Genomic DNA, 110756 nt, shown 5'->3' with positions numbered 1-110756 from the left:
CAACTGGGGGAGTGTTATCACCATTGGTTTTACCCTCAAAAACCTCTATGTCGACAACCCATACGCCGTGATCGAACTGCGGTAGCCCGTCGCTGGATCGCCGACATGAACCACCTGGTCTATCGACCATCGCCCCTGCATATAGGATGGCCAGCTCTCATCCAGCACTAACAGCCCTTCGGCGGCCAACAATGGATTGCCCGGACAATCGATCAGCAACTTCAATGTTTCACGCCCCACACGACGGAGTTCGCCTTCGGCAACGGCGCGCGCTTCGGCTGCGTTCTGGTAGCGTTGGCGCAAGGTTTTGAACGGCGCGTTCCCCACCTGGACCACACGCTGTTTACCAGCGCCGGCATCCCACCAACTGGTGCGGCAACCCTCGTATTTCGCGCGGGACGTTTCGTCGAGTTTGGCAGTAATGAAGCTCTGTTCACCGGGGCGGTTGTCTTCCGTCACGGACAGCTTCACCTCCGGCAGTAGCTGGCCGGAGAGCGAATTGGCTCGGCCGGCTTCGGCCAACACATAGAGCTCGTTAAACGGTTTGGTGACCGCAGAGTAGAGTTTGGCCAGGCGCGAAATGAACGCCATATCACTTTCGTTGGACTGGTCTATATGCGGGATCGCAATACCCTCCAGCGCGGGTGCCACACGTGGTGAAAAGCCGTGAGGACTGACCAACTGGCGAAACAGCGCGCCCAGCGTTGTCGGACCGTAACTGGCGGATCGACGCTGACGGTAACCCGTTGCATCAACCACACTGAAGGGCGCGGCGGTGGCCACGATCATCAAGCGCATGGGAAACAGCACCGGGGTACGTTGGGTGACGACAAACTCGCCCTTTTCCACCAACCCCGACTCCAGATAACCAGCACGCAGGCCGATCTTGCCGCTCAGGGTGGGCAAACCTTCCAGCCCTTCAATATTAAGCGTCAGTTCCAGCCGATCCGCCTTAATGCCGGCAGCGTCAGTGTGGCTCCAGTGCATCAGGCGTTGATTGAGCAGCGCCGCGTTGGCGCCGTAAAACTCCACGATCGGTGTGAATCCCTGTGCCATGCAGCCTCCTTAATCCCAGGCCAGAACAGGTCGCACGGCAGCAGGCCGCGCTTGCATTTCAGGCACAATCACCCACACGCCGGCGGGCAGTACCGGACCGTATTCGGCCAGTAACGGGTTGTGACGCCAGAGGGTTTCTTCCGCCGCGTCATCGCAACGCCCCAGCTCGCGGTAGAGCAACAGGTTGACCGAATCACCGGCAATACTACGTACTCTACGCATTGACGAATTCCTCTAGTTCCATAGTCCAGGCCATGAGCATGGCGGTGCCGTCGTCGATCACATTGCTCTGGGTTTCCGTCACCGAATTAATCCGCCAGAGGCCCCAGTTACGGCCAATGCCATCGACCAGAGGCAATGGCGCCCGCGCATTTTGCAGCGCACGCAATTCGTCCAGGCGCTGCATACCGATGGCGTACATGGCCATGCCGCTGAACGTGAGTTTTTCCAGCTTCTGGCCGCTCTGCCGCGACTGAGACTTGCTGGCAATAATCGCCAGGTCACTCCAGCCGCCGTCGCTGGTACGTATCAGCGACGAATAGGCAAAGCCTCGGGACAAGCCAAAGATAAAGTCGCCGAGGACCATTTGTTGTCGCATCAATCACCTCCTGAAGGATCGGCCAGTGCCACGTTGCGCCGGATCCCCAGGCTGTCGGTGAGCATCGGCATGCATTGGAATTGCAGGGCCTGGATCACTTGGTTGACGACTTGCTGGGCATCGGCGGGGTTGACGCCCGTAATCTGGATGCTGGGGGCGAGGGTGACTTGCACGTTGTCTGTGCGCGCACTGTTGAGCTCTTTGCTCACTGCTGCGGGTGCAGGCAAGCGATCGCTTGAGCTGAACAATTTGTCACCGAGCCAGGCGCCCGCTTCACTGCCGAGCAAGCCGCCAATGGCGCCACCGACCGCAGTGCCGACACCCGGGAAAACCAGGGTGCCGATAGCGGCGCCTGCGGAGGCTCCGGCCCAGGCGCCACCGGCTGAGCTCAGGCCTGAACCGACAGCTTTTGCGTCGCCGTTGCGTACGCCCTGGATCACATCCACCGCAGTGTCGACGTATTTCAGTGGGCCGAGACGACGGGCGCCGGCTGACTCCAGTTTGGCAAGCACACCCGACAACCCAGCTGCCATGCTTTTGCTCGCACCGCGAACCCTGGGGCGGGCCGTTGAAGATGCGGCAGGGGAAGCAAACGAATTGCCGGGAAGCCGGGGCGAGGCCTGGCTCACCCGTTTGCTGTCGAACGGCAGCTGCGGCTGGCCCATGACGTTGATCGGGGGCGAGACCTTGGCTGCTGGGGCAGAACGTTGCGACTTAAGATCCGCTGACTTTCTGACCACGCTGGTTTTAATCTCACGTGATCCTTGTTGACGGCTCTTGTTGCGCTTGCCGCGCGGCCCTTTCGAACGGCGTTTGGGGCGCGCTTTTTCTTTCTCCCTGGCGGTCTCGCCCACGCTCTCAGGCAACTGCGCGGACGGTGCGTCAAGCGCTCCCAGGGTACCGAGAGAGGCCGCAGCCGGGCTGCAACACTGCTGGCACTGGCCCTTGCTTTGCTCTGCGCCCTTTTCTTGGTCTTTATCGTAGCCACCGTCTTTGAAGAGTTTGCCAATTCCGGGGATCCTGCCAAGCGTCGCGTCGACCACATTACCGGTCACCCGGGTTTTGATCGTTTCTCCCAACCCCGAAAAAAACTCAGAAATCACAGGCGTAACTACGGAGGAAACAACGGCCCCAGTCGTTTTGAGAGTGCTGGCGGCAGCCGGAGAGTCTTCTACAAAGCTATTGGTACTCTCGACGATGCCTGTCTTGGCCTTGAGCCACAGGCTCTCTCCCCAAATCGGCGCAGGCTCCAGTGTGCTGGAAAGGCGTTTTTCGCTTGCGGTGGATTCCTCTCGCAAAACCGTTATCGACTTTTCCGACGTCTTCGTTGTTTCAAACGAAAGATTGGCATTCGAATACTGAAGGGCTGCGACCGGGTCCAGCGCTCGCCCAGTGCCCACTGTCATGGCTTCACGGGTCAGACGCCGATCATCAGACTGGGTCGACTTAACTTCAGCAACCTTCGTGGTTTCGGCGTGCGCCTGCGTTTTCAACGGCTGCGTATCAGCCGCCTTTAGCAAGGATAGAGAGGTGCCGAGGGAATCCACGTTCTCACGCAATATGCCCAAAGACTGGGCGAGCTCGTTCAGCTTCAAGTCTGCATTGGTTAGCGCCAGAACCATCCCGGACAGCGGCGCTGTACCCTCGGTGCTTTCAGGCCCTAGAGCACCCGGATTAACAATCTCGGCATCATTTGCGCCGTCTGCGCCTGCGAAAATCTCACGACCATCCTTGGCCATGGCATTCGCGAGCGAATACTTATTTTGCATCCCGCTTACTCCTGTTTAACGCCAAGGCGAGTGATCGCAATGTCGTAGCGGCGCAATGCTTTGCCGGCGTCCCAGTCGAGGATTTCCGCCTCATTGACCGAGTAAATCAGCGGCACCACATCGAGGATCACTTCGATGTCGCGCGCCGAAAGAAGTCCGCCGGTTGATTTAAAAAATCGTCGATACGCTCCTGCAATTCCGTCCAATCGGGCACGGTCAGGCCGGCGAGGTCAGGGATCATCAAGCCGGTGCAGTGAGCGGTAATGAACTCGGCACGCTCTTTGTTGGTGGCGAGTTTTTTCATCACTTTGGTGGCGCGCAGGGCGGGCATTTCCAGGGGCAGTTCGGTCAGCGAGCGGCCAGCAGCGTCGAGGGGCAGGAGCAGTTGGACCGGCTGGTCGTGGGACGCTTCTTCGCGCGCATCCAGAAAGAACGACGCAGGGCGCGTCGACATTTCATGCACGTACTGGGCGATGCTCACGTAGTCCGGGCGCTTGAGCTGGTCGAGCTCTTTTTCCGACAGGCCGGTGGCAAGTTTCGCCAGTTCAAAAAACTGGTCGTCCTCGTCATCACCGGCCCGGGCCAGCGCAGCTTTTTGCGCGGCGTAGTACAGCGGCTTGAGTTGAACCTGCTGGATCGTCGCGCCGGTGTCGGCGGTGATCGGAGACAGCAGGCTATGCAGCGGTGGCATCCAGGCCATGGGGCAATTCCTTGTAGTGCGTGTTTGAAAATCTCAGGGCGAGCACGGTCAATGTGGGAGCTGGCTTGCCTGCGATGGCATCACCTCGGTACACCAGACACACCGAGTAGCCTGCATCGCGGGCAAGCCCGGCTCCCACATTGACTGTGCCCACTTCAGATCACCGTCGTCGTTAAGGCATCAATACGGCGCGGCGCGCATCGCCGAGAATGTCGACACCGTTGAGCACGAACTTCTGAGTGCGCACGTCGATGTCGATCACCGAAATGCCGTTTTCCAAACGGTTGTACGTGCGGCAGGACAGCTCCAGCGTGGTGGTGGCCTTGTCGCCCATCTTCAGCTTCGCCTCCTGCAGGGATTTCAACTTGCCGCCGACGGTGTGATAGGTGAAGTACGTCTTGCCATCCTGGTCCTGGCCGGCTTCACGCACGTTCAGCAGGATGTCGTCACCCAAGCGCACGCCGAGGGCCAGCATGATTTCCGGGCCGGCACCTTGCAGCACCAGCGTGGCGTTGAGCACTTTGCCGCTTTTGGCCATTTCTTCGGCAATAAAACGCCCGCCAGACATCGGTTCCATGTCGAACTCGATCTTCGGCGGGGTGAATTCTTCCACCGTCGCGGACAACGGCAGGCCTTGAAGGGTGGCCGCAATGGCCTGTCTTACACGGTTGGTAAACATTAAAGAACGTCCTCCAGGAACTGCTCGATGATTTCATCGCGGGCATTGAGTTGATAAATCATGTGTTCGTTCGGCGCGTAGCGGCCGTAGTCGATGACGATGAACCAGGTGCCGTTTTTGTACTTCTCGACACTGTTCAATTCCGGGTGCAGGTACACGCTGCCGCCGGGGATGGTTTCGTCGGCGACCAGGGTTTGCAGCCAGTCGTTGATGCGCTTGACCTCCTGGTCCATGAAGGACTTGGTGAGGTTCTTGGCCATGGCTTTTTGGCCGGCCTTGACCAGCTTGCGGCTGATCACATCTTCCAGGCCCACGTAGCTGATGAACTTGCCGGTGATGGAACGGTTACCCAGCAGCGAAAAACCGCCAAGAATGGTGCGCGCGTAATAGCTCACGCCATAACGGTTGAGCAGGTCGCCTTCGGTGGAAGTGTCGAGGATGTTGTACTCGACCACGCGGGAAACGTCCTCGGCAAACGTCACCTGGTTCCCTGGGCTTTCCCACTGCTTGACCTTGGCCAAAGCGGCGATGGCCAGCGACGATGGCGACAAGAACACATTCTTCTTGGCTGCCTTGGAGTACACCGACGGCATGTTGTGCACCAGCAGGCAACGGTCAAAGCCGAGGTCGGCACCGCCCAGCTCGCCGCTGTAGGTCACTTGGTCGGCGACGGACGCGTCCTTGCCATCGAGCACCACACGGGCCTTGATGCGCTTGCCAAAGGAGGCGAACTCACCGGCCACGGCTTTGGTGCCGGTGAAGCCAGGGGCGCCGATGATGGTCAGGTCTTCCGGGACGCTGCTCAGGGCAGCCAGGCCCAGTTTGCGGCCGGTGGCTGGCTCATTGCCGCCGATCACATTGTTGACAGTGTCGGCCGGGGTTGCGCCCTCCTCCACGATCACCACGTAGACCGGCACCTTCACCACTTTGAGGATCTGGTAAACAGCCTGGAACAGCGTGCCCGACTCAGCGCCGGTCGGGTCCAGCAGCGCCTGGGTGGTGAAGCTGTTGATGCGGAACGGCGCGTTTTTAGGGATCGACGCGTGGGCATTCGGCGCAGTGCCGACCAGGCCGATGACGTTATCACCAAGGCCACCCATGGCCTCGGGGGATTCGGTGGCATTTACGGTGATGCCGTTGTGCTCGAAGTTCAAAACCTCAGCCATGGTTAGTCAGCCTTCTTGGGGGTGGAGTTGAGGGCGCTGGTGAGTTCCAGGCGGCCGGCGGTGCGTAGAGCAGATGCTTCGACGTCCAGCAGTTCCAGCTCTTGGCCGGCGGTGGACCAATGGCCACCTCCGGTGGGGAATGGGATGAGGACGGTGTAGGTTTGGCGGTTGGCCATAGTGGATCTCCGGGTATAAAAAAACCGCAGCGCGGTTTTTTGTTGGGTTATCGAAAAGTGACAGCCAGAAAAGAAAACGCCCCGTCAGAGCGGGGCATTTATTGGAGTAGCGTTGAGAGCCAGATCGGCGCCGGGGGGCGGTGCTCGCTCAAGGGAAACTCGCCAACCTCTGGCCACTTGCGCAAGGCGCGACGGTAGGCTTGCAACTCGGAGTACTGCTCAGCGGTGAGCGTGGTTTTTGACTCGTCCTCAAGCTCATCCCGGTGACGAGTCACTACGCTGTCGGTAGCCGCCAATTGAATATCGCGCCAAGTGCGCTCAGAGGCAGTCAGCTCCTGGTCACTGGGTGGTGGAGGCTCAACCAGCAAAGGAAAGCCATCATCCCCCCAGGCAATGATCTTGCCCTCATACTGCCCAGCAAGCAGCTCGGCATGCCTTTCCAAGGAAATTTCTACCGCGTCTTCCGGTATGAAATCATTAATTTCGGGGTCAAAAAAACCACGATTAGCTTTTGACGCAAACATGCTATTCCCCTTATTCAGTACCCAACAGCGATGAAAAACCCACCAAGATTTGAAAGCTTCTCGCCCGTCATAGAGTTCATCGCGGTGGCCATAAGTGCGTTAGTCGTCATCGGCAAAACAGAGAACGTCGTTGCCCCCCCGTTTCCTAAAATGGATGCACTTAGACAGGCCGTCGGGAACGTTATTGGCAGCGTTGCCGACCAGTTTCCCGACTGAGTCCCGGACGAAACGGTGCTCCCCCATTGGGTAATCAACCCACTGGGTTCCTTCTTGTAGCCGGAGTAGTCTAGCGAGGCGGCAAACTCGGTAGCTAACTTCAATACCGACGTGCCCGACATGAAATAGTTAGTTCCCTGCAAGACCAAATCCACCGACGAGCCAGGCGGGATGACCAAGCTCGTCTGCGATCTAATCACTGTAACTATTAAAGTATCAGCACCCGAAGGTAACAACTTCACGTTCGCCGTGCCTATGTTCTGGATAGAAATCACACCACCCAACGGTCCAGAACTGGAGGGCGGTAGAGTTACAGTAAATTCGGTGCCTGAGTTTAGTAGTAATGCCCTTCCGAAAAACTGCGACGTTAAGGTTTCACTAACAGACATCACGGAAACGTCACTGTGGTTACCCAGCGCTCGCTGCACAAACTCAGTGCTCGCCAGTATGTTACTCACGTTGAACCGAGGCGCTGTAGGCACCATAGGTGTACCCAAAAAACCCGGAGAGTTGAGCGGCGCAAATCCTTGCGTCACATTCTGAAAAGCTAAAGCTGTTGTTCCCAGAACGATGGCCCCATCCGTAACCAGCTGCCAAATCGTATCAGCAAGCGTCGTACCCTGCTCAACCGACACCGTCATCGCTGACGTCACCTTGGCACTGGCGTCCGCATCTTTAGTCCTAACCCATGCTGCATTCATCACAACATAAAGGCCGTTATCTTTCGCGGCTGTCTGGTTTTTAACGAGAACCCGATCACCCGCCACAACCGCAACACCATCAATAATTTGCGCTGCACTCAGAGTGATATTTGCCGTAGTCGCCACGCGCACAGACTGTTTCGCATCAAGCTTGGCCAACTCATCAGCCACATAACCGGTCACCCAAGCCCGCGTCGCCTTGACCACCGTGTCATCAATCAACAACGTCACCAGCGACGCATTACTGGTCTCGAAAATCGAGCGAATATAGAACTCTTTCCCCGAACCCGACGTCGCCAACACCGGCTTGAACGACTCCGGGTATTTAACGATTGCGTAAAGAACGCCGGTATCAGTCCAAAGCCCGGCCTCGCGCACATACCACCCACCAACCTCAGACGGAATCGTCACCTCGGCCAGCAACCAGCTCGGATTTTTCTCATCCTGAAACAGCGCATTCAACGGCCCGCGCCACACTTCACGCTTCAGCGCTTTAGCCGTGGCGTCGGGGTTGTAGACGGCGCCATTGCCGTCACCGACTGAAATTTGCGCGAGTTTGATGGGTACGCCAGCAGCTTTGCAGGCAGTTTCATAAGCAATCCCTGCATTGGTCAGCAGGGTATAAAAGTCGGCCATTTAGGACCCCTGTGGATAAATAGTGACGGTTTCGACGGTGTAGAGCCCCGCAGCCATAAAGACCACGCCGGACGCTTCGAGCCCCTGGATAACAATCGGATAAATAGTGGTCAGCTCACCGCAGACGGTAGCCGCACCGATGGAGTGGCTGCCAAACGCGCTCAAACCCACCGTGACAGTAAAAATGTCGCGCTCGCTTTTAGCCTCTGCCAGGCGCCGGTCCAGTCGTGCATCGATTTCTTCGCTGTAGGGCAGCTCGGAGAAAGCCCTGATGGCAAAGCTATAAGGTTTGCCTCGCGGTGACTGTTCGTACCAGGCCCGAATTTCGGGGATCAGTTGCAGGCCTTTGGCCGCGTTCTCAAGCGCTTTACGCGTGCCTGCCTGCCGAGCGGTCGGCCAGGCAAGCTTTACTGTTGCGCGCTTTTCGACCTCTGGAGCAGTAGCGCTCCACTCGTTTACCCCTCGGTCAGCCGCCAGATACGGTAAAAAATCGGCGGGGGTATGCGTCGGGTTCATCAACTCGGGAAACGGCGGCATGACTCGCTCGAGTAACTGACCGAAGACTTGATCCAGCGCTTTTTCCAAAGGCGAGCTGTTGGCGGGCAACAGGCTCGGTTTGCGCTCACTCATAGCGTGCGCACCTCCACTTCAACCCCGGTGCAGAACGGCGCCTGGAAGGCCGTCGCAACGATCGGCGCCAGAGGCTCTAGGATCTGCAGTTGCGCAGCACCGGCACTGTGAATCGCATAGTCGATCCAACTCGGATCCACCCGCCCTTCCAGCCGATGACAAGACTCTGCGTAGTCCTGCAGCAGTTTCTGTGCAGCGACTTGCGTCAGCCCCGAATCCGGGCCGGCGTTGATTTTGGCGACCACGCGGATTTTGTACGGCAGGATGTGCGCACCTTGCACGCTGACCAGGTCAGTCTCCGGTCGTACATCCGGCCGTGCGAAATGGCGCCGAACGCCGTCAAGCAAATCGGCAGACGGCGTGCCGTCGCCCTCACGAGAAAGCACGGTGACCATCACTTCCCCCGGCGCAGTACGACGGCCATTGCCATCCTTGACCTGGGCCGCATAGCCGTCCGGATCAAAGGTGTAGCTGACCGTCACCACGCCCGGTGTCGCGCTTTGCACGTTCACCGAAGGCCGCTCGCCGAGGGTAAAAACCTCGCGGCGATACTGCATCCGCGAGCCTGCGGCCGGCGCATGTGGCGCCAGGTAATAACGCAGGCGCGCATCGTCATCGCTTTCCAACGTCGGCGGCACAGGTGGGAAAGCCGCCGGGTCGCCGGGGTCGAGTACTTGGCGCTCCAGGCCCATGTCGGCCAGGCGTGCATCCAGGTTGCTGCCGGTGGCCCACCACGCCAGCATCTGCTTGATACGCGCGTTGTATTTGCGCTCGTGGGTTTGCAGGCGCACGCAAAAGGCTTCCAGGGCCAGGGTCAGTAACTCGCTTTCATTGTCGAGGCTGACCTTGAGTTTGGCTGCGCTTTGCGGCGCACGGGTGGCGACATAATCGACGACAAACGCCTTGAATTCAGCCAGCAACGGTTCGAACTCATCCACCGCGACGATGGCCGGCTCCGCCAGTTGGTTCTGGCCGGGGATCAACATGCTCATGTCACGACCTCGAAGGTTTGTTGGCGGTTTTTCCAGGTGCCGGCAAAACGCAGCAACAGGCCGGCACCTTGGCGGGTGGCGACGATGACCTGGGGTTGGAAGTCGCCGATGCCGTTCTGCGCGTTGTAGAACGCTTGGGCGGCGTGGCTTTGGGCGAGGATCAGCAGGTCGTCGCCGAGGTTCTGGCCCAGCAGTTGCGGGATCATCGAGCCATACAGCGGACGCTTCTGGCGGGTGCCCAAAGGGGTGGTCAACGCTCGGGTGGCGCGCTGCACGAATTGCAGCCAGTCATCGACGGCTGCCCCGGTGTTTCGATCGATTCCGATCATGGGATGTCCTTATCGGGGGCTGATGACGCGTCCTTGGTGGTCCACCACCGGGCCGCTGAAGTGCGCGCCGCCGGCATCCAGCAACAGGCTGGTGCCGCCGACTTGCAGGGTGATGTTCTGGGCGCTCATCGTCAGGCTGGCGGCGCCGACCTTGATGTCGACCTGTTCGCGGGAACCGCTGAAGGTGGTTGGGCCGTTGACCCAGTTGAAGGTGTGGCTGGCGTCGTCGTAGTCGCTTTGGGTGCCGTCTTGATGGCGGCGTCGGGTCAGCGTCGCCACGCTGGAAACCGGCGGGAAGCGATCACTGTTGAGGCCAAACAACGCCACTGACTGCGAGCCGCCCTCACCGCCGCCGTAGTTGAGCAACAGGCATTGCTCACCCACGGTGGGGATGCGGGTTTCGGTCTGCGCACCGGCGCTAGGGTTGAAGAAGCGGATCGCCGGCGTGAGCAAGTCGCCGTGGCTGACCTTACAAGTGTTGCTGGCAGCATCGACTTCCTGGCACACGCCGATTCGACAGAAACTTTCGGCGCGTCGGTATAAGTCTTCGAGTTGGGTTTCCATCTCCACTAAACGCTCGATGATCGGCCCCAGTTGCATGCGTAACAGCGCGTCAAACATGGGCTACTCCGCCAGTGGTTTGTATTGATCGGGGTCGTTGATGTTCGACACTTCCCAAGTGAGGGCAAACAGCGGCTGGCCTGTGGGATCGTTGAGCAGCACCGGCCCGAGATAGAGGGTTTGCGTGAAGGAAACGGTCCAAGTGTCGTAGTCCGTTTGCGCAGTGGCCCGCAGAGAGGGAGCGGCGACGATATTCGTCGGCAAATCGCACTGTGCCTGCGGCAGGTTCCAGCGGTTATCCAGCACCAGGTCCATGAGCTGGCTGGCCAGGTCGCAGGCATCAAACGGCAATGCACCCGGCGCGACCATGGCCCTGAGCGAAATGGCCAAGGCGTGGGCTTTACGACCTTCGCGGGAGCGAATGCCCGGGCCGTTGCCCTCGACCGTGATCAATACGCCGGTTTTATCCTCGGCGCCCTGAAAGTCTTGATGAGTGCCGACCTTCAGGTCCGGGAACGCGGCGTGCAGTGCGTCGCCAATGGCTTGGGGCAGTTGGGAGGGTTTTTCGATAAGCGTCATTTTGAGTAGCGTCCTTGCAACGGTTACTGCGGGTCCTGGCGGGAGCCTTCGTTGACGCCGATGCGCTTGGCCGCCCACCGCTCATAAAGGCCGATGGCTACATCCGCACCGGCCATGGCGGTCAGGCAACCAATGGCGCCGGCCGTCCAGATCGACATGCCGGCGGCGTAACACAGCATCAGGGCTGACACCCCGCAGACCATGCACGCCCCGGACCTCAAGGCCAGGCGCCGAATCAGCGACCAACCCCGCGCGCCCTCCTTGTCGGCGCGCCACATTTCGCCGGATACACCGCCGATCACGGCCAGTGCGATCACCAGCCAGATAGGCATTTCCGCTAACGCTTGCTGCTCGTTTGTCATGTCACGCCTCCTGGCTGAGCATTACCGGCGCGGTGCCGGCTTTGTTGGGGTAAATCCATTTATCGGTAGGCATTCCAAAAAGCCCGGTTGCCCGGGCTTTTCAGTAATGATGTCCTCGAACCTTCGGCGCTACTGGCGCGGTACGGTTCTTTCCTCAATGTTTTTCCGACCACGATCCCTGTCTGCCGGATAACTGCTTCTGGTGCTTTACGCTGCACACCCGGGTCAGTTGCCAACCCTCTGAACCGTTAAGGCCGGTTCATCGCTGCCTGTTTTTTGAAGCGGTGAAACTAAAGAGCGTCGGCATCCTTGCCGGTGTTGCCTGGCATCCCTGCCATCGCTTCGATGGCGTCCTTGCCGATGTTGCGTGCCTTCCTTGTCTTCCTTGGCAGCATCCTTGCCGCCTCCACCAGGCCTTGTTGGCTGGCTTGAGATGAAGAATATGCATGTATGCATATACAGTCAATGCACAAATGCATTTATTTTCACTATCGAAATGCATGGGTGCATTTCAGCCCTTCTGGGTTAAGGGTTTGGCGGTTTTCTACAGGCGAAAAAAAGCCCGCGCACTGGCGGGCTTTGTCTTACGTAAGGAGGTTAACGGGCGTACATGCCCCACCAGAACACATGACCGAGGATGCTGATCTGCTCATCCTGGATATCCTGGAAGCTGTAGTCCTCATCCGGGTGTTCATCGCGATTGAAACTGCGCAGGCGAATCCCCGAAGGCAGGCGATAGAGCTGTTTCACCCGCAGCTGGCCATTGTGGTTGATGGCATACAAGTCGCCATCGACGATATCGCCAATGCCACTCTTGCCCGCATTCACCCCGACCGTGGCGCCGTCGCGCAGCACCGGCAACATACTGTTGCCACGCACCGTCACACACTTGGCCTGGTCAAACTGCACACCGTTATGCCGCAGGCTGCGCTTGCCGAAACGCAGGCTAGCCTTCTCGCTTTCCTCGATGACGAATCTTCCTGATCCAGCAGCCAATTCAACCTCGCGCAGAAAGGGGATCGACACCTCGTCATCATTAACGGGCGTGTCGTCGTCCCACAGGCTTATGTCCTTGAGTTCCGAATGCATCGGGTCGCGCCCGTCATCCCGCAAAGCCCCCACCGCCGCGCGCCCGCGCAAGTGGTCGGTGCTGACGCGGAAGTACTCGGCAATGCGCGAGATGTGCTTGTCCGACGGATCAACGATCTTGCCGCTGAGGATCCGCGAGAGTGTGGATTGAGGCACGCCGGTACGCCGGTGAAGCTCCGTGGGGGAGATCCGGTCGCGGTCTAGGAGTTCTCTTAAGACGGTTGAAACGTTGCGTTTTTGCATAAGGGGAATACTGGATGGAATTTTCTAGGTTGGCAAATGCTGATTTGCATATTTTATGCAGCAACAAGAAATTTTAGACGGCACATCAGTAGGCGGTGGCAATACGCAATCGACAATTTCAACCTTTGAAAGGCCGCTTTCGGCCAGAAACTGGCCTTCGAGTAATCCTAGTTTTCAAGATATCTCGACGGGCGGCAGCCAATCTCCATCGGCAGGGATTTCCACTGAAACTAGTTGTCCCATGACATCTAAGCCGCTTCGGTCGATAAAAAATCCAACGATTACTTCACTCGTGAACATCGGAAATTCCGCGCAGATCACAACAACTGATCTGCAAGATTTTTTAGTTTAATTTTCAATGCTTGACGTAAATTTGAATCCGTCGATACGCGCCTTAAAACAGCTCTTTCATAGTCGTCGCGACCGTTGAACCTCAAACCCCGCGCGATACAATTTAAAACGTTAGAAGTGCGAACTGGGTATCTACTTACAATCTCCTGCAACTCACTGCTTTCAACGAGACCTGCTAGTCGTTCAAGTTCACTCTTATATGGTGACTCTATCTGAATATTCAGTTCCCCACTGTCACAACTCATCAGCTGTTGGCGTGAAGGGATAATAGATAATATTTTATCTCGCACATATCGCTCCGCGAGCCGACCTGCTAAGTGCTCTTTTTTTTCCAACACCTGTTAAAGATTCAATCGCACTTTGCCGTGCCTCACTCAATAGTTGTCGCGAATCCAAACCTAAAATTTCGGCTTGCAACCCAGCTATCGCCTCCTGCGCTTCCTGAGAGTAGATGAGACTTTCAACTGAAAAAACCGGCAGGGGAAAAATACTACCCTCTTCAAACTTCTTCACTTGCTGTTCAGTCATACCATCATGATCTATAAGACCAAACGCTTCAGCTCGATGTTCACCCTCGATGGCGCGCAGTCCCTCTACTGCCCTCATCACATCTTTACAGGACTCCATTGGTATGATGGAAACCCCTGGAAATAACAAGGAATATAATGGCTGATCTAAACTAGTTTTATCATTCCCTTCAATAAAAAGTATTTTTCGACGAGCGCCGACCACATCTACCCATAGCCACTCAGGAATATCTCCTAGATCCTCAATGACATCAACCTCCCAGGAACGGACATTTCCTCCTTCTTGCCAAGCGCAGCCTCGCACTAAAACTATATGACTATTTTGGACAGCAGTTGGTAGTTTAAGCTCATGCGTACAAACAACAAAACCACAATCAGGCCGCGTGAGTATTAACGCTTTAATAAGCGCAATAACAATCGACGGGTGCAGATGCAATTCAGGCTCATCAATTAAGAATACCGAGCCCGATGGCGCTGCAACTACCTCTGCTGAAAATATAAGTGCAGACCTCTCTCCATCAGACATTCGCGCGTAACTGTAAAGCGCCCCATCTTGACTCGCACGTAATTCACCACCATAAATCTGTAGTTGCACTGAGATGTTAGCTTGCGACAATACTGAATTAACAATATCTAAAGGAGAGTTATCTGTCTGCAGACGTATAACAGCAACCGAACCTCCTCCCTCGGATTTTATTTGATTGGCAGCATCTATTTTGTATTGTGTTTCAGCCATTTGAAGATCGTGAATAGCTTTCTCATTTCGAGCAGTACCACCAAGGGACTTCCAACGTGTATCTGTTGAATTATAATAGTTCTGGCTTGCACCATAATCTCTTCGAGATGAAGGAGTCATGGTCAAGCTTTCATTTTCAAAGTAACTAGGCCGCGAACCAGGCATATAAATGCATTGTTTCCCCCACGCAGCAGCCAGATGATTAACTAAAGCTGATTTTCCAGTTCCGTTGCGACCCAAAATAAAAACAGGAACTCCCGCTTTCACTCCGATCACCACGATTTCTTCCTGAGTTGGAATTTCCATCTTCGTTAGTAGATTTGCTGTTTCCATTTATCTCAACCTATTGTGTACACATTATTAGTGAGTAATGACGATGCTATCTGAACCGGGGTTAAAACTGAATAAGACAAATATATTTCCGAGAATCTGCGACGCCTATGGACGCCTACCCTAAAATAATGCACGTTCGAACATCGATAAAAATAGCTGATCATGCCTGACTCTACAGCTTTAGGTGCTCATCTCTGAGCGTATCCTTCAGCTTGAATCCGCTTGCACACTGGCCGAGTAAACGGTCTCCCCATTCCCAGTTGCACCCACCCCACCATCACGCTAACCTCCCCCGTCGCTGCAAATTCAGCGATCGGGCGTGAGAACCCGAGCAAATCAAGGCGCAAAGCGCCCAATAACCCTATCGCGGCGTTTTTTTTCGTCTGCGGTATCGTTTTATGGCGGCTGTGCGTGGGAGACCTTCGGGTCTACCGGTTGCCTTGATTGCCGGTTTCTCACCCTGCGCACAGCTGCCACCCAAACCTGTGAGAAGGTTCGTGGCAGTTCCTCAAATCAAGGAACTTTCACTTATGTACTTCTACATTTACCGCACCAAACGGCGTCATCCTTCCCGGTTCATTTCCTCCGTGCTCGAGGGTGTTTTATGAGCACTGCGCAAGATCTAACCACCCTCGGCGTCACCCCCTTCTCCTTTCACTCCGACCAACCTCTATTCCGCGTCAACTGCGGTGTTTCCCTGCACGAAGCCTTGCATCACGCCTCCGACCTCCTCCACGTTGCCAAGCAGCTCGCAGAAGATGCGGCGATGACCAAGGAGACGGACCGTTACGCCTGGGCGTCGCATTACTTGCAGGAGATGGTCAAGGCGGTGATTGATGATGTGGTGAAGGTGTTGGATTCGCCCGTCAACAATCATTAAGGGCCGACAGTAAAAAAGGGCGGCGCTTATATAAAGGCGCCGCCCTTTTTTGTGTTTTACCTAGCCGTTTACGACCTGCGAAGCCCCGACTTCACGTGTTAACCTTGCGCCCATCGCAACAAATGCTGGGCCAAGCGCCCAATGCCAATCAGTTAAGCGACCCCGATTGGGCACGATGTTGAGCTTTCGAACTTCAGCGATGCAGGGGCTGCGGCCTGCAGGTACTGCGCGGCGATCCCTTCGCAGCCTCGCTAAGGCTCGACCGCTCCCACATTCGGCCTGCGTCGTTTGGAAGCCCGCGCTGCGCAACTGATCGACACTGGACCAAGCGCCCTCTTTGCCCCATCACTTTCAACGAATTTGCCTACTATCCAATGAGTAAAAACACGTCCGATCTGTCCTCTCACACGCCGATGATGCAGCAGTATGGGCTGGAACAGTGCATAGGCCACGCGCTACGCGGCCCTCAGCATTTAACTGTCTAAAACCATACCGTCATTTATACGCGTTTTAGGTCAGTGAATACGCGGTAGACAGGGTTAGTTTTAGACAGAAAATCAGCCCATTTTCTACACGGTCTTGCCGTCAATCCTCACGCTGGCGGTGCCGGTGTCAGAGTTCGGAATCCGCACCTCCACCCGCTTACCCGATTCGGTAGTTACCTTAATGACCACACTCGTGGGAGGCGGCCGCAGATCATCACCACATATCAGTTCTACAACGTCCTCTCCTGACGCGCTCTCGCCGAACGGATCCCACAAATCGCCGTTAACGAGTGGTGCAGCAACCTTGATTGACATCCCGTACTCCCGCTCGGTTAGGCTTGTAGTCTGACGCTACCAGATGCGCAGTAAATATTCCTGCGTCTCGCGTCACACCAGGGAAAGCTAGAGGGTGCCGATTGGCTGGCGTTTTTGGTCTGGGGCTTCTAAAGGGTTTCAGGGGCGTTAACCACCCCTAAACACCCCTCGAAAACGCGAGAATGGTACGAGGTTATTTGAGGAGCTTCAGCATAGTAGGTTGGTGGTTCGCAAAGGCCTCACATCCATGCTGGATCATATTAGACGCTTGGAAAGAGTCTTCAAACTTGATGCAGTTTGCTATTACGATGGCATCGCCACCTACATAAATGGCAGACGCCTCCGCGTGAACCTTTTCCGAGACATTTGTATGTATATTTACTATCAACCCATCAAAATAAAATCGGTAGCTATTTAGCATCAATGGCCCATTCCCGGCGCCAGCGTCTAGAGGGGTCGTCATTTTCATTGGGCCAAGATTGTGGCGCGCCCCACGAGTTACCATCTGAGTCAGGTGTACTGGCAAAAAACTCAAAGGATAAGGGTTGTTGTTTACAACCATCAACCTAAGTTTTTCCAGCACACACTCCTGTAGTTCAATATCTGCGTATTGCGGCATATGAGATGCCGCAGCTCTCCAAAGTAAACTGAGAAAAAACACTCGTAACTTTAGGACGTCCAAATTCGGAACTAAACGGACGTACTGATCGGTTTCCGGATATGGAATTATATTATCCTTGAGTACCTTTTCTTTCCCCCAACCACTCCAAACTAAGCGCGCCTTGCGGAGTTCAGTCGCAGCAAAGCTATCCAAATCGGCGAGAACGTCTTCCCCGGAGCGTATGACCAGCTCACGGTCATACCAACTGGTCGGCCTCCTGGTCGGCCGACCGCCCGGTGCTCCATCGATAAAATAGCACCCCTCACTCGGAGCGGAGAACGCCAGGGGAATCATGTGTGATTTCACAAACTTCCCGGGCTTCAATGTCAGCTTGCATGTCCCTATCGTCACGATGCGCCTCCTGTGATGAGCGAACGTTAGGGTGCCCTAATTTCTTCTGCTCGGCAAAATGACAGCACGGACTTTAGGAGAATTGCACCGCTGATCGATTGGCGGCGCGCTAATGGGTAATAGCCGCGATATAAGCCTGGCAAGCCCGCAACGCGATCAGTCCTTGGTCGCCGTAGTCGGTGATGCCGATAATTCTTTGAGCATGCGCTGGATCAAGTTGGGCTCTACAGGGTGCATGAACCAAGCCGACGGCGCCGGCGGCGGTAGGCACGTTGCAGCCACTGGCTGGACGTCGGCGGGGAGGACTGACAGCTGCACATCAGCGGTGACCAGGCGATCGCTTAGAACACCTTGGTTGAGTTGTTCGGCGCGAGCCTAGGCTGAAGCCGCGTTACTGATCGCCGCCAAGTCTTCCTAGTGCAGGCCAGCCTGGATTGCGAGCTTCCCGCCGTAACGCCTATCCCGAATTTTCCAGGTGTCGCCGGCGGTGATTGCCATCGCCAGAAGGATTGCCTCCAGGAACTGCCCGGGAGTCATGATTGGAATCCGCTTAAAAGAAGCCGGAACTTATCCGGCCGTTGAACGCTTGGCGGCTGTAAGGTTGAATCTTACTCGACGTCAGATTTAGATTGATTTTTCTGCTTTGGACGGCGTTTGGTTTTTTTTAAAGCGCCATCCTTCACTGTAGCTTCTTGCCCAATGCTTTCCAAACGCTCAGCTTCATCAACTTCGCCTTCTTCTCTAGCGGCGCTTGCGAAGTCAGCGGCGGGTAAGGACCACATGCCGTGCACGCTTCGAGCCGTCAAAGTAGATGTCATTTCTCGTATAGCGCCATAAAGTATTGTGTAAGCAGCGTGCCTCACCACTCTAAAACGATCCGACCCAGAGTGCTGATCAGATCTATATCTGATCAAAGCCATGGCAGTTATGTCTACATCATATGGAAGATCAAATCCATCTTCCTGGGTACTTTTAACAAGACGGAGATTTAATGCTACGGAGAAATTTCTTGGATCACTAATTTCATCTTCAGGGTAACCAAGCTCAACTTTACGCGTAAAACGACTACCTTTATAATCAAAAGCAATTTGAAGGAGTTCATCAGAATAGTCTCCGAGCCAATCAGGATTGGAATCAACTCTAACCTTCAAAAAAAATACTTTCTCAACCGAGAGCAAAGACGGCTTCATTAGAGCGCTCCTCCAGCTCACCAGCGATTTCCAAAAACAATTCATGATTCAGGGAAAAAACTGCGTAATCATTGTCGAAAGTATCTTCGCCACATGTCCTTTTAACCTTACCGGTCACACGAACAGGTCTAACCTCATCAGAAAAGCTGAAATTCAACTTCTCTTCTACGGCACTGGCAAGCAAGTACAAAGTATCGATCTTGAGATTTTGGTCCCCTCTGAGCATCCTGGATACATTCGCCTCACTGACTCGGAGACGAGCGGCCACATCAGAGTTACGAATACCTTTTTCAATCATCAAACGTCGAATTTCGAAAACTGGTGCAGCGCGACGAGTCGAACCAAAAATCTCCATATCTTCAGCGATCTGTTCCGCGACACGTTCGTTATTCATCATACAACCTCAAATAAAAACCATTAATTTCGAATCTAGAATTTCTTTAATTATATCTTCAGCATATTTTTTGGTCTCAGGAGCCGTTTGCATTTGATTTTTATGCGCAACCTCTAGAACGAACAGAAAGCGACCAAGCTTCCCGGTATAGGGGTACACATAAATCCTATCCTTCTTTCCACGCTTGAGCTCCTTTAAATGGTGTTGAGAGTTTTTATAGTCAAACTTAAATGCACTCTTATACTCCACCAAGTTTTGCGCATAAAAACTACCAAAGTCTTCTAATGCGATAGCCTCAAATAAACTTTGCACCATGACCAGAAAGCAGCCCTTTTTTCCATTATCGTCCACCTCCTTCTTTATAGAACGAACCAGATGCGTTTTATCTGGATCGTTACCGGCCCCCATCACCAACACTGGCGTCCAGATTGGCTGGTTCGTGATCCTAGGAGCTTTCGCCGGATCGATCCTGGCCGCCTCCAGAAGATACGTCCGTGTGAGTGTCCTTAGCTTCATGCTGCGCCTCTTATTAACACACAGGTTAACTCTCACTTAGCCATTCCGCAAGAATTGTTAGGAAGATAACTCGCGGTTTAGATTGGATCCACAGCGCAATAGCAAATCGCCACCTGGAGCTAAATTATTGACGCCGACCGCATCAAAAATCGCTAATGAAAAAGCTTATAAATCAATGATAAGTGACTACGTCCCCTTGAAACTCCCGCATGCTGTCCGTTTCCACTCTCTAGAACCGATTTCTGAAAACTACTCACTCATTGATCCTATTGGACAGATGCCGGAGGTTCCTTCTCGGAGCTTTCTATGGCTCCGGCTGGCTGCTCGCCAGCCACTTCAAGTTGCTCAGCGTCAACCTTATTGTCGGTTTGGCGTTGCATTTCCGCCTGATGCTGAATCTGACGCCAGCGCGAAATCTGGCGGTCGACCGCCTGATCGTAATCTAGGGCAGACATTTTGTATTGCGGGAAGTCTTGCACGGCATCCCACGCGGCCTGATCGAGGCGCAGCACATCGCGATGCATGGTGTAACGAAGCTGGTCGCGCAGAATGGCCTGAACAACCCCAGGAAACACATCAGGCGCAGTATCCGTCGGCAGGCCGATCAGCTTCATTGAGGCGTCAAATGCAGCCGCCTTTGCGGTGAGTGGCGTCTGGACGTCCTGAAGCATTCGGCAATTCTGGACCGACTGATCCACCATCGCGCGCAGTGATATGCAGTCAACCTGGGCGCCCTTAAGTCGTTCACTGGTGTCGCTCAGCAGCTTGGCCAGGGCTTCGTAAACATGGGTAACCGCCTTGCTGGGCGCTTTAGCCGTAGTTGAACCGCACGCTGGGCACGCGCCGCCCTTTCGCTGCCCGGCGGGGCCAAACCAGCCGCAATTGCATGAACACAGCGCCTGTCCGTTCAACGGAAGCGGATTCAGTGCGCGGATCGGCTCTCGCTCCCCGGGTTTCAAACGGTCCGGATCAGTGAAAAGTGTCGAGTCTGGAGATTGTCCAGGCATCTGGAGTACCTATTGGGTGGGGCCTCGCGGCCGGATAAAGTGGGGAGCGGCCCCTATACAAGCAGGCCGCGCTGCATCAACTGGCAAGCTGTTCCCGTTCCTGGGTCAGCTTGGTCAACTCCTGCTGTTTGCGCTCGGCACTCATACCTCCGAGGCGCACCGCTGCCATTTTGGCATTGATGCTTTTCACGGTTGGCTTGGAAGCGCCAGCCGCCAGAGGCTTTGCTGTGTCGCCGGCCTTAAGCCAGGCCTTGAACTCCGGCATTTTCATCTCGGTGACGTCGCCCACGCTCCAGTCCTTATCGAAGTTGGATTTGTAGGCTTTGATCGCCGCAGCCTGGCTGGTGTAGCCCAGCATGACCTTGTGCTCATCAAACTTACCCGAGCCTTGGTCTTTCTGGTCCACGACGAACACCCGCTGGCTGAATGGCTCAGGGCCAACGTACACGTCAACCTGGTCGCCATCAGCGCCGGTGGTGCGTTTGATGTAGCCATAATGGTCGGACATTGAATGCGACCACTCATTGCCTTCCTTGTCGACGCCTTTGCGCTCCGAACCGCGGGGGTTCTCGATCGCAATATTCAGCCCTTGCAGGTTGATATGGCCTTTCCGGTAGTTACCCGCCTCTTTCTGGGCGGTGCTGGGTTCCGGGAGATTATTGTCGGGAGAGGTTGCTGCGTCACGCGCCGCAATATCCAGGGCTTCCGCCGGCGGCAAACTCGCGCGATCTGCTTTAGAAGAAGGCAGCAGGTCAGTAGGCTGTGTGTCTTCCTTGTCACCATACTGGTCCGCCTGGTCCTCATGAAGCTTCTGGGCGTAGTCGTCGGCACTTTGTACATCCTTGAAGACCCCCAGGTGCTTACCGGTTCGCTCATACGTCTTGATCGCCTCACGATCAGACATGATCCTGCCGTCATCGCTGACGGTCGGAATTAGAACCTCCTTACCGTCAACTCCGATCGACATAGAGCGCACGGTGCTAATGGAGCCATCCGCATTGCGCACCGTTGGCCTGGTGTTCAGGTCGATGTTGCCGGCGGTGATCAGGCCACCTGTGCCAGACCCAGGCAAGCCAGTATCGTCATCAGCCTGCTGTGCTTGCTCTTGCGGCTGTAAGCCCTGATTGGGCAGCACTGCAGCTCCACCTGACGGCTCCGGCGTCGGATTGGCAGATTGCAATGCTGGCAGCACGGGCTGCCCGTCGGCGGCAGGCCTTTGCACAGGCTCAGTCGCCTCGGAGTTGTCCTCGTCACCACCGCCGGCTTCTAAGGCCTGGATGTAAGGAGAAAACCTTGCGGCCAGAGCCCGGGCGGATGCAGCGGACGCCCCAGTATTTGGGTTCTCTGCGAGACGAATCAGTGCGTTTCGCACTGGCGCGCTCTCGTAAAGTCGTGCAAACCCACCGATCGAACCAGCGATAGGGATCGCCTTGAGACCGGCAGCGGACGCAGCGGCAAAACCTCCGATGCTGTAGTTTTGCTGCCCGGTATTGGTCATGACGCCAGCCTGACCCGCACGCCGAGTCGCATCTAAAACCTGCCGCAACCCTTCAAGCTGCCGACGGTCAGCATCCCTGAAAAAGATGTTGGCCTGAGCCGGCATCTTGTTCATGTTATTGATGAATCGATCGGGAGACAGTCCGTCAGCGCCCTGCGAGTTTCTGAGAAGTCTCTGGATAATGGTTGCCCGCGCTGCCTGCCGGCCTTCCGTGTCGAGGCTCTGGAAAAGGTTCCTAACCTCGCTTGGCTTGCGACTGAACAACAAGCTCTCGGCCAGTTCCGGGGTGACATCTCCGCGATCAAGCACAGACTTCATGCGGGACTTGCTGACCTTCCCGGTCTCCTCGCCATAAATCGCATTTGCCTGGCGAAGCTTGAGCACGTCTTGCGCCGGTAGGTTCGCCCGCGCAACATCATTCATATCGTCGTATAACGACGATTGCAGTCGCGTCAGCAACGCCTTAGCCCTTGTCGGCAACTGGCTTCGCGCGGCACCGTCGAAAGACTTAACGATGTCTCGCAACGCTGTGCGGTTCTCCCTGAGTGAGGAGTATGTTTGCGGTGCCGCGTTCAGCGTTTGCATGAACTGCTGGATTTCGCTCGCCGCCTCCGGGCTCCCTACAATCCCCGGCCGGTTTAGCTCGGCAAGAGCGTCATCCGCGGCTTGGGTCGTTCTGGCATACGGCACAACTCCTACCTGATCCAGCTGGGCCTCGTACTTGCCAATCCTGTTACCAGCAGCTTTACGGCGGCGGCCCACCCTTGCCTGAAGGCTTTCCATGATCTGATCAGCCTGGGGTGGCGGGTATTGATTATTGAGATCCTCAACCGCGGCTATCCGTGCTTCTCGCTGTGCTTGCCGCGCACCAGCCGTACCTGCGAACGGAATTCGCTCACCGGCTACCTGCGCGCTTCGAGACATGAACGTTTCAGGCGGAAATACATCGGAAGTCATCAAAGGGATGTTGGTCTGCTCAGCTGCTCGAACAAGCTGAGCGTTTTCGCCCTGAGCAGGATTTCGCATTGCCCTGACTGCACGCCTGCCGGCGTCCACAACACCGCCCGCAGCACTCGCTACAAATGGCGTTGCCGCGCCGAGCGCGCCAGCAATTGCAATATCACCGCCGTCAAAATTGCCGCCGGCATTTTCTTGCAGTCCCTCAAGCCCCGCCTGTGTAGCAGCAGAGCCCGCCCCCAACACCACCGCCTGGCGGGCCAGACCGCCACCAGCCAATGTTGCTACACGACCGGCAGGGGTGAATGCCGCGCCAATACCTACAGCCTGGGCAACATCAAGCCCTGTTAGCCCGGGCTTGTTGATGACCGCCTGAGCACCGGTCTTGTTGTTCGCCGCGATCAGGTTGCCCTTTTCATCTTGAGAAATGCCGATGTAGGGAGAGCTGGAGCGCAGCATTTTTGCAATTTCGCCCGGATCGGTGGTGGTCGGCAGCGCTGCAAAAAGTGCTGCCTGCTGTCCAGCCGGGATATCGAGCCCTTTGAACAGGCCGGAGTTCTGCAACTCCGGCAACTCTTTAGTGGCGCGCGTCTGACGTTCGGAACCCGTGAACATCTCCTTCACACCCTGGATAAAGCCGCGATCTCGGGGCTCTTCCTTGCCTGCGAGCGGTGCAGCCTCCCAAGCTGGCCTGGTAGAGGCGGTTTCCGGTTTTGCGACATTGCCGGCGCCTGTTGCGCCGGCGCCCGCGTCATAGAGCGGAGCATCTTCCCAAGCGGCCATTATGGTTTCACCCTTTGTTTTCCATTTGGATCGATGAACACCGTGCCCGACGGCAAGCGGTTGTAGTCATCGTCAGTCGCGATGCTCGGCGCAGAGGCACTCTGCTGCCGGGCCGGCGCAGTTGCCTGCGGCAATTGCAAACCTCGCTGCTGAGCCGGGCCCGCCTGAGGAATTACGGTACCGATGTCCAAGGGTTCAGCCCGGGCGTTTTGGCGGCGCTGTTGGATCATGTTGGTTTTTAGCTCCATCGCCTTTTCGTTCAGGGCCCGGATTTCAGTCAGGCGCTGCTGCACCAGCGCGGGGTCGTTGATATTGGTGATGAGCTCATTCCAGGCGCGCTGGGCATCACCATCCGTTTGCACTCCAGAGTTGAGCCGCAGGCTGGCATTGCGCAATTGCTCAAGCGTCGAGTTCAGCGAGCCGTAGTTCCTCGACTCCTCGGTGCTCATGCCCATCGCATTACGTGCTGCTGCAAGTTTGTTATTGACTGGGCCGAGGTTGAGCTTCCCCGACGTGATCTGCTCGCCGATGCGCGATAGCTGATCGTTCATGGTGGATGCAGCGGCGATAGCCTCCAGATCCTTGTCCTCGGCTTTTTGAACCGGAGCCGCGAGGGGCTTGCTCATCTGATCTTTCGGGGCCAGCCCCATTTGCTGACCGTATCGCAACGCGGCCTGCCTGTTTTCGGGAGTGTTGAAGACTCCACTCAGCAGCTTGTACCCGGATACACGGTCAACCAATTTCTCGATGGGCATCTCGAGCACTTCATCATCCGCATCATTGGCGGTGCCGCGGCTCTTGGTCATCGGGGCAGTATATTTTTTCCCATCATCACCAGTTATCTCGAGCTCAAATGCAACGGTACCCTCCGTCCGCCCAGGCATCACTTGCACAATGCGCTTCTTGCCGCCTCCGCCTTGCTGAATGTTCGGCGCAAACATACGATTTACCGCGTCCAAAGCCTCAGGCGAGTTTGAGTTGATTTCACCGGTGAACACCTTGCCAGCAGTCGCTACATCGCCCTGCATGGTAGGGGAAAGGACGTGACGGGGGTCCATCCAAGGGTTGCGCTTGAAAACCTCAAGATCGTTGTCGTCCAGATCCGCGCCCGCGGCAATCTTGGCGTAGGCGGATTGCGCGGTGAGCGCATCCTGCTTCTGCATTTCGGCTTTGTCCTGCCGTCCGATCTGGCGAGTCAGCTGTTGCTGCTGAAGATCAAAGCGCTGATCCTCGTGCTGCATACGCACCGCTGCCTGCTGCTGGCCCGCGACCTGCAGACCGTAAGTTGCCTGGACCTGTCTATCTTGGCGCGAAGCGTTGTCCGAATCGCGCTGGCGCAGGTAATTGCGCTGATCCTGCGTATCAGTGTAGTTACGCTGGTCTGTCTCCCGACGGTACGCAAGATCATCTTTGCGTAGCCCCATCTCCTGCTGCTGAATATCTCGACCGTACTGGCGATCCTCGGCCTGCTGCGCGATTTGCACGCGCTGGAGCTCTTTTTGATCTTTTTGCGCGAGTAAGTTGGTGACCAGGCCGAAGCCTTGGGAGAATCCATCCATCCCGCCACGGGTATCTAATCCGCCTGCCATTTGTTGTCTCCCGACAATAAGAAACAGCTGAACCTAATGGTCCACCGCTGATAACTTGACTTCTAGTAGCTTTCGATATAATTCAGTGGCTTACCACTGACTCGCTTCAACCATGCGAGTTACCAGCCAAGACGAATACCCCACTTGCCTTTCTTTACGCCCGCCTCCATAAAAGGGAAAATAGAGTGTTCGTCAAAGAACCGGCTGGATTTTGCATAACCCAGCTCTTCGACAAGCGCTTCCATTACTTTGTTATATTTCCGGGCTCGCCGCTCACACTCTTTAGATGCTAAATGAAAGTTGTAAATGTAACTCCCCAAGAACCATAGAATTACCAACACGGTGAAAAATTCAACATACATAGCAGGCATCCTTCCTATACAGAGAGCGATTACATCGCGACTATCTGACTATACCTATCACATAAAAGAGCCTGCAATGTAGCCAATTCCCGCTCCGATAGCAGTACCAACCGGGCCAAAAGCGGAGCCCACCATGGCTCCCGTGGTAGCCATGCCTACCTGACTGGATTGCGTGTTGGCCTTCGCCTGCTGATTCATCTGATCCTCGGCGAGCTTTGCCTGTTGCTGCTGCTGTGACAACTGGGAAAGACCTTGCATGGCCTCACCCTGCATTTCTTGCTTCAGTCCAACTAGTCCGTATGCCATAGCATTACCCTCCCTGCTTCAGGCCACTGAGGCCCATGCCGCCGGCCATGACTTGCTCCTGCAGGTCTCGCGCGGAGATTCGTGCGTTATTGCTCGCATCCACCGAACCCGTAGCTCGACCGAGCTGCATTTTCCGATCTTGCGCGGCCTGTTGAGCTGGCGATAAGACGAGGCCCATCCCCTGCTGCTGTAGCTGGAGCCCTTGATTCGCGCTATCGAACGACTTGTTCACCGACTCGGTGGCGGTCGCTGCTTGTTCGCCGGCAAAAGAATCGCTGGTTGCGATGTTCGCCAGCTTGTCGACGTATGGCTGAAAGCGCGCCTTCCAGTCGTCCCACTGAGCTCGGCTGAGCTGCCCAAGAACGTTAGAGGCCCCTTGTTTGCCGGCGAATGCGGCGCTCGGATCAACGTAGTAGGTCATTATGCGTAGCCCGCAAAGTTGGCACCGCCTGCGACATTGTCATAAATCTTGCCGCTGGTGCCTGATGGATTGAGAACGGTGGAATTGGCCGCGGTTGTCCTTGCTGGAGCCATATTATTGAGGCCGTAGGAGACGCCACCAGCAACTGCCCCTAGCGCCGTGCCGGCGAGTTGTAGGTTCGCTGACTTGCGGTTGAAGTTGGTGAAGGCCGCCCCTTGGGCATCCTGAGCTGCCTGGCTTGCCACGGTATTCAGGCCGGCCTGTGCCTGGGATGATTGCCCCTGACCAATCGCCGCGACATTGCTGAGCCCGGCGATTTTTTGGCTTTTCTGTTCAAACTGCGCGCGCGCCATAGTGTCGCCGCCGGCCATCCCTACACTTGTTGCCAGATCGCCCTGGGCAGAAGTGAAGCGACCACTATTCGGGTTCAGCCCATATTGCTGGGTGACACCCTGGTTCAGTTGCTCCATTCCGGAGCTGAGCGCCTTTTGCGTCCCAGCGTTGGTCTTGCCGCGGACGTAGGCCATGCTCCCTTCGGAATCCATGTCGTCAACACGCTTCATGTACGCATTTTCAACCGGAGCCAGGCGCTCCTGGGCATAGTTCCACTTTTCGGCCGCCACCTGCGCGGCATACTTTTGCTCCGGCGTATCCTGGATTGAGTTATCGGTCTTGCTGCCGCCGCTCATAATTCGCCTCGCTTGATCAGGTCTTGGTTGTAGGCAGAAAAGGTCTCATCGTGAAAGTGTCGACGAATGCCGGCAGATACTTCTGCCATCCAGCCGGCGCCACCGACCAGATACGCACACTGCACCACTAGGCCGGTAAGCTGGTCCCTGAGGACAAAAGCCAGGCTGCGCCCATGATGGTCGCCGTCCCGCTCAAGCGTGACGCTGTCGCGCCAATCCTGCAGCGCGCCAGCCATGAGCGGGCGAACGAAATGTTCAAAGTGACGGTAGAACGGATTGATGGGCAGCTCGATCAGCGCGAGCCAGAACGCCTGATAGACGTCGTTGGGGGTCAGCGGCTTATCACCGTCCACGATGTCATCCAGGGTCTGCGAAATAGAAAACAGCGTCTCGCAGAACGAAATTGCATCGGGGTGGCCCTTGAGTACCCGGGCTAGCAATTGCTCTTGTGTTTCACTCATCGGTTCGCCCTCACACGAAAATTCGGGTCAGATCGACCTGGCGCAGCTTGATTGTTGCGTCCTGGCCGGTGCCTGTTTTGAAAATGATGGAAAGCCTGAACTTAAGGCTTGTCGGCACCTGGGCCAGCGCCAGGATCTGGGTCACCAATGTTCCGGCGATGTTGCCGATAGGCATGGCGTGGTTGAGTTCCTGGTTCTGGCCGATCTGAGCGATGGTTGTGCCGCTGGCACTCACTGCCACGACTTGCAGAGCAACCTGCAGCACGCTGGTGTTGACGCTTGAGAACTCCCAGCCGGCAATAGCGCGTAAGCGCTGGCCAACGGCAACTTTGGAGACGTCCACAGACTGCTCCAGGATAAGCGTCGGCGTTGCTGCACTTGGCATGCCGGTAATACGCAAAACCTGCTTTTCCCCGATATCTGCAGCCTCTTTCGACGCCGTCACCGCCAAACCATTGAGGTTTGTACCCTGCAGGGTGCAGGACGTCGCCAATTGGCCCGTAGCGTTGCTTCCTGCGCCCAGCGTGCCGTTGGTGCCAGTCAACAGCGCGTTGGGGATCAGGCTGCCCCCGGGCACCGCTGCAGCGTCGTAAAGAACGTTCGATGTTGGAAGGATCGCCGGAAAGGTGAATAGTCGTTTCAACGCTTCACCCACCTTTCTGCCGATGATTAGTGCCCCCATTGGGGTCGGGTGCAGGCCGTCGCCGGTCATACCTTCTTTGGGCCAGTAGCTCACTCCTGATGCGGGGTCGACCATCTCATCCCACGGATTCACGACGATGATGCCCAGGCTTGGCGCGACGTTTAGATACCAGTTGTGAACCGCGAAATGGTTGGCTGTCTGCTGTGGTGGCAGCCCCACGTTCGCCCCTATTACTGGGGTCTCGGCGATGGCAATAACCACCTTTCCACGCTTGAGCAGCGCGGCATATAGGTATTCCAAGTTACGGATTGTTTGCTCCAGGGTCATCCCGTTCAGTCGGTCGTTGCCGGTGCCGAAATGCACCATCACGTCGAAAGCGCTGCTGTTCGCAATTACATCCGCCTGCAGACGGGCAAGCATTTGCGACGTGGTGTTGCCATCGATCCCTTTGTTGAGGGTCAGCGGAAACGCGGCGAGCCCCCCTGTTTCGGAAACAGCCCAATCGGTAAAGCCTACGTTGCCCTTGGTGCACTGGAATGCGCGACTATCACCCAGCACCAGCACGTCAGTAAGCAGTGGCCGGTAAAGCCTGGCCTGAGCCTTCTGCACCGCACTATCAGCCCTCGAGCCTTGCTCTGCCGTGGCGGCGCCGATATCGCCCGCAGTTACCGTCAACTTGCCCTCGGGACTGGGCAGCACATCGTTCAGCTGCTTGACTGTTCCTACGCCACCCCCGCCACCCCCCGCTCCTGCCATCGCCGCAAGCTTCGCCGGGCACTCAGCCATCGTCACTTTGCCGTATCGATCAGTGAGCGGGTATTTGCCATCCTTGTTCGGGCCGCCGGTGGCGGTGCCCGTGGCCCAATCCGCGAATTCGGCCAGGCTGACTTGGCGATCTTTCAAAAATTCTTCGATCTTCTCCAGCAGATCCCGAATGCTTTGGTTGGTGACGAAGCGGAGCAGCACATAGGGTGCGTTCGCAATGGCACCAGCAGGAGCCGCGTCCAGCGTCAAGCGGGTGTCGGTCTCCACAGTGACCAGCTCGAAGCATTGACCGCTCGGCACCACCAAAACGTCGCCGCGCACGGCATTCGATAACCATGAAGTGCCGACGCCGGTCGCAATTACTGCGCCCGCAGCAATAGAGACCGTTCCGGCGCGGTAGATATGAGTAGCCATAATTTTTCCTGAGATGTATTACGCGGGACCGGGGCCGGCCGGGAGGATGATCCCTTGATCGACGGGCCTTCTGGTTTCGATGAACAAAAACGGCATGTGAATCAGCGTTCCAGAGCGCCCTGTCAGGATGACTCGGGGAATGACCTCGCCGATGAGGCCGGGCACATAAAGCCGGCTGCCAGCCACTTCACCGTTGTATCGCATGAAATAGCCTGTTCCGATGGAGCTGACGAGCATCCACTCATTGCGAGCGCCAAACGTGTCAGACCCTTGCCAAAACTCGACGTATTGGTCTGGCTCTACCTGGTCCCTGCTGCTGTAGTTCCACACGCCACTGGAGCGTTTGTAGCTGACCGCGTTATTGCCCGAGTCAAAAACGACTACCGAACCAGGTGCCCAAACCCGAATTCCATGGGTTTCACCGCTGATGTATCCACCGGATGCAATGACCATGAACTCGCACATATAGGCGCGCATAAGCGGATAAAGCTGAGCGTGGTTTTGAGGATTTCCGGGCAAGTTAACGATGGTGAAGGCCACTATCACGCCCGTCCATGCGCCTGGGGCGCCTTTAGGCGCGATGTAACCGATAACTGTCGCTACCTGAGAAGCAATGTTGCGTGGCCGTGCAAACACTAGGGGTGGCGTCGGGCTGGTTGAAACCCCGAAGAAGCTGTACTCAAAAAAAATGGCTACCGGTGGTATGCCGTCCCTTTCCTTGTAGAGGCGAACGTCTGTCCATCCGCCGTTATCTATGTGTCCCGCACCATCGTCAACCGCGACAAAAATGGGATTATTTTCATCGACGGAGAGGTTTCCCCAGTCGTTTTTCACCCTAAAACCGGTGCTCATGATGAAATCCCTAAAATCAAAAAGCACGACACGGGTGCGGCCGACCAGGTAAGCAGGTTGCCATTGACCACCACCAGGGGAACCGGCGAGATGCCGACGTTCTCGGCGGGCATGAGGCTGATGTCCAACTTCAATCCAGCGTACGGGGTCAGATCCAGGCTGCCGGCGGCATTGCTCTGGGTTCTGATCGACTCCATTTTCCGAATGGTCCGCACCGAACTGTCAAAGGTGACCTGCTTATTTTTGTCGCGGCATCGAATGATCGATGTCATAGCAGCAACTCCCCAATTTCAATTCGTAAGTCGCCAGCAGGGTCGTACCAGCGCTGATAGCTGTCGGTCATCACCATCCTGGTGCCGCCAAGGAGGCCATTCATAAAGATCCCCGCCTGCGGATCGATCACGAACCTCGGCAGGCCACCGGCGCCGACCTGCGAGCTTTTGAGCTGCCCATAGACTTGGCCGAACCCGATGGTGATGTTCGCCACGTCGATGGCTTCTGCGCGAAGCTGACCACCCACGGTGGTAACCGGAGTAAAGCCATCATTTGCAGTTAGTTTGCCGATGCTGATCGGGCCGATTTGCGCCTGCTGGATGGATGCCTCCTTTACGAGGAGCGTGTTGATGTAGACCTTTTCCCCATCAATGGTGAAAGGATTCACGTAGTTCGGCCCGTGCACGCCTGGTGTGGCGATCCAGAAGCGGTGCGCCAGAATTGCGAAGTCGGCAACCGTGCCGTCGTTGTACGCACCGAAACCGCTGATCAGCCCGTTTACGTCGAGCCTCAGCGTGTATTGAGCGGAAAGCCCCTCAAGCTCCGTGGTGTGCGTGCTCAGCGTTTGCTGGATGGCCGCAGACTGCTCATTCACGCTACTTTGCAGTGAGGTGATCGAATTCGCCGTCGCCTCAAACTCGGTGGCGATGGTCTGCTGGTCACTGAGGTACTGGGCCGCGGTGTTATCCATCCGCGACACCAGTCCTTCCAGATTTCTGGCCTGGGCCTCGATCGCGCTGGCAAAGGTTTCGCTGTACTGAGTCAGCACAGCCTCAGCGCCCTCAAGGCGCGAGGACATGCTGTTCAGCGCCTCAGTGGCGGCCTCTTGCAGATTAATCCGCGCGGTACGCTCAGAGACGATGTCTGCGGAGTTCTCGCCGATGCTGGCTTGCATCAGGTCAATCTGGTGCGCGATAGCCTGCTGGTCGGAGGTAATGACCTCCTGCAGTTGAGTGATAGCGGCAGTGATGTCTTTTCCAGTTTGCACCCGCAGATCTGATACCTGGCGCCGGATCTGCACGTTCTCATCGTCGCGCAGATAGCGCTCGGCCGAAGTCATCAATTTCGCGGACTGTGCGGCTGCACCAAGCATCGCTATCGTCTGGTTCAATCCTTCGAGGTCGATGGCTTTGGCCAGTGCCTTCGCCAGCTCGCTCTGACTCGTCTCCTTTGTTATCAGCTCCAACAGGTAGTCGATATCAAGCATCGACTCAACGTAGGTGCCGTCAGGGCTGTTAGGCGGCCCCTCCACGTTTGAAGTCGAAACCCAGGTGATCCAGTAGTAATAGCTGATGCCTTTCTTCGGATCATCAGGATCTACCGCATCACCGCGAATCGGATCGCTGTAGATCATGCCGGTGGCACGACTGATCAGCGTGGCCTGGCCGAAGTTGTCGGTTTCGCTGCGGTAGATGTTGGTCAGCGAGTGGTTGCGGTAGAGCTTGTAGGGGTTCTCCCAGGTCAGCGTGTTCATGCCGAAGACGCCGACCGCTTGAAACCCGACAGGGGCCGGCGGTACTGCGCGATCTGGAATGCCAGGCGTTGGAACCAAACCACCGGTACCACCTGGTTTCCAACCTGGTCGGAGCGTGAACGCCCCGCTTTCCAGCAGATCCCGGAAGGTCAGCTTCTTGTCGAGGCCGTTCCCGCGATTCCCCTCGCCCGTTTCGATGATCTCGGTGAGAGCACTGAAAAACGGGCGCAACTCCGCCGAAACCTTGCTGCTTGGTGCAGGAAGGCTTGAGCGTTTGGTCGTCATTAGGTCAACTCAGAGGGCGTATTCGCGATTTGGATTGAGAAAACTTCGTTAGAGCCTGCCGCCTCGACCTGCCACTCACGCGCCTCCGCGTATCCAGCAGGCAGCCGAAACATTCCGCCGGCTTCAATTGGCATATCAAGCACCAGCGCTTTGTCCGCAAACACCCGAAATTGAACTGGGTAAGCGTCGGCAATCACCTTTCCGCAGTTGAAGTTTGCAGCTCCAGGTGGGAACTCGAAGATCTTCGACCGCCATCGATATTGCATCGGCGGCCCGCCGCGCCACTTGGAAATACTGCTGCCTTGGATGAGGTACAGCGACGATGCAGCAATGTCGTAGTAGGAATTGGCAGCGGCCGCATCGATGAACTCAATGCCTTCTCCCGGGGCCAGGGCGAAACAGCCGCCACTGTAGAAGGCCAGGTATCGCCCCTCATACCGGCAGGCGTGGATTGAGGATGGATTGAGCGCCTGCCATTGCTCAGGTGTTAGAACTCCGTCAGTGATCAGCTGGGGCTCGCCTCCAGATACCGCCACCAGCCCCTCCGTTGAGGCATAGACGACATACTCCCCCATATCCACCACTGATCCCCTGGAGATGCACACGCGGTCGGCATCAGGGTCTGAGGCCGTCATTGCCGCCGGCGTAGTCCCAGTAACGAGCCGAGGCCGCCCAGTGGTGGCCACCACCAACCCGGCAGTGGTGACACCAATTCCCACAATCTTGTCGGGAAACGATATCTGGTAGTCGACGGGCCAGGCGTGAGGATAGTACGGCTCGCAAAAACACAGCGTATTGTCGAAAAAGCCGGCGAAGATGCCGTTCGGCATTTCCACCAGGCCTACCATCGTAGCGTCGGGCATATCCCAAGTGAGCGATGGGCAGGCGATGCCAAGTTCGTCACTGTTGATATCGTCCACCCAACTGTTCTGGGCCACGGGAAAGTCAGCGAGATATAGGAACTCGCCACCACTTTCTGACCGATAGAGGCGCTTCGTGACGATGTTGTAAGGGCCTGCCGGAGCCGCCGGCAACTGAACATTGACCTTGCCAGGCAACTGACCTTCGGCGCCATCCCAGCGCGTGATGATGTTCGATGCTGAACTGGGCGGGCCTTCCTCGCCGTACGCCGTAACGTACGTCACGATGTACGTTGCATTGACCACTGTTGCCGGGGCGGCACCGCTGTCGCCGGCCTCGGTCACCAGCGGCACGCCGTCCGGGGCTGGAACCCCAAGGCGGTAAAAACCTGACGGGTAAGGTCCAGCCCCCTGAGTTGCGACACCAATCGGTGCCATTTTTGGGAATGAGTCGCCAGTCCAATAAACCCGCGACCAAGCATCCTTCGCCAGCGGGCTTTTGGCTGCATTGACCTGCTGGCCATCGCCCCAGGCAAACCAGAACCCGGCGCCATTGTTACCGAATGGGTAGCGGTAGATAGATGACGGATTGATCACACCGCCAATTCCAAGCACGGGCAGCGGCGCATTTTCAGCCCGCAGCGAACCCTTGCGCAGATTTACATTGCGGGCCGCCTGGGCGTTGGTCGGCTGCAAAAGACGCGGAGTCAGTGCTGGCAACTCGCCCTTGAAAGACGTGATCGCAATCGATGTCATGGAAACCTCGGTGTCTTCATCCTTGTGCTGCCGTACTGGTGACCGGCCAGCGCCTCAGATCGGGCATTGGTGCAGAGGGCATAGAACGCCGCCTGATCCATCAAGGCGCGCTGCATGTCGGACCACGGCTTCTCGGGCATCTTGCGTAGCCAGTACTGGGTGCCGAGCGTCAGTGCCTCGCAGTAACGGTCCAGAAGCCAGTCCGGGGGCACAGCTACGGTGGAACCAAACGTGGGTCGCACAACCACATCAGCGGTCAGCCCCGAAGGTCCGCCGGTGACAATGACCGTTTCCGGCGAAGGCTGGAACACCTGGCAATATGCAGGCCGACCATCCTGATACAGCGCCTGGATACGGATAGGCTCCAGGCCTGGCCCGGCGGTGATCTGCTGCTCACCATCGGACAGCTGGATTCTGACCTTCCAGGCCGGCACCTCCGTGCACAGCTCGCGCAACGCCCAGGCCACACCGTCGCGGATGGAGGCGATTACCACCCCCGGTAAGTTCGGCAGGATCTGGTCGACCAGCTGGCTCACGTTCATTGCTGCGGTACCTGTTGCTGAGATGTGGCGGCGACCGGCAGAGGGCCAAGCATGCGATCCGTCTGCACCTTCATACCCAGGGCAGTCTGGAACATCTGAAAGTGCATCGTTGCGCGGTTGAGGTTTGCCGCGTGTTCGGCGTCTTTCGCGTAAGCCCTGGAGAGGATGTAATCCACCAGCACCGGCGCAAACGAATCGTCCAGGCGAATTTTCTCAGGGGCTGAATCGGTCGCCATTGCCTGGGTGTGCGGGTCTGGCACTGACGAGTAAATGATCTCCAGCTTGCTGGTGGCCATCGCCGGCGGGTAGACGTAGAACTGTCTCGGCGCCGCCTCATCGAAGATGTACTGCTCAATCTCCTCAACCTGCTGCTCGGCGTGCCACCGCCGCCTGGTTGAGTCGATGGCACCCCGGGTCGTGAGAATCACGCTCAGCCCACCGCCCGCGGGGGTGATGTTTCGCACCACCTCCAGCAGGCGCAGACCGCCCTCGGGAATGGATTGCCTGGTCCCCGGGGCGCAAGTAATTTCGGCCGTGACAGAACTTGCGTTCGGCTTGATGTTGCAGATCGCCGCATACGCTTCGTTCAGCCAGTCCAGCAGCTCGGTGTTTGCCCACCGGGTGCCGTTGGAAGTGACTTCCTGCAGGATCTTTTTGGCACGGGTCAGGATGTTGCCTACAGTCGTCACGGCCACGGTTTACACCTCTTGCATGTAGGAAAGTTTCGCCAGCTCGGTAGTCCATACGAACTCGCAGCCGGTTCTGGTGTTGCGCAGCAGGCGATTGCCGGTGACAGGCACCGAACGCTCCTGCTCGTCGTCAACTTCTTCGAGATCAGGCGCCTGGGCCTCGTGCAGTGCAGAGCCTGCTGGACGGTCGCCTGCCACCAACTTCATGTTGATGCCTGGAATACTCATCTCATCAACGAGCGCCTGTGGGATGTACAGCTGGCCGTCTTCGCCATTCAAGGTGACCGGCCCGACGTGACGCCCGGGGCCTGGGTCAGCAGCTACCTGCACGGTTTCAACAGCAGCACTGTGGTCGGCGGTGTCGTCGCCGGCCGACGCTTGATCAGCACCATCAACCGATGTGGTGTGCACACTGGAATCAGTACCGGCGTCAGGATCGCCGGTAGTCTTTGGATCAGCGAGGCCAGCAGTGCCGGCATTGCCAGGCTCCAGATCAGGGTTCGGCGCATTTTCGTCGGCAGCCTCATCAGCCAGGGCCTTCTCGAGCCCTGCGAGCAGTTCGGCGCGGAGCGTGTCCTCGCCTTTGCGCTGGTCGGCCTTCAAGCCCAGATCTTTAAGCATCTCGAGCAAGCCGTCTTTGTCGGCTGTTTTTGCCTTTTCAATCAATTCGCGAATCATGGTTTTCTCCGGGAAAACAAAAAGCGGCCGGGTGGCCGCTTATGGGTGGAGATGAAGGTGATCAGCGGCTGCAGTACAGATTGCCGATCGCTTTCGGGTCGATAACGCCGGAACCGAACACGTTCAAGCCACGAACGAGTTTGCCGAAGTCGTTCGGGTTCGGCAGGGTTTCCATCTTGGTCATCTGGCTGGCAAAGGTGAGGCCCTTCTTGTGACCGAACATCACATTGCTCGCACGCTTCGTCGCGGCGACGTCGTCAACCGCTGTGGTGTTGTTGCTGATGTACACCGTGAAACGGTCGAGCATGCCGACCTTACCGTTGCGGAACACCGACGTGGCATCGCCCATGATGCTGGCATCACGCAAATCGGACTTTTTCAGCATGCCGTTCATCCAAGCCGGCAGAACCACCCAGCGGCCTTGCTCGGGTACGTTCTGCTCGTCGAGGACGGTGCCGCAGTCCACCAGCACATCAAGGATGTTTTCCTTGGTGATCTGCACGGGCGCGCCGGCCTTGCCCAGGTTGATGCCGCCCGACTTGGCACCGGCGTCGTCGCCGCGGTTGGCCGCAGCCGCGTCGGCGTAATGACGGTTCAGCAACTGCGTGTCGATAGCCACCTTCATCTGCTCGCCGCCGTCGGTGCTGAACTCATCCATGAGCTTGATATCGGCCTGGTAAGCATCGACGTCGTTCACCTCGAACGCGAAGTACTTGCCCTGGTCAATCTGCAGCGTGACTTTGTCACTCACCGGTTTTTCGTAAGTGACACCGCCGCCGATCTTATAGTCACGGATGACAATCGACGGCACAGTGCGGATGTTGATGGTGTCGCCCTGGTTTTTGATTTCGCCTTCGTAGTCGGTGTTGGCGATTTCACCGAAAACAGTTGCGGCGTACAGCTTCTGCACCAGCTTGCCCGACCAGAGAGCCGGGATGAAACCCGATGCGCTGGTGGAGCTGTAGTCTGGTTGCCCTGCGGCGCGTACTGGACCTGTCATGGTGTAGCTCCTATTTCCTGACGCCTCGCGGCGTTACAGAGCGCGTGCTATCGCGTAATGCGACCGGTTGCTACCGCGTCTGAGATTTCCTGTTCAATCGCAGCCACTTCGGCTTTCGTGTACCGCTTACCCAGCGTGACATCCTTGTAGAACTCGTTGATTTCAGCGTTGCTCCACCACTTGCCCTCCGCCGGCGGCGTAGGATCGGTGCGAGTAGAGCGTGGCTGAACGTTTTCCGGCGGGATGGTGCGATCTGGTTTCGGTTCTGCCGAAGCGGGCTGCGCGTCTTTGAAGGCCTGGAACAGCGCAGCAACGCGATATGCGTCGTTCGCAGTCTGGGCCTCGATCAAAAGCTGCTGCCGCTCTTTGCCGCTGAACGTGTCCATGTGGCTAAGCCATTCATGGAACGCGGGCAATCCGTTGATCTCAACTGCGTCAGGAACACGCTGAATCAGCTGCCGGAAGAACTCTTCCTGCGCCTGCTCGGCCTTTTCCTGCTCGCTTTTCTGGGTTTTTTGCTTCAACCCCTCGAGTTCGGTTTTGATCGTGTCCAGCTCTGCGGGATTGGCGGCAGATGCCTGGCCACCAGCCACTCGCTGAATGAGTGCAACGAGGTCCGGCCCGTAGCTCTCGATCTCCTCGGGGGTTAGATCCGACACTGCGCGCTGCACGGCACCTGCATGTTGAAGTTGGGCGACCACGGCACCGTTGCTCATACCGAGGCGCTGGGCCTCCGCACGGGTTTTCTCGGCTTTCGCGGTCAATTCAGCCGTTTGGGCAGCGGTTTTCCCAGTTTCTGCTTCAACCTGCTGCCCCATCGCAGCGGCTTGCTGTTGCTGCTGTTGGACCTGCTGAGCCTGCTGTTGCTCCTCCCGGGCCTTCATCTCGGCTTTCGTCGGGATCAGGCCTGGCATATCCAAGCTTTCAGCAACCTTGCGCAAGATAGCGGCCCTGCCCTCAAGGCCGAGGATTTGCATGTCGGTCGGATTGTTGGTGAAGCCCAGGAACTGCGTACGCGCGTTCAGCGTCTGCTCACGCTGTAGCATCGCGTTTGCGCCACGGGCCACAACTTTGCAGTCACCCTTGATGGCGTTGTCATCGGAGTAGCGCATGTTGAACAACCACAGCGCTTCGATGACGCGGCGAACCACCCCACGGTCGATATGGCGGATCGCGTCCTTGATACCCTTGTTGGCCGACTCCATGAGCATCGACAGGCCACTGGCCGTGTTACCTGCACCGCCGACCTTTTCCGCGCCGTAGATGTAACGCGGGATGTTCGTCGCGTCGTCCGCGCGCTTCTCCCAGGAGTCATAGACCGCCTGCAACTCACCAGCCATGCTGACCGGCTGATAAAAGCGAATCACCGGTGACGTCGCCCCACCCTGCATCCCTGGCGTCTGGCCACTTTTCACCCGCCAGCGCTTCAGCGGGTACATCTCGTTAGGGTTTTCACCTGGCTGCAAACGGTCTTCATCCACTTCCACCTGTGGACCGCTGGCAAATGCCATGTTGTTGGCCTGCGCGCGGGCTGTCGAGCCGCAAAAGTCCTGCACATCGCTCATCAGCTCAGGAATCGACATACCCCAGAACGAGCCAGGCACGATCTGGAACGACGCCTTGTGATATGGCCGGCCGCCCAAAGGGTTGCGGTTGAACACACAGCGGATAACGTGATTTCCGATCAGAATCGCATCAACCTGGTACTCATCGAGTACGTCCGGCACCTGGGAGGGATCAATGCCCCATTGCAGCAGCATCAGTCCCTGGGCACCGCCCCAATAGTGCAGACCTTCGATGGTTTCTCCATTATTGATCATCCAGTCGCCGGCTTTATCCTCAAGCCGAGCGCGCTGCGAATCCGTTGCGAGCCATTCACGCAGGCCGCCCTGGCCATGCTCGGCAAGCACAGCACGAACCGCGTTGTCGCTGTAGCCGGGAACCCCGGTGAGCGCGTTGAGGCGAGACCGTGTGTAGCGTTCGCGCTCGATGATGAATGCGCCGTCATCGGTATTCGTCGAATCTGGCGACGGATAGATGTCGAAGGGCGAAACCCGGTGAAACAGGGGCTGGATCTCCTCTGTCTCGATCATTTGCCAGTTTTGGCCCCAGGCAATCTGCGGCACACGTTGAAGCAGCGGTCCTTTAACGAATGCCGCCGGATAGATGGTGAAGTCGTCGATGAACTCCTCGAGCGCGGTTTCCCACCCGCCCTCTGCCAACTGATCGGCAATAAGCATTTCATGGGCCTCGCTTGCCTCCTTGGCCTTGGCCTGGATCAGCTCACGCAGCTTCACTTCCAGTTCGGTCGGGTCAGGCATCGTCTGAGGCGGCGAATCTTGCCCCTGCTCCCCCTGCTGGGCCTGCTGGGCCTGCATCATCTGCTGGGCGAGTTTCTGCTGAAATGCAGCAAGAAACTCGGGCGGGATGTCCGCCACCGGTGTTGGATCAAGTCCCCACGGGTGACCGTTGACCGGGATCAGGATGTCACGAATCCAGGAAGCGCCCGCGCGGCACTTGGTGGTGGTCAGCTTGGGGTAAATCTCGCTGCCGCCAGCTTCCCGGATCGCTTGGAGTTTCGTCTCCTCATGCTTTCCTTTCTGGCGCCGCGCGCAGTCCAGCAGCCGATCATCGATTTCACGCTTGGCGTTTTTGGCAGACTCGAAACACCGGCGGATGTGCGCCGCCAAAGACGACTGCACCTGTAGAGCGCGCCGGCTTTGCAGCGCCTGCTCCTCAGCGGCGACGTCATCAGCATGCAGGTCTGCGGCGCTCCTGAATTGCAGCAAACCTAATTCAGCCATGGATCATTGCCTCATGAACGTTGTTGATTTCAGCCTGCCGGCCGGATCGGCGCAGTTTCGCGCCGTACTCCAGTTTCCGCAGGTTGGCCAGCAGATCCTGCATGTAGTTCACGGGGTCGGCCGCAAACTCGGCCAACTTGACGTTGAGTGTCACGCCCAGGTCGTGAGCCATCTCGAACTGCACCCGAACTGCAGGGTGCCCGCCATCTGGCTCCTTGATCTCTACTGCGTCGACTTGGACCAAGCCAATGTCTCGACGCAGCTGAAAGCTCTGGACGGTGAGCGGAGCAACCAGGCGGGCTATGACGTCGGCGACCTGCTTCCATTCAATAAACATAGTGGTCATGTGTGCGCGCTCCAGTTGCGTCGGGCTCGATCTGTGTTTGATGTTGTTGGGGCCGAGGGGATTACCCCTGCCGTTGCCTCGAAGACTCCGCAGCGGGCCAGGGTTTCAAATGCCTTGGCCCCGTGGCTTGCCCAGTCGTGACGAGGCTGGTCCTTGTACACGCCCAACCTCAGATCCCACTCTTTGCGGTAGTTGTCGATGCAGTCGATCAACCTCGACACGCCGGCAGTCCTTGGCTTTCCGGTATCGGCATCGCCAGTCGACGCGCGGGTGTCTTGCTCATCCTCGGCGAACCAGCACAGCGGCAGGAAGTTACGCACCGCCTGCACGCCCTCGCTGTTGCGGGAGACGCGCGGGACGATCTGGAACGTGATCCCGTACTGCTTTGCCACGTCGATTCGGGATTTCCCCGTACCGATCTCGCGCACCACGATGTCGTGCGGGGCGTAGTGCGCGCCGTAGGAATACCCCAGCTTTTTGAGCAGGTCGCCGTAGTACTCCATGCCCTCGCCAGAATGCTCGATGTAATCGATGATGTGCACTTGGCGGCCCACCACCTGGAACAGCACGATGGACATAGCGTCCCCCATGCCCAAGTCCCAGGCAGTGAACACCGGCAAGGTAGGGTTGCGAGTCACCGCCTTGGTGATTCGGCCCTGCTGCCGCAGGAATCGCATCTGTGTGAGGTAGTAAGCGCCTTTGATGCCCTGATCGAATGCTTCGTCCGGCGTGGCCGGGTATTCGCGCTTCATATCGTCGTGGAGCGCTTCGGCCTTTTTGGCGTACCAGGCTTGCTGGGCACGATCCAGGCGGATGCCGTGCTTGGCTGCCAGCTCGGCGAAGTACTCCTGCAACCATTGCGGCACCACCACTTGGTCAAATGCCTCCAAGCGGTACGTGGGGTCTTTGAACCAAGGAAAGAAGTGAAACTTCCAGTCCATCACCGTAGGCGTGCGGCCGGCGTCCTTGATGGCCCTGGCCAACTCGCAATACGTGAAAAAGTAGCCTTCGCGGCCCTCTGCCGTGCTTTCGATTGTGACCCGGTTGCCCAGGCCCACCGCTTCAAAAGCACCGGTGACGATCTCCTGGGCCTTGTCCGGGCTCAGTTTGCAGATCTTGCCGAACTCCGACACATGCAAGCGCTGGAGCGTGCCGCCCCGGAACGAGGTCGACACCTGAATGCTGGAGCCGTTGTCGAAGATGTAGCCCTGGTCCTTGTCGCTGCGCGGTACCGGCAAACGCATACCAATCAGCTTGAAAATCGCAGTCCACGCGGGGTCGCCTGACAGCTTTTCGTAGGCGAACCTGATCTTGTTGCGGTAGATCTCTTTTGCGTCCGGCAACGTGTGGCAGATGCAGCCGGCGCTGTAGTTCCTGGTGAACAGGCAATCGTCGAGCGCGTCGATCATCTCGAAGGTGGTAAAGCCCAACTGCCGAGCCTTGAGGATGATGTCGCGGTTATGCTCATCGAGGAACCGCTCACGCTGCTGCTGGTTTGGCTTAAAGCGCTGGACCTTACCGTTCTTGTCCTTGATTTTGTACAGGGCATTGAGCCTGTACCACTTGTTGCTCAGGGCTTTCAGCAGTAAAGCCTTGCCCTTGAGCTGCTTGGCCAGATGGCAGAAGGTGTTGATGTAGTCCTGGGCGGCGCGCAGCGCTATCAGTCCTTCGTCACCGTCGTTGGCGATGGCGACAATTCTTTCTCCAGCCGCTGGGTCAAGTTCGGCTCTCGCTTTTTCATGACCCAGGCCGGAGGCGGCGGTGGTGGTTCCCACTGCGGGACAGGTGGCTTCGACTGACAACCGGCGAGCGCCAGTACCAACAGCAGTGCGAAGACGCTGATTATCGGCTTGGGCATTCTCCAATTCCTTTGTGTGGTCCGTGTCGAGCTGGGCGAGCAGCCGCTGAGTATTCCGGCGCGAGTCGGCCGCCTTGTTCAGTGCTGTGACCAGGGATTTAGCGGTGGCCAAGTCCTCAGACTGAGACTGGATGCGCTGATAGCCGCCGTAGATGATGATCAGGCAACCAATCAGGGCTGCGATCAGATAGCGGATCATGACAACGCTCGGCGGAGCCCTTCCGCTAAAACGGCCTCTGGATAAGCGAACCCTGCGCATTCATGGGCGATGATGCTGGACACCATTACGCCCAGCGTTGCCGGCTTCCGGACGTCGATCACGTCATTGGCGCTCACGCCCAGGCGGCGGGCCACGGCCGCAATATAGGCCTCGGTGTTGTTCTCGTTGCCTGGCGCCCATCTGGTGATGGTTTCGCGCACGGTGTCGATGCCTGGGCCGCCCACGTCGGGCATACCGTCTTTGCCGCGGTAGTTGATCAGCAGCTTGCCCAGGGCTCGAATGCCGTTCTCAGGCTTATCGAAGACAGCGAAACGACCATTGGGGCCTTGCTCGATGCCGATTTGGCCGACCCATTGGTTTCGCGGGTTGTAGTCGATGTTACCGGGGTTGTTGTTGCGCACGCCGCGAGGCGTTGTGATCGTGGTCATGGCGTAGCCCTCGGCTCCCCTGGAGTTATGTTGACAGTGCGGACCGTGCCGCCCGTGTAGATATCCCGCTTCATCGCAGCGCGCACCGCCTCCTCCGCGCTTGCACCCATATCCATTGCGGCAAGAGCGTAGGGCGTACCACTGCCGATCGCGTCCGGGTTCGCTGGATCGAGATCCTGTTTCCATATCCCGGTCGTGTCGTCGTGACCGATCATCATCAGTTTGCCGCCGTCAACGGCATAACCTGAGCACTCCAAGGGAACTGACGATGGAGTTCCGAAGTAGGCAGCGATCAAAGCCTTTTCGTCGCATACGGCGCCTGACAGAAAGAAGCTGACACCATCGACAACCACGCACTTCGGCGCGCTGTCAGAAACGATGCGATCGTTACGGACCTGGCGCCCGTCATAGGCGATTACGCCGTCTTTGTAGGCAATCGTCGTCATTGAGGCACCATGATTTAAGGCTTTGAGCGGGAAGGCGCAGCCACCTAGCAGGTGACCGTTGGAGGCTGGCCATTCAGGTGCGCCTGGAGCAGCAGAAAGCCAGGGCTGGCCGGGTCTGAGTTGGGATCAGCCGGACGCCGCCAGCGTCTTTCGCCCGTAGGAGTGACCTTGTTGAACACAGTGGCCAGGTGATCCTTGATGGCCTTCCATTGCGCCGGGGTGGGCTGATCCATGTCTGGGTTCAGCTCAGTGAAGCCTTGCAGCCAGTATGCAAATTGCTCGGGGGTCATGGATTCTCTCCAATTGCGCGCCACGATTTGGCGCATTCGAAAACGTGGCGCGGACTTAATCCATTCGCAGAATGCGTGCGACATTCCCGCGCGCTCGATAGACAAGCACCAGGAGGACGAACAACACCGCAAGGATGAAAGGGGAAACGGCTGGCACCGGTTTAGCGAGCATCACTGACAGCGTGATACTCAGCGATTCGCACCCTGTGCCGACGGCAAGCAGGTACGCCATCCATGAGACGCCGGCGCGGTACCGGGCGCCCTGTCGGCGATACACGGCGATGCGCAGGCATATGGCGCCACATAGGGCGCCAGCTATGAATGTCCAAGGGTCAACCATTGCGACCTCCCGAGCGTCCGAAGAAGGCAGCAATGAACCGCAACCAGCCCGGCACCTTGCCGCCTTCGAACCATTCCAAAAGGCTGATACAGATGACGACGCAGAACAGAGCGCCGAAGAATGCAACGAGGCCGGATGTCTTGGCCCAGTCGCGACTGATGATCTCGCTGGCCACGTAGTACCCGAGCGCCCAAGAGGCGAAGAAATAGCCCAGCAATGCCCGGGGGCGTAGATCTTTCGCGTATGCCACGAAGAACATGGCGCCCGCGAATCCGCCGATCATCGCGTTGATGTCAACACCGGGAATCAGGCTTGCGGTGGTCATGCCAATGGTGGCTGTCGCGGCGAGTGCACCGGTACTCAGTTCGGCCATCGGTGCTACTCCATAAAGAAAACTACAAAAGTGTTGTACTACTACAGAAGTGTTGTAGATTGATCTCACCCCAACAACGAGGCGAGGTGATGAAGTTCAGCGAGTTCAGACGATGGTTGAAGGCCCAGGGGGTGACCTTCGAAGCTGGCAAGGGAAGCCACTTCAAAGTAACCGCCCCAAACGGCAACAGGACCACCTTCGCGGATCACGGAAGCAAGGAAATGCCCGAACCGACCCGCAAGGCGATCATTAAACAACTGGGGCTCTGATGAGCCCCTTCACCACATCTGCACGCTGAGCGATCACCTCCAAAGGAGTGACCATGTACAACTACGCAATCCGCTTTGAGCAGGACGACAGCGCTCCCGGCCTGGCCGTGTTCTGCCGCGACCTGCCAGAGCTCAACAGCTACGGCGACGACAAAGAACACGCGATCCGTGAAGCGCTGGATGCGATTGAAAGCGCGCTGTCCATCTACGTCGACGAGCGCCGGGCTATTCCAGAGGCATCCGCCGCACAGGCGGGCGAACACGTCATCTACTTGCCAGCGGTGACCGTGGCAAAGATTGTCCTGTGGAACTCGATGATGGATCGGGATATGCGCAAGGCCGACTTGTGCCGGCTGCTGGGCGTTCACCAGGCCCAGGGGGATCGCCTGGTCGACTTCCTGCACACGTCGAAGATGGAGCAGCTGGAAAACGCCTTGGCCGCTCTCGGCAAACGCCTGTCGGTGTCTGTCGAGGCAGCCTGAATAGGTGCCAGGGCGAACCCTGGCGGTTTGTGCTTGTGTGTCGTCATCTCGACGATACGGCACGTCGCTGCAACGCCTCACGGCGTGGCTGTGCAATCACCCCTGCTCGGGATTCTTTGGCTGAGTGACCGCTGGGGCCGTGGTGACAGTCACCTGGCCCTGGTACAGCGTCTTCAACTCAGCGACATATACGGCTTGCTGCGGTGCCTGCTCGATCATCGCTTGAGCGCGGGCGTTCGCCTCGTCCTCTGTGTCGAACTGCGTTTGCAGTGGCGACTTCGGGAAGGGCTGAGGGATTACTACGTAAGGCATGGTGTCACCCGTCTGGTTGGATGCCGGCAATCAATCGGCTGTTGATGAGGCATGTGTCAGCGTGCAAAACGAATGGCGGCTCAGCGGCCATCACGAACATGACGTGACCGCCGGCGGTGATCTCTATTCGATCACTTGACACCACGAGCCTACTGGCCGAATTCGCCTTTTCCAGGCGGCCAGCCAGCTCTTCCTCGGTTTCGAGGCGGGAGTAGCTCAGGAACAAACGCGCATTGAAAGACTCATCGCCGTAGCTCGCGTCGAACTCTTCAAACTCGGCGGCGTGGCGATACTCCTCCGGCACCCGCTCAAGCTCTGCCTGCATGAACTGGAGCAGGTTGGCGGCATTCTTGGGCAAATCGTACTTGCTGAAGCTGGCAACCTCGACCGATACCATCTGGCGCTCAGGCGCCGTGGCCGTGCTGCCGAGGATGCAAGATTTGATCTCGGTTTCACCGCTGACGCTGTCGAGCTTCCGCCCGGACAAACCCGGCACGTAGTCATGGCTCTGCATTGCGGATCTCCAGGTCGTAATAGGCGCGGGCAACCGGACGCGATCCATGCTGCTGATCCGGCCATTGCTCATCCTTGAGCATTCACCCACATGAAAATTGATGATTGGCGGAAGGCGGAGGAGTCGAACCCCTACCGTTTCCAGCAGCACCGGGTTCAAACCGGATCGCCTACCACTTGGCGCCGCCTTCCAGAAACGCAAAACCCCGCACGATGGCGGGGCTCTTGAATGGGTGCAGGTGGCTGGTGCAACACTCCAGCTCTGGTGGGGCAGATCGCCGGGTCACGTACCCTGCCCTCTCATCGCGTAGCCGCCCATTGTCCGCACGGGATTAGACGACGCCTCTACCGACTTAGCCCAGCTGCCTGGACGATAACCTGCATAAAACAATCGGGCATCAGCTGCGCAATATGCGCAATTCCAATCCCGTGGAGTATTCACGCAGCCCTTGTGGCGTGTGGTTTTGCGCAAACTGCGCAGGTGCGCATTCACTGCGCAGAATTGCGCAAGCGGTGCGCTCAGCTTTTGTCTACGCTTGAAGGGCTAAGATGCTCAGTGTCGTCGACATCGCGCAATTGATCTTCCCAAGAAATGCACCTCTCGAGTGCAAGCTTCATACGGGCGCGTTCGGCGTCAAGGCTGATATCAGAATCAGTCATCTTCAACAGTTTCTTGAATGCACCAAACACTCTCTGCTTCGGGGTCATATCTATCATGTCTGATCGTCCTGAAATTAGACCAGGTCAATGGATACAAATAGGGCAAACTATCGCTGTCGTTGCAACCATATACAGTGCTGGGCAGGGCTTCGGTGATTGCGAGGTAGTCTTCAACCCGCAGAAGCCCACAAATTGCGATGCTGAATGGCGTGACGGTGAATGGCGGTTCGTTGACTCGCCGGATTTCGGGGGCTATGCAGAATCTAGTGCCCGACTATCCAGGTTTGTGGCAATGCTCAAGGCCGGTAGCACGCGATAGCGCTGCACTAGCGTCCAGGCCCTGCCCTAAGGCCCACCCTGGCTATGGCTCTCACATCGTTTTTTGGACATAAAAAAACCCGACGCTGTGGTCGGGCTTTCATAAAACGGAATCAGTAGATGTCAATGCCGCTCAGTTTGGCTTGGGCAAATGGCGCGGTGGTTGGTGCTGAAAACTTCCAGTTCTCCCCGGCGCCAATGTCCGTTGCGTGAGCAACTGTGTTTCCGATGACATTCCCGCCCGCGTCATAGAGTTTGAACTTCACAAATACAGCTTTCAGCGGCGCATTGGTATTGTTATGAGCCGTGCCCATTACTGCGGTGAATCCTTCCGGCGCCTGGCCTGCATGAATATCGGACAACGTTACCCGGTCATCTGCAATTACAGCCGTGGACATAAGAAGTGCTGCTATGGCGAGGATCTTCCGCATCGGTACTGCTCCATTTTGAATAGAGCTCAACCTTTGCCCAACCAGCGGAGGCTGTCAACGGATCATCACAGCAACGCCTTAAACCCAGGCATAAAAAAACCCAACACTATGGTCGGGTTCGGCGGCAGTGCATCTCCTAGACACACAACCGCAATGTGGTGAATTAGATTCTCATTTTCTCAGTTCGTCAAGCCGCTTCTGCTATCAGCCCCGCTTCATTGAGAATAACCCAGGCTGAAGCGATTGCCGTGTCCCGCTCGGCCTCCAGCCATTTGCGCAGGTCAGACCGCCACCGATACAGCGTCTTTTCTGGCGTGGGCGTCTCGGCATTGTCCCAGGTGTGCAGCACCATGAAAGACTCCGGAAGGCGCGGTGTTGCCCATGCCGTCACGCACTTGGTCCTGAACAGGTGGTGAGACTTGCCGGGTGCTGACCGGGCCAGGTGCGCAATCGCGGCGAAGCGCTGCTGCTGGGTTGAGCCGTCAAGGTCGACCATGAAGTGGGCCACCAAGATATGCCACTGCGGCGCCGCCAGTACTCGGCGTAATAGCGCTCGGGTCATGCTGTCCTGGGTCAGTTGATCAAACCGATCCATTGGGCAAGGATTGTCGGCGCGCTCAGCCTCCCATGCGTCAGGTTTGTACTTGTTCTGCCACCCAGCGCCTTTGTGGAGCGATATCGAGTCGACGTTCATTGCACGCATTACGGCGTGCTCTGCGCTGCGGTATACGCTCATGCAGCCCTCCGGATTCGACGTGGTGGTGGGTTGTCGTCCAGGCCAAGGATATTGCGCAGCAGCTTGTCAGCCGATTTGCTCTTTGCATTCCCCTCGGCCACCCAGCGTTTGCAGTAATCCCCGAACTCAATATTGACCCTGGTGGCGTGCCAACTGGCGACCATATCCAAGAGGCAAGCCATAGCGGCGGCACCGCCGAGTTTCTCCTTGGCCAGGCTCTCGCCGGCGATCTTGAGGAATTTGCGCTCGTGCTCGAACAGACTTTTGCGCGGCGATGCCGCAGTGACGTTACTCATTGAGGTAGAGCCCGCGCAGACCATCCTGGGCGTGCTCACGGATCACCGCCTGCAGCATGGCGGCGCCCAAGTGGGTTTTCCCGGTGCCTACGGTACCCAGCAGCATCGCGGAGCGCCCGACGGCGAAGTTCTCATCGAATGCTTCGACGAAACCACCGCACGCGGCCAGCGCTTGCGCCTGTGTTGGAGTACCCGCGTTCCAGTTTTCCAGGGTGCAGGTCATGAAGCGATCGGGGATACAGGCATCGAGCAGGCGCTCGTTCAGCAACCTGTCGCGCTGGATGCCCACCGCTGTCGAGCGCTGATCGAAGTCCTGTGAGTGGCGAGCGTCGAAGTGGCAACGCGGGCAACCGAGCCAAATAGGATCGGCGCCGAACTGTTGCACCAGGTGATCAGCGAAGCGGCCATCCACTTGGCATTCGCCTGCCCGGGTTTCCAGGGTGTACTTGGGGGTTGTGGTCATGGTGTCACGCTCGCGATTCGGTAGGTGCCGTCGGCCTGCTGCTCGAGGCCGTCTTCGTGGTTGATCTGGTCGAAGTTGGTGTGCCGAGATGGCTTGCCGTTTTTTGCCCCAACACCGGGAAGCACCGAACTCGGGTAAATATCGGTCCAAGAATTGGTGGTGGAGTTGTCCAGCACAGCGTCGGGTTCGGCGTGCCCTGCCAGTTTTTTGGCAATTAACTGGCAAGCGCGCTCGGTCAATTCCTTGCGCTTGGATTTACGCATCTCGCAGAACCCGGCCCAGGCCTCCGCAGAAACGTTCGCGGGCTTGGCGGTCAGTGGATCGAACTTCGAAGTTCGTGGTTTTCCAGCAGCTTTTTTCGGCTTATCTGGAGCGCTAGCGGAAGGGGTTTTGATTACCCTCATTGTATTGCTCAGTAATGTATTACTCCCCTGCGTGTTTTCCGAAGGGGGTTCACCGTTTTTTCCGAAGGGGTTCGCGGCGTTTTCCGAAGGGGTATTCGGTTTTCCGAAGGGGTGAATCAGTCGAATCCGGCGCTCGACTACACGTACGCCATCGCGGATCTGCTCCACCGAAACCAGGCGCTTTTCAGCGAGCCCGCTGATGATCTCGGACACCCTGGATATCGAAAGATCAAAGAACTCAGCGAACTTGGCGTTGCTGGCATAGCAACCCCTTTCGTCATCCTCAAGGCTGCCTATTTCCACCAGCATGACCTTCTCGGTGATTGAGAGCGTTCGATCCTTCCACAGCTCGGCCGGAATCCACACGCCCTGGAACTTGCGCAGAATGTCAGGCCCACTCATACATTCAGCTCCCGCGTCACACGGCTGATGAAGTCGCGATAAGCCTCAGCCATGACGAACCCCTGATTCTCCAGTGCTTCGCGATAGGCCTTGGCCGACCCGTACATCTTCCAGCGCTCGCGCTCGGGCAGATCGGCGAACGAGGCATAGCTCGGCCAGGGGCCGACGATTACCGGCGCTGTACGGGCGTCCTGGGGGGGGGGGCAAGAGGGTTGGTGGTGGTCATTGAAGAGTCTCCCCGCAGTCAGTAGTGCGCTTTACCAACTTCAGCTCCGGCCGCCTGGCCACTGTTGGCTTAGCCACTATCGGTGGCGCTGCTGTCGGCGTGGAGTCGACCACGACAGGACCAATCGCGGCGCGGATAGCGTTTTCCATGCGGCGCTTGGCGTTGTTCTTAGCCGACCTGGCCTTTTGGTACCGCGCATAGGCTTCGGCGGTGTGAGCAATGACCGGCGCGTAGGCCGGGTTCGACGGATCTATCCGCCGATATCCGGTTTCAACTTCTCCATTTGCCCAGAAGAAAGCGCTGTACTCGGCGTGCAGACGCTCGCGCAAAATTCGAGCTACTGACTGAGCGACATAAAACTCAACCGCCAAGTCGAAAACACGTCCAACCGTTTGGGCTTTTGTAGGTTTCTTGCTCATCAGTTGGCGCTCCCGTCGTACTTGGCCAAGGTGTGCTGACCGTCCCATTTTGATTTCATGGCGAGCTCGCTCTTCATGTAGAGCTGATGCAGGCGTCGGGCGCCGTCGATCAGTAGGACCAAGTCGTATTTGATGAATGGGTCAACGCCCTCGGCGCTGATTTTTCTCGGGCGCTCTGTCAAGTAGCGGTCCCGAACACGGCTCGCCACCCGATAGCGGGGCTTGCTGTTTTCTTCGGTTGCGGCGTCCCATAGCCAGCCCAACGCCAGCAATGAGCTGTTCACACGGGAGCAATTCACGCCATTCAGTCGCTTGCAGAACTGAGTCGGCGTCTCGCCGGTCATGAACAGGCTTTCCAGGCTGGCTATGGTTTCGGCCTGCTGCTGGTTTTCCAGCGCCAGCACCTCGTTCTGCTCCTCCAGATCGGCAGCAAGGCGCATAGCCTCGGCCCTGGTGCGAGGCAGGACGAAGGCGTTCTGTTGCGCCAACCTCTGTTCCAGCTCGGTCATGTAGTCGAACACTGCGGCCTGCAGGTCGTAGCTGTAGGACATGGCCATCAGGCACGATTCGCGTTTCGGGAAGCGGTAGCATTTCTGTCGACGGTTCATGCTGTCGAAATAGATATCGGAAAATTTTCCGGCATCTTTTTTCAGCACCCGCGGCACCTTCTTCATGAAGTCGGCATGATCCAAAACTGGATCATCTTCTGCGCGGCGCCCATTGATGAAGTCGACCAGTTCGAGGCTGGTCATGGTGACGGCACCGCCGTCTTGGAATTTGGCGATGGTCATCAGTAAGCCCTCGAGCGAGAGTCGCGACGATAGGTTCTTGGTCTGGTGCGCGCATCGGTGATGGCGCTCGCCGAGACACCGGTGCCGATGAACGAAACCATCGAATCGGTCAGGAGCATCACCTCAGGAATATGCAGGTATTGGCCGGCCGGGAGCTTGCGAGGCTCCCGCCGAACCCTGGGCATATGCTTATCCATCAGAGCAATATCAGCGGCGACCTCCTCCTGAAGGCTTTTGCCGAGTTCGCACAGTGGCACCGGCTCACCTGGACGAATCTGGCTCCAGGCATAGCGGTCAGCCAAAACTTCGTTGATGCTGCGGATCGTTCGCTCACAACGCGTTCTGACCTGGCCATCCTCAATGCGCGCCGGCGCCCAGTAGCAGAAGTTGTCAACGCGGTGCCCGATCTCATGAGCAACGATGAACGGGTAAATTTCGTGATCCTCAAGAACGGACCAGTCGATTTCAGGCCGCTGATTGCTGCGCAGTCGAGCGGTTTCCACACTGGTGGAAAGCTGGATGCCACAGCCCTCGGTGAACGCGAGCTCATCTGCCGAAACATCCAAGCACACCAGCCTGGCGCGAGGATCGAAGATGCCCCAGCAATTGCCGAGGGCGCGGAACGTAGAAAGGCTCAGCGAGCAACCGGCCTGCTTGGCCTGCTCGGCGAATGCCCGGTACTGGGTGCGGGTGAGGCGATGCGTTGTGTCGGTTTTCATGGCCGCACCTCGACATCAATGCCGGGCCGACTACCGACGACGCCAAAGGAGGCGCCGAGGTCGCGGTGGCGTACAAGAAAGTTGCCACTGAAGATGCGGATTTGCTCAAGATGGCGGGCGATATCGCAAGCGGGCCCTTCATCTTGGCGGCACAGCATGGTGTCGAGCAGGGGCTGAAGGATGCGCGACAGCTTGTCGAACTCATCCCGAGCAAAGTTCATGCTGCACATCTGCTGAGCGTCCAGCAGCACGGCGCGCATAGGCTCGCCGGAAACATGGGTGATGACTGACGGTGATGAATTCATTCAGCCACCCCACTTTGTCGCGCCACGTTTTCGAATTGCTCGTTTTGTGGCGCGCAGTTTTCGAGAGCCTTACCGATCTCTTCAAAGGCGCCAGAGGTGGTATTCGCTGCATCAGCCGCCAGATTCCAGGCGATATCCAGCAGGTTGTAGATGTGCGGGCTCATGGGCTTTGCAGCCAGCGCTGCATGCATCAGTGATTCGAGCTTGCTCAATACGAGCTGGGCGCCACCGAGATCGTCGTGGGCGTCGTGGGCGTCGTGGGCGATTTCTAGGGCGGAACGGTTGAGAGTGGTCACTGGGCACCGCCTTGGGCGAATGTCACGCCTTCCGCAAAATTCAAGTGCCCGTCATATGCAAGCAGTGCCATATTTGTTACCCGGCAGTCGGCATCCCAGCTATCCCAAGATGGATGGGCTCCAGCGGACATCTTGAGAGCCCACCCGGGCAGTTCCCGGCGCTGGCGCATTTCGTTGAGGATCGTCCACCAGGTGGTTGCGTGCTTGCGCTCGGCGATGAGCATTGCTGCAACGTCATGGCGCTTTTCGGCGGGCACGATGGCGACCGACTGAGACTCCGTAGTTACGTCGTCCTTATCTGGGTATTGCGTCCGGTTAAGTCCGGTGGTATTTTCGTTTTGCATGTTGTTTTGTCCTTCGGAAGACAAAGTGATGCCAAAGCCACCTGCTGGTAACAGGTAGCAACTAAGAAGCTCGACTCAGGTCGGGCTTTTTTGTGGGCGCCTGAAAAGTCAGCCGCTCAGCAAAAACTGGGAGGTTTGGTGAGGATTCATGGCGCGGTCTGCGCGGCACTGGATGGATTCACAGCACCAGCAGTGGACTTACCTGGCAATGAGGTTGGGCGTACATTTGCGCTCAAGGTCGGCGAATGGTCTGGGTAGATATCAGGGCGCAGCTCGTGACGACTGACTCCCGTAGCTGCTTCAATCTTCAGTACATGCTTCGTCGGAACATGCCCGGTCGAACACATTCGCTGAACATTTTGGGGGGTACAGCACAATATCCTCGACAACGAGGACTGGCTTCCCGCTACAGCGACAGCCCTGTCAATAGGGTTAACTCCGCTCATGTGACACCTACAATTTTTGATTACATATCAGGCTACGACATGAAATTTAGAATTGCAATGCCAACTACAATACAAAGTTGTATTTTTGAGCAATGAAAAAACGAACGACAGGCCAATTGATCGCACTTGCCCGCGAACAGCTCAATTTGAATCAGTCCGAACTGGCGAGGCGCCTCGGCGTCACGCCTCAGTCCGTGCAGGCCTGGGAGGCTGATAAGAACGTCCCAAGGCACGCCATGCTGAAGAAGATTGGGGATGAGTTGGGCGTTTCCGCTTCTTGGCTGATGGGCGAAAGTGGAGTGCCGGTGGGTCCTCTCGATCTCGGCTCCAATGTGGAGTTCACGCTTCAGCCGACGAGATCATTTTCATATCCAGAAATTAGCTGGGTGCAAGCTGGAGCTGCAACAGAAGCAATGGAAACTGCGAACATAACTGCCTGCGAAATGCACTCCTCTGATGTCTGGGCGGGTGAAGACGCATTTTGGTTAAGGGTGGTCGGCAACTCAATGACCGCACACTCAGGAAACTCTTTCCCGGAAGGCTTTCTCATTCTTGTAGCTCCCGAGACTGAGCCCAGGTCAGGCCAGTATGTGGTCGCCCGAATGACCGACACCAACGAGGCCACCTTCAAGCAATTCATACGAGACGCAGGCCGCTTTTACCTAAAGCCGCTGAACCCTGCATTTCCAACCACCCCAATGGACGGAGAATGGGAGGTAGTTGGCACGGTAGTCGATGGACGCATGCCGAAATCTGTCTTCATGTAGCCAGACGACCTATTGATTGAAGCCGCCTCACTGGCGGTTTTTTTGTGACTGAAAAATAAATACAATTTAATATTGTAGTTATTTGAAATTGATTGTAGATTTCACTCCATCGCAACCCGCATGGAGCTACCAACATGACCACCACCATCAACTTCGCAGGCTTTACCGGCTTCTTGGGTCGTGGCGCAGCTCCGCGCGAGCTGCAATGCTTGATGGCAGTGGCGTCCGGTCAGACCTCCAAAGAGGCCGCTCGCGACCTGGGTGTCTCGCCTGACACCGTCGACAAGCGCCTTCTGGCTCTGACGACCAAGTTGGGCGTGACACGTCGGGCTGCTCTCGTTGCAAAAGCCTTTGCCCTCGGCCTAATCCAGACCGCTTGTGTGATTGCGCCCAACCCTGGCCCGCAGCGCCAGGAGGACAGCGACCAGTACCAAGGTACGTTTATCGCCTAACCCAACCTGATTTTTGCGAAAGCCAAAAACGCGGCCGGGATCTGTTCGGCCCAAGGAAAGCGAAATGGATACCTACCAAGAGAGCTGGCCGCCCGTCGTTACCCGCGCAGAGGCCCTGGCAGAAGTAAAAAAGCACGGATCAAGCATCGAGGAGTTCGATGAAGACCTCGGTGTTCACGAGCAATACAAGTCGGCGAATGTCCTCGCCTGGCTGGGCTACTAACCCCCTCCACCATCATCAAAATTAACAGCAGGAGTTGGACATGGACCGTAAGAAATTCAACCTCTGGAGGCTTCTCCGGAACGTGATCATCGGAGCAGTTGTCGCTGCCATTATCAGTGTTGTGCTGATGGAAACCGCGCCGGACTTAGTTAGCCCATCGTGCGGCGAAAACGCGATGTTTGCGTTTCTGTTTGTCGCGCTTTCCGCTGGGATGTACGGAATTTTCGCGGTACTTGGCCTTGCAGATGCAGTGCAGGACAAACGAACAGCAGAGGAATCATCGGTAGTTGCAGACTCGATGCACATCGACGACCGAGTGAAGATGGCAGCCAATGCCAAGCGCTACGAGTGGCTTCGCGACCGCGACCGCGTAACCGACATCGATACCGATCTGTGCGTGGCTCGCGATGAAACCGTTTACTTCGGGCACGACCTGGACAAGAACGTTGACGACGCAATGCGCCAGGCCCGACTCGAGGAGTTGCACCCATGACGCTCGTCTACCACTACACCAGCGTTTCCCAGCACCTGCCCCTGATCCTCGATTCCGGCGAACTGCGCCCTTCCAATGCTGGTGGCCGGGAAGGCGAACCAGCACTGCTTTGGTTTTCCCGCAATCGCTCCTGGGAGGCAACGGCCGGCAAGGCCGTGATGCACCGCGTAAAGCTCAAGCTGCTGAGCATGCGCCAACAACACGAGAGCTTCGGTTGCGCTCGCTTCGGCCTTCCTGCTGACGATCTACGCCTCTTGGAATGGCGGGACGCCTGCCAGCACGCCGGAATTGGCCGCGATGAACGTCGAGTCATGGAGCGCAATGGCAAGAAGCGTGGCGGCACGTCCTCCGATTGGCTGTCCACAGCAACACCTATCCCGCTCTCGGAGCTGACCTGCGAAATATTCAACGGCAACACCTGGGAGGCACTCACATGCGCAAATTGATGCTCATCATCCTGGTGGTCGTGGTTGGCCAGGCCAATGCCGACCAGCAGTTGATCGACGTTCAGCACGACAGCGTGCGCGGCGTCACCTGCTGGATCATCGCCGGCACTGGGATTAGCTGCCTGCCGGACAGTTCGCTCCTACAGAAGCCCACCAGCAGCACCACCGACGAAAGCCAATCGGCACGGGCTTCTCTGGCCGCTTCCATGTGCCAAAACGAACAATTGACCGCCACCCCGCTCCCGCAGCAAAAGGGGTTCCAGCTATGACCCGCCGCAACGGAACCATGGGCCAGCGCCTGATCGAGCTGTTCAACGCTCTGCAGCGTCGGGAAACCACCTTCGGCCAGATCTACACGATGTCGGCCTCGTGCGGAATCGACGCGCGCCGGGTGCTGGCTGATCACTTTCAGCGCAGTCCGAGCGTTGATTGAACCTGATGCCAAGAGGCGAAGAGAGGTAGGTATGTTTCTGACAGCAGAGGAAGTTGCCGACCTGACCGGCTATAAAAAGCCGGGGGCACAGATAAAGTGGCTGACCGCCGAACGCTACGGGTTCGCGGTAGGTGGTGATGGGCACCCGAAGGTGCTGCGCCAAGTTGTCATTGGCCGGTTGGGTGGGGTTCAATCAAGAAAAGGGCCGGAGCTGCGGCTGACAAGGTGACGATCAATGCGTCCACGCAAGAAGGACCGGCACCTGCCGGCGTGCATGTACCAGAAGCACGGCGCTTACTACCTGGTCCGCAAGGGCAAGTGGAAGCGCCTTGGCACTGACTTCCAGGCGTCACTGGCGGAATACGCAAAGCTCCTGGACAAGGGCAGCCAGGGCGGTATGCCCAAGCTGATCGATGATGCGCTCGAACACATGCGCACTCGGACCAAGCCACCACTCAAGCCAAACACACTCAAGCAATACGAGGCGGCGTGCGAGCGGCTGAAAGAGAACTTCGCCGACTTCGAGCCCCGCGAAGTACTGCAGCGGCACGTCGTCGCGCTCAAGCTGCACATGGCTGACACGCCGAATATGTCGAACCGGGTTATATCGGTGCTGCGAGCGGTGTTCACCTACGCCCTGGAGCAGCAGATCGTCGATTCGAATCCGTGCATCGGCGTACGGCGGCACCTGGAGCACAAGCGCGACAGGTACATCACCCACGGCGAGTTTCAGGCGATCTGCGCCAACTCAAGCAACAACATGCGCGTGATCTATGAGATGTGCTACCTGACGGGCCAGCGCATCGGCGATGTCTTGGCCATACGCCTGGCCGACATAAGCGCCGACGGTATCGCCTTCAAGCAGGAAAAGACCAACGCCAGACTGCTGGTGCAGATGATGCCCGACCTGGAAGAGCTGATCGCCCGGGTGAAAGCGCTGCCCAGGAAGATCCGCGGGCTCACCCTGTTCTGCTCCCCGCGCGGCGGGAAGCCGGTGCACTACAGCTCGGTCAAAGACGCATTCGCCATGAGTTGCCAGAAGGCCGGCGTCGAGGACGCGAGCCTGCACGATCTGCGCGCCAAGTCGCTTTCTGATACCGATGATCAGGGCAACGACGCACAGAAGCTTGGTGGCCACACCGACGCCAAGATGACGCAACGGTACTTGCGTCTAAGAAAAGTGAACGTCGGACTTCCTCCCAAAATGCCTAACCCTACAAAACTTTAATTTTTACCAAATCAAATATCAGGCTCTCTGAATGCTTCTTCGAACCTGTAAATCGAACGACCGCAATCGGCCAATAGCGGAAGGTAGCCACATGCAAAAGTCGACCCATTGCGGCCGTTCTAGACGGCTACGAAAGTAGGGGCGATTAATACCGGGGAGTAAGCACCGACAGAAGGCGCCCTCCCATAGTTGCAACCGCGTCGTTTGATAAGCCCACTCACAATTGTTAACCGTTTATTTGACGTTTTTTTCTCATTCACGGCTCTACATTCGCCGCGCTTCAACATGCAAATGATTCCTATTGGCCGAGTATCAATCGACAACCCACGGGCTTCCTGTGTATCCATAAAAAACGGAGCATTCAACGTATGGCTTCCCGTCTACCGTCTTTCCTCACTAAAGCCCTTATCGCCACCGCATTGGTCGGCGCCGGGCAGGTGTATGCCGCCGAAACGACCGGCATCGTGGTGTACAACGCCCAGCACGAAAGTCTGACCAAGGCCTGGGTTGAAGGCTTCACCCAGGAAACCGGGATTCCGGTCACCATCCGTAACGGCGACGACACCGAGATGGGCAACCAGATCGTGCAGGAAGGCGCCGCCTCCCCGGCCGATGTGTTCCTCACCGAAAACTCCCCGGCCATGGTGCTGGTAGACAATGCCGGGCTGTTCGCGCCGGTCGCGCCGGCCACCCTGCAACAAGTTGATGCCGCGTACCGCCCGGCCCATGGCAAGTGGCTGGGCATTGCCGCGCGCTCCACGGTGTTTGTGTACAACCCCAGCAAGCTCAAAGAAGCCGACTTGCCCAAATCCCTGATGGACCTGGCCTCGGCCAACTGGAACGGCCGCTGGGCTGCTTCGCCGGCCGGTGCTGACTTCCAGGCCATCGTCGCCGCCGTGCTGGAGCTCAAGGGCGAAGCCGCCACCCTCGACTGGCTCAACGCGATGAAAGCCAATGCGACCATCTACCGTGGCAACAGCGCCGTGCTAAAGGCCGTCAACGCTGGCCAGGTCGACAGCGGCGTGATCTACCACTACTACAGCTTCGTCGACCAGTCCAAGACCGGCGAAAACAGCAAGAACACCCAACTGCACTACTTCAAGCACCAGGACCCTGGCGCGTTTGTGAGCATCTCCGGCGCCGGGGTACTGGCTTCCAGCAAACATAAAGAAGAAGCCCAGGCGTTCTTGAAATGGATCACCGACAAAGACGGCCAGGCAATCCTCAGGGACGGCAATTCGTTCGAATACGCCGTGGGCCAGGGCGCGCAATCCAACCCCAAGCTGACACCGCTGGCACAGCTGGACGCGCCGAAAGTCGACGCCTCCAAGCTCAACAGCAAAAAAGCGGTGGAGTTGATGACCCAGGCCGGGCTGCTCTGATTGTTGCCTGAGGCTGCGGCCCAGGCGCTGACGGCGCCCGCGCAACGCCGCGTTCACGGCCTGTTCAAAGGCCGTGGGGGCAGGTGGGTCACGAGTTTGTCGGTGCTAGTGTCGCTGCTGGCACTGCTGCCGATTGCGTTTGTGATCGGCGTGTCCTGGCAAATCGGCTGGGCGCAGATCGAAGCGCTGGTGTGGCGCCCGCGTGTGGGTGAACTGTTGGTCAACACCGTGCTGCTGGTGGTGATCACCCTGCCCCTGTGCATGCTGCTGGGTATTGCGCTGGCGTGGCTGACCGAGCGCACCGACCTGCCGGGTCGGCGGCTGTGGTCGCTGCTGGCAGTCGCGCCGCTGGCGGTGCCGGCGTTTGTGCACAGTTACGCGTGGGTGAGCCTGGTGCCTTCGATACACGGCTTGCCGGCCGGCGTGCTGGTGTCTGTGATTGCCTATTTCCCGTTTTTGTACTTGCCGGTGGCGGCGACCCTGCGCCGGCTCGACCCTGCGATTGAAGATGTAGCCGAGTCCCTGGGCCTCAAGCCGTGGGCGGTGTTCTGGCGCGCGGTGTTGCCGCAGTTGCGCCTGGCGATCTGTGGCGGTGCGCTGCTTGTGGGCCTGCATCTCCTGGCCGAGTACGGCCTGTATGCGATGATCCGCTTTGACACCTTCACCACCGCGATCTTCGATCAGTTCAAATCCACCTTCAATGGCCCGGCGGCCAATATGCTCGCGGCGTTACTGGCCCTGTGTTGCCTGGCGATGCTCACCGCCGAGTCCGCCGCACGCGGCCACGCCCGCTATGCGCGGGTCGGCTCCGGAAGCGCCCGCGAGCAGCGCATCGTGCGCCTGAGCCCGCGCACCACCCTGCTCGCCCTGGGCCTGCAAAGCCTCACCTGCGCGCTGGCCCTGGGCGTTCCGCTGGTGACCCTGGGCCAATGGTTGATCGCCGGCGGCCGCGAGGTCTGGCGCTTCAACGAATTGCTGCCGGCGCTGGAGCAAACCGTATTGCTGGGAGTGGCCGGCGCGGTGCTGACCACCTGCGCGGCAGTGCCGATTGCGTGGCTGTCTATCCGTGCGCCGGGGCGCTTGCAGCGCATTCTAGAGGGCTGCAACTACATCACCAGTTCGTTGCCGGGCATCGTGGTGGCGCTGGCCTTGGTCACGGTGACCATCCACTTCGCCCGGCCGATCTACCAAACCACTATTACCGTGCTGCTCGCCTACCTGTTGATGTTCCTGCCACGGGCCCTGGTGAGCCTGCGCGCAGGCATCGCCCAGGCGCCGGTGGAGCTGGAAAACATGGCCCGCAGCCTCGGCCGCTCGCCCAGCCGCGCCCTGTGGCTGATCACCCTGCGCCTGGCCGCACCCGCCGCGGCTGCCGGAGCGGCGCTGGTGTTTCTGGCTATCGCCAACGAGCTGACTGCCACCTTGCTGCTCGCACCCAATGGCACGCGCACCCTGGCCACCGGCTTCTGGGCGATGACCAGCGAGATCGACTACGCCGCCGCCGCGCCTTACGCGCTAATCATGATCCTGCTGTCACTGCCGTTGACCGGCCTCCTCTACCACCAATCCAAACGCACGGCAGGCCGATGAACGCCCTTGAACTCCACGCCCTCTGCAAATCCTTCGGCAGCCAGCGCGCCTTGGCCGACGTCAGCCTGTCGGTGCCCACCGGCGGGCGCACGGTGATCGTCGGGCCCTCCGGCTCCGGCAAGACCACCTTGTTGCGCATGATCGCCGGGTTTGAATTCCCCGACAGCGGCAGCCTCACACTCAACGGCCAGGTCCTAGTGGACGCCACCCATGCTGTGCCGGCCCATCAGCGCCAGATCGGCTATGTGCCGCAGGATGGCGCACTGTTCCCGCACATGACGGTGGCCGACAACATCGGCTTTGGCCTGGCGACCAAGGGCGAGGCGCACCACAGCCGTATCGCCGAGCTGATGGACAGCGTGGCCCTCGACGCCAATATGGCGCGGCGCTGGCCCCATGAACTGTCCGGCGGCCAACAGCAACGGGTGGCGCTGGCCCGCGCCCTGGCGCAACAGCCACGCCTGATGCTGCTGGACGAGCCGTTTTCGGCGCTGGACACCGGCTTGCGCTCGGCCATGCGCAAGATGGTCGCGCGACTGCTCAGCGATGCCGGCATCACCACCATTCTGGTGACCCATGATCAGGCGGAAGCACTGTCATTTGCCGACCAATTGGCGGTGATGCGCCAGGGCCGCCTGGTGCAGTCGGGCCACCCGATGGAGATGTACCAGTACCCGGCTGATGAGCAGACCGCGCTGTTTCTCGGGGATGCGGTGGTGCTGCCCGCGCGTATACAGGCCGGCTGGGCCGACTGCGACCTGGGGCGGATCCAGACCAACAGTCCGCTGAGCCACGACAAGGCGCGGATCATGCTGCGCCCCGAGCAAGTGCACCTCAGTGCCACCGGTTGCCCTGGCGTGGTGACGGAGCGCGAGTTCGGCGGCAACACCTGCACACTGACCGTGGCGTTGCACGCTGACCCGAGCCATACGATCCTGGTGCGGAGCGCCGGCCTGCTGGCGCCACCGGCCGGCAGCGCGGTGCACCTGTCGACCACGGGCACCGCCCACGTGCTGTTTGGATAAAAAAACCGGCCCTCAGTCTCAGCTAAGTCTCGTGACGTACCTTCTCCCTTGCGCCAACCACCGCGCGGTCAAGGAGAGGTAATCCCGATGAATGCCACAGCAGCCCGTTGGCTGAACAAAGTACCCGAGGTGACGCTATCATTCTGGGTGATCAAGATACTGTCCACCACCGTGGGGGAAACCGGCGCGGATTACCTCGCCGTGGATGCCGGCTTCGGCGCCGGCCCCACCAGCCTCGGCATGGCCGCGCTGCTGGGGCTCGCGCTGTTCGGCCAACTGCGCACCAAGGCCTACACGCCGTGGATCTACTGGCTGACCGTGGTGTTGGTGAGCATCGTCGGCACACAGATCACCGATATCCTCACCGATAAACTCGACGTCAGCCTGTATGTCAGCACGGCAATTTTCTCGGTGCTGCTCGCGCTCAACTTTATGCTCTGGTACCGCACCGAGCGCAGCCTGTCGATCCGCGACATTGTCACCCCACGGCGCGAATGGTTCTACTGGACCACGGTGCTCTGCACCTTCGCCCTGGGCACTGCCGCCGGCGACCTGGCAACCGAGGCGCTGGGCCTGGGTTTCACCCTCGGCGCGGTGATTTTTGCCGGCCTGATCGGCGTTGCCCTGCTGGCCTGGCGCCTGGGCGTCAACAGCGTGCTGACCTTCTGGGTCGCCTACATCCTCACCCGCCCCTTCGGTGCTTCGCTGGGCGACCTGCTCACCCAGGCCAAGACTTATGGCGGCCTGGGCATGGGAGCCAGTTGGACCAGCGCGCTGTTCCTGTTCGTCATCGTTCTGCTGGTGGCCGTGGCGCAATTCAGCGTCGGTAACCGCAAACCCCTTACTAATTGAACCCAAGGACATCACCATGCTTAACCTCAGAAACATGATCCGCCACGTCGCGATTATTTCCGCCATCGGCCTGCTAAGCATCGCCACTGGCTGCTCGAAACCTGCCGATAAACCCAAGGTTGCACCCAGTGCCGGCTCAAGCAGCAGCCAGCGCCAGGCCTCGAAACTAGGGGACCTGTCGGAGTTCCGCAACATTGCCGTGGACGTGTCGGCCCTGGTCTCCAAGCACGACCTGGCCGGCGCCAAAGCCCGCATCAAGGACCTGGAAAGCAGCTGGGACAGCGCCGAAGCCGGGATCAAGCCGCGTGCCGCCAGCGACTGGCACGTGCTGGATAAAGCCATCGACCGCGCGCTCTCGGCATTGCGTGACACCAGCCCGAACCAGGCCGACTGCCAGGCCGCGATGGACGACCTGCTCAAGGCCTTCGATTCGATGAAAGGCTGACAACATGCTTCACTACACACGCGGCGACTTCCTCGCCGCGTTTGCGTTGGCGCTGGAGAGCAAGATGCGGATTCTACTGGTCGAAGACGACCCCATGATTGGCGACGCCATCCAGCGCGCGCTCAGCGATGCGAGCTATGCCGCCGACTGGGTCAAAAACGGCCTTACGGGCCTGGCCGCCCTCGACACCCACCTCTACGACCTGGTGCTGCTGGACCTAGGCCTGCCCGGCAAGGACGGCCTCGAGGTGCTGGAATGCATCCGCGCGCGCAACAACCCCGTGCCCCTGCTGATCATCACCGCCCGCGACAGCCTCGATGACCGCCTGCGCGGCCTGGACGGCGGCGCCGACGATTACCTGCTCAAACCCTTCGACATCGCCGAACTGCTGGCACGCATTCGCGCCGTGCTGCGCCGCAAGGGTGGAGCCGCCCAGTCGGTGCTGGGCAATGGCGTGGTGACCCTGGACCTGCTGAGCAAACACGCGAGCACCGACGAACAGCGCGAGGTGGCGTTGTCCAGCCGCGAATTTGCCCTGCTGCAAGCGTTGCTGATCCGCCCGGGGGCGATCCTTTCGCGCAGTGAGTTGGAAGACCGTCTGTATGGCTGGGGCAATGAAGTGGAGAGCAACGCCATCGAGTTTCTGATTCACGCCTTGCGGCGCAAGTTGGGCACCCACGTGATCAAGAATGTCAGGGGCATGGGATGGATGGTTTCAAAAAGCGTTTGAGTGAGTCGGTGCAACTGCGGCTGTCGGTGACCCTGTGCCTGGCGATCCTGCTGGTGGCGTTGGCGGCCAGCGTGTTTGCGTTTGTCTCTGCGTTTGAAGAAACTCACGAACAACAGGACGCCACCTTGCGCCAGGTGGCGATGCTGTTCGACCGCCAGCAGATGACTCTGCAATACCCAAAAGGCCCGGCGCTGGCCGGTGACGACGAAGAAACCCGGGTGATCATCCAGCGCCTGAACGACAGCCCGCACGCCACGGGAACCACCGATGAAGCCCTGCCCCTGCCCTTTCCCGTCAGCCGGGCGGATGGCTTGTCCACGGTTCAGGTGGCCGGTGAAGCCTTTCGCGTGCTGGTGCACACCACCGCCGGTGGCGAGCGCATCGCCGTGGCCCAGGAGTCCGACGCCCGCGACAAAGACGCCCGTGGAGCCGCCTGGCGCAGTTTGTTGCCGTTCCTGATTCTGTTCCCCGTGCTGTTGCTGGTAGTCGGCGACCTGGTGCGCAAGCTGTTTCGCCCGATTGGGGTGCTGGCGGCCGAGATCGACCAACGCGCCGAGCAAGAATTGCACCCCATCGAGGAGCAGCACCTGCCCACCGAAGTGCGCCCGTTTGTGGTGGCGATCAATCGCCTGCTGGCGCGCGTTGCGCAGTCCATGGACAGTCAGCGGCGGTTTGTCGCCGATGCCGCCCACGAGCTGCGCTCGCCCATGACGGCCTTGGCGTTGCAGGCCGACCGGCTGGCCGCCACCGAGATGTCGCCCATGAGCCGCGAGCGTTTTGTGCCGCTGTCCCGGGGCATTGCGCGTGGGCGCCAGCTGATTGACCAACTGCTGAGTCTGGCGGCAGCACAGTCAACCTCGGAGCGGGTGCGCACCCGCCTGTCGGTGCATGCCGTGTATCGTCAGGTCCTTGAAGACCTGCTGCCGCTGGCCGAACTCAAGCAACTCGATATCGGCACGGACGGCGCCCAGGACGTGCACGTGACCTTCAACGCGATGGACCTGTTCACCTTGGTGAAAAACCTGGTGGACAATGCCATTCGATATACCCCGGAGGGCGGGCGCATAGACCTCTCGGTGACCCAGACCCCAGGCGCCGTACTGCTGCACATCAAGGACTCCGGCCCCGGCATTGCCACAGAGGAACAGGCGCGGGTGTTCGACCCCTTCTACCGCAGCCTGGGCACCGACGAGGCCGGCTCCGGGCTGGGCCTGTCGATCGTCAAGGCGATTGCAGAGCGCAGCGGCGCACGGGTGCAGTTGTCATTCAGCAATACCCAAGCGCAGCGTGGCCTGTGCGTGACGGTTTGGCTGCAAGCGCTGTAAGCACCTGCGCCGAACAAAAACAATCACCACCTTATTTGACTTTTTTTGCCAACATCCGCCCTAGATTGGCCTTATCAGCCCTATAGACGCCTGACAGTGAAACCCTTTGACGCCACGGACGACGCGTTCCTCAACCAAGCCCCCTGCACTGGCATGCCAGTGTAGGAGGGCTTGGTTACGGCTACCTTAAAAAGGCTCCCACACCTGGTTCAAGTGTATGGGCCTTTTGAACATAAGCGGCGTTATTGGAAGATGGGGTGACGTTAAGGGCGCTTTGGTGTGTTTCTCCGACTTCCGCCCACAAGCACATTTCAAAATTGCCAGGGTTTGCCGGCGCGCTTGGGAATCAAAAGAGGTACCTCTCGATAATCAGCGCGATGAATACGATCCATGCCATCGCCAACATACTAGTAACAGCAATCCATTGCTCGCCCATGACTTCGATTCCGTTATGCGCATCTGTTTAGTGGATAATAGCCAGGTCCCTAATTAGGTGTCTGTAGGAAATTGACCATGGGGCCTAGGATAATCTGTTGCGTCTCGATTTATGCAGTAGGACATGATCGCCTGAATAATGGGTGATCACTTCCAAAATTCGTAATTCCCCAATCGGCTTCAGATCCTGGCGATTTCAGTTCTCACCATCATGTAGCCGATTCCCAAACGATGTTCTGTCCGTACGATCAACTTCACCGACCGCCAGGATCAAAGACAACCGATCAAAAACTTTTAAAAGTAGCTCAGAAAACCTCAGCGCTCTTCGTCTGCACAGACTACCCTGACAGAGCACTCTTGAATTCTGACAAGGAACGTCCAATGAAAAAGCAAAAATCTGTGGCTAACACCGACGCACTCATAATCAACATAAACGACGGTTTCGAGCTATGTTTTTGGGCCGTGAAGTTCGGGGTAACTAAAGATGAGATCAGGGCTGCTGTCCGCCAGACGGGGAATTCACTTACGGCAGTAACGCGCCATTTCGCTCTCTCCCAGCACGCCTGACCATCCAAGACTAAGATCGATAGACGTGAATGCGCCTCTAAACAGACTTTAGTTGCGCATCAGCAATGCCACTCACTAGCACGGTGAGGATTCTGCGTTACCAAGAAGACAGACGGCACCGCAGCAAACTCAGCGTTATCAGCTAAGTATGACCTGTAACGCTCAGTAACAGCGGTAAGCTGTGGCGTCCGTGATGTTCTGGGTATCGAGAGAAAACGTGCTCGCTACGTTGGCCAAAGGAAATGTTCTTTCGCACCAACATAGGGCGCCAGTCCTATGGGACTATTTTCAGATGCCAAAAACCACAAACCTCATAATTTCTCTAGTAGAACCAGTGGCTCGTTTTTTTTTAAATTTGGCGGTAAAAAGAGACTCGAACCCGCATCACTTCAGACGCACACCGAATCCCGTTCAGCACCCACGCGATGACTGCTTTTGGGCGTTAGCTGACATTGGCGAGCCGCGCTTTTTCCGTCAATTCCCTCTGACGATATACTGCATGCAGAGAGTCGAGCGCTGAGGTGCTCCAATATGAATAGAAGGGAATGCCACCCCTTAGAAGCCCTCCAATTGCTCTCTAAATGCTCAGCTCTGACCATTCTCCAACACCGAACCCGTCTCCCAAATCAAGCAAAATTCCCTGTAGTATTAGACGGATTTGATTTGTCTATTAGACAGGAAGAGCTGAAACCCGCGTATGACTGACCTCTCCAGCCACACCCCGATGATGCAGCAGTACTGGCGCCTGAAAAACCAGCACCCTGATCAGTTGATGTTCTATCGCATGGGCGACTTCTACGAGATCTTCTACGAAGACGCGAAGAAGGCCGCCAAGTTGCTGGACATCACCTTGACCGCGCGCGGGCAGTCGGCGGGGCAGTCGATTCCGATGTGTGGGATTCCTTACCATTCGTTGGAAGGCTACTTGGTCAAGCTGGTGAAGCTGGGCGAGTCGGTGGTGATCTGTGAGCAGATCGGCGACCCGGCGACCAGCAAGGGGCCGGTGGAACGTCAGGTGGTGCGCATTATTACGCCGGGCACGGTGAGTGATGAGGCGTTGCTGGATGAGCGTCGTGACAACTTGATCGCGGCGGTGTTGGGCGATGAGCGTTTGTTCGGCCTGTCGGTGCTGGACATCACCAGTGGCAATTTCAGCGTGCTGGAGATCAAGGGCTGGGAGAACTTGCTGGCGGAGCTGGAGCGCATCAACCCGGTGGAGTTGTTGATTCCGGATGATTGGCCTAAGGACTTGCCAGCGGAGAAGCGTCGTGGGACCAAGCGTCGTGCGCCGTGGGACTTTGAGCGTGATTCGGCACTGAAGAGTCTGTGCCAGCAATTCTCGGTGCAAGACCTTAAAGGTTTCGGTTGCGAAAACCTGACCCTGGCCATCGGCGCCGCCGGTTGTTTGCTCGGCTATGCCAAAGAAACCCAGCGCACCGCCCTGCCGCATTTGCGCAGCCTGCGCCATGAGCGCCTGGACGATACCGTGGTGCTCGATGGCGCCAGCCGTCGCAACCTGGAGTTGGACACCAACCTGGCCGGTGGCCGCGATAACACGCTGCAATCGGTGGTCGACCGTTGCCAGACCGCCATGGGCAGCCGCTTGCTGACCCGTTGGTTGAACCGCCCACTGCGCGACCTGACGGTGCTGCAAGCGCGCCAGACGTCTATTACCTGCCTGCTGGATGGCTATCGCTTTGAAATGCTGCAGCCGCAGCTGAAAGAAATCGGTGATATCGAGCGCATCCTGGCGCGGATCGGTCTGCGTAATGCGCGGCCGCGTGACTTGGCACGCCTGCGCGATGCCTTGAGCGCGCTGCCGCAACTGCAAGTGGCGATGACTGAACTGGACACACCGCACCTGCAACAACTCGCCGTGACGGCCGGCACTTACCCGGACCTCGCGGCGCTGTTGGAAAAAGCCATTATCGACAACCCGCCGGCGATCATCCGTGACGGCGGCGTGCTGAAAACCGGTTACGACACAGAACTGGATGAGCTGCAATCGCTGAGCGAGAACGCCGGGCAGTTCCTGATTGACCTGGAGGCCCGCGAAAAAGCCCGCACGGGCTTGGCCAACCTGAAGGTCGGTTACAACCGCGTGCACGGCTACTTTATTGAGTTGCCGAGCAAGCAGGCCGAGTCGGCGCCGATCGACTATCAGCGGCGTCAAACCCTTAAAGGTGCCGAGCGCTTTATCACGCCTGAGCTCAAAGAGTTTGAAGACAAGGCACTGTCGGCCAAGAGCCGCGCTCTGGCGCGGGAAAAGATGCTGTATGAAGCCTTGCTCGAAGACTTGATCAGCCGTTTGGCGCCACTGCAAGACACCGCCGCCGCCCTGGCGGAACTGGATGTGTTGAGCAACCTCGCTGAGCGCGCGCTGAACCTCGACCTGAACTGCCCGCGCTTTGTCAGTGAGCCGTGCATGCGCATCGTGCAGGGGCGCCACCCGGTGGTGGAGCAGGTGTTGACTACGCCATTCGTTGCCAACGACCTGTCGCTGGATGACGATACCCGCATGCTGGTGATCACCGGTCCCAACATGGGCGGTAAATCCACCTACATGCGCCAGACCGCGTTGATCGTGTTGCTGGCGCATATCGGCAGCTTTGTACCGGCGGCCAGTTGCGAGCTGTCGCTGGTGGACCGCATTTTCACCCGGATCGGTTCCAGCGATGACCTGGCTGGTGGCCGTTCGACCTTCATGGTGGAAATGAGCGAAACCGCCAACATCCTGCACAACGCCACCGAACGCAGCTTGGTGCTGATGGATGAAGTGGGGCGCGGCACCAGCACCTTTGATGGTCTGTCCCTGGCATGGGCGGCGGCCGAGCGCTTGGCGCATCTGCGCGCTTATACGCTGTTTGCCACGCACTATTTCGAGCTGACCGTACTGCCGGAAAACGAGCCGCTGGTGGCTAACGTGCATCTCAATGCCACCGAGCACAATGAGCGCATCGTGTTCCTGCACCACGTGCTGCCGGGGCCGGCGAGCCAGAGCTACGGCCTGGCCGTGGCGCAACTGGCCGGTGTGCCGAGCGAGGTGATCACCCGTGCCCGCGAGCACCTGAGCCGCCTGGAAGAAACCGCCTTGCCCCACGAGATGCCCGTGGCAAGCCCAGCTAAAGCCAGCAATAAACCGAGCGCGCCGCACCAGAGCGACATGTTCGCCAGTTTGCCGCATCCGGTGCTGGATGAGTTGGCTAAGCTTGACTTGGACGGCTTGACGCCGCGCAAAGCGCTAGAAATGTTATATGCACTGCAGACTCGGATATAACGCAGACGCTTGCAAGCTGGTAGACTCTCGCGCGGTTTGGGATGCTGCAGGCTTTTAGCCTGGTCTGCAGACTATCGCTCCCGAACCTCGCGAACCCCACCACAAGGGGTTTCGCTGCCGCCGCCTGAGGAGAGAATTAGAAATGACCTTCGTCGTTACCGACAACTGCATCAAGTGCAAGTACACCGACTGCGTCGAAGTGTGTCCGGTGGACTGCTTCTACGAAGGCCCGAACTTCCTGGTTATCCACCCGGATGAGTGCATCGACTGCGCCCTGTGTGAACCAGAGTGCCCGGCCGTCGCTATTTTCTCCGAGGACGAAGTCCCGGCAGAGATGCAGGAATTTATTCAGTTGAACGTTGATTTGGCGGAAATCTGGCCGAATATCACTGAGCGTAAAGATCCGATGCCTGATGCAGCGGAGTGGGATGGCAAGAAAGGTAAGATTGCAAACCTCGAGCGCTAAACGCGCCGCCGCCCAATAAAAAGGCCCCTTGCGGGCCTTTTTGCGTTTCTGCAGGGTGGGTTTCACTTTTCTACAGGCAAAAAAAAGGGGCGGTATGACCCGCCCACATTTTTTCCCTAGTCCCTGTATTCCTTTTCATCGTCCTGATGAATCGCATCCTGCGACGTTCCTTCAACCATCGTTCCTTGATGGCTGTGTCAATCCGTGGACACAGGGCTGATGTTAGAGACTTCCAAGGGAAGTTCAACGGGATCCAACCGCTGAGCTGACAGACTTCAGCACTCGAATTGAAATAAATAATTGTTTAATTTCAATAAGATAGAAAAGTCTTTCGCCGATTCAAGACGTACACGCGCGGTAAAAAAACCAAACACTTACCCAAAAGTAGGCGAATGCTTACACGCGCCATTGCGTAAATGCGTATTTGGAAACCGTTGACGAATCCTCAGGCATGAAAAAGCCCCGACACAGTCGAGGCTTGTTTTCCTTCAAACCGATCAGTCGTCGCTGACCGTAATCGTCGGCATTGCCGGCGCTGCTGCTTCTTGCAAGACGATCCGCGCGCCCACATGACGGGCCAACTCTTGGTAGATCATTGCAAGCTGCCCGTCGGGCTCGGCCGCCACAGTGGGCTTGCCGCCGTCAGCCTGCTCACGAATTTCCATCGCCAGCGGCAACGAGGCCAGCAGTTCGACGCCGTATTGGGTTGCCAGCTTCTCGCCGCCGCCCTCGCCAAACAGATGCTCGGCATGCCCGCAGTTGGAGCAGATGTGTACCGCCATGTTTTCCACAACGCCCAGCACCGGGATGTTGACCTTGCGGAACATCTCCACGCCTTTTCTGGCGTCGAGCAGCGCCAGGTCCTGGGGCGTGGTCACGATCACCGAGCCGGCCACCGGGACTTTCTGCGCCAGGGTCAGTTGGATATCGCCGGTGCCTGGCGGCATGTCGATCACCAAGTAATCCAGGTCGCCCCAGGCGGTCTGGGTGACCAGTTGCAGCAGCGCGCCGGAGACCATCGGCCCGCGCCAGACCATCGGCGTGTTGTCGTCGGTGAGAAAAGCCATGGACATGACCTCAACGCCCATCGACTCAATCGGTACGAACCACTTCTGGTCCTTGACCTTGGGTCGGGTGCCTTCGGCAATGCCGAACATCACGCCTTGGCTGGGGCCGTAGATGTCGGCGTCGAGAATACCCACGCGGGCACCTTCGCGGGCCAGCGCCAGCGCCAGGTTGGCGGCCGTGGTGGATTTACCCACGCCGCCCTTGCCGGACGCCACGGCGACCACATTCTTGACGTTGGCCAGGCCCGGGATCTGCGCCTGGGCCTTGTGCGCGGCGATCACGCACTGGATGTCGACCTTGGCCGAACGCACGCCGTCCAAGCCCTCGATGGCCATTTGCAGCATCTGCGCCCAACCGCTCTTGAACAGACCGGCGGCATAACCCAGTTCCAACTGGACTGAAACCTGGTCGCCCTGGACCTCGATGGCGCGTACACAGCCGGCGCTGACCGGGTCCTGGTTCAAATAGGGGTCGGTGTATTGGCGAAGAACGGCTTCCACCGCTGCGCGATTGACGGCGCTCATGGGCTACTCCCGAAAAAAGACTGACTGAAACAGGCGGCTATCCTAACCGTTCCAGGCGCCCAACGGCATGCTTTCCAGACTTAGGAATATTCAGAAACCGCGTCACGGGGTGAAATATATTTCCCGGCGCTTTATAGTGGCCGACCTCCGTTTCATCAAGTAGCCGAGCCCCATGTCAGAGCCACGCAAGATCCTCGTCACCAGCGCCCTGCCCTATGCCAATGGTTCTATCCATCTTGGCCATATGCTTGAGTACATCCAGACCGATATGTGGGTGCGCTTCCAGAAGCATCGCGGCAATCAATGCATTTATGTCTGCGCAGACGACGCCCACGGATCGGCCATCATGTTGCGCGCCGAAAAGGAAGGGATCACCCCGGAACAACTGATCGCCAATGTGCAGGCTGAACACAGCGCCGACTTTGCCGAGTTCCTGGTGGATTTCGACAACTTCCACTCGACCCACTCCGACGAAAACCGCGAGCTGTCGAGCCAGATCTACACGCGCCTGCGCGACGCCGGGCACATTGCCACGCGCTCGATCACGCAGTATTTCGACCCGGAAAAGAAAATGTTCCTGGCCGACCGCTTCATCAAGGGCACCTGCCCGAAATGCGGCACCGAAGACCAATACGGCGACAACTGCGAGAAGTGCGGTGCCACTTACGCACCGACCGACCTGAAAAACCCAAGGTCGGCCATCTCCGGCGCCATTCCGGTGCTCAAGGATTCCCAGCACTTCTTCTTCAAGCTCCCGGATTTCCAGCAGATGCTGCAAACCTGGACACGCAGCGGCACCCTGCAGGACGCCGTGGCCAACAAGATCGCCGAGTGGCTGGATGCCGGCCTGCAACAGTGGGACATCTCCCGCGATGCGCCGTACTTCGGTTTCGAGATCCCGGACGAGCCGGGCAAGTACTTCTATGTGTGGCTGGACGCGCCGATCGGCTACATGGCCAGCTTCAAGAACCTCTGCGACCGCACCCCGGAGCTGGATTTCGACGCGTTCTGGGCCAAGGACTCCACCGCCGAGCTGTACCACTTCATCGGCAAGGACATCGTCAACTTCCACGCGCTGTTCTGGCCGGCGATGCTCGAAGGTTCGGGTTACCGCAAGCCAACCGGCATTGCCGTGCACGGCTACCTGACGGTCAACGGCCAGAAGATGTCCAAGTCGCGTGGCACCTTTATCAAGGCGCGCACCTACCTCGACCATCTGTCGCCGGAATACCTGCGCTACTACTACGCGTCCAAGCTGGGCCGTGGCGTCGACGACCTCGACCTGAACCTGGAAGACTTCGTACAAAAGGTCAACTCGGACCTGGTGGGCAAAGTCGTCAACATCGCCAGCCGTTGCGCCGGGTTTATCCACAAGGGCAATGCCGGCCTGCTGGTGGCCGAAAACGCTGCGCCGGAACTGACCGAAGCGTTCCTGGCCGCCGCGCCAAGCATTGCCGACGCCTATGAAGCCCGCGACTTCGCCCGTGCCATGCGCGAGATCATGGGCCTGGCCGACCGTGCCAACGCCTGGATCGCCGACAAGGCACCATGGTCGCTGAACAAGCAGGAAGGCAAGCAGGCTGAAGTCCAGGCGATCTGCGCCACGGGCGTCAACCTGTTCCGCCAGTTGGTGATCTTCCTCAAGCCGGTGCTGCCATTGCTGGCTGCCGACGCCGAGGCGTTCCTCAACGTCGCGCCGCTGACTTGGAACGACCACACCACCTTGCTCAGCAACCACCCGTTGAATGAGTTCAAGCCGCTGATGACCCGTATCGACCCGGTCAAGGTGCAGGCGATGACCGATGCTTCGAAAGAAGACCTGGTCGCCAGCCAGACCGACACCGGCGAATCTGCACCTGCCGGCAACGGCGAACTGGCCAAAGACCCGCTCTCCCCGGAAATCGACTTCGACGCCTTTGCCGCCGTGGACCTGCGCGTCGCGCTGATCATCAAGGCCGAAGCCGTGGAGGGTGCCGACAAGCTGCTGCGCCTGACCCTGGACATCGGTGATGAGCAACGCAACGTGTTCTCCGGGATCAAGAGCGCTTACCCGGACCCGTCCAAGCTCGATGGTCGGCTGACCATGATGATCGCCAACCTCAAGCCACGGAAAATGAAGTTCGGCATTTCCGAAGGCATGGTGATGGCGGCTGGCCCTGGTGGTGAAGAAATCTACCTGCTGAGCCCGGACAGCGGCGCGAAGCCGGGGCAACGGATCAAGTAAAACTAGGTGGCGAGCGGGCTTGCCCCGTATTGGGCTGCGCAGCGGCCCTAAACCAGGCACCTTGTTCCTGCAGATAGAACAAGGTGCCTGGTTTAGGGCCGCTGCGCGCGCCAACGCGGGGCAAGCCCGCTCGCCACGACAGCCCCGCTCGCCACAGTAAGCGGGCTCGCCACAACAAGCCCATCTGCCACAACCAGCGGGCTCACCCCAACCGGCCCTGTTTGTTCAACCGGCATGCCAATGATCACCCCATGACGCTGATTCAACGTATCGACGCGCTGCTGCCGCAGACCCAATGCGGCAAGTGCGGGCACCCTGGCTGCAAGCCTTACGCCGAGGGCATCGCGCTTGGCGAGGCGATCAACAAGTGCCCGCCCGGTGGGCAGGAAACCATCGCGGGTCTTGCGCAATTACTGCGTGTGCCAGTGCTGGAACTGGACACCAGCCGAGGTGAAGCCCCAGCCCTGGTCGCCTATATCCGCGAGGCCGAGTGCATCGGCTGCACCAAATGCATCCAGGCCTGCCCGGTGGATGCGATTGTTGGCGCCGCCAAATTGATGCACACCGTCATCATGGATGAGTGCACCGGTTGCGACCTGTGCGTCGCGCCCTGCCCTGTCGATTGCATTGAGATGCGCCCAGCGGCCAGCGTGCTGCCGATTGTGGGCGACCTGGCGGCCAGTGATCACCAGCGCCACGAGCGTGGCCTCAAGCGCGATCGTGCGCGGCGGCGCTTTGAGCAACGCAATACGCGGCTGCAACGGGAAGAAGCACACAGGCTCGCCGAACGCCTTGCACGCGCCAAGCGCTCACTGCCTGTTGCGCCCGTGCACGCTGATACCGCTCAGGCGGCCAGGGATGCAGCCGTCAAGAAAGCCAAAATCACGGTCGCGATGAGTCGGGCCCAACTGCATAAGTCACTGAAGGCGTTTGGTCACCCGCCGACCTCTGAGCAACAGTCGCAGCTGATTGTTCTGCAGCAACAGTTCGAAGCAGCGGAGCAGGCGCTCAGTGCACTGGAGGTGGGCAATCCGCCGCCACCGCCAACCCTGAAAGACCCTGAACTCAAGCGTGCGAAAATCCAGCTAGCCATGCGCCGCGCCGCGTTAAAAAAGGCTCAGGACCAGAACGCTGACGAACAGCAACTGGCCACCTTGAATGCTGCACTGGCCACTGCCGAGCAAACCTTGCATGACGCAGAAGCTGCCAGCGAGCAGCCACGACCCGACTTGCAGCGTGTTGAAAAGCGCCCCATCGACGCCCGACTGCGCCAACTCAAAACCGCCCTGGCTTATGCACGGGCTGATGTGAGCAAGTTGCAACGCCAACCGGGCGCCAGCGTGGATGAGCTGAATGCCGCACAACACAAGCTGGATGAAGCGCAGCGCCAAGTGGACACCCACACCGGCGGTTGATCCACCACAGGCGCTGCCGGGCGTGGTGGCGATGGTTTATCCTGCCAAGCCTGCACTCACTTTTGAAACCACGTTGACCGTCTGCAAGGAAATGCCTGCCCCATGAACGCCGCAAAACGCCTGGAAATTTTCCGCAGGTTTCACGAAGACAATCCAGAACCCAAGACCGAGCTGGCTTACTCCTCGCCGTTCGAGTTGCTGATTGCGGTGATTCTGTCGGCCCAATCCACGGACGTTGGCGTCAACAAGGCCACGGCCAAACTGTATCCAGTAGCCAATACGCCAGAGGCCATCTATGCCTTGGGCGTGGCCGGGTTGTCCGAATACATCAAGACCATCGGTCTGTACAACAGCAAGGCCAAGAATGTCATCGAGACCTGCCGCCTGCTCGTGGAGTTGCACGGCAGCGAGGTGCCACAAACCCGCGAAGCCCTGGAAGCCCTCCCCGGCGTAGGCCGTAAAACCGCTAACGTGGTGCTCAACACCGCGTTTCGGCAGCTGACCATGGCGGTGGACACGCATATTTTCCGCGTCAGCAACCGAACCGGTATTGCTCGCGGCAAAAACGTGGTGGAGGTGGAAAAGCAGCTGATGAAATTCGTGCCCAAGCCGTATTTGCTCGATTCCCACCATTGGCTGATTCTTCACGGGCGCTACGTTTGCCAGGCGCGCAAACCTCGCTGCGGGAGCTGCCGCATCGAAGACCTGTGCGAATACAAGGACAAGACATCCGACGATTGAGGGTTCATTGGTTTTCTCGATCAGTCGATTGAAAAAATCTTTTTTACCCTTTCATGGATTATCGTTATAAGGAGCGCCAACGGCAGTCTTAGCCTGGAGTTAACCTTATGAGCACTGGCAAAGAACAACTGGATGTAGAAGACGACCTCGTTGAAGCGGATGACGACGGGGAAGCCCCCGTTGTAGAGGTGGCCAAGACCAATTTAAGCAAACGCCGCACCATCGATAACCTTCTGGAAGAGCGACGCTTGCAAAAACAGCTGGCCGATTACGACTTCGATCTCTGATCGAGCCGTTGGCGACCGGAAGCCTCCCTGACGGAGGCTTTTTTTTGCCGGTTGTACGAGTTCGTCTGGGACGACGCCCTCCTTATACGAGGCCGTTGCGCTGGGCCAGCTCGATAAGATCCACGAGCGAACGTGCATTGAGCTTGAGTAGCAGACGCGTCTTATAGGTACTGACCGTCTTGTTGCTCAGGAACATGCCGTCGGCGATCTCCTTGTTGGTTTTGCCACGCGCCAATTGCTGCAACACCATCATCTCTCGACCCGACAAGCGCTCGACCATATCCGCTTCACTGGCGTTACCCATGGTGGAGCGCACGGAGTTGAGTGCCTGGTTAGGGAAATAGCTGTAGCCGGAGAGCACCGCCTTGATGGCGCTCAACAACTCAGTCAGGTCCTGCTGCTTGCACACGTACCCAGCCGCCCCCGCTTGCATGCAGCGCATGGAAAAATGCCCGGGCGCCTGCGACGTCAGCACCAACACCTTGACAGGCGTGGCCTGCTTGGTAGAGGCCAGGCGGCAAATAACTTCCAGGCCATCGAGTTTGGGGATACCGATATCCAGTATGACAATATCAGGCACATGCTCGCGCGCAAGTTGCAACGCATCGACGCCGTTATCAGTCTCGGCAACGACTTCATAACCATGACGCTCCATTAGCATGCGCACAGCAAGACGAATGACGGGATGATCATCCACGATCAGCACTTTATTCATGAGAAAGTCCAATTTCGCTGTTCGAATTATTTAGAGTAAGCACAATAGCCTAGTCGTTTCCTAGTTGGCATACCGTTCCACCCCAAGCAACAGCAAGCAGAGACCCAACCCACAACGATATAGGAATTGGCCTACAAAAAAACACTAACTCAGACGTGTCCGCTTTTACGGAGACTTTCAGACCTTTCCGGCGGCATACATATTCTGAGTGAAATATCCGCAGCCGTTGAGACGCAAGGTAAACGTAACGCACATGACTTTCAGGAAATACCCATTGCGTGCCGCTGCCAGGCGAATGAACAGGTGAGAAAACTCCTACTCTTTTAGTTCCATCCAACATATTTTCTAACATCCTTAATTCCTACAGAATTTTCATCATCTTGCATACCATTCTCAGGTACATAGTGAATCTTCTGTAAGACATAGTTCCTATGTCAGGTGTTAAAAATTCATTCATGCACGTAAAACAAAATTCCAAAACAAAAATACAATCCAATAACTTCCAATCTGAACTCCGATAAACATTTGCCAAACAACTTTTAAACACTGCGTTGTAGTGCGGCTAGCGCGTTGAATATGCAGGCAAAAAAAATGGCCCCTTAAACAAGGGGCCACTTTTTACAACGAGAGGTCACTCAGAACAGCTTACGACCCTTGTTGGCAGCGATGCGCATACGCAAGGCATTCAACTTGATGAAGCCTGCTGCGTCCGCCTGATTGTAAGCGCCGCCATCTTCTTCGAAGGTGGCGATGTTGGCGTCGAACAGCGACTCATCGGACTTGCGACCGGTAACGATCACGTTACCCTTGTACAGTTTCAGGCGCACAACGCCGTTCACGTGGGCCTGGGAGGCATCGATCATCTGTTGCAGCATCAGACGCTCAGGGCTCCACCAGTAGCCGGTGTAGATCAGGCTGGCGTACTTAGGCATCAGCTCGTCTTTGAGGTGAGCCACTTCGCGGTCCAGGGTGATGGACTCGATGGCGCGGTGAGCGCGCAGCATGATGGTGCCGCCCGGGGTTTCGTAGCAGCCACGGGACTTCATGCCCACGTAACGGTTCTCAACGATGTCGAGACGGCCGATACCGTGTTCACCACCGATGCGGTTCAGGGTCGCCAGCACGGTGGCCGGGGTCATTTCGACGCCGTCCAGCGCGACGATGTCGCCGTTGCGGTAGGTCAGTTCCAGGTACTGTGGTTTGTCGGGCGCGTTCTCCGGGGAGACGGTCCATTTCCACATGTCTTCTTCGTGCTCGGTCCAGGTGTCTTCCAGCACGCCGCCTTCATAGGAGATGTGCAGCAAGTTGGCGTCCATCGAGTACGGGGACTTCTTCTTGCCGTGACGCTCGATCGGGATTGCGTGCTTTTCAGCGTAATCCATCAGCTTTTCACGGGACAGCAGGTCCCATTCGCGCCAAGGGGCAATCACTTTCACGCCGGGTTTGAGTGCGTAGGCACCCAGCTCGAAACGCACCTGGTCGTTACCCTTGCCGGTAGCGCCATGGGAAATGGCGTCGGCGCCGGTTTCGTTGGCGATTTCGATCAAGCGTTTGGCGATCAGCGGACGCGCGATGGAAGTACCCAGCAGGTACTCGCCTTCGTAGACGGTGTTGGCGCGAAACATCGGGAAGACGAAATCGCGGACGAATTCTTCGCGCAGGTCGTCAATGTAGATCTCTTTCACGCCCATGGCTTGCGCCTTGGCACGTGCAGGTTCGACCTCTTCGCCCTGACCCAGGTCAGCGGTGAAGGTCACCACTTCACAATTATAAGTATCCTGCAGCCACTTGAGGATCACCGAAGTGTCCAGGCCGCCGGAATACGCGAGAACGACCTTGTTTACGTCGGCCATGCCATCACTCCACGGGGTTGTACGGAAAGCCGTCGATTCTACCGACCAAAACCGTGAATTTACAGAGGCGCGACAGCAAATGAAGATAAAGCGACAGATTATGTCGAACGGGCGACCGATGGTCGCACCTTATGGCTGCACTTTATGACGTGTGTGCGGGGTTACTCGGGCCCGTGGCCTGCGGCGCCGGTTTCTCGGGGGCTGCCACGCGTTCGAGCTGAATATTCACGCGACGGTTGCGCGCGCGGTTGGCGGCATTGGTGTTGGGCGCCAGTGGGTAACTTTCACCGTGGAACCGCATCGTGATCTGCGATTCCTGGATGCCGTTGGCCTTGAAGTAGTCCATGACCGCCAGCGCACGACGCCTTGAAACATCACGGTTAGTCAGGCGGTTGCCGCTGTTGTCCGAATGGCCATTCAACTCGACGTGGTTGACCGTGGGGTCGGCTTTCATGAACGCAAGAATCACGTCCAGCTTCTTTTTGGCGGCCGCGTCCAGCTCAATTCCACCGCCGGGGAAGCCGACTTCGGTCTGCTTGACCTGATCGTAATTCATCGGCAACAGCTTGGTGGTACACACTTGATAGTCGTTGTAAGCCTTGTTGAATTTTACCGGCAACAGACGGATTTCCGAGTAGCCGCCTTCACGCCCGTAATGCCGCACGGTGGGGCTGCGCCCTTCCAGCAACCCCGTGAACAACCGCCCGGCCTGGGCCTGGGAGCTGTTGAAGAGTACATCGCCACTGCCGGCACGCACGGCGCCGAGGTTGATATCACCGCGGCCCGGCTGCCAGGGCGCAGCGGCAGCCAATAAGGTTGCCGAGCCCGCGCCCAGGGAGCCGTTGTAGGCTTTCAGGCGAAAGGTCGCCTGCTCGCCGGCCCGACGCACGAACTCACCCGAGCCGAAATCGGTGATCGGCTGGGTCAGGCGGCACTCGAATTGGTCACCTTCCACCTTCCACTCAATGTTCTCCAGGCGTGTCTGGAATGTGAGTGCCATCGCAGGCAGGCTGGCGAACACACTGAGCAGGGCTAGATAATGCTGGCGCACGGGCGGCTCCACTGGTTTCTACAACACTTCAAAGCGTCATACGTCGTTAAGGCATACCCAGGGATATCGGACACCTGCTGCAAAACTTGATAGCGAGTGCCTGCAAGAGTCTTTTCCGGTAGCATTCCCACCAGATTGACCCGCCTGGAATCCCCAATGTCCGACCGCCTGACCCTGCTGCGTCCCGACGACTGGCATATTCATCTTCGCGATGGTGCTGCGTTACCCCAAACCGTGGCCGATGTAGCGCGCACGTTTGGCCGCGCGATTATCATGCCTAACCTGGTACCTCCGGTGCGTAATGCCGCTGAGGCCGACGCCTATCGCCAGCGCATCCTCGCTGCACGGCCGGCCGGCAGCCGCTTCGAACCGTTGATGGTGCTCTACCTCACCGACCGCACCCAGCCTGAAGAAATTCGCCAGGCCAAGGCCACCGGTTTCGTGCACGCCGCCAAGCTGTACCCGGCGGGCGCGACCACCAACTCCGACTCCGGCGTGACCAGTATCGACAAGATCCTGCCGGCGATCGAAGCCATGGCTGAAGTCGGCATGCCGCTGCTGATCCACGGGGAAGTCACCCGTGGCGATGTGGACGTGTTTGATCGCGAAAAAATCTTCATCGACGAGCACATGCGCCGTGTGGTCGAACTGTTCCCGACGCTCAAAGTGGTGTTCGAACACATCACCACCGCTGACGCCGTGCAGTTTGTCACCGAGGCTTCGGCCAACGTCGGTGCGACCATCACCGCGCATCATTTGCTCTACAACCGCAACCACATGCTGGTGGGCGGGATTCGGCCGCACTTCTATTGCCTGCCGATCCTCAAGCGCAACACCCACCAAGTGGCCTTGCTGGATGCCGCCACCAGCGGCAGCCCGAAATTCTTCCTCGGCACCGATTCCGCGCCCCACGCCCAACACGCCAAAGAAGCCGCGTGTGGCTGTGCCGGTTGCTACACCGCTTATGCGGCGATCGAGCTGTACGCCGAAGCGTTCGAGGCGCGCAATGCCCTGGACAAACTCGAAGGCTTCGCCAGCCTCAATGGCCCGCGTTTCTACGGCCTGCCGGCGAATACCGACCGCATTACCCTGGTTCGTGAAGACTGGACCGCCCCTGCCAGCCTGCCGTTTGGCGAGCTGACTGTTATCCCGCTGCGCGCCGGTGAAACACTGCGCTGGCGCCTGCTGGAGGAAAGCAAGTGAGTGAAGACCATTACGATGACGAACACGAGCACAGTGGTGGCGGTTCCCGTCACCCAATGGCCGAGCGGTTTCGCGGCTATCTGCCGGTTGTCATCGACGTAGAAACCGGTGGTTTCAACTGCGCCACCGACGCCTTGCTGGAAATTGCCGCGACCACCATCGGCATGGATGAACAGGGTTTTGTGTTCCCGGAGCACACCCACTTCTTCCGCGTCGAGCCGTTTGAAGGCGCGAACATCGAAGCAGCCGCTTTGGAATTCACCGGTATCAAGCTCGATCACCCGCTGCGTATGGCGGTGAGTGAAGAAGCGGCGCTGACCGATATCTTCCGTGGCGTGCGCAAGGCGTTGAAGGCCAATGGCTGCAAACGCGCGATCCTGGTCGGCCACAACAGCAGCTTCGACCTGGGCTTCCTGAATGCCGCCGTGACGCGGCTAGACATGAAGCGTAACCCGTTTCACCCGTTCTCCAGCTTCGACACGGCGACCCTCGCAGGCTTGGCGTATGGCCAGACCGTGTTGGCGAAAGCCTGCCAGGCCGCCGGTATCGACTTTGACGGCCGTGAGGCTCACTCGGCTCGCTACGACACCGAGAAGACTGCCGAGCTGTTCTGCGGCATCGTCAACCGGTGGAAGCAGATGGGCGGCTGGGAAGATTTCAACGACTGAGGTCTGGGCAGGCTTTGTGGTGAGCCCGCTCGCCACAGGGTTTTATCCCACGCATAAAAAAACCGGCCATCTCAGGCCGGTTTTTTTTGCTTCGAACGTGGCTTACAGCTTGCCAGCGTTCTCGGTCAGGTAAGCCGCAACGCCTTCTGGCGAAGCGTTCATGCCTTTGTCGCCTTTTTTCCAGTTGGCAGGGCAGACTTCGCCGTGCTCTTCGTGGAATTGCAGGGCGTCAACCAGACGGATCAGCTCTTCCATGTTACGGCCCAGCGGCAGGTCGTTGATGATCTGCGAGCGCACAACGCCCTTGTCGTCGATCAGGAACGCGCCACGGAAGGCCACGCCGCCTTCGGACTCAACGTCGTAGGCCTTGGCGATGTCGTGCTTCATGTCGGCAGCCATGGTGTATTTGACTTTGCCGATGCCGCCATCATTGATGGCGGTGTTGCGCCAGGCGTTGTGGGTGAAATGGGAGTCGATAGAAACGGCTACCACTTCAACGTTGCGCGCCTTGAAATCGTCCATGCGGTGGTCCAGAGCGATCAGCTCCGAAGGGCAGACGAAGGTGAAGTCCAGCGGGTAGAAAAACACCAGGCCGTATTTGCCTTTGATGGCTTCAGACAGTTTGAAGCTGTCTACGATTTCGCCATTGCCAAGGACAGCTGGTACGTCGAAATCCGGGGCTTGTTTGCCGACGAGTACGCTCATTGGTTATCTCCTGATGTAGGGGTGACGATTGAAGTAAAAGGACCGGCCCAAGTCTGGCGCAGATAAGCGACAGCCCTGTGACGCAGTCACGCTTCGTGAAGACCGACCATCATACACTGAAAAAACCGTTCGTCAGCGCGCCGGCAGCACCCAGCAATACCCTACGAATCTACTTTGACAATCATTCTCGTTAACATTAAGATCCATCGCACTTAAGCCTTAAACCCGCGATGGTTCTCCCTTATGTATGTCTGCCTCTGCACTGGCGTCACCGACGGACAAATCCGCGAAGCAATCTATGAAGGTTGCTGCAGCTACAAGGAAGTACGTGAAACCACCGGCGTTGCCAGCCAGTGTGGTAAATGTGCTTGCCTCGCCAAGCAAGTGGTACGGGAAACCCTGACGCAGCTGCAAACAGCCCAGTCCGCGCTCCCCTACTCAGCAGAATTTACGCACGCTTAAATAGGCGTGTTTTGAAGAACCGGACTTAGCGTCCGGTTTTTTTATGCCTGCAATTCAATTAGTTAGCGCCAAGACGCGGAACACAAACATTCTTATTCCGATTAATTTTCATTTATTATTCAATAACTTAGGTTTGACACTAGCGTTTTCGCCGCTCAAACTCCGCCCTATACACAGCTATTACAGGGCAGGACCCCAGTCATGAAAGGCGACATCTCAGTCATCCAGCAACTCAACAAAATCCTTGCCAATGAACTGGTCGCGATCAATCAGTACTTTCTGCATGCACGCATGTATGACGATTGGGGCCTGGAAAAGCTCGGTAAGCGTGAGTACAAAGAATCGATCAAGGCGATGAAGGACGCAGACGCGCTGATCAAGCGCATCCTGTTCCTGGAAGGCCTGCCGAACGTGCAGGACCTGGGCAAGCTGAACATCGGCGAGCACACCCAGGAAATGATCAGCAGCGACCTGAAGTTCGAACAGAAGAGCCACAGCGACCTCAAGGCCGCCATTGCTCACTGCGAAACCAAGGGCGACTTCGGCAGCCGTGAACTGCTCGAAGATATCCTGGAAGACCAAGAAGAACACATCGACTGGCTGGAAACCCAGCTGGGCCTGATCGACAAAGTCAGCCTGGAAAACTACCTGCAATCGCAGATGGGTGAATAACCCGTAGTTCTACCGGGTACAAAAAAGCCCCGCTCTCTTTCGAGAAGCGGGGCTTTTTATTGCAGGCCGACTCTACACAGGATCAAGCGTCAGTCTTAGCTGCCGCGTTTACCGCTGCTTCTTTGATCAACGCTTGCAACGAACCATCCGCAGCCATCTCAGTGATGATGTCGCTGCCGCCGACCAGCTCACCCGCTACCCACAGTTGTGGGAAGGTTGGCCAGTTGGCGTACTTCGGCAGGTTGGCGCGGATTTCAGGGTTTTGCAGGATATCCACGTAAGCGAACTTCTCGCCACACGCCATGATGGCCTGGGAAGCCTTCGCGGAGAAACCGCACTGAGGAGCGTTTGGCGCGCCCTTCATGTAAAGCAGAATGGTGTTGTTGGCAATCTGCTCTTTGATCGTTTCGATGATATCCATGGAACACCTCGGCTGGAACTTTGCGACTCATAGGTCGGCACGGTGGCGCATTGTAACGCAAAATTCCAGCCCGGTGGTCGGGCTCCTTAGGCAGCGGCTACCTGCACCGGCACGCCGTTCAACGCGGCGTTGCCGGATAACTCGTCCAACTGCCGCTCGTCGGTGAGGTCATTGGCACTCGCCCCCGGCTGCCCGCTGGCAATCGTCATCTGCACGCCCGGGCGCCCGTGGCCCCAGCCATGGGGCAGGCTGACCACGCCGCGCATCATGTCCAGGCTGGCCACCACTTCCACTTCGATCATGCCGATGCGCGAGCTCACGCGCACGCGCTGCCCATCACTCAACTGCCGGCTGGCCAGGTCATCGGGGTGCATATGCAACTGATGGCGCGGCTTGCCCTTCACCAGGCGGTGATAGTTATGCATCCACGAGTTGTTGCTGCGCACATGGCGGCGGCCGATCAGCAGCAGCTCATCCACCTCCGGCCCAGGTTGCGAGGCGAAGCGCGCCAAGTCAGCGAGTATGACTGCCGGCGCCGCCTGCACCTGGCCGCTGACGGTTTTCATGCGCGCGGCAAGGTTGGGCTTAAGCGGGCCCAAGTCCACGCCATGGGGATGATCCGCCAGCATTGCCACCGACAATTTGTGATCAGAGGCATCACCGTAAGCCCCCGCGCGCAACCCGAAGTCGATCATCTGCGCCGGTGCCATGGTCGGTTTAAGCGCCACGCCCGTCTGCGCCGCAAAGGCCTTGGCCAGGCCGACAAAGATCTCCCAGTCGTGCAGCGCGCCCGCAGGCTTAGGCAGGATCGCGCGGTTGAAGCGGGTGACGTTACGCACGGCGAACATATTGAAGGTGGTGTCGTAGTGGTCGTTTTCCAGCGCCGACGTGGACGGCAGGATCAGGTCGGCGTAGCGCGTGGTCTCGTTGATATAGAGGTCGATGCTGACCATGAACTCCAATCCGTCCAAGGCTTGTTCCAACTGCCGACCATTAGGCGTCGACAACACCGGGTTGCCGGCCACAGTCACCAAGGCGCGGATCTGCCCTTCGCCTTCGGTGAGCATTTCTTCCGCCAAGGCTGACACCGGCAACTCGCCGCCATATTCCGGGCGCCCGGACACACGACTCTGCCAGCGATTGAAATGCCCGCCTCCGGTGGAGGCCACCAGATCCACCGCCGGGCTGGTGCACAGTGCACCGCCCACTCGGTCGAGGTTACCCGTCACCAGGTTGATCAGTTGCACCAGCCAATGACACAAGGTGCCAAACGCCTGGGTCGATACGCCCATGCGCCCGTAACACACGGCCTTGTCCGCCGCAGCAAAGTCCCGCGCCAACTGGCGGATCTGCTCGGCAGGCACTGCACATTGGCGGCTCATGGCCTCGGCGGTGAACCCGGCGATCGCGCGGCGCACGTCCTCAAGGCCTTCAACCGGCAAATGGCTCTCACGCGTCAGGTTCTCGGTAAACAAGGTGTTGAGCAGCCCGAACAGCAGCGCCGCATCGCCACCGGGCCGCACGAACAGATGCTGATCAGCTATCGCCGCCGTTTCGCTGCGCCGTGGATCGACCACCACCACTTTGCCGCCCCGCGCCTGGATGGCCTTGAGGCGCTTCTCCACATCGGGCACGGTCATGATGCTGCCGTTGGACGCCAGCGGGTTGCCGCCCAGGATCAGCATGAAGTCGGTGTGATCGATATCCGGGATCGGCAGCAACAGGCCGTGGCCGTACATCAAGTGGCTGGTGAGGTGATGGGGCAACTGGTCCACCGAGGTCGCGGAAAACCGATTGCGCGTCTTGAGCTGGCCAAGGAAGTAATTGCTGTGGGTCATCAGCCCATAGTTGTGCACACTGGGATTGCCTTGGTACACCGCCACCGCGTTTTGCCCATGGCGGGCCTGAATGCCCGCCAGCCGCTCGGCGACCAGCGTGAAAGCCTCATCCCACGGGATCGGCTGCCATTCACTGCCCACCCGCAACATGGGCTGGTGCAAGCGGTCCGGGTCATTCTGGATATCCTGCAGCGCCACGGCCTTGGGGCAGATGTGCCCACGGCTGAAGGTATCCAGTGGGTCGCCCTTGATCGAGGTGATCGCCAGGCTGCCGTCGTCGGCCTGGGTGGTTTCCAGGGTCAGGCCGCAGATGGCTTCACACAGATGGCAGGCACGGTGGTGGAGAGTCTTGGTCATGGCCAGTCTCTTTATTGGGCTTGGGCATCACTATGGGCCGCGACCGGTGCGGGTGCCAGCAACGTCAGTGCTGTGAATCGACAAGCATCAGGCCAGGACATGGCTAAGCGTGAGCAAATGTTTCAGAAACCTTCGAACAGCCGCTGAAACCGACGTAGCCTGGCCTGAGCCCGCCTCCACAGATTGCAAAAGGTCTCGGCGCCAGTGTACAAATGGGCCGCTGCTGTCAGGAATCAGTCTTCAAAAGCGCTCTCGCGCCCTGCATGAACACCCTTAAAAACCGTAGCCCTATTGGTAAGACGCGACATTTAATTATAAGATCGCGCCTTCCCCTATTTCGTCGCCCCGTGCGGCTTTCGCCGCAGGTCTCGCCCGTTGTCACAATAAACAAGGCTTTGAGTATCTGCGGTCTGTTGCAAAAAGGTAGTTAATGATGAGCGCAAGGCACTTTCTCTCCCTGATGGATTGCACGCCCGAAGAGCTGGTCAGCGTGATCCGTCGAGGCATTGAGCTTAAAGACCTGCGTAACCGCGGCGTACTGTTTGAGCCTTTGAAAAACCGTGTACTCGGGATGATTTTCGAGAAGTCGTCGACGCGCACCCGCGTGTCGTTCGAAGCCGGCATGATCCAGCTGGGTGGCCAAGCCATCTTCCTGTCCTCGCGCGACACCCAACTGGGTCGTGGCGAGCCGATCGCAGACAGCGCCCGCGTAATGTCGCGCATGCTCGATGCGGTCATGATCCGTACCTTTGCCCACAGCACCGTGACCGAATTTTCCGAGAACTCCCGGGTTCCGGTGATCAACGGCCTGTCCGATGACCTGCACCCCTGCCAGTTGCTGGCCGACATGCAAACCTTTCTTGAGCACCGTGGCTCGATCCAAGGCAAGACCGTGGCCTGGATCGGCGACGGCAACAACATGTGCAACAGCTATATAGAAGCGGCGATCCAGTTCGACTTCCACCTGCGCGTTGCGTGCCCGGAAGGCTACGAGCCTGATGCGCGCTTCCTGGAACAGGCCGGCGACCGAGTCACCGTGGTGCGCGACCCGCGTGACGCGGTGGTCGGCGCGCACCTGGTGAGCACCGACGTCTGGACCTCCATGGGCCAGGAAGAAGAAACCGCCAAGCGCCTGGCCTTGTTCGCGCCATTCCAAGTGACCCGCGCCCTGCTCGACCTGGCCGCGCCGGACGTGCTGTTCATGCACTGCCTGCCTGCCCACCGTGGCGAGGAAATCAGCCTCGACCTGCTCGACGATGAGCGCTCGGTGGCCTGGGACCAAGCCGAAAACCGCCTGCACGCGCAAAAGGCACTGCTCGAATTCCTCGTCCCGCCGTCGTACCACCACGCATGAGCCAGCCATTACTGCTGAACCTGCGCAATCTGGCATGCGGCTATCAAGATCAACGCGTGGTGCAGAACCTCAACCTGCACCTCAACGCTGGCGACATCGGCTGCCTGCTCGGCTCCTCAGGTTGCGGTAAAACCACCACTTTGCGCGCGATTGCCGGGTTTGAACCGGTGCACGAAGGTGAAATCAGCCTGGCCGGGGAAGTGATCTCCAGCGCTGGGTTCACGCTCGCGCCGGAGAAACGCCGGATCGGCATGGTATTCCAGGACTACGCGCTGTTCCCACACCTGAGCGTGGCCGACAACATCGCTTTCGGCATTCGCAAGCACCCGCAAAAAGACCGCGTGGTCGCCGAATTGCTGGAGTTGGTCAACCTGAAGAACCTGGGCAAGCGTTTCCCCCACGAGCTTTCCGGTGGTCAGCAACAACGCGTCGCCCTCGCCCGCGCCCTGGCGCCGGAACCGCAACTGTTGTTGCTGGATGAGCCGTTCTCCAACCTCGACGGTGAACTGCGCCGCAAACTCAGCCACGAGGTGCGCGACATTCTCAAGGCGCGCGGCACCAGTGCGATTCTGGTCACCCACGACCAGGAAGAAGCCTTCGCTGTGAGTGACCACGTAGGGGTGTTCAAAGAAGGCCGTCTTGAGCAATGGGACACGCCCTACAACCTCTATCACGAACCGCAAACGCCGTACGTCGCCAGCTTTATCGGCCAGGGTTATTTCATCCGTGGCCAACTGAGTTCGCCGGAGTCGGTCAGCACCGAACTGGGCGACCTGCGCGGCAATCGTGCCTACACCTGGCCCACCGGTGGCGCGGTGGATGTGCTGCTGCGCCCGGATGACATCGTGTATGCGCCGGACAGCGCACTGAAAGCGCGGATCGTCGGCAAGACCTTCCTCGGCGCCTCGACCTTGTACCGCCTGCAACTGCCGACCGGTGCACAGCTGGAGTCGATTTTCCCCAGCCATGCTGATCATCAGGTCGGTGCCGATGTGGGGATTCGTGTGGCGGCTGAACACTTGGTGTTGTTTCAGGCCTCGGGCAGCGTTGCGGCGCAGGTTTCTAAATCCGACTCCGGCGTACGCCGTTACAGCCCCGCTAGCTGAGTCACTGACGAAACCAGATCAAAATGTGGGAGCGGGCTTGCTCGCGAATGCGGGTCAGCCAGCTCATGTGTAACTGCCCCACCGCCTTCGCGAGCAAGCCCGCTCCCACAATATTGACCGAGTTTAGCTGCCAGCACCGTGGCGCTCTGTTTTTCTGTGGGAGCTGGCTTGCCTGCGATGCAGGCACCTCGGTGTATCAGGCATAACCAAGTGATGCCATCGCAGGCAAGCCAGCTCCCACATTAGATCTCGTCGCATTCAAAATGCGAGTTTCACACCCGACCAATCGGCGCAAATTTAGCCTGCGTATGCTCAGCCAGCACCGCCGCCGGCAGTTCAACTTCCAACCCCCTCCTCCCGGCACTCACAAAAATGGTCGCGAACGGTTGCGCCGTCTCGTCGATAAACGTGCGCAAACGCTTCTTTTGCCCCAGCGGGCTGATACCGCCCAACAGGTAACCGGTGGAGCGCTGCGCCGCTGCGGGATCAGCCATCTCGACTTTTTTCACCCCGGCCGCATGGGCCAGCGCTTTTAAATCCAGACTTCCGACGACCGGCACCACTGCCACCAACAATTCGCCCTTCTCACTGCTGGCCAGCAAGGTCTTGAACACCTGCGCTGGGTCGAGCCCCAACTTTTCCGCGGCCTCCAAGCCATAGGACGCTGCCTTGGGGTCATGTTCGTAACTGTGGATATGATGTTCGGCGCGAACTTTTTTCAACAGGTCCAGTGCGGGGGTCATGGCTACTCCGGGCGTGGCAAACAGAGGGCCAATTCTAGGCCAAGCCCAAGCAAAACGCTCTAGTGCGCGCCTCGCGCAATGCGTGCAGGTTGAGGCAAGCGTGATCATTCATGAGACTAATAGTTTGAAAATGACCGCTGGTTCACTTTCGACCTTTGACAGCCGTCATTCTTGTCTATATTTTTTCGTTTCCGAATACTGTAGGAATAGCACCTGCGGTACTCCAGCAGTAAGCCGTGTCTTGGATGGGGATCCACGCCACGGTGAAAATCGCGCAACAGCCCGTTGAGGCTGCGCGCCAAACAAGAACAACAATCGAGGTTTTCCATGACAACTGCTCTTCAACAGCCTTCACTTTCGAGCCAATGCATGGCCGAATTCCTGGGGACTGCGCTTCTGATCTTCTTCGGTACAGGATGTGTCGCTGCGCTCAAGGTCGCGGGTGCCAGCTTTGGGTTGTGGGAAATCAGTATCATCTGGGGGATCGGCGTGAGCATGGCGATCTACCTGAGCGCCGGTATTTCCGGGGCTCACCTCAACCCGGCGGTGAGTATCGCCCTGTGCATCTTTGCCGATTTCGACAAGCGCAAACTGCCTTTCTATATCCTCGCCCAAGTCGCCGGCGCTTTCTGCTCCGCCGCGTTGGTGTACACGCTGTACAGCAACCTCTTTTTCGATTACGAACAAACCCACCATATGGTGCGCGGCTCCCAGGCCAGCCTGGAGTTAGCGTCGGTGTTCTCCACCTACCCCCATGCCCTGCTGAGCACAGCCCAGGCGTTCTTGGTGGAAATGGTCATCACCGCCATCTTGATGGGCGTGATCATGGCCCTCACCGACGATAACAATGGCCTGCCACGCGGCCCGTTGGCCCCGCTGCTGATTGGCCTGTTGATCGCCGTGATCGGCAGCGCCATGGGCCCGCTGACCGGCTTTGCGATGAACCCGGCACGGGATTTTGGACCCAAGCTGATGACCTTTTTCGCTGGCTGGGGTGAAATGGCCTTTACCGGCGGTCGCGATATTCCTTACTTCCTGATTCCGATTTTCGCGCCGATTGTCGGTGCGTGCCTTGGTGCCGCGGCCTATCGCGGGCTGATTGCCCGTCATCTGCCGAGCGCCGCACCTGCTATAGATGAAACACCTGACACGGCTGTCAACGGCAAGACGCGTATTTCCTGATAGCGCCGGCCTGGTCCGCACTGCCCCTTTGCGGCCCAGGCTGATTCCTTACTTCCTTATTTTTCGTCTAAGGCAATCGACATGACCGACATTCAGAATAAGAACTACATCATTGCCCTTGATCAGGGCACCACCAGTTCGCGGGCGATCATTTTTGACCGTGACGCCAACGTGGTCTGCACCGCGCAGCGCGAATTCACCCAGCATTACCCGCAAGCCGGCTGGGTCGAACATGACCCGATGGAAATTTTCGCCACCCAGAGCGCGGTGATGGTCGAGGCCCTGGCACAAGCCGGCCTGCACCATGACCAGGTCGCCGCCATCGGTATCACCAACCAGCGTGAAACCACCGTGGTTTGGGACAAAATCACCGGCCGCCCGATCTACAACGCGATCGTCTGGCAGTGCCGCCGCAGCACCGAGATCTGCCAGCAGCTCAAGCGCGACGGCCACGAGCAATACATCAACGACACCACCGGCCTGGTCACCGACCCGTACTTCTCTGGCACCAAGCTCAAGTGGATCCTCGACAACGTCGAAGGCAGCCGCGAGCGTGCACGCAATGGCGAGCTGCTGTTCGGCACCATCGACAGCTGGCTGATCTGGAAATTTACCGGCGGCAAAACCCACGTCACCGACTACACCAATGCCTCGCGCACCATGCTCTTCAACATCCACACGCTGGAGTGGGATGCGAAGATGCTGGAGATTCTCGACGTACCGCGCGAAATGCTGCCAGAAGTGAAGTCCTCCTCGGAAATCTACGGCCGCACCAAAAGCGGCATCGCTATCGGCGGCATCGCCGGTGACCAGCAAGCGGCGCTGTTCGGCCAAATGTGCGTAGAAGCCGGTCAGGCCAAGAACACTTACGGCACCGGCTGCTTCCTGCTGATGAACACCGGCGACAAAGCGGTCAAATCCAAACACGGCATGCTGACGACCATCGCTTGCGGCCCACGCGGCGAAGTGGCCTACGCCCTGGAAGGCGCCGTGTTCAACGGTGGCTCCACTGTGCAGTGGCTGCGTGACGAGCTGAAGATCATCGCCGACGCCACCGACACTGAATACTTCGCCGGCAAGGTCAAGGACAGCAACGGTGTGTACCTGGTGCCCGCCTTCACCGGCCTGGGCGCTCCGTATTGGGACCCGTATGCCCGTGGCGCGCTGTTCGGCCTGACCCGTGGCGTACGCGTGGATCACATTATTCGTGCAGCCCTGGAGTCGATTGCCTTCCAGACTCGCGACGTATTGGACGCCATGCAACAGGACTCGGGCGAACGCCTCAAAGCCCTGCGCGTGGACGGCGGCGCGGTCGCCAACAACTTCCTGATGCAGTTCCAGGCCGACATCCTCGGCACCCAGGTCGAGCGCCCGCAAATGCGCGAGACCACCGCACTCGGCGCGGCTTACCTGGCAGGCCTGGCCTGTGGTTTCTGGGGCAGCCTGGACGAATTGCGCGGCAAGGCGGTGATCGAGCGCGAATTCGAACCTACGCTGGATGAAGCCACCAAAGAGAAACTCTATGCCGGCTGGCAGAAAGCGGTGAGCCGCACCCGCGATTGGGAACCGCACGAAGGCGCTGAATAAGCCAAGCGCCGGACCCACATAGGGTTGTAACTGGCGGGGAGCCGCTTGCTGCGTCATCATGGGCCACTTTTGTACGGCAGCCCAAAGGACGCCCCATGAATCTGCCTCCCCGCCAGCAACAAATCCTCGAACTGGTCCGCGAACGCGGCTACGTCAGTATCGAGGAGATGGCGCAGCTATTCGTTGTCACCCCGCAAACCATCCGCCGCGATATCAATCAGCTGGCGGACGCCAATCTGCTGCGCCGCTACCACGGCGGCGCGGCCTATGACTCCAGTGTCGAGAACACCGCGTACGCCATGCGTGCCGACCAGATGCGCGATGAGAAACAACGCATCGGCGAAGCCATTGCCGCGCAAATCCCTGATCACGCCTCGCTGTTTATCAATATCGGCACCACCACCGAGTCCATCGCGCGCGCGTTGCTTAACCACAATCACCTGAAAATCATCACCAACAACCTCAACGTCGCCACCATGCTCAGTGCCAAGGACGACTTCGATGTGCTGTTGACCGGCGGTAACGTGCGCCGTGATGGCGGTGTGGTCGGCCAGGCGAGTGTCGACTTTATCAACCAGTTCAAGGTCGACTTTGCGCTGGTGGGCATCAGCGGTATCGATGAAGACGGCAGTTTGCTCGACTTTGATTATCAGGAAGTGCGGGTTTCCCAGGCGATTATTGCCAATGCGCGCAAAGTGATCCTGGCGGCGGACTCAAGCAAATTCGGGCGCAATGCCATGATTCGCTTGGGGCCGATCAGTCTGGTGGACTGTTTAGTGACGGATCAGCAGCCGGTGCCGGCGCTGGTGCACTTGTTGAATGAGCATAAGGTCAGGCTGGAAGTAGTTTAGCGCCTGCTCCGCCGCCATCGCGGGCAAGCCCGCTCCCACATTTGACCGAGTTCCCACATTGGAATGGTTTCAACTGTGGGAGCCGGGCTTGCCCGCGATGGCGATGGACCCGACACCACATTTCTAGAGCCTTCCCCAGGCTCATGTTCACAAATTTTCCTTTTCCCGCCCTTCGATGAGTTTTTTCAATCGAAGTCGGGTGGCTGTGCGCGCGTTTATCAGCTACCATTTTCGCAAATGAACATTAATGTTCGAATTCCAAGACGAAAAATTCGCGAGGCCTGCCGATGAACCCTTCCACCTTGCCTGCCCCACCGCTTGCCGAAGTCTATGACGTTGCCGTAATCGGTGGCGGGATCAATGGCGTCGGCATTGCAGCAGACGCAGCCGGGCGCGGTTTGTCGGTATTCCTTTGCGAAAAGGACGATCTGGCCAGCCACACCTCTTCCGCCAGCAGCAAGCTGATCCACGGCGGCCTGCGTTACCTCGAACATTACGAATTCCGCCTGGTGCGCGAAGCCCTGGCCGAACGTGAAGTGCTGCTGGCCAAGGCCCCGCACATCGTCAAGCAGATGCGCTTCGTGTTGCCACACCGCCCGCACCTGCGCCCGGCGTGGATGATCCGCGCCGGCCTGTTCCTGTATGACCACTTGGGCAAGCGCGAAAAACTCGCCGGCTCCAAAAGCCTCAAGTTCGGCCCCGACAGCCCGCTGAAAAGCGAAATCACCAAAGGCTTCGAATACTCCGACTGCTGGGTCGACGACGCCCGCCTGGTGGTACTCAACGCCATGGCCGCCCGCGAAAAAGGCGCGCATATCCACACCCAGACCCGTTGCGTGAGCGCGCACCGCAGCAACGGCATGTGGGAAATGAACATGGAACGCGCCGATGGCAGTCTGTTCTCGATCCGCGCCCGGGCACTGGTGAACGCGGCCGGCCCATGGGTCGCCAAGTTCATCAAGGAAGACCTGAAGCTGGATTCGCCTTACGGCATCCGCCTGATCCAGGGCAGCCACCTGATCGTGCCGAAACTGTACGAAGGCGCCCACGCGCACATCCTGCAGAACGAAGACCAGCGCATCGTCTTCACCATTCCGTACCTGAACCACCTGACCATCATCGGCACCACCGACCGCGAGTACACCGGCGACCCGGCCAAAGTGGCGATTACCCAGGGTGAAACCGACTACATGCTCCAAGTGGTCAATGCCCACTTCAAGAAGCAACTGAGCCGTGACGACATCGTCCACACCTATTCCGGCGTGCGCCCACTGTGCAACGACGAATCGGACAACCCGTCGGCCATCACTCGCGATTACACCCTGTCGCTGTCGGGTGGCACGGGCGAGGCGCCAATCCTGTCGGTGTTCGGCGGCAAGCTGACCACCTACCGCAAACTCGCCGAGTCGGCGATGGCCCAACTGGCCCCGTACTTCACGCAGATGCGCCCAAGCTGGACGGCAAAAGCCAGCCTGCCTGGCGGTGAAAACATGACCACGCCAGAAGCATTGGCCGAAGCCATCCGCGCCAAGTTCGACTGGGTGCCAAGCGAAATCGCCCGCCGCTGGTCCACCACCTACGGCAGCCGCACCTGGCGCCTGCTGGAAGGCGTGCAATCGCTGGCTGATTTGGGCGACCACCTCGGTGGCGGCCTGTACACCCGCGAAGTCGATTACCTGTGTGCCGAAGAGTGGGCGACGCAACCGCAGGACGTGCTGTGGCGCCGTACCAAACTTGGCCTGTTCACCACCCCAGAGGAACAGGACAACGTGCAGCGTTACCTGTCCAAGGTTGAGCAGAACCGCGCAAAGATTGAAGCGGCCTGACAGTCAAGCCTCACAAAAAGCCCCTGCACCGTAAGGTTCAGGGGCTTTTTTTATAGCGCTCCCGCTATTCGGTTTTCCGAACGGCATACCCCGCCCTATTCGGTTTGCCGGACCTTCTAGTCACAACTCCTCCACAACAAAAAGTTAATTTCTTTATAAATCAAATAGATAACCTTTTATTTCAGGTATGGCACGACTCATGCTCTACACTCCCTGACGATTGCTTGCGACGCTTCAGGAGCCGTCACGGGCATTCGCTGTACAAAAGAGAGCCGTTTAGCCGGCTTCATAAAAAAAACAAATGTCGAGGAAGTATTGATGCGCATCGTTCCCCATATCTTGGGCGCAGCTATCGCTGCTGCTCTGATCAGCACTCCAGTTTTCGCCGCCGAACTCACCGGCACACTGAAGAAAATCAACGACTCCGGCACCATCACTCTCGCTCACCGCGACAGCTCCATTCCGTTTTCCTACATCGCGGATGCCTCGGGCAAACCCGTGGGCTACTCCCACGACGTTCAGTTGGCTGTCATTGAAGCCCTGAAAAAAGACCTGAACAAACCCGACCTGAAGACCAAGTACAACCTGGTCACCTCGCAAACCCGTATCCCGCTGATCCAGAACGGCACCGCGGACCTCGAGTGCGGCTCCACCACCAACAACGCCGAACGCGCCCAGCAAGTTGATTTCACCGTCAATATCTTCGAAATCGGCACCCGTCTGCTGGTCAAGAAAGACAAGGATGGCAAGCCGTCCTACGCTGACTTCGCCGACCTGAAAGGCAAAAACGTCGTGACCACCGCCGGCACCACGTCCGAGCGCATCATCAAAGCGATGAACGCCGACAAGCAGATGGGCATGAACGTCATCTCCGCCAAAGACCACGGCGAATCCTTCCAGATGCTGGAAAGCGGCCGCGCCGTCGCCTTCATGATGGACGACGCCCTGCTGGCCGGTGAAGAAGCCAAGGCCAAGAAGCCGGACGACTGGGTCATCACCGGTACTCCACAGTCCTTCGAAGCCTACGCGTGCATGGTTCGCAAAGGCGACCCAGACTTCAAGAAAGCCGTGGATGACGCCATCGTCGCCCTGTACAAGTCCGGCGAGATCAACAAGATCTACAGCAAATGGTTTGAGAGCCCGATTCCACCAAAAGGCCTGAACCTGAACTTCCCGATGAGCGAAAAGGTTAAGGAGCTGATCGCTAACCCAAGCGACAAACCAGCGCCTGATGTAAAAATCTGATACCTGACTAAGCTTATGTCCTGAGGGAGCCAACCCTCCCTCAGGCGTCTGTTACTACCTGCTGGCTTTAATTTTGGAACACTCGACCTGGCGGTTTTCGAGCCGATCGCGTGTGCCCGGCGTTCAACGCCAGGCGGGAAAGGATCTCCCCAGGCAGGTGCTTGTACATTGATCGATCTTGAGGGGAGACCCTAATGAATTACAACTGGGACTGGGGCGTGTTCTTCAAGTCCACTGGCGTGGGCAGCGAGACTTATCTCGACTGGTACATCGCCGGTTTGGGCTGGACCATTGCCATCGCTGTCGTGGCATGGATTATCGCCTTGTTGCTGGGGTCCATTCTGGGCGTCATGCGCACCGTGCCAAACCGCATCGTATCGGGCATCGCGACCTGCTATGTGGAACTGTTTCGTAACGTGCCGCTGCTGGTTCAGCTGTTTATCTGGTACTTCCTGATACCCGATCTGCTGCCGCAAAACCTGCAGGACTGGTACAAACAAGACCTCAACCCCACCACTTCGGCCTACCTGAGCGTTGTCGTGTGCCTGGGCCTGTTCACCGCCGCCCGTGTGTGCGAACAAGTGCGTACCGGTATCCAGGCGCTGCCACGTGGCCAGGAATCGGCGGCACGCGCCATGGGTTTCAAGCTGCCGCAGATCTACTGGAATGTGCTGCTGCCCCAGGCCTACCGCATCATTATTCCGCCGCTTACCTCGGAATTCCTCAACGTGTTCAAGAACTCCTCCGTGGCGTCCTTGATCGGCTTGATGGAGTTGCTGGCGCAAACCAAACAGACCGCCGAGTTCTCGGCCAACCTGTTTGAAGCCTTCACCCTGGCCACACTGATCTATTTCACCCTGAACATGAGCCTGATGTTGCTGATGCGCGTGGTCGAGAAGAAAGTTGCCGTGCCCGGCCTGATCTCTGTGGGGGGTAAATAATGGAACTCGATTTCAGCGGTATCATCCCCGCCATTCCCGGCCTGTGGAACGGCATGGTCATGACCTTGCAGTTAATGGTCATGGGCGTGGTCGGCGGCATCGCGCTGGGTACGATCCTCGCGCTGATGCGCCTGTCGTCCAGCAAACTCATGTCGCGCCTGGCCGGCGCTTATGTGAACTACTTCCGTTCGATCCCGCTGCTGTTGGTGATCACCTGGTTCTACCTGGCAGTGCCGTTCGTGCTGCGCTGGATCACCGGCGAAGACACTCCGATCGGTGCGTTCGCATCCTGCGTCGTGGCCTTCATGATGTTCGAAGCCGCGTACTTCTGTGAGATCGTGCGGGCCGGCGTGCAGTCGATCCCCAAGGGCCAGATGGCCGCCGCACAAGCGATGGGCATGACCTATAGCCAGACCATGCGTCTGATCATCCTGCCCCAGGCGTTCCGCAAGATGACCCCGTTGCTGCTGCAACAGTCGATCATCCTGTTCCAGGACACCTCGCTGGTTTACACCGTGGGCCTCGTGGACTTCCTCAACTCCGCCCGCTCCAACGGCGACATCATTGGCCGCTCCAATGAGTTCCTGATCTTCGCCGGTGTCGTCTACTTCATCATCAGCTTTTCCGCCTCGCTGCTGGTCAAGCGTATGCAAAAAAGGTTTGCCGTATGATCTCTATCAAGAATATCAACAAGTGGTATGGCGACTTCCAGGTGCTGACCGATTGCAGCACCGAGGTTAAAAAAGGCGAAGTGATCGTGGTGTGCGGGCCGTCTGGCTCGGGTAAATCCACCTTGATCAAGTGCGTCAACGCGCTGGAACCGTTCCAGAAAGGCGACGTGGTGGTGGATGGCACGTCCATCGCCGACCCGAAGACCAACCTGCCGAAACTGCGCTCGCGCGTGGGCATGGTGTTCCAGCACTTCGAACTGTTCCCGCACCTGACCATCACCGAAAACCTGACCATCGCGCAGATCAAGGTGCTCGGCCGCAGCAAGGAAGAAGCCACCAAGAAAGGCCTGCAACTGCTTGAGCGCGTGGGCCTGTCGGCGCATGCCCACAAGCACCCGGGCCAGCTGTCCGGCGGCCAGCAACAACGGGTGGCGATTGCCCGCGCCCTGGCCATGGACCCGATCGTCATGCTGTTCGACGAACCGACCTCGGCGCTCGACCCGGAAATGGTCAACGAAGTGCTCGACGTGATGGTGCAACTGGCCCAGGAAGGCATGACCATGATGTGCGTGACCCACGAAATGGGCTTCGCCCGCAAAGTGGCCGACCGCGTGATCTTCATGGACGCCGGCAAGATCATCGAAGACTGCCCGAAAGAGGAGTTCTTCGGCGACATCAGCGCCCGCTCCGAACGCGCGCAGCACTTCCTTGAGAAAATCCTGCAGCACTAAGCCCTATATAGCTTCCACTGTGGAAACCGCGCCCATATGGGAGCGGGCCTGTGTGGGAGCTGGCTTGCCTGCGATGGCATCACCTCGGTGCCCCTGTGATACCGAGGCGTCTGCATCGCGGGCAAGCCCGGCTCCCACAAAAGCCAGGCTCCCACACAAACAGGTCCGTGCCAGGGCTGGCAAGCTCTGGTTGACCCAAGGCATCTGTGATGAAATGCGACCCCAACCAATTTCGCGCCGCACCGCCATCACTTGCCGTGAAACCTCGTCTGATTCGCCAACTGTTCCTGCCGCCGTTGATCATCGCCCTGATGATCGGCTTGGGTTATATCGGCTTCTGGGTCAGTGAGTACTATGGCATCCGCACCCTCAGTGACAACGGCGAACGCCAGTTGGAGCTGCACGCGCGCACCGTCGAAAGCGAACTGAGCAAATACACCTACCTGCCCAGCCTCCTGGAATTGGAGTCCAGCGTCTCCACGCTGCTGGCCGACCCGAGCCAGGAAACCCGCAAAACCGTCAACGGTTACCTCGAAGGCCTGAACCGACGCAGTCGCAGCCGGGCTATCTATGTGATGGACACCACCGGCCGGGTGCTGGCCACCAGTAACTGGCGCGATGCCGACAGTTACCAGGGTGAAGACCTGTCCTTCCGCGCCTATTTCCAAAATGCCGTACGCGGCCAGCCGGGGCGCTTCTATGGCATTGGCAGCACCAACGGCGAACCCGGCTACTACCTGGCCCACGGCCTGGAAGAACACGGCAAGATCATCGGTGTTGCCGTGGTCAAGGTGCGCCTCGAAGCCCTTGAGGAACGCTGGCAGCGTGCGCGCCTCGAAGCCTTTGTGAGCGACGAGAACGGCATCATCATCCTCTCCAGCGACCCAGCGCGCCGGCTCAAGGCCGTACGCCCACTGAGCGATGACACCAAGGAACGCCTGGCCCACAGCCTGCAATATTACTGGGCGACGCTGAACGAGCTGGAGCCCCTGGCCCGTGAACGTCTGAATGAAGGCACCGAGAAGCTGACCTTCCTGGCCAACAGTGAAGTGGTCAACGATGAGCACGAGGTCAGCTACCTCGCACAAACCCGCCCGCTCTACGACACACCGTGGAATTTCACCCTGCTGACCCCGCTCAATGACCTGCGCCGAGCGGCGATCAACCAGGGCATTCTGGTGGCCGTCGCATTTGGCCTGGTCGCGTTTTTGCTGATCGCTTGGAACGAGCGGCGCAAGGTCATCGCCACCCGCCTCGCCGCACGGGAAGCCTTGCAGGAAGCCAACAGCCAGCTGGAACGCAGAATTGCCGAACGCACCAGCGACCTGCGCGCCAGCAACGAACGACTCAAGGGCCAGATCCGTGAACGGCGCCAGGCCGAAGAAACCCTGCGCCGCGCCCAGGATGAGCTGGTGCAGGCCGGTAAGCTGGCAGCCATCGGCCAGATGTCGACCAGCATCGCCCATGAATTGAACCAGCCACTGGCGGCGCTGCGCACGCTGTCGGGCAACACCGTACGTTTCCTCGAACGTGGCGCCCTCGACACCGCCAGCGCTAACCTCAAGACCATCAACGAACTGATCGACCGCATGGGCCGCATCACCGCCAGCCTGCGCTCCTTTGCCCGGCGCGGCGATGACCAGGGCGAAGCCAACCTCGGTAAAGCCGTGGACGCGACGTTCCAGGTGCTCAGTGCCCGCCTCGACAGCCTGCCGCTGACCGTGCACCGCGACTTCGCCAACGCCCACTTGCAGATCGACCAGACGCGCCTGGAACAGATCCTGGTCAACCTGATCGGCAATGCGCTAGACGCGATGCAGGCCCAACCTGCGCCCGAACTGTGGTTGGATGGCCACGTGTTTGAGGGCAAATACCGCCTGCGCGTGCGTGACAACGGCCATGGTATCGACCCCGAAACGCGCAAACATTTATTCGAACCGTTCTTCACCACCAAACCCGGCGAACAAGGCCTGGGGCTGGGCCTGACCCTTTCCGCCAGCCTCGCGGCGGCCACCGGCGGCAACCTTGCCGTGGAACACCCAGCCAGTGGTGGTACTGCCTTTGTCTTGTGCCTGCCGTTGGTGGGCGCTCAAAAAAGCTGAGTCGACATGAATACAGACACGACAGCCGCAAAAGACGACCTCACCGTTCTAATCGTCGAAGACGACCCCCATGTGCTGCTCGGCTGCCAACAGGCGCTGGCGCTGGAAGACATTCCCAGCGTGGGCGTGGGCAGTGCCGAAGAAGCGCTCAAGCGCATCGGCGAGAACTTCGCCGGCATCGTCATCAGCGATATTCGCCTGCCGGGCATCGATGGCCTGGAACTGCTGACACGCCTCAAGGCCTTGGATAAAAGCCTGCCGGTGGTGCTGATCACCGGGCATGGCGATATCTCGATGGCCGTCGGCGCCATGCGTAACGGTGCCTACGATTTCATGGAGAAACCCTTCTCCCCCGAGCGCCTGGTCGACGTGGCGCGCCGCGCCCTGGAGCAACGCGGGTTGGCGAGAGAAGTGTGGTCTTTACGCCGCCAATTGGCCGAACGCGATTCCTTGGAAGGCCGCATCATCGGCCGCTCCCCGGCCATGCAGAACCTGCGCGAACTGATCGCCAACGTCGCCGACACATCGGCCAACGTGCTGATCGAAGGCGAAACCGGCACCGGCAAGGAATTGGTTGCGCGCTGCCTGCATGACTTCAGCCGGCGCCATTCCCACCAGTTCGTCGCCTTGAACTGCGGCGGCCTGCCGGAGAACCTATTCGAAAGCGAGATATTCGGCCACGAAGCCAACGCCTTTACCGGCGCCGGCAAGCGGCGCATCGGCAAAATAGAGCATGCCCACGAGGGCACGCTGTTTCTCGATGAAGTGGAAAGCATGCCGATCAACCTGCAGATCAAATTGCTGCGGGTGTTGCAGGAACGCACCCTCGAACGCCTGGGCTCGAACCAGAGCGTGGCGGTGGATTGCCGGGTGATCGCCGCCACCAAATCCGACCTCGACGAGCTGAGCCGCGCCAGCCAATTTCGCAGCGACCTTTACTACCGCCTCAACGTGGTAACCCTGGAACTGCCGCCCCTGCGCGAGCGCCGCGAAGACATCCTGCAATTATTCGAACACTTCCTGCAGCAGTCCTCTTTGCGTTTCGACCGCACCGCGCCGGAGCTGGACAACCAGACCGTTTCAACGCTGATGAGCCATGACTGGCCAGGCAACGTGCGTGAACTGCGCAACGTGGCCGAGCGCTTCGCCTTGGGCTTGCCGGCCTTCAAGAAAACCGGCAACGGCACCGTCAACCATGGCCTGGCCTTTACCGAAGCCGTGGAAGCCTTCGAGCGCAACCTGCTGGTGGATGCCCTGCAACGCAGCGGTGGCAACCTGACCCAGGCCAGCCAGGAACTGGGCATGGCCAAGACCACCCTGTTCGACAAGGTCAAAAAATATGGGTTGAGTCACTGATGGATCTACTCCTGAAGGCCGCCATTGGCGCGGCAGTGGTGTTGATCTTGGCGGCGTTGGCCAAGACCAAAAACTATTACATCGCAGGGTTAGTACCGTTGTTTCCGACCTTTGCGTTGATTGCGCATTACATCGTCGGCAAGGGCCGTTCGGTGGAGGATTTGAAGACCACCATCGTGTTTGGGATGTGGTCGATCATTCCGTATTTTGTGTATTTGGCGACGTTGTATGTGATGGTCGACCGGATGCGCTTGGAAGCCTCACTCGCCGTGGCGGCGGTGGCGTGGTTGATGGCGGCGACGGTGTTGGTGAGTGTGTGGGTGCGCTTCCATACCTGATGTGGTTATCGCGGGGTCGCTGGGTACATATCCGTTATTTGGGTGATGGCTGATATGGGTTCCGCTCTTACAGCGGCTCACTTTTGAAAAGCGCAAAAGTAAGCAAAACGCTCTTGCCCCACCACTCGGCACCTCGCCTCCGGCTCGGTGTGCCCTCACTCCGGCTTTGGAGCGGGGGCCGCCGCCATGGGCCATCCTTGGCCCATCGCGGCTAAACCGGCGTCCTGCCGGTTTACCCCCGCTCCAAAGCCTGCGTTCGGCCAGCGTGGTTTAACGGGGCGCCTAAGATCAAAATCAAAAGCAAGAGCACGGCGGCCTAGTAGCCGACCTGAGTGGTTAGATCAAAAGCACGGCCGAGGCGGCCTGACAGCCGACCTGATCTTGGAGGCTGAAACTCAATCAAATGTGGGAGCTGGCTTGCCTGCGATGCAGACACCTCGGTCTATCAAGTACACCGAGTTGATGCCATCGCAGGCAAGCCAGCTCCCACAGAAAAGCAGAGCACTGCGGTGCTGGCAGCCGAACTCGCTCCCACATTGGGATCTCATTACATCAGCTAGATAGGGTGGTGCTCTGCTTTTGCTCTGCTTTTGCTTCTACCACTCAGGTCGGCTACTAGGCCGCCGTGCTCTTGCTTTTGATCTTAGGCGCCCCGTTAAACCACGATGGCCGAACGCAGGCTTGAATCCGTGGGTAACCCGGCAGGACGCCGGGTTAGCCGCGATGGGCCAAGGATGGCCCATGGCGGCGGCCCACGGATTCAAGCCTGCGTGCGGGCATGCCGAGCCTAAGCGAGGCACCGAGTGGTGGGGCAAGAGCCCTTTTGGTTACTTTTGGGGCTCTTTTCCAAAAGTGACCCGCTGTAAGAGCGGAACCCTAAGCAGCCGTTACCGCAGCAACGGATATGTACCCATATCTACCCAACCCCGAGTTGCGTAGAAACCTATGGCTATCGCAGGCAAGCCAGCTCCCACATTTAGAACAATGATGGGATGCCTGGAAAATCAGCGCACGATCTTGTCGACCTGAATCCCCAACTTCTTCAACCGATACCAAAAGCTCCTCTCGGAAATCCCGATCTTCGCCGCAGCCGCCGCCTGCACGCCGTTGCTCTCATTCAACGCCGCCAGAATGTAGGTTTTCTCGACTTCTGCCAGCGCCGCGTCCAGGTCCGCAGGCACGCTCGGGTTGTCACCCAGCAGCGCCGTAACGCCATCTCCAGCAGGCCTGGACGCAAACAGATACGCCGGCAGGTCAATGTCTTCGATCACAGGCGATGCCGCCACAATGGTCGCGCGCTCCACACAGTTCTGCAGTTCACGAATGTTCCCCGGCCAGCTGTAAGCCGCCATGGCCTGCAACGCCTCAGGGCTGAAGCCAGTGACGCGTTTGCCGGCGGTGGCGCTCAGGGTCTGGGCGAAGTGCCGGGCCAGCGGCACGATATCCTCGGCGCGTTCGCGCAGGGCCGGCAGCGGGATCGGGAACACGTTGAGGCGGTAATACAGGTCTTCGCGAAATTCTTTATTGGCCACCGCGTCCAGCAAGTTTTTATTGGTGGCGGCGATCACTCGCACATCCACCTTACGCTCACGCGGGTCGCCCACCGGTTCGATCACCCGCTCCTGCAAGGCGCGCAGAATCTTGGCCTGCAAGGCCAGGGGCATATCCCCCACTTCATCAAGGAACAGCGTGCCCTTGTCGGCCTGCATAAAGCGCCCGACCCGGTCCGCCACGGCGCCGGTGAACGCGCCTTTGCGATGGCCGAACATCTCGCTTTCCAGTAAGCCGTCGGGGATGGCCGCGCAATTAACCGCCACGAACGGCTTGTCGGCGCGGCTGCCGTGCTTGTGGATAGCGCGGGCGACCATTTCCTTGCCGGTGCCGCTTTCGCCAGTCAGCAGGATGGTCGCGTTGCTGTCACGCACCGAGTCGATTGCGTGCAGCACCTGGCGAAACGCCGGGCTGTCGCCCACCAGGCTGTCGAACTGCGCATGGTGGTCAAGCTCGGCACGCAGCCGCGCGTTGTCGCGCATAATGTCGCGAAACTGCAAGGCCTTGGCCACGGTGATGTCCAGCTCGTCGATGTCGAACGGCTTGGCGATGTAGTCATAGGCGCCGTTGCGCATCGACTGCACCGCGTTTTTTACCGTGCTGTAGGCGGTCATCACGATCACCGGCAGTTCTGGGAAACGCACCTTGATCTCAGCCAGCAGCGCCGGCCCGTCCATGCCCGGCATGCGCCAGTCACTGATCACCAGGTCGATGTCTTCCTGCTCCAGCACCTTGAGTGCGTGCAGGCCGTTGCTCGCGGTGAATACCTGAATGCCGTTCTGGCTCAAGGCCGAGGACAGCAAGTCGCAGAGCTTGGGCTCGTCGTCGACTACCAATACGTTATGCGTCATGACCTTCCTCATCGTCGCCGTCGTCTTCACCGTGGGCCGGAATGTACAGGCTGAAGGTGGCGCCGGCATCTTTCTCACTGGCACATTCAATGCTGCCGTCGTGACTCTCCATGATCGAATAGACTTTTGCCAGGCCTAAGCCTGTGCCCGAGGCCTTGGTGGTGACGAATGGCGTGAAGATCCGCTCGACCATATCCGCCGGGATGCCTTGGCCGGTGTCGGCGATGCTGATCACCGTGTTGCCGCCTACGCTGCGAATGCCCAGGGTCAGGCGCCCGCCTTCGGGCATCGCATCGATGGCGTTGAGAATCAGGTTGAGGCACGCCTGCTTGAGCTGCTTGGCATCGGCATAGATCGTCGCACCGGGCGCCTGATCATCGATGTGCGCGTCGATGTTATGGGTGGCCAGTTCCGGGCCGCAAAAGCCGAGTATTTCCTCCACCAGCGGGCGCACTGCCTGCAACACGCGCAACGGCGGGTTGGGCTTGGCAAAGTCGAGGAATTCGGTGATCAGGTCGTTGATGCGGCTGACCTCGCTGATCACGTATTCCAAGTGGCGCTTGTCGCTTTCCGGCAAGTCAGCGCGGCGGTGCAACAACTGGGTGGCGGTCTTGATAATGCCCAGCGGGTTGCGGATTTCGTGGGCCAGGCCCATGGCAACTTCGCCCAGGGCGTGCAGCCGGTCGCGGCGGCGCAACTGGGCTTCAAGGTGATGCAACTCGCCCAGGCGCTCGGTCATGTGGTTGAAGGTGCTGCTCAGTTGGGCCAGCTCATCGCCGCCGGTGACCAACACGCGGTGCTCGTAATTGCCCGAGATCACTGCCCCCACGCCTTGAGACAAATCGCGCAGCGGCTTGGTCAGGCGCCGTGACACCAGCACACCGGCGCCCAGGGACAGCGCCGAGCTGAGCAGGAAAATCAGCACGAACAGGTTGCTCTGGTTCACCAGCCCCACCAGGCTGGTGTGACGCAGCAGGCCGCTGAAGATCACGCCTTGCAGTTCGCCGGCGTCATTGAAGATCGGCCAGTACAAACCGCTGTAATTGTTGGTGAACTGCTCGCTCGGCTGCTTGGTGCTGCGCATCGCCGTCTCGACATCCTTGGGGATGCGCGAAGGGTGATTTTCGAACCGTTGGGTCGAGAAGATTTCGTTAAAGCCCGACGGGTTGGCCAGGTACAGGCGCAGGTCGAGGGAGTGCACATCGGCCACGCTGGTGAGGAAGCTGCTGTCCAGGTAAGTGGCCACCAACAATACGTAGTCGACGCCTTCCTGGTTGCTTTCGAACGTCGAGACCACCAGGCCCGTATTCACGCCGGCTACCTGGATGGTTTGCAGCACCGCATTGCTGGTCAGGCTGATCTGCTTGACGACATCGTCAGGCGCCGTGCTGAACACGATCTTGTGGTCACTCACGCGAATCAGCGAGACCACGTCTATATCCGTGGCCTGGGCGATATCGGCCGTGAGTCGGTCATGCTTGGCAGCCTGCCGGCTCGAAGGCGGGCTGGTGTAGCGCATGAACAGCTTGGCCATGCGCGCGTTGTCATGAAGGATATCGCCAATCTCGTCCTTGACGATCTTGGTCGACTCTTGCAGCCAGATGCGCACGTTGCTGTCGAAAATCTGCGACAGCGTGGTCGCGGCCAGCTCGGCGGCGATCATGGTGGGAATGACGCTGACCAGCCAGAACGCCAGCACCAGCTTGCGCTGGACGCTCCAGCGCGAAATGGCAAAGGGGCGGGCTTTCTGGCGGGTTTTGGTGATCATCAGGTTTCGCTTATCGCAGCAGCCATGGCAGGGTCGGAACGATCCGGTCTTATGTACATTTTCACGAGTTTGAGCAGGCCATTGACCAGCCGGTTACGGTGACGGAAGAACATACTGTTGCCCCGGAACTCGCAACCCAGGCGCAGCTTGCTCGCGTACCCGTCCTGACCGCACTCGTACACGGGAATATTGTGCGCAATACAATAGCCGACATTGGTCAGCCAGTATCTGAAGTACAAGCTGTATTCGCGACTGAATTGCATGTCATGCCCGAAAAACTTGTCGATCAAACGGTGCTGGTCCAACAGGATCAGGTTGAACGCCACCAGACGCTCGTCCACCCAATACAAAACACAGACCGCACGCCCTTCAAGCCGTTCGAGGACGCCGGTGAAGTAAGTGGCCGGCAGGCGTTCGAATTGCAAATCGGCGCGGCTGAGCGTGGCCTCGTATAGGCGCATCACCTCAGGCAGCACGTCATCGATATTGTGCCGCCACTCCACGCGCGGTCCCGGCGCACGCAGTTTACGGCGCAGGTCCTTGCGGGTCGATTTGCACAACGAGCCCAGGTAGGCGTCCACCGAACCGTAAGGCACCGTCAGCAAACCGCTGGGCAAGCTGGGCATAGTTTGAAATCCCGCAGCGCGGCAGCTCGCCGCCCAGTGCGGGTCTTTGGTCGGCACGTCCTTGACCGCCACCAGGCCAATCCCAAATGCGTGGGCATCCTGGCGTGCAGCCTCAAGCAAGTGCTTGATCAACAGCGGGCGCTGCCCCTCAGGAACGCTACTGGCAATTCCCGCATCGCAACGCTCGGCCACCGGAGAGCCGATGGCATACAACTGCAAACGCAAAACACCCGGCCACAGTCGCTCCAGGCGCTCGGTAAAGCGCTTGCCGGCGCCCGACACTGTGGTGTCGAGGCGATAATGGGTGATGAACGCGGCGGCGACGGCCACCAGCGTTTCATCGTCGTATACAGCCAGGTAACGCCATTTGAAATCATCGATGGCGGCGTTTTCCACGGCGACGTAAAAATCCCAATCCTCCAGAGCTCCGGGAAAACAGTCGTTCCAGGCACTGCGCTGGATGGCCCGGATGGTTGAAAAGGCTTGGGCGGTGATCACGTCGCGTCCTTAGGCTTATGCCCGCTGCCGATAGTCTACGGGTGCCTGGATAGCCTCGGCGTGTTGCTCGACAAACTCAGCGCTCAACTCAATCACCCGGCGGTATTGCAGGTCGACGGTGATCATGTGGTAGCAGTTGTCCAACAAAATCTTGGTCACGGGGCCGCCCAAGTGGCGTTCCACGTAGTCGGCGTTCCAGCGGCTGGTGATGTCGTCCTCGATGGAGTGCAACACCAGGGCCGGCACCTTGATCTCGGGCATGCGCTTCTTGACCACGGCGTTCATGCGGTGCAACTCGCGCACCGTGATGCCCTCCATGGTCAGCAAGCCGGCCTCGCTGCTCTCGCCTTCCTTCATCTGGCGCTCGACGATGGCCCGCAGGCGCTCGTTCTTGATGCCATAAGGCGGCTTTTCTTCAAAGCGGCAGATGTGCACGCCGAAGGGAATCTTCATCAGCAACGGCGTCAGGAACGCCAGCTTGTGAATGCTCCAACCGTCGTACTTCAAAGTGGTGGAATACATCAACAGCCCGGCGACTTGGCCAGGGTGCTCGGCGGCCACGTACATCGACATCACCGCGCCCATGGACAAGCCACCGACAAACACCTGCTCGTGGCGTTGCTTGACCTGTACGAAGGTCTTGCGCACGCCTTCGTACCAGTCCAGCCAGCCGGTGGCCTGCAGGTCGCTGTTGTCACCGCAATGCCCGGCCAGGGTAGGCACGTACACCGTGCAGTTACCCGCCTTGGCCAGCCCTTTTGCCACCTGACGCAATTCCGTCGGGGTGCCGGTCAGGCCGTGGATCAACAGGATCCCGACCGGACCTTCACCGAGAACGAAGCCGGCATCACCTTCGCCGAGGTCGAACCCGGAAGTACTCACCGTTTTGTCGCTCGCACCAGCAGTTGCTCGAGCAGCTTCAAGCCCAGGTCGATTTCCGGGTAGCTGATTTCCAGCGACGGTGCCAGGGTGATGACGTTTTTGTAGTAGCCGCCCACGTCGAGGATCAAGCCGAGTTTCTGGCCATCCACGACCATGTCGCCCTTCATGCCTTCCTCGACCATGTAGTCCAGGGTCGCCTTGTCCGGGGTGAAACCATCCGGGCCACAGATTTCGCAGCGCAGGGCCAGGCCCAGGCCGTCGACATCGCCGATGATCGGGAAACGTTTCTGCAGGTCTTGCAGACCTTCCAGGAAGTATTTGCCCTTGGCCATGACCATTGCGCCGTAGTCGACTTCGCTGGTCATCTTGAACATTTCCAAACCGACCGCCGTACCCAGTGGGTTGGAGGCGAAGGTGGAGTGGGTCGAACCTGGTGGGAAGATCTTCGGGTTGATCAACTCTTCACGCGCCCAGATGCCGCCCAGCGGGTTCAGGCCGTTGGTCAGCGCCTTGCCGAAGACGATCACGTCCGGCTGAACGTCGAAGTGCTCGATCGACCACAGCTTGCCGGTACGGTAGAAGCCCATCTGGATTTCGTCCGACACCATCAAGATGCCGTGCTGGTCCAGCACGTGCTTGAGTTCGCGGTAGAAGTTCATCGGCGGAATCACGTAGCCACCGGTGCCCTGGATCGGCTCGACGTAGAAGGCTGCGTATTCGCATTGGTTGGTTTTCGGGTCCCATACGCCGTTATATTCAGTCTCGAACAAACGGGCGAACTGCTGCACGCAGTGGCTGCCGTATTCTTCCTTGGTCATGCCTTTGGGGCCACGGAAGTGGTACGGGAACGGGATGAAGTTGGCGCGCTCGCCGAAGTGGCCATAGCGGCGACGGTAGCGGAAGCTCGAGGTGATCGACGAGGCGCCGAGGGTACGGCCGTGGTAGCCGCCTTCGAAGGCGAACATCAGGCTCTTGCCGTTGGAGGCGTTACGCACCACTTTCAACGAGTCTTCGATGGACTGCGAACCGCCAACGTTGAAGTGCACACGACCGTCGAGGCCGAATTTTTTCTTGGCGTCGACCGCGATCATTTCCGACAGCTCGATCTTGCCTTTGTGCAGGTACTGGCTGGCGATTTGCGGGAGGGTGTCGATCTGCTGTTTCAGTGCGTTGTTCAGGCGCGGGTTGGCGTAACCGAAGTTAACCGCCGAGTACCACATTTGCAGGTCGAGGTAGGCCTGGTCTTCGGTGTCCCACACGTAGGAGCCTTCGCAACGGCTGAAAATACGCGGCGGCTCGATGTAGTGAACGGTGTCGCCGTAGGAGCAGTACTTGGCTTCTTTATCCAGAAGGATCTGGTCTTCGGCAGTGGCGATACGGATATCAGACATGGTGGAAGAGTTCCTGATTTTCAATAGAGAGGTCGGCAGTAAAGCTGCCAGCGTTGGCGGCGATGCCCTGAGGCAGCTTGGCCAGCAATGCGGTCACTTCGGCGAAAGTGTCGAAGCGCGCGTGAGGAATGTTGTTGGTTTCGCAGTAGTCGGCCAGGCTGCCTTTGGCAAAGACGAAGTCAGCGGTGGAGGCCACGCACATGTCGGACTTGCCGTCGCCGATCACCAGCACGCGCTTGTTGCGCGGGGTGGATTTGCACTTGCAGTTGCCGGAAGCGGCACGGCAGGCATCGCTGGAATACGGGAAGTCGATGCGCCAGCTGTTCTGGTCGACCTGGCGCAAGCGGTTGGCGAGGATCGGCAGCAAGGTCACGTAGTTGCGCGACAAGATGCGCGCGATGCCTTGTTCGATGCCGTCGCTGACCACTTCGATGGTCGCGCCCAGGCCCATGACGTGATCGACGAAGTCCGGGAAGTCCGGGTCGATCTCAACGCTGTCGAAGTACGCCAGCAGTTCAGCCGGGGTCGCCTTGATCAGCGCCAGTTGGCGGCTCAGGCATTCGCGTGAACCGATATGCCCATCCAGCCATTCCTGTTCGATGGTTTCCCACTCTTCGCCTGCGAAGCGTTGGAGGACGTTGTCGATGACGTCGGTGGGGGTGATGGTCCCGTCGAAGTCGCACACGATATGCCACTGGATCATTGCCTGTCCTTGAGTTGGAGGGCTTGAAGAGGAGCGCGCTAAATGCGCTTGCTACAGGGATATAGCAGGGACTGTGCCAACTGGTTAAAGCCCAGCGGGGCTGGGGCTTTGGCCGTTACTGCGGGTAAAATGTGTCGCAGGAGCTACAATTTTTGTAGCTTGCTACAAACAAGATGAGTGCTTGCGTCAGGGATGCCCTTCGCGCGTGAATGCGCGCAAGTTCAGATAAGGAAACGCTCCATGGTCAAGGTTACTTCTACTGTATTCGCCGGCTTGCTTGGGCTGTGGAGCTTTTCCAGCTCGGCAGCCGCCGAAGGCATTACCGGCGAAGTGGGCGCAGGCGTCAGTTACCAACCCCACGACCCCACTGGCAGCCGCTACGAAACCCAGCCGATTCCCTACTTCGACCTGGACTGGGGCAATGTCAGCCTGGGTACCGACGACGGTCTGACCTGGAGCGCGCTCAATACCAATGGCATCACTGCCGGCCCGTACATCAACTACCTGCCGGGCCGCACGGCCAATGGCTCACTGCGCGGGTTGCGCGATGTACCGGATATGGCGGAGGTCGGGGGTTTCATTCAATACGCACCGGCTGAGTTCTGGCGTGTGTATGCGCAGGTCGGCCAAGCGGTGGGCGGCAGCCGTGATCACACTGGTGTGCTGGGCAAACTCGGCGGCGAGCTGGGCTACCCGCTCGGTGGCGGCATCATCGGCAGCACTGGGCTGATGGCGCACTTTGCCGATGCTCGTCAGACGCAAGCCTTTTTTGGTGTTGATGACAAGGAGTCTGCGGCTTCGGGTATTCGCGCCTATAACGCCAGTGCGGGGTTCCAGAACCTGACGTTGACCCAGAGTTTTGAATTTCCGCTGGCGACGCATTGGTCGTTGTTGGCCAGCGCCAGTTGGACGCACTTGGTGGGGTCGGCGGCCAACAGCACCATCGTCAAAGAGACGGGTAATGTGAATCAGGGACAGGTGCAGACGGCGATCAGTTACAAGTTTGATTGAAGGGCTGGATGTTGGTGGCTGGTGGCTGGGTACATATCCGTTATTTAGGTAACGGCTGATATGGGTTCCGCTCTTACAGCGGCTCACTTTTGAAAAGCGCAAAAGTAAGCAAAACG

The 110756-nt window shown here is 58.5% G+C and carries 122 protein-coding genes, 1 tRNA gene and 1 pseudogene (1 of these 124 running past the window's edge); 44 read left to right on the top strand and 80 right to left on the bottom strand.

Annotated elements, in window-relative coordinates:
• The 20 genes from ACI77I_RS07085 to ACI77I_RS06990 form a co-directional block, all read right to left on the bottom strand.
• Positions 1-24: the 5' portion of a glycoside hydrolase family 19 protein gene (locus ACI77I_RS07085; protein ID WP_406997219.1), read on the bottom strand. 534 nt of this gene lie to the left of the window's left edge; 24 of the gene's 558 nt are visible here — the first part of the coding sequence; the start codon lies at positions 22-24; its stop codon lies beyond the left edge, outside the window.
• Between the two features lie 21 nt (positions 25-45).
• Positions 46-1056: a phage late control D family protein gene (locus tag ACI77I_RS07080; RefSeq protein ID WP_406997218.1), complete on the bottom strand. Its 1011-nt coding sequence runs from the start codon at positions 1054-1056 to the stop codon at positions 46-48.
• Positions 1057-1065: 9 nt separating this feature from the next.
• Positions 1066-1278: a tail protein X gene (locus ACI77I_RS07075; protein ID WP_083359878.1), complete on the bottom strand. Its 213-nt coding sequence runs from the start codon at positions 1276-1278 to the stop codon at positions 1066-1068.
• Positions 1271-1654, bottom strand: a complete 384-nt coding sequence (locus tag ACI77I_RS07070) for a phage tail protein (protein WP_083359879.1) — start codon at positions 1652-1654, stop codon at positions 1271-1273. Before ACI77I_RS07070 ends, ACI77I_RS07075 begins: the two co-directional genes overlap by 8 nt.
• On the bottom strand, positions 1654-3423 hold the full coding sequence (locus tag ACI77I_RS07065) for a phage tail tape measure protein (RefSeq protein ID WP_406997217.1): 1770 nt from the start codon (positions 3421-3423) through the stop codon (positions 1654-1656). The genes ACI77I_RS07070 and ACI77I_RS07065 overlap by 1 nt, the downstream gene beginning before the upstream one ends.
• A 5-nt stretch (positions 3424-3428) precedes the next feature.
• Positions 3429-3554, bottom strand: coding sequence for a hypothetical protein (locus ACI77I_RS07060; RefSeq protein WP_017844653.1), 126 nt, complete (start codon positions 3552-3554; stop codon positions 3429-3431).
• Positions 3551-4123 carry a phage tail assembly protein gene (locus ACI77I_RS07055; protein WP_263274623.1) on the bottom strand — a complete coding sequence of 191 codons (573 nt, stop codon included), beginning with the start codon at positions 4121-4123 and terminating at the stop codon, positions 3551-3553. Before ACI77I_RS07055 ends, ACI77I_RS07060 begins: the two co-directional genes overlap by 4 nt.
• A 172-nt stretch (positions 4124-4295) precedes the next feature.
• A complete protein-coding gene (locus ACI77I_RS07050) occupies positions 4296-4802 on the bottom strand; it encodes a phage major tail tube protein (protein ID WP_406997216.1) in 507 nt (168 codons plus the stop codon).
• Positions 4802-5968, bottom strand: coding sequence for a phage tail protein (locus ACI77I_RS07045; protein WP_406997215.1), 1167 nt, complete (start codon positions 5966-5968; stop codon positions 4802-4804). Before ACI77I_RS07045 ends, ACI77I_RS07050 begins: the two co-directional genes overlap by 1 nt.
• Before the next feature lie 2 nt (positions 5969-5970).
• Positions 5971-6144, bottom strand: coding sequence for a hypothetical protein (locus ACI77I_RS07040; RefSeq protein WP_406997214.1), 174 nt, complete (start codon positions 6142-6144; stop codon positions 5971-5973).
• A gap of 98 nt (positions 6145-6242) precedes the next feature.
• Complete coding sequence (locus tag ACI77I_RS07035) at positions 6243-6668, bottom strand: tail fiber assembly protein (RefSeq protein WP_083359884.1); 426 nt, start codon at positions 6666-6668, stop codon at positions 6243-6245.
• A gap of 14 nt (positions 6669-6682) precedes the next feature.
• A complete protein-coding gene (locus tag ACI77I_RS07030; RefSeq protein WP_406997213.1) occupies positions 6683-8221 on the bottom strand; it encodes a phage tail protein in 1539 nt (512 codons plus the stop codon).
• A complete protein-coding gene (locus tag ACI77I_RS07025; RefSeq protein WP_406997212.1) occupies positions 8222-8851 on the bottom strand; it encodes a phage tail protein I in 630 nt (209 codons plus the stop codon).
• Positions 8848-9843, bottom strand: coding sequence for a baseplate J/gp47 family protein (locus ACI77I_RS07020; protein ID WP_406997211.1), 996 nt, complete (start codon positions 9841-9843; stop codon positions 8848-8850). The genes ACI77I_RS07025 and ACI77I_RS07020 overlap by 4 nt, the downstream gene beginning before the upstream one ends.
• Entirely contained in the window at positions 9840-10172 is a 333-nt protein-coding gene (locus ACI77I_RS07015; RefSeq protein ID WP_083359888.1) for a phage baseplate protein, read from the bottom strand. Before ACI77I_RS07015 ends, ACI77I_RS07020 begins: the two co-directional genes overlap by 4 nt.
• A gap of 9 nt (positions 10173-10181) precedes the next feature.
• Positions 10182-10793, bottom strand: coding sequence for a phage baseplate assembly protein V (locus ACI77I_RS07010; RefSeq protein ID WP_263274614.1), 612 nt, complete (start codon positions 10791-10793; stop codon positions 10182-10184).
• A 3-nt stretch (positions 10794-10796) separates the two neighbouring features.
• Positions 10797-11312: a hypothetical protein gene (locus ACI77I_RS07005; RefSeq protein WP_406997210.1), complete on the bottom strand. Its 516-nt coding sequence runs from the start codon at positions 11310-11312 to the stop codon at positions 10797-10799.
• A 23-nt stretch (positions 11313-11335) separates the two neighbouring features.
• Entirely contained in the window at positions 11336-11674 is a 339-nt protein-coding gene (locus ACI77I_RS07000; RefSeq protein ID WP_083359891.1) for a phage holin family protein, read from the bottom strand.
• Between the two features lie 597 nt (positions 11675-12271).
• Positions 12272-13006, bottom strand: a complete 735-nt coding sequence (locus ACI77I_RS06995) for an XRE family transcriptional regulator (protein WP_094949894.1) — start codon at positions 13004-13006, stop codon at positions 12272-12274.
• A gap of 630 nt (positions 13007-13636) precedes the next feature.
• A complete protein-coding gene (locus ACI77I_RS06990) occupies positions 13637-14953 on the bottom strand; it encodes an AAA family ATPase (protein ID WP_406997209.1) in 1317 nt (438 codons plus the stop codon).
• Between the two features lie 604 nt (positions 14954-15557).
• Here ACI77I_RS06990 and ACI77I_RS06985 point away from each other — a divergent pair.
• Positions 15558-15833 carry a DUF3077 domain-containing protein gene (locus ACI77I_RS06985; RefSeq protein ID WP_406997208.1) on the top strand — a complete coding sequence of 92 codons (276 nt, stop codon included), beginning with the start codon at positions 15558-15560 and terminating at the stop codon, positions 15831-15833.
• Between the two features lie 569 nt (positions 15834-16402).
• On the opposite strand, the gene ACI77I_RS06980 is transcribed toward ACI77I_RS06985, so the two are convergent.
• The 31 genes and pseudogenes from ACI77I_RS06980 to ACI77I_RS06830 all read right to left on the bottom strand — a co-directional run bounded on the left by ACI77I_RS06980 (position 16403) and on the right by ACI77I_RS06830 (position 44154).
• Positions 16403-16633: a hypothetical protein gene (locus tag ACI77I_RS06980; RefSeq protein WP_406997207.1), complete on the bottom strand. Its 231-nt coding sequence runs from the start codon at positions 16631-16633 to the stop codon at positions 16403-16405.
• A 193-nt stretch (positions 16634-16826) separates the two neighbouring features.
• Positions 16827-17588: a hypothetical protein gene (locus ACI77I_RS06975; RefSeq protein ID WP_406997206.1), complete on the bottom strand. Its 762-nt coding sequence runs from the start codon at positions 17586-17588 to the stop codon at positions 16827-16829.
• Between the two features lie 166 nt (positions 17589-17754).
• Positions 17755-18182 (bottom strand): annotated as a pseudogene (locus tag ACI77I_RS06970) (lysis protein).
• 71 nt (positions 18183-18253) lie between these two features.
• Complete coding sequence (locus tag ACI77I_RS06965) at positions 18254-18835, bottom strand: hypothetical protein (RefSeq protein ID WP_242152613.1); 582 nt, start codon at positions 18833-18835, stop codon at positions 18254-18256.
• Entirely contained in the window at positions 18810-19229 is a 420-nt protein-coding gene (locus ACI77I_RS06960; protein ID WP_406997205.1) for a helix-turn-helix domain-containing protein, read from the bottom strand. Before ACI77I_RS06960 ends, ACI77I_RS06965 begins: the two co-directional genes overlap by 26 nt.
• Positions 19230-19238: 9 nt before the next feature.
• Positions 19239-19745: a hypothetical protein gene (locus tag ACI77I_RS06955; RefSeq protein ID WP_406997204.1), complete on the bottom strand. Its 507-nt coding sequence runs from the start codon at positions 19743-19745 to the stop codon at positions 19239-19241.
• A gap of 266 nt (positions 19746-20011) precedes the next feature.
• Positions 20012-20752 (bottom strand): hypothetical protein, encoded by a 741-nt coding sequence (locus ACI77I_RS06950; RefSeq protein WP_406997203.1) that lies wholly within the window; start codon positions 20750-20752, stop codon positions 20012-20014.
• Between the two features lie 76 nt (positions 20753-20828).
• Complete coding sequence (locus tag ACI77I_RS06945; protein WP_406997202.1) at positions 20829-23990, bottom strand: hypothetical protein; 3162 nt, start codon at positions 23988-23990, stop codon at positions 20829-20831.
• Positions 23990-25579 (bottom strand): hypothetical protein, encoded by a 1590-nt coding sequence (locus tag ACI77I_RS06940; RefSeq protein WP_167665349.1) that lies wholly within the window; start codon positions 25577-25579, stop codon positions 23990-23992. The genes ACI77I_RS06945 and ACI77I_RS06940 overlap by 1 nt, the downstream gene beginning before the upstream one ends.
• 119 nt (positions 25580-25698) lie before the next feature.
• Entirely contained in the window at positions 25699-25941 is a 243-nt protein-coding gene (locus ACI77I_RS06935; protein WP_167665348.1) for a hypothetical protein, read from the bottom strand.
• 57 nt (positions 25942-25998) lie between these two features.
• On the bottom strand, positions 25999-26247 hold the full coding sequence (locus ACI77I_RS06930; RefSeq protein WP_167665347.1) for a bacteriocin: 249 nt from the start codon (positions 26245-26247) through the stop codon (positions 25999-26001).
• A gap of 4 nt (positions 26248-26251) precedes the next feature.
• Positions 26252-26668, bottom strand: a complete 417-nt coding sequence (locus ACI77I_RS06925; RefSeq protein ID WP_167665346.1) for a hypothetical protein — start codon at positions 26666-26668, stop codon at positions 26252-26254.
• The gene (locus ACI77I_RS06920) at positions 26668-27357 is read right to left on the bottom strand and encodes a hypothetical protein (RefSeq protein ID WP_167665345.1); all 690 of its coding nucleotides are present in this window, start codon (positions 27355-27357) and stop codon (positions 26668-26670) included. Before ACI77I_RS06920 ends, ACI77I_RS06925 begins: the two co-directional genes overlap by 1 nt.
• On the bottom strand, positions 27354-27818 hold the full coding sequence (locus ACI77I_RS06915) for a hypothetical protein (protein WP_167665344.1): 465 nt from the start codon (positions 27816-27818) through the stop codon (positions 27354-27356). Before ACI77I_RS06915 ends, ACI77I_RS06920 begins: the two co-directional genes overlap by 4 nt.
• A gap of 10 nt (positions 27819-27828) precedes the next feature.
• Positions 27829-29640, bottom strand: coding sequence for an SGNH/GDSL hydrolase family protein (locus ACI77I_RS06910; protein WP_406997201.1), 1812 nt, complete (start codon positions 29638-29640; stop codon positions 27829-27831).
• A gap of 18 nt (positions 29641-29658) precedes the next feature.
• Positions 29659-30492: a hypothetical protein gene (locus tag ACI77I_RS06905; RefSeq protein ID WP_406997200.1), complete on the bottom strand. Its 834-nt coding sequence runs from the start codon at positions 30490-30492 to the stop codon at positions 29659-29661.
• Entirely contained in the window at positions 30489-30764 is a 276-nt protein-coding gene (locus ACI77I_RS06900) for a hypothetical protein (RefSeq protein ID WP_167665341.1), read from the bottom strand. Before ACI77I_RS06900 ends, ACI77I_RS06905 begins: the two co-directional genes overlap by 4 nt.
• Positions 30761-32524 (bottom strand): hypothetical protein, encoded by a 1764-nt coding sequence (locus ACI77I_RS06895; protein ID WP_406997199.1) that lies wholly within the window; start codon positions 32522-32524, stop codon positions 30761-30763. Before ACI77I_RS06895 ends, ACI77I_RS06900 begins: the two co-directional genes overlap by 4 nt.
• Positions 32524-34140 (bottom strand): hypothetical protein, encoded by a 1617-nt coding sequence (locus tag ACI77I_RS06890; RefSeq protein WP_406997198.1) that lies wholly within the window; start codon positions 34138-34140, stop codon positions 32524-32526. Before ACI77I_RS06890 ends, ACI77I_RS06895 begins: the two co-directional genes overlap by 1 nt.
• A complete protein-coding gene (locus tag ACI77I_RS06885) occupies positions 34137-34682 on the bottom strand; it encodes a hypothetical protein (protein ID WP_406997197.1) in 546 nt (181 codons plus the stop codon). The genes ACI77I_RS06890 and ACI77I_RS06885 overlap by 4 nt, the downstream gene beginning before the upstream one ends.
• The gene (locus ACI77I_RS06880) at positions 34679-35377 is read right to left on the bottom strand and encodes a DUF6682 family protein (RefSeq protein ID WP_406997196.1); all 699 of its coding nucleotides are present in this window, start codon (positions 35375-35377) and stop codon (positions 34679-34681) included. Before ACI77I_RS06880 ends, ACI77I_RS06885 begins: the two co-directional genes overlap by 4 nt.
• A 3-nt stretch (positions 35378-35380) precedes the next feature.
• Positions 35381-36049: a hypothetical protein gene (locus tag ACI77I_RS06875; RefSeq protein WP_406997195.1), complete on the bottom strand. Its 669-nt coding sequence runs from the start codon at positions 36047-36049 to the stop codon at positions 35381-35383.
• Positions 36050-36110: 61 nt separating this feature from the next.
• Positions 36111-37049, bottom strand: a complete 939-nt coding sequence (locus ACI77I_RS06870) for a hypothetical protein (protein ID WP_406997194.1) — start codon at positions 37047-37049, stop codon at positions 36111-36113.
• 47 nt (positions 37050-37096) lie between these two features.
• Entirely contained in the window at positions 37097-39853 is a 2757-nt protein-coding gene (locus ACI77I_RS06865; protein ID WP_406997193.1) for a hypothetical protein, read from the bottom strand.
• The gene (locus tag ACI77I_RS06860) at positions 39846-40199 is read right to left on the bottom strand and encodes a hypothetical protein (protein ID WP_406997192.1); all 354 of its coding nucleotides are present in this window, start codon (positions 40197-40199) and stop codon (positions 39846-39848) included. Before ACI77I_RS06860 ends, ACI77I_RS06865 begins: the two co-directional genes overlap by 8 nt.
• Positions 40196-42256, bottom strand: coding sequence for a lysis protein (locus ACI77I_RS06855; RefSeq protein WP_406997191.1), 2061 nt, complete (start codon positions 42254-42256; stop codon positions 40196-40198). The genes ACI77I_RS06860 and ACI77I_RS06855 overlap by 4 nt, the downstream gene beginning before the upstream one ends.
• On the bottom strand, positions 42253-42696 hold the full coding sequence (locus tag ACI77I_RS06850; protein WP_406997228.1) for a structural protein P5: 444 nt from the start codon (positions 42694-42696) through the stop codon (positions 42253-42255). Before ACI77I_RS06850 ends, ACI77I_RS06855 begins: the two co-directional genes overlap by 4 nt.
• A gap of 5 nt (positions 42697-42701) precedes the next feature.
• Positions 42702-43151: a proteasome subunit beta gene (locus ACI77I_RS06845; protein ID WP_406997190.1), complete on the bottom strand. Its 450-nt coding sequence runs from the start codon at positions 43149-43151 to the stop codon at positions 42702-42704.
• 44 nt (positions 43152-43195) lie between these two features.
• The gene (locus ACI77I_RS06840) at positions 43196-43441 is read right to left on the bottom strand and encodes a hypothetical protein (RefSeq protein WP_167665329.1); all 246 of its coding nucleotides are present in this window, start codon (positions 43439-43441) and stop codon (positions 43196-43198) included.
• A 55-nt stretch (positions 43442-43496) separates the two neighbouring features.
• The gene (locus tag ACI77I_RS06835; RefSeq protein WP_167665328.1) at positions 43497-43781 is read right to left on the bottom strand and encodes a phage holin family protein; all 285 of its coding nucleotides are present in this window, start codon (positions 43779-43781) and stop codon (positions 43497-43499) included.
• Positions 43774-44154, bottom strand: a complete 381-nt coding sequence (locus tag ACI77I_RS06830; protein WP_167665327.1) for a putative holin — start codon at positions 44152-44154, stop codon at positions 43774-43776. Before ACI77I_RS06830 ends, ACI77I_RS06835 begins: the two co-directional genes overlap by 8 nt.
• Positions 44155-44243: 89 nt before the next feature.
• Here ACI77I_RS06830 and ACI77I_RS06825 point away from each other — a divergent pair, with 89 nt between their 5' ends.
• Positions 44244-44423, top strand: a complete 180-nt coding sequence (locus ACI77I_RS06825; protein WP_038413159.1) for a type II toxin-antitoxin system HicA family toxin — start codon at positions 44244-44246, stop codon at positions 44421-44423.
• A 53-nt stretch (positions 44424-44476) separates the two neighbouring features.
• The gene (locus ACI77I_RS06820) at positions 44477-44905 is read left to right on the top strand and encodes a type II toxin-antitoxin system HicB family antitoxin (protein WP_406997189.1); all 429 of its coding nucleotides are present in this window, start codon (positions 44477-44479) and stop codon (positions 44903-44905) included.
• 96 nt (positions 44906-45001) lie between these two features.
• On the opposite strand, the gene ACI77I_RS06815 is transcribed toward ACI77I_RS06820, so the two are convergent.
• The 15 genes from ACI77I_RS06815 to ACI77I_RS06745 all read right to left on the bottom strand — a co-directional run bounded on the left by ACI77I_RS06815 (position 45002) and on the right by ACI77I_RS06745 (position 52986).
• On the bottom strand, positions 45002-45217 hold the full coding sequence (locus ACI77I_RS06815) for a hypothetical protein (protein WP_177046977.1): 216 nt from the start codon (positions 45215-45217) through the stop codon (positions 45002-45004).
• A 4-nt stretch (positions 45218-45221) separates the two neighbouring features.
• Complete coding sequence (locus ACI77I_RS06810; protein WP_406997188.1) at positions 45222-45731, bottom strand: hypothetical protein; 510 nt, start codon at positions 45729-45731, stop codon at positions 45222-45224.
• Positions 45732-45836: 105 nt separating this feature from the next.
• Positions 45837-45922: transfer RNA gene (locus tag ACI77I_RS06805), tRNA-Ser, on the bottom strand.
• A gap of 899 nt (positions 45923-46821) precedes the next feature.
• Positions 46822-47139, bottom strand: a complete 318-nt coding sequence (locus ACI77I_RS06800) for an FxLYD domain-containing protein (RefSeq protein WP_167665322.1) — start codon at positions 47137-47139, stop codon at positions 46822-46824.
• A gap of 187 nt (positions 47140-47326) precedes the next feature.
• Entirely contained in the window at positions 47327-47875 is a 549-nt protein-coding gene (locus ACI77I_RS06795) for a hypothetical protein (RefSeq protein WP_064450962.1), read from the bottom strand.
• Positions 47872-48171, bottom strand: a complete 300-nt coding sequence (locus tag ACI77I_RS06790; RefSeq protein WP_406997187.1) for a hypothetical protein — start codon at positions 48169-48171, stop codon at positions 47872-47874. Before ACI77I_RS06790 ends, ACI77I_RS06795 begins: the two co-directional genes overlap by 4 nt.
• Positions 48164-48634, bottom strand: a complete 471-nt coding sequence (locus tag ACI77I_RS06785) for a hypothetical protein (protein ID WP_406997186.1) — start codon at positions 48632-48634, stop codon at positions 48164-48166. Before ACI77I_RS06785 ends, ACI77I_RS06790 begins: the two co-directional genes overlap by 8 nt.
• Positions 48631-49440, bottom strand: coding sequence for a helix-turn-helix domain-containing protein (locus tag ACI77I_RS06780; protein WP_406997185.1), 810 nt, complete (start codon positions 49438-49440; stop codon positions 48631-48633). Before ACI77I_RS06780 ends, ACI77I_RS06785 begins: the two co-directional genes overlap by 4 nt.
• A 222-nt stretch (positions 49441-49662) precedes the next feature.
• Positions 49663-50085 carry a hypothetical protein gene (locus ACI77I_RS06775; RefSeq protein ID WP_406997184.1) on the bottom strand — a complete coding sequence of 141 codons (423 nt, stop codon included), beginning with the start codon at positions 50083-50085 and terminating at the stop codon, positions 49663-49665.
• On the bottom strand, positions 50085-50876 hold the full coding sequence (locus ACI77I_RS06770) for a phage antirepressor protein (protein WP_406997183.1): 792 nt from the start codon (positions 50874-50876) through the stop codon (positions 50085-50087). The genes ACI77I_RS06775 and ACI77I_RS06770 overlap by 1 nt, the downstream gene beginning before the upstream one ends.
• A complete protein-coding gene (locus ACI77I_RS06765) occupies positions 50876-51595 on the bottom strand; it encodes a hypothetical protein (RefSeq protein ID WP_406997182.1) in 720 nt (239 codons plus the stop codon). The genes ACI77I_RS06770 and ACI77I_RS06765 overlap by 1 nt, the downstream gene beginning before the upstream one ends.
• Positions 51592-51900 (bottom strand): hypothetical protein, encoded by a 309-nt coding sequence (locus tag ACI77I_RS06760; protein ID WP_406997181.1) that lies wholly within the window; start codon positions 51898-51900, stop codon positions 51592-51594. The genes ACI77I_RS06765 and ACI77I_RS06760 overlap by 4 nt, the downstream gene beginning before the upstream one ends.
• Complete coding sequence (locus ACI77I_RS06755; RefSeq protein WP_406997180.1) at positions 51897-52196, bottom strand: hypothetical protein; 300 nt, start codon at positions 52194-52196, stop codon at positions 51897-51899. The genes ACI77I_RS06760 and ACI77I_RS06755 overlap by 4 nt, the downstream gene beginning before the upstream one ends.
• A complete protein-coding gene (locus ACI77I_RS06750) occupies positions 52193-52540 on the bottom strand; it encodes a hypothetical protein (protein WP_406997179.1) in 348 nt (115 codons plus the stop codon). Before ACI77I_RS06750 ends, ACI77I_RS06755 begins: the two co-directional genes overlap by 4 nt.
• Positions 52541-52686: 146 nt before the next feature.
• Positions 52687-52986: a transcriptional regulator gene (locus ACI77I_RS06745; protein ID WP_406997178.1), complete on the bottom strand. Its 300-nt coding sequence runs from the start codon at positions 52984-52986 to the stop codon at positions 52687-52689.
• Positions 52987-53102: 116 nt separating this feature from the next.
• On the opposite strand from ACI77I_RS06745, the gene ACI77I_RS06740 reads away from it, so the two are divergent.
• The 19 genes from ACI77I_RS06740 to fdxA all read left to right on the top strand — a co-directional run bounded on the left by ACI77I_RS06740 (position 53103) and on the right by fdxA (position 69122).
• Positions 53103-53753, top strand: a complete 651-nt coding sequence (locus ACI77I_RS06740) for a LexA family protein (protein WP_406997177.1) — start codon at positions 53103-53105, stop codon at positions 53751-53753.
• 134 nt (positions 53754-53887) lie between these two features.
• Positions 53888-54205: a response regulator transcription factor gene (locus tag ACI77I_RS06735; protein ID WP_406997176.1), complete on the top strand. Its 318-nt coding sequence runs from the start codon at positions 53888-53890 to the stop codon at positions 54203-54205.
• A 64-nt stretch (positions 54206-54269) separates the two neighbouring features.
• Positions 54270-54428, top strand: coding sequence for a hypothetical protein (locus ACI77I_RS06730; RefSeq protein ID WP_406997175.1), 159 nt, complete (start codon positions 54270-54272; stop codon positions 54426-54428).
• Positions 54429-54468: 40 nt separating this feature from the next.
• Positions 54469-54921, top strand: coding sequence for a hypothetical protein (locus ACI77I_RS06725; protein WP_406997174.1), 453 nt, complete (start codon positions 54469-54471; stop codon positions 54919-54921).
• A complete protein-coding gene (locus ACI77I_RS06720) occupies positions 54918-55367 on the top strand; it encodes a hypothetical protein (RefSeq protein ID WP_406997173.1) in 450 nt (149 codons plus the stop codon). The genes ACI77I_RS06725 and ACI77I_RS06720 overlap by 4 nt, the downstream gene beginning before the upstream one ends.
• The gene (locus ACI77I_RS06715) at positions 55355-55636 is read left to right on the top strand and encodes a hypothetical protein (RefSeq protein WP_406997172.1); all 282 of its coding nucleotides are present in this window, start codon (positions 55355-55357) and stop codon (positions 55634-55636) included. Before ACI77I_RS06720 ends, ACI77I_RS06715 begins: the two co-directional genes overlap by 13 nt.
• Positions 55633-55800 (top strand): hypothetical protein, encoded by a 168-nt coding sequence (locus tag ACI77I_RS06710; RefSeq protein ID WP_406997171.1) that lies wholly within the window; start codon positions 55633-55635, stop codon positions 55798-55800. The genes ACI77I_RS06715 and ACI77I_RS06710 overlap by 4 nt, the downstream gene beginning before the upstream one ends.
• A gap of 31 nt (positions 55801-55831) precedes the next feature.
• Positions 55832-56029: a DUF4224 domain-containing protein gene (locus tag ACI77I_RS06705; RefSeq protein WP_406997170.1), complete on the top strand. Its 198-nt coding sequence runs from the start codon at positions 55832-55834 to the stop codon at positions 56027-56029.
• A 6-nt stretch (positions 56030-56035) separates the two neighbouring features.
• Positions 56036-57028 (top strand): tyrosine-type recombinase/integrase, encoded by a 993-nt coding sequence (locus ACI77I_RS06700; protein WP_406997169.1) that lies wholly within the window; start codon positions 56036-56038, stop codon positions 57026-57028.
• A 368-nt stretch (positions 57029-57396) separates the two neighbouring features.
• Complete coding sequence (locus tag ACI77I_RS06695) at positions 57397-58410, top strand: iron ABC transporter substrate-binding protein (protein WP_406997168.1); 1014 nt, start codon at positions 57397-57399, stop codon at positions 58408-58410.
• A gap of 27 nt (positions 58411-58437) precedes the next feature.
• Positions 58438-60000 carry an ABC transporter permease gene (locus tag ACI77I_RS06690; RefSeq protein WP_406997227.1) on the top strand — a complete coding sequence of 521 codons (1563 nt, stop codon included), beginning with the start codon at positions 58438-58440 and terminating at the stop codon, positions 59998-60000.
• The gene (locus ACI77I_RS06685) at positions 59997-61025 is read left to right on the top strand and encodes an ABC transporter ATP-binding protein (protein ID WP_406997167.1); all 1029 of its coding nucleotides are present in this window, start codon (positions 59997-59999) and stop codon (positions 61023-61025) included. Before ACI77I_RS06690 ends, ACI77I_RS06685 begins: the two co-directional genes overlap by 4 nt.
• Positions 61026-61112: 87 nt before the next feature.
• Positions 61113-61877, top strand: coding sequence for a hypothetical protein (locus ACI77I_RS06680; RefSeq protein ID WP_406997166.1), 765 nt, complete (start codon positions 61113-61115; stop codon positions 61875-61877).
• Positions 61878-61893: 16 nt separating this feature from the next.
• Positions 61894-62322, top strand: coding sequence for a hypothetical protein (locus ACI77I_RS06675; RefSeq protein WP_406997165.1), 429 nt, complete (start codon positions 61894-61896; stop codon positions 62320-62322).
• 64 nt (positions 62323-62386) lie between these two features.
• A complete protein-coding gene (locus ACI77I_RS06670; RefSeq protein ID WP_406997226.1) occupies positions 62387-63052 on the top strand; it encodes a response regulator in 666 nt (221 codons plus the stop codon).
• A complete protein-coding gene (locus ACI77I_RS06665) occupies positions 63028-64377 on the top strand; it encodes an ATP-binding protein (protein ID WP_406997164.1) in 1350 nt (449 codons plus the stop codon). The genes ACI77I_RS06670 and ACI77I_RS06665 overlap by 25 nt, the downstream gene beginning before the upstream one ends.
• An 816-nt stretch (positions 64378-65193) precedes the next feature.
• Positions 65194-65379, top strand: a complete 186-nt coding sequence (locus tag ACI77I_RS06660) for a DUF3606 domain-containing protein (RefSeq protein WP_406997163.1) — start codon at positions 65194-65196, stop codon at positions 65377-65379.
• 697 nt (positions 65380-66076) lie between these two features.
• The gene (gene mutS, locus ACI77I_RS06655) at positions 66077-68656 is read left to right on the top strand and encodes a DNA mismatch repair protein MutS (RefSeq protein WP_406979852.1); all 2580 of its coding nucleotides are present in this window, start codon (positions 66077-66079) and stop codon (positions 68654-68656) included.
• Positions 68657-68798: 142 nt separating this feature from the next.
• Positions 68799-69122 (top strand): ferredoxin FdxA, encoded by a 324-nt coding sequence (fdxA, locus tag ACI77I_RS06650; RefSeq protein WP_094952854.1) that lies wholly within the window; start codon positions 68799-68801, stop codon positions 69120-69122.
• Positions 69123-69619: 497 nt separating this feature from the next.
• Here the strand turns inward: fdxA and apbC are convergent, their stop codons facing one another.
• Positions 69620-70714 (bottom strand): iron-sulfur cluster carrier protein ApbC, encoded by a 1095-nt coding sequence (gene apbC, locus ACI77I_RS06645; protein ID WP_094952853.1) that lies wholly within the window; start codon positions 70712-70714, stop codon positions 69620-69622.
• A gap of 172 nt (positions 70715-70886) precedes the next feature.
• Between apbC and metG the strand changes: the two genes are divergently transcribed.
• The 4 genes from metG to ACI77I_RS06625 all read left to right on the top strand — a co-directional run bounded on the left by metG (position 70887) and on the right by ACI77I_RS06625 (position 75381).
• The gene (metG, locus tag ACI77I_RS06640; RefSeq protein WP_263274610.1) at positions 70887-72938 is read left to right on the top strand and encodes a methionine--tRNA ligase; all 2052 of its coding nucleotides are present in this window, start codon (positions 70887-70889) and stop codon (positions 72936-72938) included.
• A gap of 251 nt (positions 72939-73189) precedes the next feature.
• Complete coding sequence (gene rsxB / locus ACI77I_RS06635; protein WP_406997162.1) at positions 73190-74353, top strand: electron transport complex subunit RsxB; 1164 nt, start codon at positions 73190-73192, stop codon at positions 74351-74353.
• A 102-nt stretch (positions 74354-74455) separates the two neighbouring features.
• Positions 74456-75094: an endonuclease III gene (gene nth / locus ACI77I_RS06630; RefSeq protein ID WP_094952850.1), complete on the top strand. Its 639-nt coding sequence runs from the start codon at positions 74456-74458 to the stop codon at positions 75092-75094.
• A 107-nt stretch (positions 75095-75201) separates the two neighbouring features.
• Positions 75202-75381, top strand: coding sequence for a PA3496 family putative envelope integrity protein (locus ACI77I_RS06625; RefSeq protein ID WP_263274608.1), 180 nt, complete (start codon positions 75202-75204; stop codon positions 75379-75381).
• Positions 75382-75463: 82 nt separating this feature from the next.
• Here ACI77I_RS06625 and ACI77I_RS06620 read toward each other — a convergent pair whose 3' ends face one another.
• The 3 genes from ACI77I_RS06620 to ACI77I_RS06610 form a co-directional block, all read right to left on the bottom strand.
• Entirely contained in the window at positions 75464-76096 is a 633-nt protein-coding gene (locus ACI77I_RS06620; protein WP_094952849.1) for a response regulator transcription factor, read from the bottom strand.
• Between the two features lie 635 nt (positions 76097-76731).
• On the bottom strand, positions 76732-77949 hold the full coding sequence (locus ACI77I_RS06615; RefSeq protein WP_017738284.1) for an argininosuccinate synthase: 1218 nt from the start codon (positions 77947-77949) through the stop codon (positions 76732-76734).
• 142 nt (positions 77950-78091) lie between these two features.
• Complete coding sequence (locus tag ACI77I_RS06610; protein WP_406997161.1) at positions 78092-79000, bottom strand: flagellar protein MotY; 909 nt, start codon at positions 78998-79000, stop codon at positions 78092-78094.
• A 156-nt stretch (positions 79001-79156) separates the two neighbouring features.
• On the opposite strand from ACI77I_RS06610, the gene pyrC reads away from it, so the two are divergent.
• Positions 79157-80203 (top strand): dihydroorotase, encoded by a 1047-nt coding sequence (gene pyrC / locus ACI77I_RS06605; RefSeq protein ID WP_094952847.1) that lies wholly within the window; start codon positions 79157-79159, stop codon positions 80201-80203.
• Positions 80200-80871: a ribonuclease T gene (gene rnt / locus ACI77I_RS06600; protein WP_017137041.1), complete on the top strand. Its 672-nt coding sequence runs from the start codon at positions 80200-80202 to the stop codon at positions 80869-80871. The genes pyrC and rnt overlap by 4 nt, the downstream gene beginning before the upstream one ends.
• A gap of 102 nt (positions 80872-80973) precedes the next feature.
• On the opposite strand, the gene ACI77I_RS06595 is transcribed toward rnt, so the two are convergent.
• On the bottom strand, positions 80974-81576 hold the full coding sequence (locus ACI77I_RS06595) for a peroxiredoxin (RefSeq protein ID WP_003172097.1): 603 nt from the start codon (positions 81574-81576) through the stop codon (positions 80974-80976).
• A 243-nt stretch (positions 81577-81819) separates the two neighbouring features.
• On the opposite strand from ACI77I_RS06595, the gene ACI77I_RS06590 reads away from it, so the two are divergent.
• Positions 81820-82038 carry a bacterioferritin-associated ferredoxin gene (locus tag ACI77I_RS06590; protein ID WP_078047118.1) on the top strand — a complete coding sequence of 73 codons (219 nt, stop codon included), beginning with the start codon at positions 81820-81822 and terminating at the stop codon, positions 82036-82038.
• Positions 82039-82239: 201 nt separating this feature from the next.
• Positions 82240-82710, top strand: a complete 471-nt coding sequence (bfr, locus tag ACI77I_RS06585; protein ID WP_017738288.1) for a bacterioferritin — start codon at positions 82240-82242, stop codon at positions 82708-82710.
• A gap of 82 nt (positions 82711-82792) precedes the next feature.
• Here the strand turns inward: bfr and grxD are convergent, their stop codons facing one another.
• A complete protein-coding gene (gene grxD / locus ACI77I_RS06580) occupies positions 82793-83131 on the bottom strand; it encodes a Grx4 family monothiol glutaredoxin (RefSeq protein WP_058421605.1) in 339 nt (112 codons plus the stop codon).
• Positions 83132-83217: 86 nt separating this feature from the next.
• Positions 83218-85326 (bottom strand): molybdopterin oxidoreductase family protein, encoded by a 2109-nt coding sequence (locus ACI77I_RS06575; RefSeq protein WP_094952846.1) that lies wholly within the window; start codon positions 85324-85326, stop codon positions 83218-83220.
• Between the two features lie 433 nt (positions 85327-85759).
• Here ACI77I_RS06575 and argF point away from each other — a divergent pair, with 433 nt between their 5' ends.
• Both argF and ACI77I_RS06565 read left to right on the top strand, forming a co-directional pair.
• Entirely contained in the window at positions 85760-86680 is a 921-nt protein-coding gene (gene argF / locus ACI77I_RS06570) for an ornithine carbamoyltransferase (RefSeq protein ID WP_406997160.1), read from the top strand.
• Positions 86677-87786: an ABC transporter ATP-binding protein gene (locus ACI77I_RS06565; RefSeq protein WP_094952844.1), complete on the top strand. Its 1110-nt coding sequence runs from the start codon at positions 86677-86679 to the stop codon at positions 87784-87786. Before argF ends, ACI77I_RS06565 begins: the two co-directional genes overlap by 4 nt.
• Positions 87787-88058: 272 nt before the next feature.
• Here the strand turns inward: ACI77I_RS06565 and ybaK are convergent, their stop codons facing one another.
• The gene (gene ybaK / locus ACI77I_RS06560) at positions 88059-88529 is read right to left on the bottom strand and encodes a Cys-tRNA(Pro) deacylase (protein ID WP_094953447.1); all 471 of its coding nucleotides are present in this window, start codon (positions 88527-88529) and stop codon (positions 88059-88061) included.
• Between the two features lie 327 nt (positions 88530-88856).
• Here ybaK and ACI77I_RS06555 point away from each other — a divergent pair, with 327 nt between their 5' ends.
• The 11 genes from ACI77I_RS06555 to ACI77I_RS06505 all read left to right on the top strand — a co-directional run bounded on the left by ACI77I_RS06555 (position 88857) and on the right by ACI77I_RS06505 (position 101359).
• Positions 88857-89711: an MIP/aquaporin family protein gene (locus tag ACI77I_RS06555; RefSeq protein WP_094953448.1), complete on the top strand. Its 855-nt coding sequence runs from the start codon at positions 88857-88859 to the stop codon at positions 89709-89711.
• Between the two features lie 81 nt (positions 89712-89792).
• Complete coding sequence (gene glpK / locus ACI77I_RS06550) at positions 89793-91298, top strand: glycerol kinase GlpK (protein WP_094953449.1); 1506 nt, start codon at positions 89793-89795, stop codon at positions 91296-91298.
• Between the two features lie 95 nt (positions 91299-91393).
• Positions 91394-92149: a DeoR/GlpR family transcriptional regulator gene (locus ACI77I_RS06545; protein ID WP_406997159.1), complete on the top strand. Its 756-nt coding sequence runs from the start codon at positions 91394-91396 to the stop codon at positions 92147-92149.
• Between the two features lie 287 nt (positions 92150-92436).
• Complete coding sequence (gene glpD, locus ACI77I_RS06540) at positions 92437-93975, top strand: glycerol-3-phosphate dehydrogenase (RefSeq protein WP_094953450.1); 1539 nt, start codon at positions 92437-92439, stop codon at positions 93973-93975.
• 318 nt (positions 93976-94293) lie between these two features.
• Positions 94294-95220 carry a glutamate/aspartate ABC transporter substrate-binding protein gene (locus ACI77I_RS06535; RefSeq protein WP_094953451.1) on the top strand — a complete coding sequence of 309 codons (927 nt, stop codon included), beginning with the start codon at positions 94294-94296 and terminating at the stop codon, positions 95218-95220.
• Positions 95221-95414: 194 nt separating this feature from the next.
• A complete protein-coding gene (locus ACI77I_RS06530; protein WP_003208731.1) occupies positions 95415-96161 on the top strand; it encodes an amino acid ABC transporter permease in 747 nt (248 codons plus the stop codon).
• Positions 96161-96832, top strand: a complete 672-nt coding sequence (locus ACI77I_RS06525) for an amino acid ABC transporter permease (RefSeq protein WP_094953452.1) — start codon at positions 96161-96163, stop codon at positions 96830-96832. Before ACI77I_RS06530 ends, ACI77I_RS06525 begins: the two co-directional genes overlap by 1 nt.
• Positions 96829-97563 carry an amino acid ABC transporter ATP-binding protein gene (locus ACI77I_RS06520; RefSeq protein WP_003208734.1) on the top strand — a complete coding sequence of 245 codons (735 nt, stop codon included), beginning with the start codon at positions 96829-96831 and terminating at the stop codon, positions 97561-97563. Before ACI77I_RS06525 ends, ACI77I_RS06520 begins: the two co-directional genes overlap by 4 nt.
• A gap of 209 nt (positions 97564-97772) precedes the next feature.
• Positions 97773-99665, top strand: coding sequence for an ATP-binding protein (locus tag ACI77I_RS06515; RefSeq protein WP_094953453.1), 1893 nt, complete (start codon positions 97773-97775; stop codon positions 99663-99665).
• Positions 99666-99671: 6 nt separating this feature from the next.
• Complete coding sequence (locus tag ACI77I_RS06510) at positions 99672-101021, top strand: sigma-54 dependent transcriptional regulator (protein WP_094953454.1); 1350 nt, start codon at positions 99672-99674, stop codon at positions 101019-101021.
• The gene (locus ACI77I_RS06505) at positions 101021-101359 is read left to right on the top strand and encodes a GlpM family protein (RefSeq protein WP_094953455.1); all 339 of its coding nucleotides are present in this window, start codon (positions 101021-101023) and stop codon (positions 101357-101359) included. Before ACI77I_RS06510 ends, ACI77I_RS06505 begins: the two co-directional genes overlap by 1 nt.
• Before the next feature lie 1004 nt (positions 101360-102363).
• Here ACI77I_RS06505 and ACI77I_RS06500 read toward each other — a convergent pair.
• Genes ACI77I_RS06500 through ACI77I_RS06475 form a run of 6 tightly spaced genes read right to left on the bottom strand, consistent with a single transcriptional unit; the run spans position 102364 to position 109629 of the window.
• Positions 102364-103761 (bottom strand): sigma-54 dependent transcriptional regulator, encoded by a 1398-nt coding sequence (locus tag ACI77I_RS06500; RefSeq protein WP_094953704.1) that lies wholly within the window; start codon positions 103759-103761, stop codon positions 102364-102366.
• Complete coding sequence (locus tag ACI77I_RS06495; protein ID WP_406997158.1) at positions 103751-105529, bottom strand: ATP-binding protein; 1779 nt, start codon at positions 105527-105529, stop codon at positions 103751-103753. Before ACI77I_RS06495 ends, ACI77I_RS06500 begins: the two co-directional genes overlap by 11 nt.
• Positions 105529-106653: a GNAT family N-acetyltransferase gene (locus ACI77I_RS06490; protein WP_242154665.1), complete on the bottom strand. Its 1125-nt coding sequence runs from the start codon at positions 106651-106653 to the stop codon at positions 105529-105531. Before ACI77I_RS06490 ends, ACI77I_RS06495 begins: the two co-directional genes overlap by 1 nt.
• 15 nt (positions 106654-106668) lie before the next feature.
• On the bottom strand, positions 106669-107535 hold the full coding sequence (locus ACI77I_RS06485; RefSeq protein ID WP_094953701.1) for a carboxylesterase: 867 nt from the start codon (positions 107533-107535) through the stop codon (positions 106669-106671).
• Positions 107532-108926: an aspartate aminotransferase family protein gene (locus tag ACI77I_RS06480; protein ID WP_083359925.1), complete on the bottom strand. Its 1395-nt coding sequence runs from the start codon at positions 108924-108926 to the stop codon at positions 107532-107534. Before ACI77I_RS06480 ends, ACI77I_RS06485 begins: the two co-directional genes overlap by 4 nt.
• Positions 108919-109629, bottom strand: a complete 711-nt coding sequence (locus ACI77I_RS06475; protein WP_094953700.1) for an MtnX-like HAD-IB family phosphatase — start codon at positions 109627-109629, stop codon at positions 108919-108921. The genes ACI77I_RS06480 and ACI77I_RS06475 overlap by 8 nt, the downstream gene beginning before the upstream one ends.
• Before the next feature lie 240 nt (positions 109630-109869).
• Between ACI77I_RS06475 and ACI77I_RS06470 the strand changes: the two genes are divergently transcribed.
• A complete protein-coding gene (locus ACI77I_RS06470; RefSeq protein ID WP_406997157.1) occupies positions 109870-110640 on the top strand; it encodes a MipA/OmpV family protein in 771 nt (256 codons plus the stop codon).
• Positions 110641-110756: the final 116 nt, after the last annotated feature.

Origin of the sequence: Pseudomonas sp. D47 (genome assembly GCF_045447305.1) — a bacterium.
Classification (GTDB): Bacteria; Pseudomonadota; Gammaproteobacteria; order Pseudomonadales; family Pseudomonadaceae; genus Aquipseudomonas.
The sequence above is the reverse complement of the archived record's forward strand: the minus strand, read 5'-3'. Positions and strand labels throughout refer to the sequence as shown.

Coding starts and splice junctions, on each gene's coding strand:
- ACI77I_RS07080 (WP_406997218.1), bottom strand. CDS start 1,056: ATGGCACAGGGATTCACACCGATCGTGGAGTTTTACGGCGCCAACGCG.
- ACI77I_RS07075 (WP_083359878.1), bottom strand. CDS start 1,278: ATGCGTAGAGTACGTAGTATTGCCGGTGATTCGGTCAACCTGTTGCTC.
- ACI77I_RS07070 (WP_083359879.1), bottom strand. CDS start 1,654: ATGCGACAACAAATGGTCCTCGGCGACTTTATCTTTGGCTTGTCCCGA.
- ACI77I_RS07065 (WP_406997217.1), bottom strand. CDS start 3,423: ATGCAAAATAAGTATTCGCTCGCGAATGCCATGGCCAAGGATGGTCGT.
- ACI77I_RS07055 (WP_263274623.1), bottom strand. CDS start 4,123: ATGGCCTGGATGCCACCGCTGCATAGCCTGCTGTCTCCGATCACCGCC.
- ACI77I_RS07050 (WP_406997216.1), bottom strand. CDS start 4,802: ATGTTTACCAACCGTGTAAGACAGGCCATTGCGGCCACCCTTCAAGGC.
- ACI77I_RS07045 (WP_406997215.1), bottom strand. CDS start 5,968: ATGGCTGAGGTTTTGAACTTCGAGCACAACGGCATCACCGTAAATGCC.
- ACI77I_RS07040 (WP_406997214.1), bottom strand. CDS start 6,144: ATGGCCAACCGCCAAACCTACACCGTCCTCATCCCATTCCCCACCGGA.
- ACI77I_RS07035 (WP_083359884.1), bottom strand. CDS start 6,668: ATGTTTGCGTCAAAAGCTAATCGTGGTTTTTTTGACCCCGAAATTAAT.
- ACI77I_RS07030 (WP_406997213.1), bottom strand. CDS start 8,221: ATGGCCGACTTTTATACCCTGCTGACCAATGCAGGGATTGCTTATGAA.
- ACI77I_RS07025 (WP_406997212.1), bottom strand. CDS start 8,851: ATGAGTGAGCGCAAACCGAGCCTGTTGCCCGCCAACAGCTCGCCTTTG.
- ACI77I_RS07020 (WP_406997211.1), bottom strand. CDS start 9,843: ATGAGCATGTTGATCCCCGGCCAGAACCAACTGGCGGAGCCGGCCATC.
- ACI77I_RS07015 (WP_083359888.1), bottom strand. CDS start 10,172: ATGATCGGAATCGATCGAAACACCGGGGCAGCCGTCGATGACTGGCTG.
- ACI77I_RS07010 (WP_263274614.1), bottom strand. CDS start 10,793: ATGTTTGACGCGCTGTTACGCATGCAACTGGGGCCGATCATCGAGCGT.
- ACI77I_RS07005 (WP_406997210.1), bottom strand. CDS start 11,312: ATGACGCTTATCGAAAAACCCTCCCAACTGCCCCAAGCCATTGGCGAC.
- ACI77I_RS07000 (WP_083359891.1), bottom strand. CDS start 11,674: ATGACAAACGAGCAGCAAGCGTTAGCGGAAATGCCTATCTGGCTGGTG.
- ACI77I_RS06995 (WP_094949894.1), bottom strand. CDS start 13,006: ATGCAAAAACGCAACGTTTCAACCGTCTTAAGAGAACTCCTAGACCGC.
- ACI77I_RS06990 (WP_406997209.1), bottom strand. CDS start 14,953: ATGGAAACAGCAAATCTACTAACGAAGATGGAAATTCCAACTCAGGAA.
- ACI77I_RS06985 (WP_406997208.1), top strand. CDS start 15,558: ATGAGCACTGCGCAAGATCTAACCACCCTCGGCGTCACCCCCTTCTCC.
- ACI77I_RS06980 (WP_406997207.1), bottom strand. CDS start 16,633: ATGTCAATCAAGGTTGCTGCACCACTCGTTAACGGCGATTTGTGGGAT.
- ACI77I_RS06975 (WP_406997206.1), bottom strand. CDS start 17,588: ATGATTCCCCTGGCGTTCTCCGCTCCGAGTGAGGGGTGCTATTTTATC.
- ACI77I_RS06965 (WP_242152613.1), bottom strand. CDS start 18,835: ATGAAGCCGTCTTTGCTCTCGGTTGAGAAAGTATTTTTTTTGAAGGTT.
- ACI77I_RS06960 (WP_406997205.1), bottom strand. CDS start 19,229: ATGAATAACGAACGTGTCGCGGAACAGATCGCTGAAGATATGGAGATT.
- ACI77I_RS06955 (WP_406997204.1), bottom strand. CDS start 19,745: ATGAAGCTAAGGACACTCACACGGACGTATCTTCTGGAGGCGGCCAGG.
- ACI77I_RS06950 (WP_406997203.1), bottom strand. CDS start 20,752: ATGCCTGGACAATCTCCAGACTCGACACTTTTCACTGATCCGGACCGT.
- ACI77I_RS06945 (WP_406997202.1), bottom strand. CDS start 23,990: ATGGCCGCTTGGGAAGATGCTCCGCTCTATGACGCGGGCGCCGGCGCA.
- ACI77I_RS06940 (WP_167665349.1), bottom strand. CDS start 25,579: ATGGCAGGCGGATTAGATACCCGTGGCGGGATGGATGGATTCTCCCAA.
- ACI77I_RS06935 (WP_167665348.1), bottom strand. CDS start 25,941: ATGTATGTTGAATTTTTCACCGTGTTGGTAATTCTATGGTTCTTGGGG.
- ACI77I_RS06930 (WP_167665347.1), bottom strand. CDS start 26,247: ATGGCATACGGACTAGTTGGACTGAAGCAAGAAATGCAGGGTGAGGCC.
- ACI77I_RS06925 (WP_167665346.1), bottom strand. CDS start 26,668: ATGACCTACTACGTTGATCCGAGCGCCGCATTCGCCGGCAAACAAGGG.
- ACI77I_RS06920 (WP_167665345.1), bottom strand. CDS start 27,357: ATGAGCGGCGGCAGCAAGACCGATAACTCAATCCAGGATACGCCGGAG.
- ACI77I_RS06915 (WP_167665344.1), bottom strand. CDS start 27,818: ATGAGTGAAACACAAGAGCAATTGCTAGCCCGGGTACTCAAGGGCCAC.
- ACI77I_RS06910 (WP_406997201.1), bottom strand. CDS start 29,640: ATGGCTACTCATATCTACCGCGCCGGAACGGTCTCTATTGCTGCGGGC.
- ACI77I_RS06905 (WP_406997200.1), bottom strand. CDS start 30,492: ATGAGCACCGGTTTTAGGGTGAAAAACGACTGGGGAAACCTCTCCGTC.
- ACI77I_RS06900 (WP_167665341.1), bottom strand. CDS start 30,764: ATGACATCGATCATTCGATGCCGCGACAAAAATAAGCAGGTCACCTTT.
- ACI77I_RS06895 (WP_406997199.1), bottom strand. CDS start 32,524: ATGACGACCAAACGCTCAAGCCTTCCTGCACCAAGCAGCAAGGTTTCG.
- ACI77I_RS06890 (WP_406997198.1), bottom strand. CDS start 34,140: ATGACATCGATTGCGATCACGTCTTTCAAGGGCGAGTTGCCAGCACTG.
- ACI77I_RS06885 (WP_406997197.1), bottom strand. CDS start 34,682: ATGAACGTGAGCCAGCTGGTCGACCAGATCCTGCCGAACTTACCGGGG.
- ACI77I_RS06875 (WP_406997195.1), bottom strand. CDS start 36,049: ATGATTCGCGAATTGATTGAAAAGGCAAAAACAGCCGACAAAGACGGC.
- ACI77I_RS06870 (WP_406997194.1), bottom strand. CDS start 37,049: ATGACAGGTCCAGTACGCGCCGCAGGGCAACCAGACTACAGCTCCACC.
- ACI77I_RS06865 (WP_406997193.1), bottom strand. CDS start 39,853: ATGGCTGAATTAGGTTTGCTGCAATTCAGGAGCGCCGCAGACCTGCAT.
- ACI77I_RS06860 (WP_406997192.1), bottom strand. CDS start 40,199: ATGACCACTATGTTTATTGAATGGAAGCAGGTCGCCGACGTCATAGCC.
- ACI77I_RS06855 (WP_406997191.1), bottom strand. CDS start 42,256: ATGATCCGCTATCTGATCGCAGCCCTGATTGGTTGCCTGATCATCATC.
- ACI77I_RS06845 (WP_406997190.1), bottom strand. CDS start 43,151: ATGACGACGATTGCCTACAAAGACGGCGTAATCGCCTATGACGGGCGC.
- ACI77I_RS06840 (WP_167665329.1), bottom strand. CDS start 43,441: ATGACCCCCGAGCAATTTGCATACTGGCTGCAAGGCTTCACTGAGCTG.
- ACI77I_RS06835 (WP_167665328.1), bottom strand. CDS start 43,781: ATGGTTGACCCTTGGACATTCATAGCTGGCGCCCTATGTGGCGCCATA.
- ACI77I_RS06830 (WP_167665327.1), bottom strand. CDS start 44,154: ATGGCCGAACTGAGTACCGGTGCACTCGCCGCGACAGCCACCATTGGC.
- ACI77I_RS06825 (WP_038413159.1), top strand. CDS start 44,244: ATGAAGTTCAGCGAGTTCAGACGATGGTTGAAGGCCCAGGGGGTGACC.
- ACI77I_RS06820 (WP_406997189.1), top strand. CDS start 44,477: ATGTACAACTACGCAATCCGCTTTGAGCAGGACGACAGCGCTCCCGGC.
- ACI77I_RS06815 (WP_177046977.1), bottom strand. CDS start 45,217: ATGCCTTACGTAGTAATCCCTCAGCCCTTCCCGAAGTCGCCACTGCAA.
- ACI77I_RS06810 (WP_406997188.1), bottom strand. CDS start 45,731: ATGCAGAGCCATGACTACGTGCCGGGTTTGTCCGGGCGGAAGCTCGAC.
- ACI77I_RS06800 (WP_167665322.1), bottom strand. CDS start 47,139: ATGCGGAAGATCCTCGCCATAGCAGCACTTCTTATGTCCACGGCTGTA.
- ACI77I_RS06795 (WP_064450962.1), bottom strand. CDS start 47,875: ATGAGCGTATACCGCAGCGCAGAGCACGCCGTAATGCGTGCAATGAAC.
- ACI77I_RS06790 (WP_406997187.1), bottom strand. CDS start 48,171: ATGAGTAACGTCACTGCGGCATCGCCGCGCAAAAGTCTGTTCGAGCAC.
- ACI77I_RS06785 (WP_406997186.1), bottom strand. CDS start 48,634: ATGACCACAACCCCCAAGTACACCCTGGAAACCCGGGCAGGCGAATGC.
- ACI77I_RS06780 (WP_406997185.1), bottom strand. CDS start 49,440: ATGAGTGGGCCTGACATTCTGCGCAAGTTCCAGGGCGTGTGGATTCCG.
- ACI77I_RS06775 (WP_406997184.1), bottom strand. CDS start 50,085: ATGAGCAAGAAACCTACAAAAGCCCAAACGGTTGGACGTGTTTTCGAC.
- ACI77I_RS06770 (WP_406997183.1), bottom strand. CDS start 50,876: ATGACCATCGCCAAATTCCAAGACGGCGGTGCCGTCACCATGACCAGC.
- ACI77I_RS06765 (WP_406997182.1), bottom strand. CDS start 51,595: ATGAAAACCGACACAACGCATCGCCTCACCCGCACCCAGTACCGGGCA.
- ACI77I_RS06760 (WP_406997181.1), bottom strand. CDS start 51,900: ATGAATTCATCACCGTCAGTCATCACCCATGTTTCCGGCGAGCCTATG.
- ACI77I_RS06750 (WP_406997179.1), bottom strand. CDS start 52,540: ATGCAAAACGAAAATACCACCGGACTTAACCGGACGCAATACCCAGAT.
- ACI77I_RS06745 (WP_406997178.1), bottom strand. CDS start 52,986: ATGAGCGGAGTTAACCCTATTGACAGGGCTGTCGCTGTAGCGGGAAGC.
- ACI77I_RS06735 (WP_406997176.1), top strand. CDS start 53,888: ATGACCACCACCATCAACTTCGCAGGCTTTACCGGCTTCTTGGGTCGT.
- ACI77I_RS06730 (WP_406997175.1), top strand. CDS start 54,270: ATGGATACCTACCAAGAGAGCTGGCCGCCCGTCGTTACCCGCGCAGAG.
- ACI77I_RS06725 (WP_406997174.1), top strand. CDS start 54,469: ATGGACCGTAAGAAATTCAACCTCTGGAGGCTTCTCCGGAACGTGATC.
- ACI77I_RS06720 (WP_406997173.1), top strand. CDS start 54,918: ATGACGCTCGTCTACCACTACACCAGCGTTTCCCAGCACCTGCCCCTG.
- ACI77I_RS06715 (WP_406997172.1), top strand. CDS start 55,355: ATGCGCAAATTGATGCTCATCATCCTGGTGGTCGTGGTTGGCCAGGCC.
- ACI77I_RS06710 (WP_406997171.1), top strand. CDS start 55,633: ATGACCCGCCGCAACGGAACCATGGGCCAGCGCCTGATCGAGCTGTTC.
- ACI77I_RS06705 (WP_406997170.1), top strand. CDS start 55,832: ATGTTTCTGACAGCAGAGGAAGTTGCCGACCTGACCGGCTATAAAAAG.
- ACI77I_RS06700 (WP_406997169.1), top strand. CDS start 56,036: ATGCGTCCACGCAAGAAGGACCGGCACCTGCCGGCGTGCATGTACCAG.
- ACI77I_RS06695 (WP_406997168.1), top strand. CDS start 57,397: ATGGCTTCCCGTCTACCGTCTTTCCTCACTAAAGCCCTTATCGCCACC.
- ACI77I_RS06685 (WP_406997167.1), top strand. CDS start 59,997: ATGAACGCCCTTGAACTCCACGCCCTCTGCAAATCCTTCGGCAGCCAG.
- ACI77I_RS06680 (WP_406997166.1), top strand. CDS start 61,113: ATGAATGCCACAGCAGCCCGTTGGCTGAACAAAGTACCCGAGGTGACG.
- ACI77I_RS06675 (WP_406997165.1), top strand. CDS start 61,894: ATGCTTAACCTCAGAAACATGATCCGCCACGTCGCGATTATTTCCGCC.
- ACI77I_RS06670 (WP_406997226.1), top strand. CDS start 62,387: ATGCGGATTCTACTGGTCGAAGACGACCCCATGATTGGCGACGCCATC.
- ACI77I_RS06665 (WP_406997164.1), top strand. CDS start 63,028: ATGGATGGTTTCAAAAAGCGTTTGAGTGAGTCGGTGCAACTGCGGCTG.
- ACI77I_RS06660 (WP_406997163.1), top strand. CDS start 65,194: ATGAAAAAGCAAAAATCTGTGGCTAACACCGACGCACTCATAATCAAC.
- mutS (WP_406979852.1), top strand. CDS start 66,077: ATGACTGACCTCTCCAGCCACACCCCGATGATGCAGCAGTACTGGCGC.
- fdxA (WP_094952854.1), top strand. CDS start 68,799: ATGACCTTCGTCGTTACCGACAACTGCATCAAGTGCAAGTACACCGAC.
- apbC (WP_094952853.1), bottom strand. CDS start 70,714: ATGAGCGCCGTCAATCGCGCAGCGGTGGAAGCCGTTCTTCGCCAATAC.
- metG (WP_263274610.1), top strand. CDS start 70,887: ATGTCAGAGCCACGCAAGATCCTCGTCACCAGCGCCCTGCCCTATGCC.
- rsxB (WP_406997162.1), top strand. CDS start 73,190: ATGACGCTGATTCAACGTATCGACGCGCTGCTGCCGCAGACCCAATGC.
- nth (WP_094952850.1), top strand. CDS start 74,456: ATGAACGCCGCAAAACGCCTGGAAATTTTCCGCAGGTTTCACGAAGAC.
- ACI77I_RS06625 (WP_263274608.1), top strand. CDS start 75,202: ATGAGCACTGGCAAAGAACAACTGGATGTAGAAGACGACCTCGTTGAA.
- ACI77I_RS06620 (WP_094952849.1), bottom strand. CDS start 76,096: ATGAATAAAGTGCTGATCGTGGATGATCATCCCGTCATTCGTCTTGCT.
- ACI77I_RS06615 (WP_017738284.1), bottom strand. CDS start 77,949: ATGGCCGACGTAAACAAGGTCGTTCTCGCGTATTCCGGCGGCCTGGAC.
- pyrC (WP_094952847.1), top strand. CDS start 79,157: ATGTCCGACCGCCTGACCCTGCTGCGTCCCGACGACTGGCATATTCAT.
- ACI77I_RS06595 (WP_003172097.1), bottom strand. CDS start 81,576: ATGAGCGTACTCGTCGGCAAACAAGCCCCGGATTTCGACGTACCAGCT.
- ACI77I_RS06590 (WP_078047118.1), top strand. CDS start 81,820: ATGTATGTCTGCCTCTGCACTGGCGTCACCGACGGACAAATCCGCGAA.
- bfr (WP_017738288.1), top strand. CDS start 82,240: ATGAAAGGCGACATCTCAGTCATCCAGCAACTCAACAAAATCCTTGCC.
- grxD (WP_058421605.1), bottom strand. CDS start 83,131: ATGGATATCATCGAAACGATCAAAGAGCAGATTGCCAACAACACCATT.
- ACI77I_RS06575 (WP_094952846.1), bottom strand. CDS start 85,326: ATGACCAAGACTCTCCACCACCGTGCCTGCCATCTGTGTGAAGCCATC.
- argF (WP_406997160.1), top strand. CDS start 85,760: ATGAGCGCAAGGCACTTTCTCTCCCTGATGGATTGCACGCCCGAAGAG.
- ACI77I_RS06565 (WP_094952844.1), top strand. CDS start 86,677: ATGAGCCAGCCATTACTGCTGAACCTGCGCAATCTGGCATGCGGCTAT.
- ybaK (WP_094953447.1), bottom strand. CDS start 88,529: ATGACCCCCGCACTGGACCTGTTGAAAAAAGTTCGCGCCGAACATCAT.
- ACI77I_RS06555 (WP_094953448.1), top strand. CDS start 88,857: ATGACAACTGCTCTTCAACAGCCTTCACTTTCGAGCCAATGCATGGCC.
- glpK (WP_094953449.1), top strand. CDS start 89,793: ATGACCGACATTCAGAATAAGAACTACATCATTGCCCTTGATCAGGGC.
- ACI77I_RS06545 (WP_406997159.1), top strand. CDS start 91,394: ATGAATCTGCCTCCCCGCCAGCAACAAATCCTCGAACTGGTCCGCGAA.
- glpD (WP_094953450.1), top strand. CDS start 92,437: ATGAACCCTTCCACCTTGCCTGCCCCACCGCTTGCCGAAGTCTATGAC.
- ACI77I_RS06535 (WP_094953451.1), top strand. CDS start 94,294: ATGCGCATCGTTCCCCATATCTTGGGCGCAGCTATCGCTGCTGCTCTG.
- ACI77I_RS06530 (WP_003208731.1), top strand. CDS start 95,415: ATGAATTACAACTGGGACTGGGGCGTGTTCTTCAAGTCCACTGGCGTG.
- ACI77I_RS06525 (WP_094953452.1), top strand. CDS start 96,161: ATGGAACTCGATTTCAGCGGTATCATCCCCGCCATTCCCGGCCTGTGG.
- ACI77I_RS06520 (WP_003208734.1), top strand. CDS start 96,829: ATGATCTCTATCAAGAATATCAACAAGTGGTATGGCGACTTCCAGGTG.
- ACI77I_RS06515 (WP_094953453.1), top strand. CDS start 97,773: ATGAAATGCGACCCCAACCAATTTCGCGCCGCACCGCCATCACTTGCC.
- ACI77I_RS06510 (WP_094953454.1), top strand. CDS start 99,672: ATGAATACAGACACGACAGCCGCAAAAGACGACCTCACCGTTCTAATC.
- ACI77I_RS06505 (WP_094953455.1), top strand. CDS start 101,021: ATGGATCTACTCCTGAAGGCCGCCATTGGCGCGGCAGTGGTGTTGATC.
- ACI77I_RS06500 (WP_094953704.1), bottom strand. CDS start 103,761: ATGACGCATAACGTATTGGTAGTCGACGACGAGCCCAAGCTCTGCGAC.
- ACI77I_RS06495 (WP_406997158.1), bottom strand. CDS start 105,529: ATGATCACCAAAACCCGCCAGAAAGCCCGCCCCTTTGCCATTTCGCGC.
- ACI77I_RS06480 (WP_083359925.1), bottom strand. CDS start 108,926: ATGTCTGATATCCGTATCGCCACTGCCGAAGACCAGATCCTTCTGGAT.
- ACI77I_RS06475 (WP_094953700.1), bottom strand. CDS start 109,629: ATGATCCAGTGGCATATCGTGTGCGACTTCGACGGGACCATCACCCCC.
- ACI77I_RS06470 (WP_406997157.1), top strand. CDS start 109,870: ATGGTCAAGGTTACTTCTACTGTATTCGCCGGCTTGCTTGGGCTGTGG.